This window comes from Sinorhizobium sp. BJ1, assembly GCF_002531555.1.
Lineage (GTDB): Bacteria > Pseudomonadota > Alphaproteobacteria > Rhizobiales > Rhizobiaceae > Sinorhizobium > Sinorhizobium fredii_B.
Window position 1 is genome coordinate 1 of record NZ_NWTH01000016.1, and the last position, 112,385, is coordinate 112,385.

General features: G+C 59.9%; 115 protein-coding genes, 1 tRNA gene and 3 pseudogenes (1 of these 119 running past the window's edge). 57 read left to right on the forward strand and 62 right to left on the reverse strand.

The features are described 5' to 3' along the window. Positions 1 to 235: 235 nt before the first annotated feature. From CO676_RS19485 to CO676_RS19510, 6 genes are all read right to left on the reverse strand, one after another. Positions 236 to 529: a MurR/RpiR family transcriptional regulator gene (locus CO676_RS19485; protein ID WP_332908268.1), complete on the reverse strand. Its 294-nt coding sequence runs from the start codon at positions 527 to 529 to the stop codon at positions 236 to 238. A gap of 11 nt (positions 530 to 540) precedes the next feature. Then, entirely contained in the window at positions 541 to 1,560 is a 1,020-nt protein-coding gene (locus CO676_RS19490) for a Gfo/Idh/MocA family oxidoreductase (protein WP_097522284.1), read from the reverse strand. Positions 1,561 to 1,587: 27 nt separating this feature from the next. Next, positions 1,588 to 2,382, reverse strand: coding sequence for a hydroxypyruvate isomerase family protein (locus tag CO676_RS19495; RefSeq protein WP_097522285.1), 795 nt, complete (start codon positions 2,380 to 2,382; stop codon positions 1,588 to 1,590). An 82-nt stretch (positions 2,383 to 2,464) separates the two neighbouring features. Next, complete coding sequence (locus CO676_RS19500; RefSeq protein WP_097522286.1) at positions 2,465 to 3,253, reverse strand: ATP-binding cassette domain-containing protein; 789 nt, start codon at positions 3,251 to 3,253, stop codon at positions 2,465 to 2,467. Next, on the reverse strand, positions 3,253 to 4,374 hold the full coding sequence (locus CO676_RS19505) for an ABC transporter permease (RefSeq protein WP_097522287.1): 1,122 nt from the start codon (positions 4,372 to 4,374) through the stop codon (positions 3,253 to 3,255). The genes CO676_RS19500 and CO676_RS19505 overlap by 1 nt, the downstream gene beginning before the upstream one ends. A 128-nt stretch (positions 4,375 to 4,502) precedes the next feature. Then, the gene (locus CO676_RS19510; protein ID WP_097522288.1) at positions 4,503 to 5,453 is read right to left on the reverse strand and encodes a sugar ABC transporter substrate-binding protein; all 951 of its coding nucleotides are present in this window, start codon (positions 5,451 to 5,453) and stop codon (positions 4,503 to 4,505) included. Positions 5,454 to 5,633: 180 nt separating this feature from the next. Here CO676_RS19510 and CO676_RS19515 point away from each other — a divergent pair, with 180 nt between their 5' ends. Together CO676_RS19515 and CO676_RS19520 are read left to right on the forward strand one after the other, a co-directional pair. Further along, positions 5,634 to 6,629, forward strand: coding sequence for a LacI family DNA-binding transcriptional regulator (locus CO676_RS19515; protein ID WP_097522289.1), 996 nt, complete (start codon positions 5,634 to 5,636; stop codon positions 6,627 to 6,629). Between the two features lie 268 nt (positions 6,630 to 6,897). Continuing rightward, positions 6,898 to 7,266, forward strand: coding sequence for a hypothetical protein (locus tag CO676_RS19520; RefSeq protein ID WP_014764319.1), 369 nt, complete (start codon positions 6,898 to 6,900; stop codon positions 7,264 to 7,266). 40 nt (positions 7,267 to 7,306) lie between these two features. Here CO676_RS19520 and CO676_RS19525 read toward each other — a convergent pair. The 7 genes and pseudogenes from CO676_RS19525 to CO676_RS19555 all read right to left on the reverse strand — a co-directional run. Further along, a pseudogene (locus CO676_RS19525) lies at positions 7,307 to 8,377 on the reverse strand (adenylate/guanylate cyclase domain-containing protein); the annotation flags it as partial. 86 nt (positions 8,378 to 8,463) lie between these two features. Further along, positions 8,464 to 8,748, reverse strand: a complete 285-nt coding sequence (locus CO676_RS19530; RefSeq protein ID WP_014764321.1) for a copper-binding protein — start codon at positions 8,746 to 8,748, stop codon at positions 8,464 to 8,466. 17 nt (positions 8,749 to 8,765) lie between these two features. Then, on the reverse strand, positions 8,766 to 9,245 hold the full coding sequence (locus tag CO676_RS19535) for a plastocyanin/azurin family copper-binding protein (RefSeq protein ID WP_014764322.1): 480 nt from the start codon (positions 9,243 to 9,245) through the stop codon (positions 8,766 to 8,768). Positions 9,246 to 9,284: 39 nt separating this feature from the next. Next, positions 9,285 to 10,634 (reverse strand): copper oxidase, encoded by a 1,350-nt coding sequence (locus CO676_RS19540; protein ID WP_097522290.1) that lies wholly within the window; start codon positions 10,632 to 10,634, stop codon positions 9,285 to 9,287. 14 nt (positions 10,635 to 10,648) lie between these two features. Further along, positions 10,649 to 12,112 (reverse strand): TolC family protein, encoded by a 1,464-nt coding sequence (locus CO676_RS19545; RefSeq protein ID WP_097522291.1) that lies wholly within the window; start codon positions 12,110 to 12,112, stop codon positions 10,649 to 10,651. Then, positions 12,109 to 12,336 (reverse strand): hypothetical protein, encoded by a 228-nt coding sequence (locus CO676_RS19550; RefSeq protein WP_041414355.1) that lies wholly within the window; start codon positions 12,334 to 12,336, stop codon positions 12,109 to 12,111. The genes CO676_RS19545 and CO676_RS19550 overlap by 4 nt, the downstream gene beginning before the upstream one ends. A gap of 91 nt (positions 12,337 to 12,427) precedes the next feature. Further along, a complete protein-coding gene (locus CO676_RS19555) occupies positions 12,428 to 12,808 on the reverse strand; it encodes a hypothetical protein (RefSeq protein ID WP_041414356.1) in 381 nt (126 codons plus the stop codon). A gap of 209 nt (positions 12,809 to 13,017) precedes the next feature. On the opposite strand from CO676_RS19555, the gene CO676_RS19560 reads away from it, so the two are divergent. Both CO676_RS19560 and CO676_RS19565 read left to right on the forward strand, forming a co-directional pair. After that, positions 13,018 to 13,470, forward strand: a complete 453-nt coding sequence (locus tag CO676_RS19560; protein WP_041415369.1) for a YqaA family protein — start codon at positions 13,018 to 13,020, stop codon at positions 13,468 to 13,470. A 197-nt stretch (positions 13,471 to 13,667) separates the two neighbouring features. After that, positions 13,668 to 14,234, forward strand: coding sequence for a cytochrome c (locus tag CO676_RS19565; protein ID WP_014764327.1), 567 nt, complete (start codon positions 13,668 to 13,670; stop codon positions 14,232 to 14,234). A gap of 15 nt (positions 14,235 to 14,249) precedes the next feature. On the opposite strand, the gene CO676_RS19570 is transcribed toward CO676_RS19565, so the two are convergent. The 3 genes from CO676_RS19570 to CO676_RS19585 form a co-directional block, all read right to left on the reverse strand. Next, positions 14,250 to 14,771: a hypothetical protein gene (locus CO676_RS19570; protein ID WP_014764328.1), complete on the reverse strand. Its 522-nt coding sequence runs from the start codon at positions 14,769 to 14,771 to the stop codon at positions 14,250 to 14,252. Then, a complete protein-coding gene (locus tag CO676_RS19575) occupies positions 14,768 to 14,947 on the reverse strand; it encodes a hypothetical protein (RefSeq protein WP_014764329.1) in 180 nt (59 codons plus the stop codon). Before CO676_RS19575 ends, CO676_RS19570 begins: the two co-directional genes overlap by 4 nt. A 366-nt stretch (positions 14,948 to 15,313) precedes the next feature. Then, positions 15,314 to 15,931 (reverse strand): Crp/Fnr family transcriptional regulator, encoded by a 618-nt coding sequence (locus CO676_RS19585; RefSeq protein ID WP_097522292.1) that lies wholly within the window; start codon positions 15,929 to 15,931, stop codon positions 15,314 to 15,316. Positions 15,932 to 15,973: 42 nt separating this feature from the next. On the opposite strand from CO676_RS19585, the gene CO676_RS19590 reads away from it, so the two are divergent. Next, on the forward strand, positions 15,974 to 16,492 hold the full coding sequence (locus CO676_RS19590; protein WP_014764332.1) for a hypothetical protein: 519 nt from the start codon (positions 15,974 to 15,976) through the stop codon (positions 16,490 to 16,492). A gap of 519 nt (positions 16,493 to 17,011) precedes the next feature. Here CO676_RS19590 and CO676_RS19600 read toward each other — a convergent pair. Then, positions 17,012 to 18,907 carry a DUF4396 domain-containing protein gene (locus tag CO676_RS19600; RefSeq protein WP_041415374.1) on the reverse strand — a complete coding sequence of 632 codons (1,896 nt, stop codon included), beginning with the start codon at positions 18,905 to 18,907 and terminating at the stop codon, positions 17,012 to 17,014. Between the two features lie 165 nt (positions 18,908 to 19,072). After that, positions 19,073 to 19,861, reverse strand: coding sequence for a glutaredoxin family protein (locus CO676_RS19605; RefSeq protein ID WP_014764335.1), 789 nt, complete (start codon positions 19,859 to 19,861; stop codon positions 19,073 to 19,075). A gap of 54 nt (positions 19,862 to 19,915) precedes the next feature. Here CO676_RS19605 and CO676_RS19610 point away from each other — a divergent pair, with 54 nt between their 5' ends. Next, positions 19,916 to 20,320: a MerR family DNA-binding protein gene (locus tag CO676_RS19610; RefSeq protein ID WP_014764336.1), complete on the forward strand. Its 405-nt coding sequence runs from the start codon at positions 19,916 to 19,918 to the stop codon at positions 20,318 to 20,320. Positions 20,321 to 20,587: 267 nt separating this feature from the next. Beyond that, positions 20,588 to 21,477, forward strand: a pseudogene (locus tag CO676_RS19615) (M20/M25/M40 family metallo-hydrolase). Between the two features lie 1,154 nt (positions 21,478 to 22,631). Here CO676_RS19615 and CO676_RS19625 read toward each other — a convergent pair. From CO676_RS19625 to CO676_RS19645, 5 genes and pseudogenes are all read right to left on the reverse strand, one after another. Next, positions 22,632 to 23,579: a phosphotransferase gene (locus CO676_RS19625; RefSeq protein WP_097522293.1), complete on the reverse strand. Its 948-nt coding sequence runs from the start codon at positions 23,577 to 23,579 to the stop codon at positions 22,632 to 22,634. 153 nt (positions 23,580 to 23,732) lie between these two features. After that, positions 23,733 to 23,822, reverse strand: a pseudogene (locus tag CO676_RS37015) (MBL fold metallo-hydrolase); the annotation flags it as partial. Positions 23,823 to 23,955: 133 nt separating this feature from the next. After that, positions 23,956 to 24,138 carry a hypothetical protein gene (locus CO676_RS19635; protein WP_080605623.1) on the reverse strand — a complete coding sequence of 61 codons (183 nt, stop codon included), beginning with the start codon at positions 24,136 to 24,138 and terminating at the stop codon, positions 23,956 to 23,958. A gap of 77 nt (positions 24,139 to 24,215) precedes the next feature. After that, on the reverse strand, positions 24,216 to 24,491 hold the full coding sequence (locus tag CO676_RS19640; RefSeq protein WP_041415376.1) for a hypothetical protein: 276 nt from the start codon (positions 24,489 to 24,491) through the stop codon (positions 24,216 to 24,218). A gap of 226 nt (positions 24,492 to 24,717) precedes the next feature. Beyond that, positions 24,718 to 25,368, reverse strand: coding sequence for an outer membrane protein (locus CO676_RS19645; protein ID WP_014764341.1), 651 nt, complete (start codon positions 25,366 to 25,368; stop codon positions 24,718 to 24,720). A gap of 248 nt (positions 25,369 to 25,616) precedes the next feature. Here CO676_RS19645 and CO676_RS19655 point away from each other — a divergent pair, with 248 nt between their 5' ends. Further along, positions 25,617 to 26,648: a GlxA family transcriptional regulator gene (locus tag CO676_RS19655; RefSeq protein WP_014764342.1), complete on the forward strand. Its 1,032-nt coding sequence runs from the start codon at positions 25,617 to 25,619 to the stop codon at positions 26,646 to 26,648. A 15-nt stretch (positions 26,649 to 26,663) separates the two neighbouring features. Here CO676_RS19655 and CO676_RS19660 read toward each other — a convergent pair whose 3' ends face one another. From CO676_RS19660 to CO676_RS19675, 3 genes are all read right to left on the reverse strand, one after another. Further along, positions 26,664 to 26,966, reverse strand: a complete 303-nt coding sequence (locus tag CO676_RS19660) for a hypothetical protein (RefSeq protein WP_041414363.1) — start codon at positions 26,964 to 26,966, stop codon at positions 26,664 to 26,666. Between the two features lie 229 nt (positions 26,967 to 27,195). Continuing rightward, entirely contained in the window at positions 27,196 to 27,603 is a 408-nt protein-coding gene (locus CO676_RS19665; protein WP_097522294.1) for a DUF1236 domain-containing protein, read from the reverse strand. 581 nt (positions 27,604 to 28,184) lie between these two features. Then, on the reverse strand, positions 28,185 to 28,586 hold the full coding sequence (locus tag CO676_RS19675) for a DUF1236 domain-containing protein (protein ID WP_097522296.1): 402 nt from the start codon (positions 28,584 to 28,586) through the stop codon (positions 28,185 to 28,187). 339 nt (positions 28,587 to 28,925) lie between these two features. Here CO676_RS19675 and CO676_RS19680 point away from each other — a divergent pair, with 339 nt between their 5' ends. The 5 genes from CO676_RS19680 to CO676_RS19700 all read left to right on the forward strand — a co-directional run bounded on the left by CO676_RS19680 (position 28,926) and on the right by CO676_RS19700 (position 34,194). Continuing rightward, positions 28,926 to 29,144, forward strand: coding sequence for a hypothetical protein (locus tag CO676_RS19680; protein WP_097522297.1), 219 nt, complete (start codon positions 28,926 to 28,928; stop codon positions 29,142 to 29,144). Between the two features lie 357 nt (positions 29,145 to 29,501). Next, the gene (locus tag CO676_RS19685) at positions 29,502 to 31,106 is read left to right on the forward strand and encodes a hypothetical protein (RefSeq protein WP_097522298.1); all 1,605 of its coding nucleotides are present in this window, start codon (positions 29,502 to 29,504) and stop codon (positions 31,104 to 31,106) included. A gap of 168 nt (positions 31,107 to 31,274) precedes the next feature. After that, positions 31,275 to 32,354, forward strand: a complete 1,080-nt coding sequence (locus CO676_RS19690; protein WP_245424365.1) for an abortive infection family protein — start codon at positions 31,275 to 31,277, stop codon at positions 32,352 to 32,354. 811 nt (positions 32,355 to 33,165) lie between these two features. Next, entirely contained in the window at positions 33,166 to 33,567 is a 402-nt protein-coding gene (locus CO676_RS19695; RefSeq protein WP_179875561.1) for a retroviral-like aspartic protease family protein, read from the forward strand. Positions 33,568 to 33,576: 9 nt separating this feature from the next. Next, positions 33,577 to 34,194 (forward strand): hypothetical protein, encoded by a 618-nt coding sequence (locus CO676_RS19700; protein WP_097522301.1) that lies wholly within the window; start codon positions 33,577 to 33,579, stop codon positions 34,192 to 34,194. 231 nt (positions 34,195 to 34,425) lie between these two features. Here the strand turns inward: CO676_RS19700 and CO676_RS19705 are convergent, their stop codons facing one another. Beyond that, positions 34,426 to 34,923 (reverse strand): hypothetical protein, encoded by a 498-nt coding sequence (locus CO676_RS19705; RefSeq protein WP_097522302.1) that lies wholly within the window; start codon positions 34,921 to 34,923, stop codon positions 34,426 to 34,428. Positions 34,924 to 35,127: 204 nt separating this feature from the next. On the opposite strand from CO676_RS19705, the gene CO676_RS19710 reads away from it, so the two are divergent. Both CO676_RS19710 and CO676_RS19715 read left to right on the forward strand, forming a co-directional pair. Next, positions 35,128 to 36,072, forward strand: a complete 945-nt coding sequence (locus tag CO676_RS19710) for a hypothetical protein (RefSeq protein ID WP_097522303.1) — start codon at positions 35,128 to 35,130, stop codon at positions 36,070 to 36,072. Between the two features lie 113 nt (positions 36,073 to 36,185). Next, positions 36,186 to 36,851: a hypothetical protein gene (locus CO676_RS19715; RefSeq protein WP_097522304.1), complete on the forward strand. Its 666-nt coding sequence runs from the start codon at positions 36,186 to 36,188 to the stop codon at positions 36,849 to 36,851. Here CO676_RS19715 and CO676_RS19720 read toward each other — a convergent pair. Further along, positions 36,845 to 37,576, reverse strand: coding sequence for a hypothetical protein (locus CO676_RS19720; protein WP_097522305.1), 732 nt, complete (start codon positions 37,574 to 37,576; stop codon positions 36,845 to 36,847). The two genes, CO676_RS19715 and CO676_RS19720, sit on opposite strands and share 7 nt — an antisense overlap. 133 nt (positions 37,577 to 37,709) lie before the next feature. On the opposite strand from CO676_RS19720, the gene CO676_RS19725 reads away from it, so the two are divergent. Genes CO676_RS19725 through CO676_RS19740 form a run of 4 tightly spaced genes read left to right on the forward strand, consistent with a single transcriptional unit; the run spans position 37,710 to position 39,496 of the window. Beyond that, positions 37,710 to 38,264: a hypothetical protein gene (locus CO676_RS19725; RefSeq protein WP_097522306.1), complete on the forward strand. Its 555-nt coding sequence runs from the start codon at positions 37,710 to 37,712 to the stop codon at positions 38,262 to 38,264. Next, entirely contained in the window at positions 38,264 to 38,521 is a 258-nt protein-coding gene (locus CO676_RS19730) for an ammonium transporter (RefSeq protein WP_097522307.1), read from the forward strand. Before CO676_RS19725 ends, CO676_RS19730 begins: the two co-directional genes overlap by 1 nt. Then, positions 38,521 to 39,030 carry a thermonuclease family protein gene (locus CO676_RS19735; protein ID WP_097522308.1) on the forward strand — a complete coding sequence of 170 codons (510 nt, stop codon included), beginning with the start codon at positions 38,521 to 38,523 and terminating at the stop codon, positions 39,028 to 39,030. Before CO676_RS19730 ends, CO676_RS19735 begins: the two co-directional genes overlap by 1 nt. Before the next feature lie 16 nt (positions 39,031 to 39,046). Beyond that, the gene (locus CO676_RS19740; protein ID WP_097522309.1) at positions 39,047 to 39,496 is read left to right on the forward strand and encodes a hypothetical protein; all 450 of its coding nucleotides are present in this window, start codon (positions 39,047 to 39,049) and stop codon (positions 39,494 to 39,496) included. A 6-nt stretch (positions 39,497 to 39,502) separates the two neighbouring features. Here the strand turns inward: CO676_RS19740 and CO676_RS19745 are convergent, their stop codons facing one another. Genes CO676_RS19745 through CO676_RS19755 form a run of 3 tightly spaced genes read right to left on the reverse strand, consistent with a single transcriptional unit; the run spans position 39,503 to position 40,693 of the window. Continuing rightward, positions 39,503 to 39,841: a hypothetical protein gene (locus tag CO676_RS19745; RefSeq protein WP_097522310.1), complete on the reverse strand. Its 339-nt coding sequence runs from the start codon at positions 39,839 to 39,841 to the stop codon at positions 39,503 to 39,505. Then, on the reverse strand, positions 39,841 to 40,353 hold the full coding sequence (locus CO676_RS19750) for a hypothetical protein (protein WP_144340159.1): 513 nt from the start codon (positions 40,351 to 40,353) through the stop codon (positions 39,841 to 39,843). Before CO676_RS19750 ends, CO676_RS19745 begins: the two co-directional genes overlap by 1 nt. A 58-nt stretch (positions 40,354 to 40,411) precedes the next feature. Beyond that, a complete protein-coding gene (locus CO676_RS19755) occupies positions 40,412 to 40,693 on the reverse strand; it encodes a hypothetical protein (RefSeq protein ID WP_097522312.1) in 282 nt (93 codons plus the stop codon). A 159-nt stretch (positions 40,694 to 40,852) separates the two neighbouring features. On the opposite strand from CO676_RS19755, the gene CO676_RS19760 reads away from it, so the two are divergent. Both CO676_RS19760 and CO676_RS19765 read left to right on the forward strand, forming a co-directional pair. Continuing rightward, positions 40,853 to 41,179: a hypothetical protein gene (locus tag CO676_RS19760; RefSeq protein WP_097522313.1), complete on the forward strand. Its 327-nt coding sequence runs from the start codon at positions 40,853 to 40,855 to the stop codon at positions 41,177 to 41,179. Further along, entirely contained in the window at positions 41,163 to 41,594 is a 432-nt protein-coding gene (locus tag CO676_RS19765) for a hypothetical protein (RefSeq protein WP_097522314.1), read from the forward strand. Before CO676_RS19760 ends, CO676_RS19765 begins: the two co-directional genes overlap by 17 nt. A gap of 412 nt (positions 41,595 to 42,006) precedes the next feature. Here the strand turns inward: CO676_RS19765 and CO676_RS34615 are convergent, their stop codons facing one another. Further along, positions 42,007 to 42,357, reverse strand: a complete 351-nt coding sequence (locus tag CO676_RS34615) for a hypothetical protein (protein ID WP_144340160.1) — start codon at positions 42,355 to 42,357, stop codon at positions 42,007 to 42,009. 123 nt (positions 42,358 to 42,480) lie between these two features. Between CO676_RS34615 and CO676_RS19775 the strand changes: the two genes are divergently transcribed. Next, on the forward strand, positions 42,481 to 42,723 hold the full coding sequence (locus CO676_RS19775; RefSeq protein ID WP_097522316.1) for a hypothetical protein: 243 nt from the start codon (positions 42,481 to 42,483) through the stop codon (positions 42,721 to 42,723). 56 nt (positions 42,724 to 42,779) lie between these two features. Here the strand turns inward: CO676_RS19775 and CO676_RS19780 are convergent, their stop codons facing one another. Further along, positions 42,780 to 43,199 carry a hypothetical protein gene (locus CO676_RS19780; RefSeq protein WP_144340161.1) on the reverse strand — a complete coding sequence of 140 codons (420 nt, stop codon included), beginning with the start codon at positions 43,197 to 43,199 and terminating at the stop codon, positions 42,780 to 42,782. Positions 43,200 to 43,884: 685 nt separating this feature from the next. Here CO676_RS19780 and CO676_RS19790 point away from each other — a divergent pair. Beyond that, the gene (locus tag CO676_RS19790; protein WP_097522319.1) at positions 43,885 to 44,199 is read left to right on the forward strand and encodes a hypothetical protein; all 315 of its coding nucleotides are present in this window, start codon (positions 43,885 to 43,887) and stop codon (positions 44,197 to 44,199) included. A gap of 239 nt (positions 44,200 to 44,438) precedes the next feature. Here the strand turns inward: CO676_RS19790 and CO676_RS19800 are convergent, their stop codons facing one another. Both CO676_RS19800 and CO676_RS19805 read right to left on the reverse strand, forming a co-directional pair. Beyond that, positions 44,439 to 44,981, reverse strand: a complete 543-nt coding sequence (locus CO676_RS19800) for a hypothetical protein (protein ID WP_179875562.1) — start codon at positions 44,979 to 44,981, stop codon at positions 44,439 to 44,441. Between the two features lie 138 nt (positions 44,982 to 45,119). Further along, positions 45,120 to 45,443 (reverse strand): hypothetical protein, encoded by a 324-nt coding sequence (locus CO676_RS19805; RefSeq protein WP_144340162.1) that lies wholly within the window; start codon positions 45,441 to 45,443, stop codon positions 45,120 to 45,122. Positions 45,444 to 45,469: 26 nt separating this feature from the next. Here CO676_RS19805 and CO676_RS19810 point away from each other — a divergent pair, with 26 nt between their 5' ends. Further along, entirely contained in the window at positions 45,470 to 46,360 is an 891-nt protein-coding gene (locus CO676_RS19810; protein ID WP_097522321.1) for an HNH endonuclease, read from the forward strand. A gap of 580 nt (positions 46,361 to 46,940) precedes the next feature. After that, complete coding sequence (locus CO676_RS19815; RefSeq protein ID WP_245424366.1) at positions 46,941 to 53,267, forward strand: NACHT domain-containing protein; 6,327 nt, start codon at positions 46,941 to 46,943, stop codon at positions 53,265 to 53,267. 974 nt (positions 53,268 to 54,241) lie between these two features. Here CO676_RS19815 and CO676_RS19820 read toward each other — a convergent pair. The 8 genes from CO676_RS19820 to CO676_RS19855 all read right to left on the reverse strand — a co-directional run bounded on the left by CO676_RS19820 (position 54,242) and on the right by CO676_RS19855 (position 62,320). Beyond that, on the reverse strand, positions 54,242 to 55,903 hold the full coding sequence (locus CO676_RS19820; RefSeq protein ID WP_097522323.1) for an electron transfer flavoprotein-ubiquinone oxidoreductase: 1,662 nt from the start codon (positions 55,901 to 55,903) through the stop codon (positions 54,242 to 54,244). Between the two features lie 27 nt (positions 55,904 to 55,930). Then, positions 55,931 to 56,839, reverse strand: coding sequence for a bifunctional methylenetetrahydrofolate dehydrogenase/methenyltetrahydrofolate cyclohydrolase FolD (gene folD / locus CO676_RS19825; RefSeq protein ID WP_097522324.1), 909 nt, complete (start codon positions 56,837 to 56,839; stop codon positions 55,931 to 55,933). A gap of 9 nt (positions 56,840 to 56,848) precedes the next feature. Continuing rightward, a complete protein-coding gene (purU, locus tag CO676_RS19830; RefSeq protein ID WP_046120168.1) occupies positions 56,849 to 57,703 on the reverse strand; it encodes a formyltetrahydrofolate deformylase in 855 nt (284 codons plus the stop codon). A gap of 11 nt (positions 57,704 to 57,714) precedes the next feature. Then, positions 57,715 to 58,650: an electron transfer flavoprotein subunit alpha/FixB family protein gene (locus CO676_RS19835; protein WP_046120169.1), complete on the reverse strand. Its 936-nt coding sequence runs from the start codon at positions 58,648 to 58,650 to the stop codon at positions 57,715 to 57,717. A gap of 25 nt (positions 58,651 to 58,675) precedes the next feature. After that, positions 58,676 to 59,425 (reverse strand): electron transfer flavoprotein subunit beta/FixA family protein, encoded by a 750-nt coding sequence (locus CO676_RS19840; protein WP_046120170.1) that lies wholly within the window; start codon positions 59,423 to 59,425, stop codon positions 58,676 to 58,678. A gap of 90 nt (positions 59,426 to 59,515) precedes the next feature. Further along, positions 59,516 to 60,868, reverse strand: a complete 1,353-nt coding sequence (locus CO676_RS19845) for an aspartate aminotransferase family protein (RefSeq protein ID WP_097522325.1) — start codon at positions 60,866 to 60,868, stop codon at positions 59,516 to 59,518. 2 nt (positions 60,869 to 60,870) lie between these two features. Next, the gene (locus CO676_RS19850) at positions 60,871 to 61,536 is read right to left on the reverse strand and encodes an HAD-IA family hydrolase (protein WP_097522379.1); all 666 of its coding nucleotides are present in this window, start codon (positions 61,534 to 61,536) and stop codon (positions 60,871 to 60,873) included. Further along, positions 61,520 to 62,320 (reverse strand): IclR family transcriptional regulator, encoded by an 801-nt coding sequence (locus CO676_RS19855; protein ID WP_097522326.1) that lies wholly within the window; start codon positions 62,318 to 62,320, stop codon positions 61,520 to 61,522. The genes CO676_RS19850 and CO676_RS19855 overlap by 17 nt, the downstream gene beginning before the upstream one ends. Positions 62,321 to 62,480: 160 nt before the next feature. Here CO676_RS19855 and CO676_RS19860 point away from each other — a divergent pair, with 160 nt between their 5' ends. The 7 genes from CO676_RS19860 (at position 62,481) to CO676_RS19890 (ending at position 70,971) form a co-directional block, all read left to right on the forward strand. Then, positions 62,481 to 63,419, forward strand: coding sequence for a tripartite tricarboxylate transporter substrate binding protein (locus tag CO676_RS19860; protein WP_097522327.1), 939 nt, complete (start codon positions 62,481 to 62,483; stop codon positions 63,417 to 63,419). Positions 63,420 to 63,482: 63 nt separating this feature from the next. Continuing rightward, positions 63,483 to 64,073, forward strand: coding sequence for a tripartite tricarboxylate transporter TctB family protein (locus CO676_RS19865; RefSeq protein WP_097522328.1), 591 nt, complete (start codon positions 63,483 to 63,485; stop codon positions 64,071 to 64,073). Then, positions 64,070 to 65,581 (forward strand): tripartite tricarboxylate transporter permease, encoded by a 1,512-nt coding sequence (locus CO676_RS19870; protein WP_210202631.1) that lies wholly within the window; start codon positions 64,070 to 64,072, stop codon positions 65,579 to 65,581. Before CO676_RS19865 ends, CO676_RS19870 begins: the two co-directional genes overlap by 4 nt. Positions 65,582 to 65,584: 3 nt before the next feature. After that, the gene (locus CO676_RS19875; RefSeq protein WP_097522329.1) at positions 65,585 to 67,069 is read left to right on the forward strand and encodes an aldehyde dehydrogenase; all 1,485 of its coding nucleotides are present in this window, start codon (positions 65,585 to 65,587) and stop codon (positions 67,067 to 67,069) included. A gap of 99 nt (positions 67,070 to 67,168) precedes the next feature. Continuing rightward, positions 67,169 to 68,407, forward strand: coding sequence for a Tm-1-like ATP-binding domain-containing protein (locus CO676_RS19880; protein ID WP_097522330.1), 1,239 nt, complete (start codon positions 67,169 to 67,171; stop codon positions 68,405 to 68,407). 10 nt (positions 68,408 to 68,417) lie between these two features. Next, entirely contained in the window at positions 68,418 to 70,463 is a 2,046-nt protein-coding gene (locus tag CO676_RS19885; RefSeq protein WP_097522331.1) for an FAD-dependent oxidoreductase, read from the forward strand. Between the two features lie 13 nt (positions 70,464 to 70,476). Beyond that, positions 70,477 to 70,971, forward strand: coding sequence for a hypothetical protein (locus tag CO676_RS19890; RefSeq protein WP_144340163.1), 495 nt, complete (start codon positions 70,477 to 70,479; stop codon positions 70,969 to 70,971). A 37-nt stretch (positions 70,972 to 71,008) separates the two neighbouring features. On the opposite strand, the gene CO676_RS19895 is transcribed toward CO676_RS19890, so the two are convergent. Then, positions 71,009 to 71,470, reverse strand: a complete 462-nt coding sequence (locus CO676_RS19895) for a MarR family winged helix-turn-helix transcriptional regulator (protein ID WP_097522333.1) — start codon at positions 71,468 to 71,470, stop codon at positions 71,009 to 71,011. Between the two features lie 82 nt (positions 71,471 to 71,552). Here CO676_RS19895 and hmgA point away from each other — a divergent pair, with 82 nt between their 5' ends. The 11 genes from hmgA (at position 71,553) to CO676_RS19950 (ending at position 84,549) form a co-directional block, all read left to right on the forward strand. Continuing rightward, a complete protein-coding gene (hmgA, locus tag CO676_RS19900; protein ID WP_046118908.1) occupies positions 71,553 to 72,887 on the forward strand; it encodes a homogentisate 1,2-dioxygenase in 1,335 nt (444 codons plus the stop codon). 19 nt (positions 72,888 to 72,906) lie between these two features. Beyond that, positions 72,907 to 73,923, forward strand: a complete 1,017-nt coding sequence (locus tag CO676_RS19905; RefSeq protein ID WP_097522334.1) for a fumarylacetoacetate hydrolase family protein — start codon at positions 72,907 to 72,909, stop codon at positions 73,921 to 73,923. Positions 73,924 to 73,966: 43 nt separating this feature from the next. After that, a complete protein-coding gene (locus CO676_RS19910) occupies positions 73,967 to 74,917 on the forward strand; it encodes an MBL fold metallo-hydrolase (RefSeq protein WP_046118910.1) in 951 nt (316 codons plus the stop codon). Between the two features lie 23 nt (positions 74,918 to 74,940). Beyond that, positions 74,941 to 76,548: an FAD-dependent oxidoreductase gene (locus tag CO676_RS19915; RefSeq protein WP_097522335.1), complete on the forward strand. Its 1,608-nt coding sequence runs from the start codon at positions 74,941 to 74,943 to the stop codon at positions 76,546 to 76,548. Between the two features lie 2 nt (positions 76,549 to 76,550). Next, positions 76,551 to 76,757: a DUF2783 domain-containing protein gene (locus CO676_RS19920; protein WP_046118912.1), complete on the forward strand. Its 207-nt coding sequence runs from the start codon at positions 76,551 to 76,553 to the stop codon at positions 76,755 to 76,757. Next, a complete protein-coding gene (gene maiA, locus CO676_RS19925; RefSeq protein ID WP_046118913.1) occupies positions 76,744 to 77,388 on the forward strand; it encodes a maleylacetoacetate isomerase in 645 nt (214 codons plus the stop codon). Before CO676_RS19920 ends, maiA begins: the two co-directional genes overlap by 14 nt. A gap of 22 nt (positions 77,389 to 77,410) precedes the next feature. Then, positions 77,411 to 79,363, forward strand: a complete 1,953-nt coding sequence (locus CO676_RS19930) for an acetoacetate--CoA ligase (protein ID WP_097522337.1) — start codon at positions 77,411 to 77,413, stop codon at positions 79,361 to 79,363. 233 nt (positions 79,364 to 79,596) lie between these two features. Further along, the gene (locus CO676_RS19935) at positions 79,597 to 81,036 is read left to right on the forward strand and encodes an APC family permease (protein WP_097522338.1); all 1,440 of its coding nucleotides are present in this window, start codon (positions 79,597 to 79,599) and stop codon (positions 81,034 to 81,036) included. A 385-nt stretch (positions 81,037 to 81,421) separates the two neighbouring features. Next, positions 81,422 to 82,705, forward strand: coding sequence for an aspartate aminotransferase family protein (locus CO676_RS19940; protein ID WP_097522339.1), 1,284 nt, complete (start codon positions 81,422 to 81,424; stop codon positions 82,703 to 82,705). A 1-nt stretch (position 82,706) separates the two neighbouring features. Further along, positions 82,707 to 83,726 carry a phosphotransferase gene (locus CO676_RS19945; RefSeq protein WP_097522340.1) on the forward strand — a complete coding sequence of 340 codons (1,020 nt, stop codon included), beginning with the start codon at positions 82,707 to 82,709 and terminating at the stop codon, positions 83,724 to 83,726. A gap of 28 nt (positions 83,727 to 83,754) precedes the next feature. Beyond that, on the forward strand, positions 83,755 to 84,549 hold the full coding sequence (locus CO676_RS19950; RefSeq protein ID WP_097522341.1) for an SDR family NAD(P)-dependent oxidoreductase: 795 nt from the start codon (positions 83,755 to 83,757) through the stop codon (positions 84,547 to 84,549). 93 nt (positions 84,550 to 84,642) lie between these two features. On the opposite strand, the gene CO676_RS19955 is transcribed toward CO676_RS19950, so the two are convergent. Next, the gene (locus CO676_RS19955) at positions 84,643 to 85,473 is read right to left on the reverse strand and encodes an IclR family transcriptional regulator (protein ID WP_245424367.1); all 831 of its coding nucleotides are present in this window, start codon (positions 85,471 to 85,473) and stop codon (positions 84,643 to 84,645) included. A 380-nt stretch (positions 85,474 to 85,853) separates the two neighbouring features. On the opposite strand from CO676_RS19955, the gene CO676_RS19960 reads away from it, so the two are divergent. Then, positions 85,854 to 86,309 (forward strand): hypothetical protein, encoded by a 456-nt coding sequence (locus CO676_RS19960; RefSeq protein WP_245424368.1) that lies wholly within the window; start codon positions 85,854 to 85,856, stop codon positions 86,307 to 86,309. Positions 86,310 to 86,474: 165 nt separating this feature from the next. Here the strand turns inward: CO676_RS19960 and CO676_RS19965 are convergent, their stop codons facing one another. The 9 genes from CO676_RS19965 to CO676_RS20005 form a co-directional block, all read right to left on the reverse strand. Beyond that, complete coding sequence (locus CO676_RS19965; protein WP_097522342.1) at positions 86,475 to 87,503, reverse strand: IS1595 family transposase; 1,029 nt, start codon at positions 87,501 to 87,503, stop codon at positions 86,475 to 86,477. Positions 87,504 to 87,839: 336 nt separating this feature from the next. After that, complete coding sequence (locus tag CO676_RS19970) at positions 87,840 to 88,058, reverse strand: hypothetical protein (protein WP_097522343.1); 219 nt, start codon at positions 88,056 to 88,058, stop codon at positions 87,840 to 87,842. 213 nt (positions 88,059 to 88,271) lie between these two features. Further along, the gene (locus tag CO676_RS19975) at positions 88,272 to 90,794 is read right to left on the reverse strand and encodes an FAD-dependent oxidoreductase (RefSeq protein WP_245424369.1); all 2,523 of its coding nucleotides are present in this window, start codon (positions 90,792 to 90,794) and stop codon (positions 88,272 to 88,274) included. A 450-nt stretch (positions 90,795 to 91,244) separates the two neighbouring features. Beyond that, entirely contained in the window at positions 91,245 to 91,781 is a 537-nt protein-coding gene (locus CO676_RS19980; protein ID WP_097522344.1) for a hypothetical protein, read from the reverse strand. Beyond that, positions 91,778 to 92,359, reverse strand: a complete 582-nt coding sequence (locus tag CO676_RS19985; RefSeq protein WP_097522345.1) for a hypothetical protein — start codon at positions 92,357 to 92,359, stop codon at positions 91,778 to 91,780. Before CO676_RS19985 ends, CO676_RS19980 begins: the two co-directional genes overlap by 4 nt. Further along, a complete protein-coding gene (locus CO676_RS19990; RefSeq protein WP_097522346.1) occupies positions 92,349 to 92,909 on the reverse strand; it encodes a hypothetical protein in 561 nt (186 codons plus the stop codon). The genes CO676_RS19985 and CO676_RS19990 overlap by 11 nt, the downstream gene beginning before the upstream one ends. Positions 92,910 to 92,920: 11 nt before the next feature. Then, on the reverse strand, positions 92,921 to 93,325 hold the full coding sequence (locus CO676_RS19995) for a hypothetical protein (protein ID WP_097522347.1): 405 nt from the start codon (positions 93,323 to 93,325) through the stop codon (positions 92,921 to 92,923). After that, positions 93,322 to 93,741 (reverse strand): hypothetical protein, encoded by a 420-nt coding sequence (locus CO676_RS20000; protein WP_179875563.1) that lies wholly within the window; start codon positions 93,739 to 93,741, stop codon positions 93,322 to 93,324. Before CO676_RS20000 ends, CO676_RS19995 begins: the two co-directional genes overlap by 4 nt. A 106-nt stretch (positions 93,742 to 93,847) precedes the next feature. Continuing rightward, entirely contained in the window at positions 93,848 to 94,927 is a 1,080-nt protein-coding gene (locus tag CO676_RS20005) for a hypothetical protein (RefSeq protein WP_097522348.1), read from the reverse strand. A gap of 243 nt (positions 94,928 to 95,170) precedes the next feature. On the opposite strand from CO676_RS20005, the gene CO676_RS20010 reads away from it, so the two are divergent. From CO676_RS20010 to CO676_RS20025, 5 genes are all read left to right on the forward strand, one after another. Continuing rightward, positions 95,171 to 96,166: a hypothetical protein gene (locus CO676_RS20010; protein ID WP_144340164.1), complete on the forward strand. Its 996-nt coding sequence runs from the start codon at positions 95,171 to 95,173 to the stop codon at positions 96,164 to 96,166. A 422-nt stretch (positions 96,167 to 96,588) separates the two neighbouring features. Continuing rightward, positions 96,589 to 96,975, forward strand: a complete 387-nt coding sequence (locus CO676_RS34620; protein ID WP_144340165.1) for a transposase — start codon at positions 96,589 to 96,591, stop codon at positions 96,973 to 96,975. Then, positions 96,972 to 97,325, forward strand: a complete 354-nt coding sequence (gene tnpB, locus CO676_RS34625; RefSeq protein WP_009987304.1) for an IS66 family insertion sequence element accessory protein TnpB — start codon at positions 96,972 to 96,974, stop codon at positions 97,323 to 97,325. Before CO676_RS34620 ends, tnpB begins: the two co-directional genes overlap by 4 nt. A gap of 68 nt (positions 97,326 to 97,393) precedes the next feature. Then, positions 97,394 to 98,923: an IS66 family transposase gene (locus tag CO676_RS20020; RefSeq protein WP_097522350.1), complete on the forward strand. Its 1,530-nt coding sequence runs from the start codon at positions 97,394 to 97,396 to the stop codon at positions 98,921 to 98,923. 79 nt (positions 98,924 to 99,002) lie between these two features. Continuing rightward, positions 99,003 to 99,467, forward strand: a complete 465-nt coding sequence (locus CO676_RS20025) for an Imm26 family immunity protein (RefSeq protein ID WP_097522351.1) — start codon at positions 99,003 to 99,005, stop codon at positions 99,465 to 99,467. 582 nt (positions 99,468 to 100,049) lie between these two features. On the opposite strand, the gene CO676_RS20030 is transcribed toward CO676_RS20025, so the two are convergent. The 6 genes from CO676_RS20030 to CO676_RS20055 form a co-directional block, all read right to left on the reverse strand. Next, positions 100,050 to 100,484, reverse strand: a complete 435-nt coding sequence (locus CO676_RS20030; protein ID WP_097522352.1) for a hypothetical protein — start codon at positions 100,482 to 100,484, stop codon at positions 100,050 to 100,052. Positions 100,485 to 100,768: 284 nt separating this feature from the next. Beyond that, on the reverse strand, positions 100,769 to 101,218 hold the full coding sequence (locus CO676_RS20035; protein ID WP_097522353.1) for a hypothetical protein: 450 nt from the start codon (positions 101,216 to 101,218) through the stop codon (positions 100,769 to 100,771). Positions 101,219 to 101,290: 72 nt separating this feature from the next. Next, on the reverse strand, positions 101,291 to 102,178 hold the full coding sequence (locus CO676_RS20040) for a PcfJ domain-containing protein (protein WP_097522354.1): 888 nt from the start codon (positions 102,176 to 102,178) through the stop codon (positions 101,291 to 101,293). 80 nt (positions 102,179 to 102,258) lie between these two features. Next, the gene (locus CO676_RS20045) at positions 102,259 to 103,134 is read right to left on the reverse strand and encodes a nucleotidyl transferase AbiEii/AbiGii toxin family protein (RefSeq protein WP_179875564.1); all 876 of its coding nucleotides are present in this window, start codon (positions 103,132 to 103,134) and stop codon (positions 102,259 to 102,261) included. Positions 103,135 to 103,334: 200 nt separating this feature from the next. Further along, a complete protein-coding gene (locus tag CO676_RS20050; RefSeq protein ID WP_097522356.1) occupies positions 103,335 to 103,658 on the reverse strand; it encodes a hypothetical protein in 324 nt (107 codons plus the stop codon). Between the two features lie 119 nt (positions 103,659 to 103,777). Next, the gene (locus tag CO676_RS20055; protein ID WP_097522357.1) at positions 103,778 to 104,224 is read right to left on the reverse strand and encodes a hypothetical protein; all 447 of its coding nucleotides are present in this window, start codon (positions 104,222 to 104,224) and stop codon (positions 103,778 to 103,780) included. 633 nt (positions 104,225 to 104,857) lie between these two features. On the opposite strand from CO676_RS20055, the gene CO676_RS20060 reads away from it, so the two are divergent. The 5 genes from CO676_RS20060 (at position 104,858) to CO676_RS20080 (ending at position 109,599) form a co-directional block, all read left to right on the forward strand. After that, complete coding sequence (locus tag CO676_RS20060; RefSeq protein WP_179875565.1) at positions 104,858 to 106,279, forward strand: replication initiation protein; 1,422 nt, start codon at positions 104,858 to 104,860, stop codon at positions 106,277 to 106,279. Between the two features lie 216 nt (positions 106,280 to 106,495). Further along, the gene (locus tag CO676_RS20065; RefSeq protein ID WP_097522358.1) at positions 106,496 to 108,481 is read left to right on the forward strand and encodes an AAA family ATPase; all 1,986 of its coding nucleotides are present in this window, start codon (positions 106,496 to 106,498) and stop codon (positions 108,479 to 108,481) included. 10 nt (positions 108,482 to 108,491) lie between these two features. Further along, positions 108,492 to 109,031 (forward strand): metallophosphoesterase, encoded by a 540-nt coding sequence (locus CO676_RS20070; protein ID WP_097522359.1) that lies wholly within the window; start codon positions 108,492 to 108,494, stop codon positions 109,029 to 109,031. Continuing rightward, a complete protein-coding gene (locus CO676_RS20075) occupies positions 109,028 to 109,315 on the forward strand; it encodes a hypothetical protein (RefSeq protein ID WP_097522360.1) in 288 nt (95 codons plus the stop codon). Before CO676_RS20070 ends, CO676_RS20075 begins: the two co-directional genes overlap by 4 nt. After that, the gene (locus CO676_RS20080; RefSeq protein WP_097522361.1) at positions 109,315 to 109,599 is read left to right on the forward strand and encodes a hypothetical protein; all 285 of its coding nucleotides are present in this window, start codon (positions 109,315 to 109,317) and stop codon (positions 109,597 to 109,599) included. The genes CO676_RS20075 and CO676_RS20080 overlap by 1 nt, the downstream gene beginning before the upstream one ends. On the opposite strand, the gene CO676_RS35330 is transcribed toward CO676_RS20080, so the two are convergent. Continuing rightward, positions 109,581 to 110,174, reverse strand: coding sequence for a hypothetical protein (locus CO676_RS35330; RefSeq protein ID WP_179875566.1), 594 nt, complete (start codon positions 110,172 to 110,174; stop codon positions 109,581 to 109,583). The genes CO676_RS20080 and CO676_RS35330 overlap by 19 nt on opposite strands. On the opposite strand from CO676_RS35330, the gene CO676_RS35335 reads away from it, so the two are divergent. Next, entirely contained in the window at positions 110,173 to 110,571 is a 399-nt protein-coding gene (locus CO676_RS35335; protein WP_179875567.1) for a hypothetical protein, read from the forward strand. The genes CO676_RS35330 and CO676_RS35335 overlap by 2 nt on opposite strands. 592 nt (positions 110,572 to 111,163) lie before the next feature. Here CO676_RS35335 and CO676_RS20090 read toward each other — a convergent pair. Further along, positions 111,164 to 111,239: transfer RNA gene (locus CO676_RS20090), tRNA-Lys, on the reverse strand. Positions 111,240 to 111,514: 275 nt separating this feature from the next. On the opposite strand from CO676_RS20090, the gene CO676_RS20100 reads away from it, so the two are divergent. Next, complete coding sequence (locus CO676_RS20100) at positions 111,515 to 112,261, forward strand: cytochrome c biogenesis CcdA family protein (RefSeq protein WP_041414372.1); 747 nt, start codon at positions 111,515 to 111,517, stop codon at positions 112,259 to 112,261. A 30-nt stretch (positions 112,262 to 112,291) separates the two neighbouring features. Continuing rightward, positions 112,292 to 112,385 carry the 5' portion of an AEC family transporter gene (locus CO676_RS20105; protein WP_097522362.1) on the forward strand. The gene runs 869 nt beyond the window's last position, so only the first 94 of its 963 coding nucleotides appear in the window; it begins with the start codon at positions 112,292 to 112,294; its stop codon lies beyond the right edge, outside the window.

A 112,385-nucleotide genomic window follows, 5' to 3' on the forward strand; every position in this document is an offset into this window, starting at 1 on the left:
CACGCCGCAACCTTGAAGATTCATGTCCCGCCAAAACGCGTTTCCACACAGTCTCCACCCCTCCGCGACGGATAGGAACCGGGGGAATCGACCCCACGCTGCCATTCGCCTATAGCGCCCGCAATTTCCGGTGCTGATCCCAGAGCGGTCGCTGACCGTTACTCGCGTCGACGAGACAAAGGTGGCCGCCGCAGAGGCCGCGGCCGACCGAAGCCTATCAAAGACACCCGCGGGTCTAGGAGTTCGCAGTTCTCCTTAGATGCTGTTGAAAGAACAACTTGAAATCCCGAAAACTATCGAAGCCAAGGGCGGTAGCAAGCCGTGTGACCGTGGTGGGAGAGACAGAGCAAGCAACAGCGATCAAACGCGCGCTGCCGAAGGCGACAACCTCTGGCCGTTCGAGGGCCAGACGAGCGACCTGCTCGAGCTGTTTCGGAAGTTTAAGGGCCCTGGAAGCGAACATGCCTTTAAGCTCCGTGACGTTGGTCGGAGGTTTCGACGCTAGGCTCATTTTTATGACCGCCTCCATTTCTCGCCCTTTTACTTCAGCGCGACGGCTGCCTTCTGTGAAACGGACTCGATGCAGGCAAGCGCGATGCTCAGCGCATTGCGCGCATCAATGCCGGTCGGTCCTTCGGTAATCTCGCCGCGACGAACGGCGGTTACGAAGGACGCGAGCTGCGCTGTGTAACCGTGGACGAAGTGGTCGGTGTCGCGACGCCAGGTCTCGTTTGACACACCGTTCTTATCGAACAGCGTCATGCTGGAGCGGCGCACATCGCCCATGGTCACCATGCCGCCGGAGCCGAAGACCTCGCCGCGGATGTCGTAGCCGTACATCGCGCAAAAATTCGCTTCGGCGACAGCGATCGATCGGTTGTCAAAACGGATCGTGACGACCGCCGTGTCGTGGAAGCCCTTATCCGCAAAATCCGGGCGAACGAGCGCGTCGGCAACGGCCGTAACCTCGACCGGCTTGGCGTTCGGGTTCAGCCAAAGCAGCGTGTCGAAATCGTGGATCAGCGTTTCGTAGAAGATCGTCCACTGCGGAATCCTAGCGGGGTCGGCACCAAACGGACCGGGGTCGCGGGTGAGCGAGCGGAGCAATTGGGGGGCGCCGATCTTTCCGCCATCGATCGCAGCACGTCCTTCCGAGAAGGCCTGATCCCAGCGGCGGTTGAAGCCGACCTGAAGCGGAACGCCGGCAGAGCGCGCCGCCGCGATCGCCCGGTCGGCATCCTCCAGGGTCAACGCCATGGGCTTCTCGCAAAAGATCGCCTTGCCGGCTTCGGCGGCCTGCACGAGGATGTTCGTGTGAAACCGCGCCGGCGTGGCGATGATCACGGCATCGAGACCCGGATGGGCGAGGAGATCCGCGACGTCGGTGTACGAGCTTTCGACGTCGAGCTTGCCAGCGAGGCTAGCCGCGGCCCCTGGCGCGGGATCGGCGATGGCGACGAGCTCGGCGTCGACGAGGCGGCGTGCGACGGTCTCACCGTGAAAGGAACCGATGCGGCCGGCACCGATGAGACCGACATTGACGGGTTTGTTCTTGGGCATTGAATTGATCCTGCTGGCTGAAAAAAGTCAGATGGTGAATACGTTACGGAACGCTTCGAGCGCCGCTTCGGGGTCTCCAGCGGCCCAGGCTTCCATGCCGATCGGGCCGGAATAGCCCATAGCATTCAGCGCCCTGGCGACGCCGTTCCAGTTGACCTCGCCGGTACCGGGTTCACAGCGGCCAGGGACGTCAGCCACCTGGATCTCGCCGATCCAAGGCAGGCACTTGCGGCAGAGTTCGATCAGGTTCCCCTCGCCGATCTGGGCATGATAGAGATCGAGATTGAGGCGAAGCCGCGGATGGTCGACGCTCGAGACCAGTGTCAGCGTGTCCTCGGCGCGGCCGAAGGGCACGCCGGGGTGATCAACCGGCAGGTTGAGGTTTTCGAGCGTGAAGGTGACTCCTTCTTCTTCAGCCATCTCCACAATACGGCAGAGAGTATCGCGCGCCTTCAGCCACATCGCGCCCGTGACGACTTCGATGGACTGCACAGGCAGACCTCTGTCTCCCAAGCCTGTGCCGTGCAGGTTGAGCCGCTGTATGCCCAGCCGTTTTCCAACCTGCGCGGTCTCGCGCGCCGTCTTGAGGAGCTCTGCGGCACCGTCGTCATCTGTCAGACGGCCGGTCAGATAGCCGTTCATGATCGTGAAGGTCGCGCCGGTCGCTTCCAGTTTCTTGAGATCGTGCTCCGGCCAGTTCCAGAGACCAACGCCGAAACCCATTTCCTTGAGGCGGGAGGCGCGCCACTCGATCGGCTTGTCGCGCCAGAGCATTTCCGCGCAGGCTGCGAGGGGGAAGGGAGAAGTCTTGGATACAGTCATTGGCGTTTCCGTATTTTGGGTATGACGATGGGTGGCGTGGCGCAGAAGCGCCGCACCGAAGAGGCATGCGAACAGGTTTCGATCAGATCGTTCCGCCGAGCTCTTCCGACAAAGACTGCAGCTCCTTGCCGCCGGCCATCAGGTTCTGCAGTTCGTCGATAGCGATCTCGTGCTTGGCATAGGTTCCAAGCGTCTTGCCGCGGTTGAGCACCGTGAAGCGGTTGCCAACGGCATAGGCGTGACGAACGTTGTGGGTGATGAAGATCACGCCTAGGCCCTTGGCCCGGACCTGGTTGATATACTTCAGCACCATCGACGTCTGGGCTACGCCCAGCGCGGATGTCGGTTCGTCGAGGATCAGCACCTTGGCGCCGAAATAGACCGCTCTGGCGATCGCCACGCATTGCCGTTCGCCGCCTGATAGCGTGCCAACCGCCTGCTGCGGGTCGCGCACATCGATGCCGATCTTGTGCATCTCGTCGCGCGTCACGTTGTCAGCCTCGTCCATGTCCATGCGCTTGAAGGGGCCGAAGCCGATCAAGGGTTCGCGACCCATGAAGAAGTTGCGGGTCACGGACATCAGCGGGATCATCGCAAGGTCCTGATAGACCGTGGCAATGCCGGCATCGAGGGCGTCGCGCGGGCCGGAGAACAACCGAGGCTGCCCCTCGACGAGGAACTCGCCCGAGGTCGGCTTATGCACCCCAGCAAGCGTGTTGATCAGCGTCGATTTGCCCGCACCATTGTCGCCGAGCAGACATAGAACCTCGTTCCGATACACGTTCATTGACACGCCGTTGAGAGCGATGACGGAGCCGAAATGCTTGACGAGATTCCTGACCTCGACGAGGGGCGTCTGAGATGTGCTCATCAGCGTTCTCCCGTGACGCGTTTGCGGATGACGTTGTTGAAGACGACGGCGGTCAGCAGCATGCCGCCGAGGAAAACAAGGTACCAATCCTGGTCGATCGACGTGTAGGTCAGGCCAATCAGCACCATACCGAACACGATCGATCCGAAGAAAGCGCCGATGGCGGAGCCGTAGCCGCCGGTCAGCAGGCAGCCGCCGATGACAGCCGCGATGATCGCCTCGAACTCTTTCTGAAAGCCGCGGCGGGCGTCCGTCGAACCGGCGTCGAGCACGGTCAGGATGGCGACCAGCGTGGCGCAAAGGGCGGTGATGACGAACAGCGTGGTCTTGACCCTCGCCACCGGCACGCCCGACTTGCGCGCCGCACGTGGATCACCACCGGACGCAAAGATCCAGTTGCCGAAACGTGTTCTCAACAGAACCCAGGTGGCAAGGAGTGCGATGGCGATGAACCACAGGATCTCGACCGGAATACCCGGCACCCTCGGGGTGCCGTTCGGAAAGGTGTCGATGATGCCGGCTTGCGCAAGCCAGGTGAACAGTCCGGGGAAGGCATCTCCGGAGAACAGGGGGGCCAACGGGCTGCCGGCCACTGCTTCCTTCATGCCGCGAAGCTGGGTCGCGCCACCACTTGCCCATTTCAGGCCGACCAGCGTCAGGCCGCGCAGGATGAAGAGGAAGGCCAGCGTCACGATGAAGGAAGGAAGGCCGGTGCGCATGGTGAGCTGCGCGTTGGTGACACCGATGAATACGGCAAACCCGAGCGCCACGAGAATGGCGACGCTGAGCGGCATCTGCCAGACGACGAGCGCCGTGCCGAAGACGAGACCGGCAAAGGCGACCATGGAGCCGATCGAAAGGTCGAATTCGCCGCCGATCATCAAGAGGGCCGCGCCGATGGCGAGAATGCCGAGTTGGGCAGCCGGTGCCATAAAGTTCATCACACCCGCCAACGTGAACATGGCGGGATTAGCGGTGAGGACGAAGAAGATGGTCACGAGCACCAGACCGGCTACAGCGCCGAGCTCGGGACGCCGTAGAATTGCCGTCAATGTCGAAACCTTTTTCAGCCGCTCATCGGGTCCGACTGCAGACCCGTTCTGTTCGTTGGCTAGCGTCATGGTCCGTTCCTTAGATGTCGGTCGTTGTCCGTGCGCGCGACGACCGCCTGCGAACCGAAGTTTCGCGTCGACGGAATGCACGGGCGACAGGGGCAGCCCCCGCCAAGACGGGGGCTGCCAGGCTCCGCCTAGCGGATGCCCTGGGAGGATTTCTCGATCACTTGCGCGGCCGTCTCGGTGGTGACGAAGCTGGGGCCAGAAGCCACATTGCCGGCCGGGACCGTGCCGTAACGCGCATTGAGCGCCAGGAAAGTCACCGGCAGATATCCCTGCAAGTATGGCTGCTGATCGACCGCGAACAGCGCCTTGCCGTCGGCTACAGACTGAAGGAAGCTCGCCGAAAGGTCATAGGAGGCGACCTTCACCTTGTCGCCGGCACCCATCTTCTCCACGACCGCCACTGCCCGTTCGCCGACAAGCGGAGCCGAAAGGCCGAGCACTACATCGATCGAAGGATCGGACGTGAGCGCCGCCTGGATCTTCGATTCGATCTCGGCGGGATCGGAGGTCGTCGGCAGCACCGTGACCTTGCCACCCTCGAAGCCCCGTTCCGTGCCGGCACAACGCTGGTCGAGCGCGGCGTTGCCAACTTCCTGGTTGACGCAGAGGACGTGCTTGAGGCCGAGCGACTTCAGCTTCTCGCCGACCTTGACACCAGCCGGCGTCTCATCCTGGCCGACATGCAGCTTGATGCCGAGCTTTTCGGCGGCGGAGATGCCGGAGTTCATCGATATGACCGGAATGCCGGCGGCGACGGCCTTCTCGATCGCCGGGCCGAGCGCGTCCGGATCCGGGTTGGAAATCACGATGCCCGCGGGATTCTGGTTGACGGCAGCTTCGATGAGCTGAGCCATGGCCACCATGTCGAAGGTCTCCGGCGCGCGGTAGTCGACCTGGACGTTGCTGTCCTTGCCGGCTTGCATGATGCCGTTCTTCACGATCGACCAGAACGGGTCGGATGCCTGCCCATGCGTCACGGCGATGATGGTGGGCTCCTGAGCTTTCGCGCTCACGGCCGCCGAGGTGGCGACGCCGAATGCGACAGCGCCGAATGCGAGCTTCTTCAAGAGAGATTTCATTTGCTCCTCCTCAATTCGGCCTCCACTCCACAGGAAGGCGAGAAAAACGAATGCTACCGGGTGCATGTCGGTTTGCTACCGGGTGCAAACAGGTGCATATTATCCTCGGATGCAGTAAAAGCAAGAATTCATTTCATCTGAATCAAAAATGGAATGTCCATTCCATTTGCAGGAGGCTCTATGCGCAAGCGAGCGACAGCGAGGGAAGTAGCGGATGCCGCAGGTGTCTCGAAGTGGACGGTCATACGGGCCTTCACTCCGGGCGCATCGATCGCGGAGGAAAGCAAACGCAAAGTCCTCGAGGCGGCCGCGGCGCTCAACTACACTCCGAACCTGCTTGCCCGCAGCCTCGCGACCAACTCCACCCATCAGGTGGCAGTGTTCGTCGATGATTTCGCCAATCCTCAGAAGTTGCCGTTCCTGGAGACATTGACCGAACGACTGCAGGCCGAAGGCCTCGTCGCCATGCTGATCAATATCAACACGCACTTCGACCATGTGCACGCACTGCTTCACGCAGACCAGCGCCAGGTCGATGCCGTCATCCTGTTTGGGACGGCATTTCGCAGCGAGACACTGAGCGATTTGCAATTGGGCCGGGGGACGCCACCCATGTTCGTGCTGGCGAGAGACAGCCAGATCGAAGGCGTGCCGGCAGTCACATGCGATGCCGAACTGGCGCTATGCGAGATCGTCGATCATCTCTTCGAAAGAGGATACCGGCGGCCCGGCTTCATGACGGGTGCGACAGTCCTATCGACGGCACTCAGACGTCGGCAACACTTCGTCGATTTCTGGAAGGAGAAGGGTGTGGATGACGTCGCGGTGTTCTCGGCTGAGAAATACAGCGCCGAGGCCGGGGCCGAAGCCGTCCTCAGCTATCTCAAGCAGACCGACCCCGTGGACCGAGTCGACGTCCTTATGTGCGAAAACGACATCCTGGCGCTCGGAGCGATGGATGAAATCCGCGGCCGTTTCGGTTTGCGGATCCCGGAAGACATAGCCGTCGTCGGCTTCGACAACTACGAGCTCTGCGGATCGTCCGCCTACAGCCTCACAACATACGAGCAGCCGCGGCAGGAAATGGTTCAGATAATCGTTGGAATGATCACGGGACGGCTGGAGCCGGAGACCGTGACACTGCCGGGCACCCTTGTCGTGCGCAATTCCACATGAGCCGCCGTCATTAGCGAGACCATCCTCTAACATAGGGAGGTGGCGCACCAGACTGTCGTCGCTGCGCCTTGTTCCACTGTTTTCAGGTCCCTTGCCGGGTCGATTACGGGGGACCCGTCCGGCGCGACTGCACCGAAGGCTTCGAGTTCGAACTGGGTCAGGTTACGAACCCCTGGTGTCACTATCATACCGGGGCGTACGGGTCGTATGCGACCGGACCACCTGGCGTGATATAGTTCTTCCATCGCATGAACCGCGGGAGGGGTGAATGCGCGCAGGAGCGTCATTTGTTGTTGTGCAGGTGTTGCTGCTCTCGCCCGTTGCGGCGACCGAGCCGGTCGTTTTTCATACCGCGCATTTTAGTGATGATACGGTCGTCAGTCTCTCCCTGGTAGGCAGCCAACTCGCCTCGAAGATGGGCTACGATTACGACGTTCTCATTTCGCTGTCGCAGATGCATTCCAAAAACGGTGCTGTGTACAGCGATCCGGGAAAACATCGAGCGTTGGTGAAGTGTGCCGATCCCGCCAAGGTCTCCGTCAGGGGAGTCGACTATCCGATACCTGCGTCGCAGGACGGAAGCTCGGATTGGAAGGACGATCTCTGGAAGGCGGTGTGCACACCTCCGGTCTCGTAGCGCTGATCCGCGATCCGGTGCTGTTCTCAGCCAATATTAAGACATCGATTGGAACGCGCCTGCCAGGTAACTGGGCCGAACTCTGCAGCTGCCAATTTGCGGGCGGGGCTGGGCCCTTCAGTTGCCCTATAAGGTCGGAGGAGACTGCCAGGGGAGTAGAGAGCGTTTTTGCGAGGGCCTCGAGCCGTTGTGCCACGTTCACGGCATCGCCGATCACCGTAAACTCGCTGTGGCAGCCGCTGTCGAGGACGCCGCAGACGACCGTGCCAGAGTACAAGCCAATGGCAGCATCGAGGGCAGGGTACCCGTTCAAGAAATTGTGGTTCATCCCGTCGTTAAGCGTATCGACCAGTCGAGAGCGCAAGCGAGTGCCCGATCAGCGTCTTTATCCGAAGGTTTCAGTTGTCCGAACACTGCCATGACTCCGTCGCCAATGAACTTGTCGACCGTTCCACCGTGTTCAAAGATTGTCTGGGAAACCAACCGGCGGTACTCCGCAAGCACTAACGCCAGTTCCTGGCGGGCGCTGTTTCGGCAGAACTGGTGAAATCGCGCAGATCGACGAACATGATCGCTGCGTTGCGTCGCTCCAGCCCAAGCGTCTCACCCCGTTCCTGTAGTTCCGAGACAATAAACGGCGAGAAGAATCGAGAGAGATTGAGACGCCGTTGATCCGCCTTCAGGGCCTCCCTGCGCGTGCGGTCGTGATCCCGCGAGGGACGATGCCTGAAAAGATGAGCACCAGAAGACGGTCGAGCTTGAGGCCGATATGGACGAGCAGGAGGAAGGCGACGACCAGGCTTGTGGTCTCAGATTGTGGTTCTCCGTCACCGGTCCGGCGAGTATGTGCGCATAGAGAAGTGACCAGGAGGGCATCCAGGATGACGAACAGCGTCTTGAGCCAAGAGCGTCCCGGCAGCAAGCGTACGGTCACGACGGAAGCGACGCTGATGAGGAAATAGCTGACCACCACGAAAAGGTGCGTCCCTTCGGCCCCCTCGCTGCCGCCTAGCAGGAGGTTGGCGAGCAGGATCGCGAAGGCGACGAAGCGCAGGAGGATTGCACGGAATTCCCTTGCGGCATCCCATTCAGGGTGAAGCGACGACGTCATGTCCGACAACGCGAGTTCGGGTTCTTTCCGGTTCACACCGGGTAAGTAAAGGACGCGGCCGAGTGATCGTCCGCGTCCTGGCCTTCTTACTTGACCTCGGTCACGGTCAACTTGCCGTTGACGCGCTCGGCGACAAATTCGATATTCGAGCCTTCCTTCAGCTTCTCCAGGATGGCGTCGTCCTGGACGCGGAACACCATGGTCATCGCGGGCATGTCGAGGGATTTCAGTTCCTCGTGGATCAGCGTGACCTTCTTGGCCTTGGCGTCGATCTTCTTGACCGTGCCCTTGGTGAACTCGGCGGCGAGAGCGCCGTAGGCGGTACCGAGGGCGAGAGCGGAGGCGAGGGCGAGTTTGATCAGCGTTTTCATGTCAGGCTCCTTTCGAATTACTTTCCGGCGACGGTGACGTCGCCGTGCATGCCGGCGTCGTAGTGCCCGGGCACGAGGCAGGCGATCTTGAACGTGCCGTCGTTGGTGAACTTCCAGATGATCTCGCCGGACTCCCCTGCGGCGAGACGGATGGCGTTCGGGTCGTCGTGCTCCATCTCCGGGAATTTCTCCATCACCGCCTTGTGCTCCATGATCTTGTCCTCCTGGTCGAGCACAAACTCGTGGTCGAGCTCGCCTGCGTTCCTGATCGCGAAGCGGACGGTCTGGCCCTTGCGGACCTTGAAGGTCGACGGCGTGAAGATCATCTTGCCGTCGTCCGTCTCCTTCATCGTGACCTGAATCGTCTGGGTGGCGGCGGCTTTCTTGCCGGGTTCGCCGACGGCCATGGCCTCGCCGTGCCCGCCCGCGTGATTGCCACCGGCGAGCGCCGGTGTGGCGAGCGCGGCGACGAGAACTCCGAAGAGCGCAGCTTTCATGGTGTGTTCCTTTGGTTGGTTAAACATCGGCATGCGGGATCAGCCGTGGTTCTTATGGTTCGGCATGATCTGGGTCTTGGCGTCCTTGGCTCTCGGCGCGTCGGGAACCTCGCCCGTCCACTCCCAGGCCTGGGTTCCGGGCGGGTTTTCGTACCAGCCGGGATCGGCGTAATCGCCCGCGGAGATGCCCTCGCGCACCTTGACGACCGAGAACATGCCGCCCATCTCGATTGGGCCGTGCGGACCCCAGCCGGTCATCATCGGGATGGTGTTCTCGGGGATTTCCATCTCCATCTCGCCCATGTCGGCCATGCCCTTGGTGCCCATCGGCATGTATTCCGGGCGAAGTTTCTTGATCTTTTCAGCGACCTTCGATTTGTCGACGCCGATAAACGTCGGGATGTCGTGCCCCATGGCGTTCATCGTGTGGTGCGACTTGTGGCAATGAATCGCCCAGTCGCCCTCGTACTTGGCGTCGAACTCGTAGGCCCGCATCGCCCCGACCGGGATGTCGATGCTGACCTCCGGCCAGCGCGCTTCTGGGCGCACCCAGCCGCCGTCGGTGCAGGTGACCTCGAAGTCGTAGCCGTGCATGTGGATCGGGTGGTTGGTCATCGTCAGGTTGCCGACCCGCACCCGCACACGGTCATTCTTGGAGACGACGAGCGGGCTGATGTCCGGAAACACACGGCTGTTCCAGCACCACATGTTGAAGTCGGTCATCTCCATGACGCGCGGCACATAGGAACCGGGATCGATGTCGTAGGCGTTGAGCAGGAAGACGAAGTCGCGGTCGACCGGCATGAACTTCGGGTCTTTGGGGTGGATCACGAAGAAGCCCATCATCCCCATCGCCATCTGCACCATTTCGTCGGAATGCGGGTGGTACATGAAGGTGCCCGACTTCACGAGGTCGAACTCGTAGACGAAGGTCTTGCCGACCGGGATATGCGGCTGCGTCAGGCCGCCGACGCCGTCCATGCCGGAGGGAAGAATCATGCCGTGCCAGTGGATGGTCGTGTGCTCGGGGAGCTTGTTGGTGACGAAGATGCGCACCCGATCACCTTCGACCGCCTCGATCGTCGGGCCCGGCGACTGGCCGTTATAGCCCCAGAGATAGGCGGTCATGCCCTCCGCCATTTCGCGCTCCACCGGCTCGGCGACCAGGTGGAACTCCTTGACGCCGTTATTCATCCGGTAAGGCAGGGTCCAGCCGTTGAGCGTGACGACCGGGTTGTAGTCGGGGCCGGAGGTGGGCTTTAGCGGCGGCTGCGTCTCCGCCGTCTCCATGACGGCGGCTTCGGGCAGTCCCATGTTGGACGTCTTCGCCCAGGCGGCGGTCGATACCAGGGCGGCGCTCGCGCCGAGCAACTGTCTTCTGTTGAACATTGCCTGTTCCTTTCTCAGTGGCCGCCACCACCGCTTTCGGCGGCAGCCGCAACTTCCATTCCGCCGGCGGCCGCCCCCGCGCCGCCGCCGTAGATGGCGGGGACGAGATTGGCCTCGGCCAGCCAGAAGTCGCGCTTGGCGTTGACGGCAAGCAGGTTCGCATTGACCTTCTCGCGGCTGTCGGCGAGCAGTTCGAAGGTGTTGGTGATCATGGCGTTGTAAGTGAGGAGGGATTCCTCCTCGATCTTGGTGCGCAGCGGCACGACGCTGTTTCGATAGTGCCGCGCGATGTCATGGTTGGCGCGGTACGCCTGGTAGGCCGAGCGCGCTTCGGAGCGGACGTTGACCGCCTTTTCCGCGAGAAGGTTCGCCGCCCGCATATAGGCAAGCTCCGCTTTGCGCATGCGCGCCTTGCCGCTGTCGAAGATCGGGATGACGAATTCGAGTTCTGCCTGGCCGGTTGTCTCGGTTTCGACCTCACCGTCCTCCTTTTCCCGCTCCGTCTCGAACCCGGTGAGGAGTTCGAGGTCGGTGACGTAACGGGTCGCTTCCGTCAGCCTGTAGGACTTGGCGGTCGCCTCGAGGTCGAGCTTCGCCATCTGCAGATCGACGCGGCGCTGGATCGATTCCGCCTCGATCAGGTCACGCTTCATAATTCCCTTAGGCAATTGCGGCAGACGGTTCGGAACCTGATAGTCGATCCCCGAACCCCAGAGCCCCATCAGCCGCGTCAGCTCTTCTTTGGCGAGCCTCGCCTCCAGCCGCGCCTTTGCCGTCTGTCCCGCCAGTTCGGCATAGAACACATGCTCGCGGGCCTGACCTTCTTTCGTCAGCGCGCCGCTCTTGCCGAGTTCCTGTGCAAGTTCCGAGGCCGCATCCGCCGCGGCCTGCGCCTGGTTGAGCTGGCCGACCGTTTCCCAGGCGGCTACCGCATTGATCCAGGCACGGCGTGTATCTGAGGCTAGCTGTAGCGTGCGAAGCGCGGCATTCAACTGCGCCCTTCGGAACTGGGTGTCGGCGATGGCAATATTCCGGTCTCGGGTGGCAAGCGCGAGAATATTGTTGGCGATCATGCCTTCTACGGACGTGAAGGCTTCCAGCCCCGGCGCGCCGATACCGGTGACTCCGAGGGAAACGGTCGGATTGACGAGCATCGTCGATTGCCAGGCGTCGGCGGCCGTGTCACCGAGGTCCGCGTAGGCCGCCTGCAGACCCTTGTTGTTGAGAAGCGCCACCTGGACGGCGGTCTCGACGTCGATGGTCTTCTTCGCCATCAGCGTCTTTACGCGGTCGGAGACGACGCGTGACTGCTGCTGGTTCTGTATCCAGACCGTCTGCTTGCCTGCGGCCTCGGCGGTCTTGGCCTCGACCGAGGAGAAGCCAGCGTTTTTCGCCGCATACCCCGTGGCTGACACGCAGCCGCCGAGCACGAGCGGCAGGGCGAGGGTCGCAGCGAGTTTGACAGTGGCTCTCATCATGACGCGCCTCCTTCCGGAGTCTGCGCGTCGTTCTGGTTGCGCCACGGCTGGGGATCGACCGGAACGCGGTGGGTGTAGCCCGAAATCGGGCTCGTATATCTGAGGGGGCGGACCTGAGCCTGGGAGGCGGCGAGGTCGCCCGTGGCAATGACATCGGGAGGCAATGTGGCGGCGCATCCGCTCGCGAAAAGCGGCAGGGCGGCCACGAAGAACAATGGTTTCATGGTTTTATCCGAATAGGAATTCTAGCGGCGCTCGAGAGCAACTTACTCGCGAACACTCCTGAGACCCGTGAGAAGAACGGGTGCGTCCTATTCAGATATTTGGGGGACGGTGCAGAGGCGGAAGCTCGCCCGTGGTCCGGGCATCGTCGATGAACTCACGGATGGAGGCTACCCGCGGTCCACCAACAGGGTCGGTTTCCGCAACAATCGCCATGCTGACACAGAATCCCTTGCAGCAGTCGGTCTTCGCAAGCTTCTGCGCACCTTCCGGGGAGGACTTCTGGTCGCCATGCGTATGTCCGCCGCTCGCCATCTCATGATGATGATTGTCGGACTGCGCGATTTCAGGATTGGACCAAGCGCCATGCATGGCGGCAGCCGCCGTCGGCAATGAGTAAACCGTCAGCGACATGACAATCGCCAAGCGGAGCAGAACCAACATCTTTTGCAATGTGATTCGAAACATACCCATGCCCCGAGGACTACCATCGGTCCGTTCAGTTGTCAGCTTCTATCGTCGTTCGTATTCGCGTCTATTATATGGCACTGCAGCAAATCGGCTGATCGTCTTGCGATGCTGATTGAAGGTGTACTGGTTCCAACGATGGTAAGGTCAAGCGAGAAAGTTTTCGAATGCAGAACGACGACGACTCAATCGTTCTTGTCATTTTACGAGACCCGATGACGAGCCTCGCTGCGTATCTGGGATTGTTCTTGGTCGCCTTCGGCGCGGCGACGGTGTTGCCATTCCAATCAGAGCCCTTGCTTGTTGGCCTCCTTGCGTCCGGCAAGTTTTCGACCGCATGGCTTCTTGTTGTTGCCACCATCGGCAACGTACTAGGCGCAGTCTTCAATTGGGTTCTCGGCCTTTTCATCGACCGTTTCCATGACCGGCCCTGGTTTCCGGTTAAGCCGTCCTCCCTGACAAAAGCTAGTGGATGGTATCGGCGCTATGGCCGCTGGTCGCTGCTTCTCTCCTGGATGCCGCTGATCGGGGACGCCCTCACGGTGCTTGCCGGGGTGTTGCGGGAGCCCCTCTGGTCTTTCTTGCTGCTGGTGACGGTCGCAAAGGCCGGACGGTATCTCGTCCTCACCGCAGCCACGCTGGGGACTCAGTCGGTGCTGGGTGGTTAGCCTACAACAGGGGTGAGCGTGATCGCAGCTTGGAGACGCTCATCCAGGAGGGACGTGGCTAAGGCCCGACGATCGCGATACCGCCCCAAAACGGCCACCGATCTCTCATCATCTCGCTTGAAGCGAGGCAGCGCAGTGCCGCTCGCGTTGACGTGATCAATCGCGGGTTCGATGAATTCATGGAAGGGGATAGCTGAATGGGGCCAAAGGCGGCGATGACGTTCAGGCTCGTCCTTGCAGGGGCGGCCGTGGCGGCGATCCCCGCGGCGGCGGCACCTGAGTCTCAGCCGCGCGACATCGTGCAGCAAAGACAGCAGGACATGAAAGCGATGGCGAATGCAGCCAAGAGCATCGACGCCATGTTCAAGGGGTCGTCCCCTTATGACGCGAAGGCGTTCAAGGCCGCGGCTGAATCCGTCGGGTCTCATTCGGGAGACAGGCTGTCATCGCTTTTCGACGGGTCTATCGCCGCACCCGGTTCGAAGGCCAGCGCCAATATCGAAGCCGAACGCCAGAAGTTCGACAAACTGGCCGCCGACCTTGGCGTCTATGCTTCGGCGCTCGCGGCGGCGGCAGAGCGCAATCCGGATGTTCTTAGTCCTCAGATGCGCATGCAAGGTGGAGACGCGATGATGGGCGGACCGCTTGCCAGGAAAGCGGAGGCGGATCGGGATGTGAGTTCAATGCCCGCCGAGCATGCGTTTCACCTGATGCTTCAGACCTGCACCTCCTGCCATGCCCAATTTCGAGTGCGAGCCGAGTAGCCGACGTGTGCGGAGCTACGGTCGATTGGCGAGTTGGCCGTGCTGTTTACGCCATCCGTAGCGCGTCAATCCGCGCGGCTTGTAGATCGAAAGCACCGTCGTCGTGATCAGCACGACTATGCCGCCAGCGGCGTGGACCACGAGTGAGCTTCTCGGACCGAGAAGATCGGCTTCCGCTAGTCCTTTCGCAGCAGCCGCCGCGACATAGCCTATCAGGTCCAACTGCAGCAGTAGGACGACGGCGGTCAGCACGGTCAGCAGGAATTTCGCGAGCACCCAGTAGTGGAGGAACACGCCCCAGACTGTTCCGAGTGCCTGGACGAGTCCTGTGATGAGCGATGCCAAAACCATAGGAAGTATGACGAGCCGCGCAATGGCGTCCATCGCCACATAGAGGCTTCCTGCTGTCTGGGCATCCGCGCTGCCGAGGCCGACGAGTCCCAGCGCAAGGAAACACGCCACCGCGCCGAGCGAACTGACGGATGAGATGACATGCACCACGAGAGTGAACTTCCGCAGGGCAGGAGGCATCGTCATGGAGGGTCACCTGCTGGCGGCATTTCGCTGTCGGGCGACATGTGGCGGCCTGGGCCGTGGGGACCGCCGATATCGAAGACGACGATCATCGCCGCAAGCAATATCAGCACAGCGGCAACGATCCCGGAGATTTTTACCCAGCGCGGCATGCCAGGATAGTCGTTTCCCTCGGCCATCTCTCTTTGTCTCCGCCATCTTAGCATCCGGTCCCGTGGCTCGACGTTCTATCGGGAGTTTTGCAACACCGCAGAGTTTACGAAATATTTAGCTTAATTTTGTCGAACCTACTTAGGCGTGTCCAGATCCCTTCTGGTTCAGCCGCGGATCGTCACAGTGGTGGAGAGAACATTCCTCCTCGTTCGGGATTGTGTTCTCTCTCCGAAATGACCCCTCGCGAAGAAAGGCGGATGCCGATTCCAATGCGTCACAAGGCGTTCAGGCCGAACGCGCATTGACGCCGGGGCTTCTTGGCATCGGCCGCGTTAGCGATCTCTACGATGATCGGGCATTCCGGCCGATCGGCGCCATGGCAGGGGTTGGCGTCAAGGGGTGATAGCGCGTTTGCTGCTGGGCTTCATCGATCGACCTTCCTGTAGGATGAGGTGTCGGCGGCTGGACAATTCCCGATAGAGCGCTTCGGGAGATACGCCGATCTCCTCGGCCAGTCTGCGCCATTCACCCTTGGCTGGAAGCTGCCCGTCATTCCACGTTAGCCAAGCGTCGAGCCTGGCTCCCACCGTGCGCAACGACACGATCTCGGCTCGTTTCCTGGCGCTCTGAAGCTCGTGCGATAGATGCCGTGCCCAAGCGCGGGCAAATGCGGGCTCATTGTCCAGCAGGTCACGAATGACGCCCACGGGGACAACCAGAATGTCCGTCTGCGTCGCCGCCACGGCATCGCAGTGATAATGATCCGAAAACACGGAGGCCTCCGCTAGAATCGAGCGGCTCGCTGAACGCTGCAAGACAGCGGGGCTGCCGTCCTCGTGGTAGCGCAGGAGGTTGACGCACCCCTCCATTACGAGAAACAGTGCACGAACGGGGTCGCCCCGATGAAAGAGGTGCTCATTCTTTTCGAGCGACTTTTTCGCGACCGCTTTCGGCTGGAGATGGACGAGAATTTGATCCGACATGATAGCTATCATGTCCAGGACGATCATCGTTTGGCAAGCTCGAGGCCTCGAACTTGTGAACGGTGACTCATGAAAAAGCTTATCCCTGCGCTCGCAGTTTTGCTGCTTCCAATTTCCGCTGCTGCGGAGGGCAAACACGTCCATTCTTCACCGTATGCCGGACAGGAGCATCGCGACATAAAAAGCCTATCGGCGAAAGACATTGCCGAGCTGGAGACTGGAGGAGGCTGGGGCTTGGCGAAGCCCGCCGAGCTCAACGGAATGCCCGGGCCGTCACACGTGCTGAAGATGAAGGCCGAGCTTCATTTGACTGGCGAACAGGAGGATAGAACGCGGAGCATTTTCCAGAGAATGCGCGGCGAAGCGGTTGCGGAAGGCAAGAGATTGGTGGCCGGGGAACAGGCGCTCGAGTTCGCTTTCCGCGAGCGCTCGATCAACCATGGTGGGCTGCGCGAACGTCTCCGCCGGATTGAGGCGAGCCGCGCCAACCTCCGTTACATCCATCTGGCCGCGCACCTGGAGATGCTAAAGGTTCTGAGCGCGAGCCAGATCGACCGCTACAGCGAGTTGCGCGGATATTCCCGGTAGGACAAGGCTGGTAGAGCCGCCCCGTCTTCCCTGGACAGCAGTCGTCTGTTACCGTGCACTTGCGTTCCATCTTTGTTCACCAACAACACGCGCCGTTGCGACGGCGCGTGTTGAATTCATGCGACGTGGCTGCAGCAGGACTTCGCGAACGAAGCCTTGTAGCCAGCGTCTTCAATCGCGGCGACGATCGCTTCGGAGGCGGCCGGCAGCTTGCCGAGAAGCAGCTTGTTTACGCGGTTGGAGACCGAGCTTCGAAAGGATGACGATGAGGCATCGTCGGGGATCGACCTTACGCCATCCAAGGACGTCGCTGAAATTGACTCGACCTTGGAGGAGCGCCCCGAATGGTATGTGCTCGTCGCCAGATGCGGAAAGTGCCGGCGTCGGGCCGGGATTTCCCGTTTTTTTAAGCGACCACATTTCAGCATCGGGGCGATAACATTCAACGATGTCTTGTGAGATTTCGGCCAGGGGAGGGTCGTGTCGAACCCCCGGCGTCAGGGACACGCGTACCGAGGATCAACTCTGCACGTCGATCACCAGCATCAAGCCGCCGCCTCCCTGAATCTCGACATTGTTGTTCGTGGTATGATGGGAGATATGGCAGTGAACGAGCCATTTTCCGGGACGCTGGGCCTTCCACAGAACGTCGAACCGCTGACCAGGGCCGACATTTACAGTGTCGGCGAGATAGCGGGCGCTTTGCCGCAGCGTCACGCCGTCGACTGCGGCAACCTCGAAAGGCCCGCCGTGGATGTGCATCGGGTGTATTGCCGTCGTGTGCGACCCGACGAAGCGAACCTTGAGCGTTTGCCCGACCTTCATTCTTATCGTGTCGGTTGCCGGATACGATTTCCCGTTGATGGTGAAGAAGTTCGGGAGCGCACCTTCCATCGGCATCGCGGGGAAGGTTAGCCACTCGCGCTTTAGCCACTCCTGAAGCTGCATAGTATATTCCAGATCGGCGGGAATATCGTCGGAGGGGTCCTCGGGATCGATGATCAAGGCTCCGTAGAGGCCGAGCGATTGCTGGCGGTCGACATGGTCATGCGTGTGGTAGAAGTAGGTGCCGCTCTGACCGACCGTGTACTCGTAGCTGTAGGTTTCGCCGGGTTCGATGGGCTTCTGCGTGATCTCTGCCGGACCGTCCATGTCGTTCGGCAGGATCAGGCCGTGCCAATGGACCGTGGTGCTTTCCGGCAGCCTATTGGTGACATTGATCCTTACCCGGTCGCCTTCCTTTACGCGCAGAGTCGGGCCTGGGACCTGATTGTTGTACGCGTAGGCCTCAACGGTCTCGCCAGGGAGAATCGGCCAGCGGACGACAGAGGCTTCGAGGTCGAAGATCTTGACACCGCCGTCCAGGCGCGGCTTCAAAGTCTGTGCGCCTTGCGCGGTTGGCTCAGCCTCGAAGCTGACGTTCCGTGGATCGACGGCTGCCATGTCCAGCATCGCCCGTCCTGGCGTGTCGAAGGTCATGACCATGCCGGGAGCCATGATAGCGCCGCCCACCTCATGGGCGCTTAGCCGCATGTTCACCTTGGCGAACGGGTACGCGAACCCGGCAGCGAGGAGGATCGTCGTGAACGCCGCCACGGCAGTGATCTGCGCTCTTGTCGGATCGAACGCTGGCGAGTGTTGCCTGTGCTGGGAGTGGTGTTCTCGCGCCATGCCATGCGCGAAGGAGTGAGCAGCTTGGGTGGCGTGACTGTTGCTCATTTCGGATGCCGGCGTCTCCGAGGAATGCTCGCTACGATCCGTCATGAGGCCATGCTTCATGCCTTTGGCGACGAGCCAGACGTTGAACGGATAGGCGGCGAGGAAGCCGACGCCAACGCCGAGAGCCATGACGCCCCAGAACAGCATCTCGCCCGGCCACATGGCACGCATATCGCGGCCCATCATCAGGATTGCCATAACCGGAGCCATGCCGGCCATCATTGCATTCATGCTGATGAATTCGGGCATGAACGACTTGCGGACGTTCTCCGAATAGCTTCCGCCCATCATGTTCTTCATGAACAGCGCCTGGAAGATGAAGAGGCCGAGGGCGAAGCCAGCCGCGTACTCGATGATGATGTCGAGCCACATCGGCAAACCCAGGACCGCCGTGATAACGGCCGCGATGATGATTCCGGTCGCGTCTCCCGCGACGCAATGAATAGTGCTGCCCACCCCTTGCTTCCAAAGCGGCCTGATAAACTCCTCATGGGTGCCGGGGACAGGTTCCTTGTCGGCCAGCACATATAGCAGCAGTCCGACCGGGCCGAGATAAAGCGTGACGAGGATGAAGCCCCATTTCATCACCGACGGCTCGGGATTGTTCCGGAACTGGTCCCAGGCCACATAGATGGTGCTGCCAACCGCCAGGACGAACCAGCCGAACAGCAGATAGTCGATTGGCTGGATGAACATGTTCATCATCTCCCTTGCGCGGTTGCGGAACTGCGATCCCCGGAAAGTTTGCGCGTTACAACTGTTGGAAGGTCAACCCGCAGTTTCTGGAAGCACGCGGGCGAACCGCCGGCGGGATTTCCGGAACCTTCTCCTGGACAGTGGCGTTCGCATCGTGCAGCAGCACTACATGGCGTGGGTTGCCGAGAGGCCAATGCTCCCAGCGGCCATCCAGACTGCCATGGCGATCATCATCAGGTTTTCGGTCAGCGAGATGAAACCAAGGGGGACGTCGCTCGATCCGCCGACGCAAGCGCACTTCAGTTCACGCTTGTCAATGTAGACGGCCTTGAAGACCGAAACAGCCCCTACCGTACCGATGAACATCGCGACCGGAACCGACAGCCAATTCAGAACGCCTGCCACCATGAGCACGCCAGCCAGTCCTTCGGCATAGGGATAGATGTAGCTGTATGGCACCCAGCGCTTTGCCAGGAGGTCATAGTTCAGGAACATCGTCGCAAAGCTCTCGACGTTCTGGAGTTTCATCATTGCCAGAACCACCATTGAAAAGGCGACGAACCATTCGGCTGCGCGCAAGGTGAATGGAGTTCCGTTGACGGCATGGCTCGCCGCCATCGCCGTGAGTGCGGTCAGCGTGAACAGCACGGTAACCGGGCGGTAGGTAGTCGCCTTCGGATCGGCGACCGGCTTCCCCATAAAACGACGCAAATCGTCGTAGCCGCCGACCCGCTTACCATCGATGAAGACCTGAGGCGTCGTCGCCACGCCGTGCTGCGCCTTGAAAGCGTCCGTTTCCTCGCGGGTGGTCAGGTGATGATCATCCACCTCGTAGCCTGACCGCTGCAGCAGGTCCTTCGTCTTCAGTCCGTAGGGGCAGGTGTGGCTTGGCATCACCATCCGGTACAGGACGGCCTTCGTGGAGAGATTCTGCGGATTGGTCTTGTCCAACATTTTCACATCTCCTTGTCCTTGTGAAATCGTTGGCAGGACTATAAGTTCCGTACCATGGTACGGAGTCAAGACCCTCAAGAACTGACGATCGGGAAACTTGCGGCTGCCGGAGGCGTGGGTGTTGAGACCATCCGCTTCTACCAGCGCAAGGGGCTGTTGGCGACGCCGAAGCGGCTGGAGGGCGTGCGGCGTTATGGCGGCGAAGACGTGCGTCGGCTGCGGTTCATCAAACAGGCGCAGACGGCGGGCTTCACGCTGGAGGAGATCGGGGAGCTTCTGGCGCTGGATGCCGGACACAACCGCCCGGCAGCACGGGAACTGGCGAAGAAAAGGCTTGAGCAGCTGGAAGCCAGGATCGGAGAGCTTAATCGTGCTCGGGAAGCACTCCGTAAGCTGGTCTCCGAATGCGCAGAGGGCAAGACCGGGCCTTGCCCGATCCTAGCGTCCTTTGGGGTCTGAATTCGGATCACATCGGTGCAAGTTTTCGGTCGAAAACGGCCACCGAGAGAGGGCGTGGCTACCCGTCCAAGCACGCGTGGCCTTTTATCGAACATGGCGCGACATCGTACATAGCCCGCATGGGTAATCCCAAGTCTAGACAACTAGAGTATGCTCTCGCCGCCGAGTACGATCAGCAATGACGCTTTCATTGATCGGCGCGCCTGGCCCGTGACGGCGGGGAACTATCTACTGAACAGAGCTTCAAAAAGTCTAGGCGCTTTTCAAATGACCCGCGACGCCGCCATAGCCAAGGCAGAAGACTATTTCGATTCCGGTGACTTCCGCGCCCATCTCGCGCGGCGGGTTGCTATCCCGACTGAGAGCCAAAACCCAGACCGCCGTTCGGTATTGACCGCGTATATCAAGAGCGAAATGGTTCACGCCTTGGAAGCGCTTGGATTTGCCTGCCGCGAGCTTTCCCAAGATGGCTGGCCCTTTCTCTATGCCCAGTGCATTGAGGAGGAAGGTCGTCCGACGGTGCTGGCTACGGGCATGGCGATGTCGTACGAGGTCTCGACGCTGACTGGGACGAGGGGCTGTCGCCCTGGAGCCTGATAGAGAGCGACGGGAAGTGGTTCGGACGCGGCACCGCCGACAACAAGGGCCAGCACTCCGTCAACATCGGCGCGCTTCGGGCCGTGCTGGAAACCCGCGGGAGGCTCGGATTCAACGCCAAGTATCTGATCGAGATGGGCGAGGAGAAGGTCTCTCCCGGGCTACGGGAGCTAGCCGAAAGCCACAAGGAACTCTTGCTCGGACGTCCTGATCGCGTCCGACGGCCCAAGGCTGTCCGAGGCGTTCTACGCCACGCGCCTCGACCCGGATCATCCCTGGGTCCGGTGGGCCGTCGGCTCGACCGCCCAAACCGCAGGGAAGAAGCCAGCCGTACTTCCCAATCTTGGCCGCTCGCTGCCGAACGACTCTTCTCGGAAATTCTCGGGCTTCCCACGATCTGGATACCGCATTCCTATCCAGGATGTCCCAGCATGCGCCCCAACGAACATCTCCCGACAGCCATCATTCGCGAGGGGCTGGCGGTGATGGCAGGCATCTATTGGGACCTTGGCGAGACAGGTGCTCCACAGAGGGTCTCTGGGGTGAAGTCGGCCTGCTAAGTCGCACAGATTTGTAGTCGAACGGGGGAGGCAGCATGCGTCTGAAGGATCAAGCGGCGTTCATCACAGGCGGCAGCAGTGGAATCGGCCTTTCCGCAGCGAAGGTGTTTCTCCGAGAGGGCGCGCGAGTAGCGATCACGGTCCGCGGGCGGAGCCAACTCGACGACGCGGTCGAAATTCTGGGCAAGGTTATCGCCTGCGAAGCTGACGTCGACGACGATGAGGCAATGTCCAGGACGTTGGGGGCCGCGGCCGCTGCGTTTGCGGCATCGATGTTGTCTTCGCTAATGCCGGATCATATCGTGATGCCACGCGGGGTAGTGCGACACGCGAGGTCTTCTCGGCGGTCCTGGCGACCAATGTCATCGGGGTGTTCATGACGGTACAGCAGGCGCTGCCTCGCGGATGATAGGGAAGACGATCCAATCTGACGATCCGACTTGGGGAATCGTTTCCTATTTAGGCTTGACCTAGACTTGTAGACTTGAACCGAAGGCGAGGTTCGGCGCTTCCGAAGGCATCGGTCGCGAACTGCTTTGGTCGACCGGTCACAAGATCGAGCGGCTGTGTCAGAAGCCGTTGGCGAGCGCCGCGGTCCGCCGGAAACGCTTGGAGCACTCGCAAACGTCCCCTATTGTCATACCGTGGGGTCTTTTCGAAATTGAGTACTGGCCCTCGGCACCGAGAAGGTCAAGCGGATATGAAGCTCGTCCTCATCGCCCTCGCTGTCGCCCATAATTGGTATTCCGGCCACCATGATCCGGTCACCGGCTACAATGCTGCGACAACAAGGACTGCCGGGTCATCAGCCCGCGCTATGTCGAGCCGCTGCCGGGCGGCAACTTCAACATCCGCACCGGGTCCAAGACAAGATACTTTATCCCCAGGGACCGGGTTTTGGAGAGCGAAGACAGCCAGTATCACATCTGCACGTCCGCCCCGCATATGACGATCCGCTGCTTCTTCGCGCCACACACTGAGGCAAAAGCGATGGGCAGCGTTGCGGGCTCACTTGAGAGGTAGGCTGAGCCTCCGGCCGGATACGGCGCGCGTTCGCGAGCTGAATGATTTTTTAGGTCAGCCATCGACCAATTGTAAGCGCTGTTGCGGGACCACCTGTCTGGAATGCGCTCAAGCAAAGACGCCGGCAGACTTCAGAATAGACGACCGACAAATCGCTCGGTCTCCCACGTCCTGAGAAAAGTCACCTCCCGTGCTATCCACCCGACACTGTTGCTCCCCCACTCTCGCGCGCGGCTCGCGTACTCACCCATCAGCCAAAAATGGCGGACGATCACAAACCGAATAGCTCCTTCGAAGTCGTCAGGAGTTATTGGTCGGATTGACTGATATCCATCAACGAAGGCAGCCCACATAGCAGTCAACGACCGGCCGAAGGAGACTTGTGCCCACAAAAAAACGGCCAAGTCAGACGCAAGGTATCCCGGACCTCCGTCATCGAAGTCGAAAAACACCGCTTCTCCAGCCCCATTTATCCGCGAATTGAAGCCATGGCAGTCCCCGTGGCAATACGTCCATGTTAGATTGCTGAACGCCTTGATAGCCGTCGCAGTCCGCTCGGCGATCTGTCCAAGGTCGCTAAGGACATGTGCGTCTTCCACAATTCCGCTATCGCGAATTCGGGCAAGAGGCCGATGCAGTAAATGTTCCAGATCAAGCCGATACAGCGCACCGCCAAGGGTCTTTCCGTTGGCCCAAGCATCACCGGTGTCAGTTGCAAGCGGTTCTCGGCCATTGATCGCCTGAAAAAGCACACCGTCGCGCGCACCCTCTGGTGCGTGCCCTTGAAGGAAAAACGTGCCATCGCGTGTTGGAATGGGCGCGGCGACCGGAACTCCCAATTTAGAGAGGTGCGTCAAGAATGCAGTTTCGCTCTTGACGTTGGCTGGCCCACGCGCGCGGTGGTGAGAAAGCCGAAACACATAACGCTCGCTGCTGGTCACGCTGGCCAGGTAAACGTCATTCAAGCCGCGTTGAAGCAATTGGCAAGAAACCGGCGATCCCAACACATAGTGCTTATCGATAAAGCGTTCGATCGCCTCAATCTGAGAGGTCGAATATAGCGGATCAAAGTCAAACATGGCCGGTGTTCCGTGGGTGCCGTATAAGCAATCTAGCCTTGCAAACTACGGAGTTCTACAACGACCGCAATGGCGCGAAGCTGTCATGCCGCATCTGTATTGGACTACCGCTCCCACCCTCCACCTCCGCAATGAAGAATTCAAATGTACGGGACCTGGCGTATGGCCGGCGGTGTCCAGGACCAGCATGCCAGGCACGATCTCCTCGCCCGGTTTGACGAGCTCCAGTCGATCGCGGATGGCTACGCGCTCCTCGATGGTCCGGATGGACATCTCGACATCGTGGGCGGCGTGAAGGTGTGGTCGGTCGAAACGACGCTCTCCTTCAACGGCGGCCTGCCACATGCATCGTGCGGTTTCGCCAAATACCGCCGGCTTACATTGCTCCACCAGTTACCGGATTGACCTTCGGTTTTTCGCTGGTGTCCTTCGCGCCGGGAGGCTGAACCACGGGAGGCGCGATTGAAGTCTCGTCTGCATCCGTCTGGCGTCCTGCAGGTGGATGCACGTCTTTCGGATTTCTCTGCTCGGGTTCGGCGTTCGTGTTCTTGATGGCCATCTGAGGTCTCCTTCGCAAGCGAAACGGAGGAGAAGTCGATGAGGTTCCGGCCAGTTTGTCGCGCGGGACAGTCGCGCCTAAGTGTTGCCTTGCTCCTTTTTCGCCGGCGCTCGCCGCTCGAGGAGCTGCTGAAAGATGTCCGCCTGCCGCTCGGCCGCGGCGCGGATCGCAACTAGGTGATCGAGCATCCCGCCAAAAGCGACTAGGACCAACCCACCGGCAATGGTCGCAAACGCCCAGGGAAGAACGGCAAGCAGCGTTTTGACGTCGGGCGAGGGCATCAACATGGTGGCGAGCACGACCAGCGTGCCGATGACGATCGCGCCGCCGAGAAACTCGAGAAACTTTCCCATCTTGGCTCCCCTAACTCGTTGCCAGTCCGACTCGCCGCACTCTTGCTGCTGCATCCGCTGCATGATTCCTCAATCGTGCAGCAATTCAAAGTACTACAGCACTACTTCCGCTTTGAGTGGGACGTGCTCGCTTTCGAGCGGCCTTGACTGCTCCCAGCATTGACCGCCGAATTTCCAGAAAAAACCCCGGCAGGGCCGGGGTTGAGGTCGGGAGGCACTGGAGAATTCAGAATTTGACGCCGACCCCCACCGTGAACTGGTGCTGGTCGAGATCGACATTGGCGCCGCCGATGTCCTTGTCGCCGAAGTCATTGTAGCGATACTCGGCGCGGCCGAACATGCTGTTGGTAAAGGCGTAGTCGATGCCACCGCCGATCGTCCAGCCGTTGAAGGTTTCCTTCTCCTTGGGCGCCCCGGCGACGTCGACGAATCCGCGCGTGACCGCCCAACCACCGGTGCCGTAAAGAAGCGCCTTCTCGTCGAGCGTATAGCCGACCCGGCCGCGCACCGATCCGGAGACGTCCGTCCCGACCTCCGTGCTCGCGCCGAAGACCGTGAAGCTCTTGTCGTTCCAATTGTAGCTGACGTCTCCTTCGACGCCGACGACCCAGTCGCCGATCTGATAATTATAGCCGGCGAAGGCGCCGAAAAGTCCGCCGTTGAAGTCTTCCGAGGCGCTGGCGCCCGGAACGCTGAGATCGCTGTTCAGCCATCCGCCGCCGCCTTGCAGCCCGACATAGCCGCCGGTCCAAACGAAGGTGGGCGTCGTTTCAATGGCCGCGGGGGCCGGTTCCGGAGCTTCGGTGATGTCTGCCGCATAGACTGTTCCGGCGGCCATGGAGGCGCCGAACATTGCAACAAGCACGTTTCTGATCATCACAGATGCCTCCTGTTGTCCAACGACGAGAGTAGCAACTTATCGGGAACAAGTCTGCGAAAAATGGCGCTTTTCGGTATCACTTGCGCGTGCGGCGAAAAAACAGGCCGGTGGATTGCCTCCAGCCGGCCCGCCCGGAAAATCGCGGAAAGGGGAACGTCTCTGCGCGGGGCTGCAAGGCCGCGCGGAAGAGACCGATTGCTTCTTGATAATGCCCGAACGCGATTTTACGCGTTGACATCCTGCGCATGAAATTTGACATTATGCGCATGCCAGCGGCTGCCGAAAAGAGTTCTCCGATTGACGTGGTCGTGGTGGTTCTGCCGGACTCCTCCATCATGTCGCTCGCTTCGGTTCTCGATCCGATGCGGGCCGCCAATCGCGTTGCCGGCCGGCCGGTCTTTCGCTGGCGCCTTCTCTCGGGCGACGGGCAGGCCGTGACGCTGACCTGCGACATCCCGATTTCGGTCGATGGCCGGTTCTCGCTGCCGCTTGCGGGCGACCTTCTCCTGGTCATCGGCGGCTTCAATCTCGAGCGGCACGTCGGCAAGCGGTTTCTCGCGGCCTTGCAGGAATGCGCCCGCCATTTCGACATCGTCGCCGGTATCGAATCGGGCTGCTGGCTGCTTGGCCGATCCGGATTGCTCAACGGCCGCAAGGCGACGGCCCATTGGGAAGAACTCGAAGACTTCAGCCAGACGTTTCCGGCCCTGACGGTGATCGGCGACCGTTTCGTGATGGACGGCAAATACTGGACCTCGGGTGGAGCCTCGCCGACCTTCGACATGATGCTGCATCTGATCACCGAGCGGCTGGGCCCGGCCTTGGCTCTCGATGTCGCGAGCATCTTCGTCTACGACCAGATGCACAGCCCGACCGATGTTCAGCCCTTCGTCTCGCTCGGACGCATCGAAGCGCGCGATCCGGAGCTCGCCGGTGCCATAAGGCTGATGGAACGCACGCTGGAGCGACCGATGACGGTTGCGGCCCTGGCGCGGCGGCTCGCCATTTCGCAGCGCAAGCTCGAATTGCTTTTTGCCAAGGGGCTGTCGATCAGTCCCGGCGCCTACTACCTGCGCCTGAGATTGCAGGTTGCTCATCGGCTCGTCCGCGATTCGGGCATCCCGATGCGCGACATCGCGCTGCGCTGCGGCTTCGACAGTCTTTCCGCCTTCTCGCGTGCCTATCGGCGGGAATATGGGGCGAGTCCATTGAAGATGCGTAGCGCCAATCGCGCGGCGAGCGCTCAGACAGCGGGCAGTTCTCTAGCGCAAACGTAAGTCTAGGTCCTGACCCTAGTTTCGGGCGTGAGGGCCGGATCCGGCCAGCGCGCAGGCTTCTTCGAATTCCTTGACGGTCTCCGGCGTGTTGTCCTCCGGCAGCACCGCGTCGGCGACTTCTTCCGCGGCCGCCGTCTCGCCCCCATAGACAAAGGATTGGATGTAGTAGGCGATTTCTCCCTTCCACACCTTGCGACCATCGATCTGCCGACAGGCGACGGCGGTCTCGAAATCAGCCTGCAGGTCATCCACGCTGGCTGCGGCGGAAGCGCCACCGGAAGGTGCCACAAGCGAAGCAATCAGCAGGGCGGTGAACATGGCGGCAGGCCTCCGGATGGGTCGACAAGGAAGGTGCCGGGTCGTTTCCTTGGTCTCGCTTGATAGAGGGCGAATCTGCTCCGAACGAAAGGGGAATTCTCGCGCTACTGAATTTTGTTGGGTGGTCGATGTGTATAAGTCACAGTCGTCCCTTCCGGCATAAATGCCGTCGCGGGCGCGAACATGAGGGAAGGGCCTTCCGCTCCGCTGAGCGAAAGGCCCCTGGCCCTTACTGGACGATCTGGACGACCGTATAGGTCTTGGGATCGACGATAACGCGCTGCTGATTGACGACAGCATACGCATAGGCAGGATTCTCCGGAACGGGTGTCAGAACAACCCTACGGGGCAGCGGTCGGCCGACGGCGATCTGCTCCTTGATCATGACCGTGTCAGCCGGGACCGGCTGCTGCTGAACATAGGTCGTAACCTGTCGTGGCGGCGGGGCGATCACCGCTCCGGCAACCAGCCCAACCGCGCCACCGACGGCGGCACCAACGGGGCCGCCAACAATCGCGCCAGTAACGGCGCCGCCTGCGGCGCCAGTTACCGCACCTTGATTGCTGTCATTCGCAATAGCGGGCGCTGCAAAGATGCCGGTCGCGATCGCAGTAGCAATGATGATCTTGGCATTCATCTGTCGTACTCCCTTGCTATACGTGGGGTACAACGCCACACAATTTTATTTGTTCCTTAATTTGACTTTCGCATTTCCGGGTATGTCTTATAGTAACGCAATGTTACATTTACGTAATCTTGTGAATACTAACCACGGCGCGTGATGGTTCCTGCGTCTCAATCGAGAGGGGCGGATTGCGATCCTTACCGAATCTAACGCCGAACCGCCGGTGTGCGGGCGAACTCCATCGCAGGGGGTTCGTTTTTCGCCCACTCGGCGACCGCAATCGCGGAGCCGAGCATAAGCACTGGCAGAGCCATCGCGCCGAAGAATTTGAGCACTAGCAGGAATCGCCTGCGTTTTCCTTGCCGATCGTAAACCATGCTCTTTCCGCCGAATCGCATCTGAAGAACAGGTGGGATGAAAACAGAAAAGCCTCGCCCCGTCAGTCTCTTTGGGAACACAGCTTGCAAGTTTCGTCCAACGACTGAGGAGCAACTTGCGTGGTATTGAGAGGTGAGGTCGACAAAACATCCGACAACCTCCCAACACACCACTGTGCCGGGAGGTTATATCGTGGGAAAATGCTGCCTCAGCGGTCAGTTGATGACCTGGACCACAGTGCGAGACTTTGGCTCAACGATCACACGCTGCTCGTTGACCATTGCAAATGCATAGGCCGGGTTATCCGGGATCGGCGTCAGCACCACCGTTTCGGGGATCGGCTTGCCGACAACAACCGGCTGCTGCACGACCACGGAAGCAGTCGCAGGCTGTTGCTGGACATAAGTCACAACCTCCGGAGGAGGCGGAGTGAGTGCGCCGCCGAGTATGGCGCCGACAACTGCGCCGACTCCTGCGCCAACCGGCCCGCCAAGAATGGCGCCGGTTGCGGCACCACCCACCATACCGGTCGCCGCGTTCTTCCCGTCGCTTTGCTGGGCCACCGCGGCCCCGGACAGTAGCGTTGCCGCAGCGGTGACAATTACTAGCTTCTTCATAGTCACATCCTCGCGTTGAAGTCGGGAACTAACGAAGAGGCACAGAAAGAGTTCCCTGCCTTGGACTTTGGTCCGAATGGAAGTTTTGACGGCTGAGCATCCGCCGCGCGGGTTGTGCGAGCTTTATTTCACATCAGCTCAGAGCCGCAAGAATGGGGGATTTAATACTGCGATCCTCGCCCGAATTCAGAGTGTCGACACCTGGCATCATGATGACCAGTGCCATGGAGTTTTGATGGCCGGCGTATCGTGCAGGACGGCATCCCGTGCGTCCTTAGCGGGAATATTTGGGGCGCCGATGATGTCATACCGCTGTCGCGCCTATGGAGGAGATGCGCTATGGAAATTGAAACTCCCATCGCTCTTCACGATGCCGACATGCTCAGCGTCGTGTTCGAGGAGTTGCTGCAGGATTATCAAACATCCCGCGACAGCGCAGTCGCAGAGGGCATCCTCACACGCTTGATCTTCACCTATGACCTCGGCGTCCGCGATCCGGTGCTGCTGAAAATGCTTACCGTGCCTTTTCTGCGGCAGCGTTTATCGGGGACGCAGTGAGTCAGGGGACGATCGACCTTGACCCGGATGCGCCTACTCGTGACCCGCCTGGGATCTATCTGGTTGGATCATCTTGTAAGTGCTTGAATTCATGTGGTGAGCGCGCAGGGATTCGAACCCTGGACCTACTGATTAAAAGGAAGAGTTTTTTGCCATGTCGCGTGTCAACTGGGATTTCTACTTCCTAAACAAAACTTTTAAAAAGATCCATAATGCTCTGTTTTCGTTTAATATATCCCATAACGATTATCAGGGTGTGCCAAGGTGGAACAGCCTGACCCCACGCTGACCCCGGAATTGATTTTTAAAGAACTGACCCTATGCTGACCCCGCTCTCGTTCAGGGTCAGGTAGGGAAATGGTACAGGTTTATATCGACAAGGACGTCATCAAACAGGCGAAGGCCGACGCAAAGAACGGCACTCCTATCGAGTATCGCGACAAGGCGACCAAGGGGCTCGCGATCCGTGTGAAGAACGGCGCAGCAAATTGGTACTTCATTTCCGAACATGGAAAGAAGCAGATCGGCGGCCTCCATCATTTCACTGAGAAGACGATCGACGATCTTCGTAAGATCATCGGGGAGATCAAGCAGGCTTACAAGGATGGCGACAAGAAACGCGCCGATGATATTGTGGCAGAGGTCGTTGGACGTGGCACTGAAGACCTCGAAGAGGCCAAGGCGAATGTCGCTGTCAAAAAGGGGGTGATCTGGACTTGGGAGGAGATGAGGGACGGGTATCTTGAATATCTCGAGCAAAACCTCGCATATAAAACATGGGAAGCGCAGCGGTCCGCGCTTGGCGCAACCGGTAAAATTATCCCGCAGGACTATAGCCATCTGGCAGGCAGGCCAGCGAAATCCATCACCGTCGCCGATCTTGAAAAAATCATCGACAACATGCGGATGCGGATGACGGCCGGTGAGGATGCCCCCCCGACGGCAGGTCTGACGCAGAGGCAACGCGTCGTACAATATCTCCGCAACTTGTACGACTGGGCTACGGAATCGACCCAAAGGCCCCGGAGTGGGATCGAGGTCAACATCGCGAGGCTGTTAAAGAAGCCAAAGGCACCGAGTCTTAATTCAGGCAAAAACCGAAACAAGCGCCGTCGTATCCGTCATGTTGCAACCGCCACCTTCGGGGACCGATATGCCTCGGTTGCGCAGCTTGCGGCTTTCGGTTTGGTGCAGCTGTTCTACGAAGAGGTGATCGGCGCGGACGAGGCGAAGATCGCGCTCCTGCTTCAGTTGCTGACCGGCCAACGCATATCGTCGGTACTGACGTCCTTCCACATCGAATTCGTCCGAGTTCCGACGTCAGTCGGAGCGCCGTGGAAATACGTTTGGGCGCTCGGCCCCGACAAAATGGGCGCATACCGCCTGTTGCCGTTGCCCGATATCGCCAGTTGGTGCATCCACCGGATGAAGAGCAAATACGCAAGGGAGGGGAACGACTTCACGTTCCCTCAGCTCAAGCGCAGTAAGACGGTAGACGGCGTCCAGGGCAGGGCGGACTGGCACATGAACTATTCGACGGTGAAAAGTGCGGTCCAGCGTGTCCGCACGCTAGAGGACACTGCGCTGCCGCGATCATACAAGGGAACGCATGATTCCCGGCGTTGCTTCATCTCCCATCTCTCCGAATGGAAAGACCTTGGTTTCGGCGATCATATGTCGGTCGAGCGCGTTACCCATGCGAACGAGGGCAAGGAAACCGTCCGCCAGAAAATTTACGATATGAACCCGGCTCTGAAGGACAAATTCCGGGTCCTCAAGACTTGGGAAGACATGCTGCTCGACGCCATCTCCGATGACCAGACCGACCCGGTACGGTGGCGATTCCAATACCAGGACAGCGAAGATCGCAAGCACGAAATCATCTCCATGGAGCGGTGGGCGAGAATGGACGCCATGAAGGCGCAGATGAACTTTGCGAGTGGATACGACGAGGATGATTGAAATGTGTTCAGGATTATGAACGGGTTCAGCGTGGACGGAGACCGAATCGGAGTGCAGCAGACTTCTTCAGAATCTTATCCTGCGATCCTTGTCCGGACGCTCCGAACGGAGCTTGCGTCAGCGATATCCAATTTCTCTGCGAATAAGGTTCCGGACCTCTGTTCACGATTGGGCCTGCGGGACGGAGATCGCGACGAATCCTTTAAGTCCAAGTTCGCCTACGCCGAACGGCGCCTGGTCGAAAGGTCCGCCGCCGACTTGATTCCGATCGCCGCACGACTTCTGGAAGAGGTCGATAGCTACAGCTTGTCCGAAGCAAAATCGAAACTCGAGGAGTACGGGAAGCCGTCCGTCTCAGAACTCACCCGGAAGCGCGTGCTCGCAATCTTCGATACGAAAATGCTGACAACCGAGCATGATCGCATGGACTTCCTTCGGCGCATCTGGCCGCTTAGCGAGATGCCATCAATCTTCTCGCAGACTTACGATGGCAGGACGCTCGAAGATGATCTGATTCAGGCGACGGTGCGCAACAATGACTGGGAGGACAGGGAGATCCTTGAGCGCGTCGGACTTTTGATGTGCTCGCAGAGGCAGTTCTTCCGCTTCCTCGAAGGCGTGACGAGCCCGCTAGCCCAGTCTGCGGAGGCGCAAGCAGAGCTAGTCTCTGCCATCAATGACCTCATCCGGCATGACGGCTTCCGGTTGACCATCGCACGCATGATGTCGGGCAGTCCTGTGTATGCGGTACAAGCTGCCGCTATCGGTAGCCCTGCGGATACGGGGATCTCGCAAGCACTGGCAGCCTATGATGCCGACACTATTCATGCTCGCTGGACGCAAGCCCTCGACCGCCGCGACACGAATCCGGAGGGGGCGATCACGCTCGCAAGGACGCTGCTTGAGGACGTCTGCAAGTGGATCATCGTCGAAGCCGGCGAGGAGTACGAGGAGAAAGACGATCTTCCTCAGCTATACAAGCGGCTGGCCAAGATTCTGAAGCTCGCACCCGATGACCACACCGAGGTAGTGTTCAAGCAGATTTTGGGTAGCTGCCAGTCAGTCGTCGAGGCGCTAGGCTCTCTCCGGAACAAGATATCCGACGCTCACAGTCGAGGCCCGCGCCGTGTGCGTCCGGCTGCGCGACACGCACAGCTTGCGGTCAATCTCTCAGGTGCCATGGCGACCTTCCTCGTCGACACCTGGAATGCGCGGAAGTCGGAGCAGCCAGCCTCGTCGATCGTATAGACGCTGCCAGGCGTGACGAGGAGGTCGAGATCGACGCAGTTGGCGACATCATGCTGAGACAACCATGATGGATCCGGCGACGGGTTGCCGCCCTGGAAATGTAGGCGTTCGCCCGCGCCGCCATGACTTGATCTCGGCGACTTCTGCTTTCATGCCGACGATTTCCGTCTTCATCGCAGTCTGCGCGCCAAGGAACTTTTACAGCAATGGCTTACTATATGTAGTTTCTCAGCACTCGCGGATATCTCCGTGATATTTTGGGGTTTGCAAACTCGTTTTTCCGTCACCCCGCCGGCATGATCGACCCCGGATCCGCTGCCCCGCTGCCATCCAGTTTCTCCAGCTCATCCTCGACCATCGTTCTCCGAAGGATGGCGTTGAAATCCAGGCCGTCGAGACCGGCATAGCATCGTACTTAAGGCCGAGACGCATAACCTCAGCTTGCGGCTGACATTCGCCGATTCACGTTCTTGTTGTGAGCGGTGAGACCGTCAAGGCGCTGCTGGATGTCGTCGTAATCGGACTTCGGAACCAGTGCGGCGCTGTCGAGCCGCTCCTGTAGAAAAAGTCTTCTAGGATCGAGAGGGTGTAGCGGCTCTTCACGTCGTGGTCGGGATGGTTTCCCACAGTGGGCAACGTGACACCATCCGAGATGCCCTTGCCATTCCCTGTTGTGATCGGCCTTCCACCTGATCTTCGTCATCACACCCATCGCCGCCTCCTTCGCATCCGATGGGACAATGGTGTGCGCCCGACAGGCACGACGCAAACGCCGGCGGAAATGCTATGCACGATGTCGAAGGAGATTCTGATGCCGAAGACACTTACGCTTACGCGCGAAAGCGACCGTGACACCATCTACATTCCGATCCACGTTTTCGACGTCGGCTACACCAAATCAGGCGAGCTGGCGGCCGAACTCGACACCGGAAACGATCACACCTGCATTCGCCAGAATGTATTCGATGCCATTGGATTGGTCGCAGACGGCAGGATGATCCAGGTCAACGGCGTGACAGGTGGAGCTGCTGGTCGTACTGCGAGGATCAGCATCGGGATCGAGACGGCCAACGGCCACAAGATCAAGATCTCGAACCACGAGGTCGTCGTGCTGCCCACGATGACCTGCAATGTGCTGTTCGGCCGCGACATGCTGGAGTTCTTCGACGTCGCCATCACCCGCGGCGGCACCACCGTCCTGACATTCGATTGAGAAGCAGATATGAGCGACCAAGATCAGCATAATCGGACTATGAACTTGAACGCGCACTATGCGTGGAGCTTCGCCTTATGGGCGTCTGCGGAGGCTGCGCGGACTTCTGGAAATCTCGTCCTTGCTCCCATCGGATACTATTACTCGGTTTTCCACTCGGCCTACGCGTATCTGAATGCTGTCCCGGGCATCGCGCCCACCACGTTCGACCGCATGGGGCATCAGCCGTTGTCGAACCTGATCGAGCAGCATCTGGGCAGCGATCTCCAGAAAGACTTCGACGAGATGCGGGACCTGCGCGAAGCCATCAATTATCTCGGTATGGGTTCAGCAGAGGGGAAGCTCCGAGTGCTGCGCGGACATCCTCTGAGATTTGGAACACCGTCACAGAGCGCCAGCCTCGACAACATGATTTCAAGAGCGCGCAACAAGTCTAGGGACTTCATCATCACGACACTGGACAGGGTAGCTGCTTTGCCGTCGCAGGCCGCCGACACCTTTCCCAAGCGGGGCGATGACGACGAGAACTGGCTGCTCGAATACATGCAGGAAGATATTTATCTTGGATTGATGTCCGACGACATGCGCGGCAAGGCGGTGAGAATCGTGCGCGAGCTGCTGGCGTAGCAAGGCCGGCAGCGTACAAAACATTTCCGCCGCCGGCCTTGATGCCGGGCGGCGGTCTTGTGAGACGGATACGGACAAATCCGCAAGTTAGGAGACGGATACGGACGTTCCGTATGCCTTCCGCAGTTTTTCGACGCTATTCCTGATCCGCTTCAGGACGTTGGGATCCGAATCCAAGACCTTTTCGGCAAGCCTGATTTCTTGATCCGAAACGTCGTTCGTGATGAGCGCTCAGATACCGTTGGTGACTAGCTTGTCCGCCACGGAAACCGGATGGACACGATCATAGGTGCAGAACAAAACCTTGGTGCCATCGGCCTGAGTGTCGGCAGAACTCACCGTTAGGCTCTCCTCCGGATCCGTCCATCCATATGGGAAGGCATCGGCCTCGTCGAAGCATCCTTCCGGCAGCGTCGTCCACGTTCTCGGCAGCCAACCGCGAGCGTGATGCCAGACCCTATGAACCTCGCTGGGCTCATCCTTGAGTTCAGTGGAGACCTTGTGGCCGCCACGCAAGAGGTAGTTCTCCCACTCGTCCTCGGTGCCTTCGAACCCAGCGTCGACCGCAAGCTGATACGCTGATTTCGCAACGGCCACGTCTTCGGCGTTCTCGATCTTCCTGCGAAGATCAGTGACGTTGTCGAGAGTGCCCGCAATCCTCGTCAGTGCGTCGTCACGGTAGAAGCCAGAGGATTCCTCGTCGTCGAATGCTTTCTTCCATTCCCCCACAAGACGCGCACGCTCGTGGTGCAGGGCAGCGACGAGAAGGATCCTCTCGTCTTCGTTGATTTCAATACCGGCATCACCTCCTCCGCGTAATCGGTGCCTGAGGAAATGGTGTGCGCTGCCGCAGCGTGGCGCAAACGCCGGCGGAAATCGGGCTTGCTGCTGATCGGGGGCGCAGATAGCATCCGGCCACTACTGGGGGATGCAATGTCGAGATTCTCGAAAGCCAACGACTTCACGCTCGTCAATAACTTTACGATCAACCATGCCGATAAGCTGTCGGACGGCCGACACTTCATGTCCACATGCGCGCCGCAGGGGGTCTGGCTCGATCTATACGATATCGAGTTCACGCACCGCGTCGAGTGGCAGGACGACAACTACGAGAAGCGCCCTCCAGGATCTCCGGACTTCAAGCTGCGCTCGGTATTCACGGCGCGCGGTACCACCAAGGACACGATCACAGTCTTCCGCGTTCCGGATGGCAAGGTCGCCCAATTCTCTGAGATCCAAGTCATGGTCAAGCCGCTGCCGAAAGGAAAAGTCGGCGGCGAGAAGCGATCGTCGACGCTAGATAGGGTCGGCTTTTCCGGCATGTCGTCGAAGTCGGTTCCCCCGGAGGGATTGATGTCGGGCGAGCCGGGAACGTTGCTCTACGTCGATCCGACAACAGACACCTGGCCGTCCGAGCACGACAAGCCGTACCTGCAGCTCGAAGGTTACATCGACGAGGCGGAGTTCTCTGCACTGATGCAGCGGCTCTCTATGACGGCGGCGCCAGTGCGCAAGGCGACCGTTCGGATGGTCGCCGAGCTGTTCGAGCACGAAGTGGATGCCAGTCTGTCAGAGCCGTGGCACCACAAGGACTACGGCCTGTTGCTCCGCGGTGAAGACAAGGCGTACGGCTTCACCCGGGCGCGCGTGGAAAGTGTCTCGGTCGCTTTCAAGCCGACTACGATCTCTGAGGATGACGCTGACGATGCCGACGAGCCGAAAACCGCTAAGCCGATCTCGATGGACAACCTGCCGCCCGACATGGTCTCGAAGATCTCGAAGGACATGCTCGTAAAGATCGAAAAGCGGCTCGGCGTGCTGACTGGGATCGTCGGGTTCTCGGCTGCCTTCGTTGTCGGCAAGATCCTGCTCGGCTGAGGTACAGAATGGCCTATCCCCCACCAATAAGTGCCCTTGAGAAACGCTTGCTCGCTGTCATTGCAGCCGGACACCCTGAACGGCGCATGGAAGTTAGAGTCCGCGGACATCAGATGCGCGTAGCCCCGCTGACGTGGAATGAACTGGCCGTCGCCGTGGGTGTTCCCGAGCGGGATCTCGGCGATCCCATTGCGCACCTCGTTGCCGGCGACGCCATAGACAGCGCGCGGCAGCCCGCAGGGTTCTTCAAGAGGCTTCGGGGCGAAGAAGACACTACATTCTTCTTCGCTACGCAGAAAGGCCTTCGGATCCTGCAAGAGGATCCTGAGACACCAGCGCCGGATAGAGATGAGGAATCCAAGCGCTTAGAGGACGTTAGGAAGATCACTCATCATTTGGGCTACGACCTGACACGATACGGCTATGCTTTTTCGCTTATCAGCCTGGGGAGCGGCTATGACGAATTCGCGACAGCAAGCCAGATCGCGCTCGTGACGCTCGCGACGGATGTGCGCGTGGCCGGGCGCGACATCACCAAGCTGATGGCTTTCGTGCCGCATACGATGGCCATGGTGGACATCCTGAAGGACTGGAATGATCGGGGCATGCTGAAGGAGGACATCTTCCAGAACGACGCCCGTGCCATGGTCATGGTGACCAGGGCGTCGCCGGAACAGGAAGGATGGTTGAACAAGGTGCTGTCGGATCCAGTCGCCACGGCCGAGAGGCTCGCGAATTGTCGGCTGGACTACATGAAGGCATTCAGAGAGTCTCAGTAGCGCCGCCGGATTGTCTCTAGCCCCGCGTCGAGGCCGAGGTCCTTGAAGCGGTCGGGATAGAGTATCTGTCCGATCCGCAAGACGCAGATGCCGACCTGTGCTGCGGTCTTGAGTGCGAGGTTCAGCGGCATGCCATCACCATGTAGGTAGAGGGTGTCCCAATGGACGTCGCCGTTCGGTTGCCGTCCGATCGCTGACGACATTGAAAAGCCTTGTTCGTTCGGGTGCGCTCCGAAATCGATCAGGCGCTCGTACAGGGTCTCGTATGCCGTCCCAACCTTCGCGCTTGCCGCCTGCAGGTGCCGTTTCACCTTGTTTGCGGAGAACTCCTTGCGGACGGCCTCTCGATTCTTGTCGCTCTCGTTTCGGCGCATCCAGCGTTCCCAGAGAACTGCGTCGCCACCGATGTAGTGGCCGTATGATGCATGCTCAAGGCAGAGGCGGAGCAACGCCTGGGCTTCATAGAGCTGCCCGGCCATGACTGCACCGGCCGCCGAACGATAGGCGGAATGGGCACGCAAGAGGAAGGTCATCGGTATCATCGGCTTGGGGTTCACGGCTCGATCCAACAGCCGCTTGAACATGTTATCGAGGGCAATGAGATCGGCGACTTCTGCAGGCTTGCCGACGAACGTCGCGAATTGGTTCGCGCGATACTCCTCAAGGTAGGCCGTCAGCGGGTCGGCACCCCATCCGGGCGGTGGCGGCTTGTCATGTGGCGACATAGAGAACTCCTTTTTGTCACGATTGTACCGATCACGATGAGTCGTGACAGTGGCAACAAACGCCGACAGGATTCGTCTTGTCGCGAATCTTGCTGACGGATAGGTTGCGCGGACAACCTATGGGGCGGACGACATGGACTTCAAACAAATCGCGGAAACTTCCCGGGATAAACTTGGACACTATTTCTCCAAGAGCGGGGAACGACAGATTTCGTTGCAGTCGACCGCTTTAGCGGCATTCGCCATGCTCGCGTCGTACGCATATGGACGGATCAACTACACGCCGAAAAGTTACGACTGCCCTGCGATCCAACCCTCGTTGATTATGAGTTTCGATCCTTCCAGGTGTACCGAGAATCCACCTGTCATCGTATACCCAGAACCCTGGCTGTCGATGCTCGTAGCAGGAGTGGCAGGGACGGCAATTCTTGGCATACTTTCGGCAACGCTGGATCGATCTGTCTTCGCACGATATCTGCTGGCGGGTTGGCTGGCGTTCGTCGCGCTCATCGCCGTCTCGGGATATTTCACCTACTCGAACTTGGGCCGCTTCCCGGGAGCGTATTTCGTAGCCTACCCGGCCACGACAGTCGTGGCCTTTGGCGTTGCCGCTGCCTGCTTCGCGGCAATTGCGAATATTGCACTAAGGATACGAGGAGCATCTCCGAAAGCTGCGGAGGCAGAATGATGAAAGACAAGATCTCATCTGCCAGCCAGAAGGTCGCCGCTGCTGCCAAAGCGAGGCCAGCGGAAACCAGATGGTCGCTCCTCGGCGCGGCCGGCGGCGCGATCCTTGGGCTGCTTGTCGGGGGAGTTGGTATCACCGCCATGGGCGGTGGTGCTGGCGTTCCGGCGGCCGTAATCCTCGCGCTCGTCGGCGGCGTCCTGGGCAACCGGTTCGGTATCTCGAAAGATCGGCCAGTTCGCGATCGGAAGATGGATTGATGAGCGATAACGTCCTCCAATTCCGAAAACGCAAGAAGGCCAAGCCGAATAAGCGTCCCCAACAAAATCCGTCCTCTCCGAAAGCTCTGATCGGCGTCTTGGGTGTCGCTATGGCGCTGGCAGCGGTCTACACGTATTTCTCGCTCGGGGGATCGCCCGCACAGGCCTCGGCATTCGCTCGATGCGGCATCATTAAACGCAACTGCGTCATCGACGGCGACACGCTGTATGTCGGCGGTGAGAAAGTTCGGGTTGCCGATATCGACACGCCGGAAATTAGCGAACCGAAGTGCGCATCTGAGAAAGCGCTCGGCGAGCGCGCAACGGCGCGCTTTATCGAGCTTGTCAACGCCGGGCCCTTCGAAATGCGCGCATGGGAAGGTCGCGACGAAGACCAATACGGTCGGAAGCTGCGCGTGCTCGTGCGCGATGGCCGCAGCCTCGGAGATATCCTCGTGAGCGAAGGGCTAGCGCGGACGTGGAGCGGCCGCCGTGAGCCGTGGTGCTGAAACATAGGGGGACTCCATGCTCAGACGTTTGCTTGCGAGCGGCTCGTTTACGGTTGCTATCGCATCGGCCATGCCATCTTTTGCGGCGACGAAGGCAATGGAGTGCGAGCGACACCAGGTCGGCTCCGACGGATACAAGGCGGAGCGCTTCATCTACACGATCACCGCGGACCTGGATGCTGGCACTCTGAAGATCGACCTCACGAAAGAGCCGCCGGAAAACAAGACCGGAAAGTTTCCGATTCCGACAGGGTCCAATTGGAAGATCGTATGGCGGTCGCAGGATTCGCTTCGTGTCGTCGGACTGATCACCGACTACTCCGACAATCCGTTCGAGTCGCCCGTCATGATGATCGACGTCGACTTCGCCGCCGTGCGGTCGGCATATGCCACTGCAGGCGGGCTGGGGGATTTCGATACCGTGGTAAGCGACCCGTGGAAGTATGAATGCAAGCGGCTCGACTAACTAGGGCTACGCTTGGCGGTCGATAATCCGTGCATCATACGATGCCCTGACGCGGCCGTTGTCGGCGCGGATCCCCACCATGAGCGGCAGCTCCAGCACGTAGAGCTGGTCGATCTCGGTCAAGCTGAATCCCTCCGCGGTCTGGCCGTCTAGGAAATCGCCGACCATCGCCTCGGTCTCGGCGAGAGCCTTCCGGACCGCGTCACGGATGGCGATGTCGTCGCGCGTTCGCGGTGTCGCATGGGCAACGGCGACAGGATTCGCGATGTAGCTCACAGGAGGCTGCTCAGGAGCAACCTCGACAACGGCGGCAGGTTCAGCAGGCTTCTGCTTGCGAGGTGCCATTACGCGTCTTCCCAGATGTAGACGACATTGTCGGGAGCAAGCTTGTTGATGCGATCAATGTGAGCATACAGCGACCTGGCTTCCCTGCGATCCACGACTGGCGGAGGCGCATCGACCCGGCGGACGTAGTCCCAAGCCTCCTCGTCCCAGACGTGGAGATGCGGAGGATGGTCGTCCTCTAGGAATTCCGCGAGCAGAGCGAATCCTTCGCTCAGATCCGCCAGATGCCTTTTGTCGATGGACACGTTGCCATCCCTTACCCGCACGAGATCCTGCCGAAGCTCGTTGGCAAGGAGACGGCGATAGAGCTGCCACATCACTCCGTTGTCGTCCGGCAGCGCGAGAAGATCGCACTGCGTCGTTACCTGCTTGAACAGATACCGCTGCCAGAGGTCGATCATCTTTCGGATGTCGTGCTCGAGTCCGATCTGGATCCAGTCGATCCGCGGTGCTGACTGAGCGGTGGCGCGGATGGCCCAAGCGGGGAAGCGTTCGATAATGGCTGCGTGCATGACAATCTCCTCCTCGGTGTCTGAGAAAATTGTTTGTGCCGGCGGCGCGTGGCGCAAGTCAGTCTTCGGGTTCGAGTTCCTCGGGATCGGGGATCCAGTAGTCGTTGGGGCGCCACTCTTCTTCGTCGCTGCTGAGGAGGCGCGGCTCAGGTAAGACATCGAGATGGAAGAACTCGGCGTCGAACATGGTCACGAGCGCGTCCGGCTTATCCTCTTTCTTGCTGGTATTGAGGTCGATAGGGCCTTCGAGGATTCGGCGCGGATGCCAGCGACGCGCCAGTGGATCCTCCGCCCCAGCGTAGATCGCCGACAGTGAAAACCTGATCCCTGGCGTGCTCAACTGATCGGTCGGACGGCAGCGCTGTGGTGATCCGACAGGGCAGGGACAGGGCCGGTGTTTGCGTTAACGGATCGATCGCTATACCCGACATCGTCGACTTGCGTCCACAATCATACCGCGTCATATCTGCTTAAGACAACTTTGTTGACGGAGCATGACATGGCGAACTTCGGGAACCCGGCATACAGCGCGGTGGTGGGCAATGCCGGCGGGATGATGGTCCTCGCCGCCGGAGCGGTAGGCCTGGCATCTGCTATCGGCGATGGGCTTGCGGCCGCGGCTGAAGCCCGCTACCAAGGGCGCTACAATGATGCCCTGACGACCGCTATCAATCATGCCGGTGAAATGGAAGCCATGGCCCGCAAGGCTATGGAACTGATCGCCGAACTTGAGGCTGAGAACAAGTCGCTTCGTGCTGCATGCCAACAGCGCCAGGAAGTCATCGACCTCCTGGCCAAGCGCGCGCATAATGTCGGACCTCAGTGAAAAGGATTGGCAGCGCATCCGGCAGCATTTCGGCGATCTCGCGTATGAGCATGCCGAGATGCACAAGATGATGCTCGAACTCCTCTCTACGGACGACCTCGACAAGGCGCTCGAGACAGCGACGGATGAGCTGCGCACGAGCTTAAAGCGCAGCGTGTTAGGAGCTTACGCTGATGGCCGTCTCTCTCAGCGGCAAGCGATCGACGCGCTCGATCTGAGGGATTCGGCAGAGTTGCTCGTTGCACTCGGAGATGCTGGACTGCCGATGCCGCAGCCATCGGCAGCCGAAGTCCGCGAGCAGGCGGAGACCGTTGCGAGGTTCTTTCTCGAAATCCGGGAAGCCAAGGTTCCCGAGGCTCTGGAAATCCTCTCGGGAGCGCAGGCCGTTCCGACCAATGATGACGAACTGAAATGAAAATGGCCCTCGACGACATTGAGAAAGCCATTCGCACACTGAATCGACAAGTCGATGAGCTTGCCGTGCGAATGGCTAATCAGCTCGCGGCCTTCCGCGAACTGCGAGCTGAGAGAGCGGGAATGCTGAGTGATAACATCGCAGCCGACGCGCCGAGAGAAGAGCGGACGGTTCACGGAGATCCTGACGCAGTCCCCGAAATGACGTGCTTCTTCGATGAGAGCCTTCGGGATTTCTCATGGGCGGACACGCGCAACGAGCTCCGCCGGCAGCGCCAAGCCAAGCGCAAGGAAGAGGCCGAGCGCAAGCATAGGCTGCATAGTTACATCCTGCGAGAAGGGGCTGGGGCTGGGTTCGGGAGTCGCACCCTCGATCGCTATGAACCAGCCTCGCAGCGGACTTACTGGGTTATTCAGGCGGCAAAGACTGAACGTCTTGACGGATTGTACTGGAACATCACTCTTTCGGCGACGCCGTCCTCGCCTGTGCGCGGCCAAGATTTAACCTTGTTGCTGGCAAAAGCGGCTTCGTAAACTTGGCTTTCCGTCATGTAGAGATGAGCCATTAGGTGAAACAATGAGCGCATCCCCTCGCCGGACTGGCGTGGATCGCGTTGAGCTTCGTCCATTACCTGTTTCAAATAATCTTCCAGCCGAGCACGTCGTCCTCTGGCTTGGCACTTGAACGATACCCATGCCCAAACTGCCACAACGCCGGTCGCGATCGACCCAAGATTGGCAATCGTACCAATGAAATCACCCATTCTGGCTGCCCTTCCGCTCCCAATCGAATGAAGGTGGCGCAGCTAGCGGAACAACGCAAGATGGGGATGAGTCTTTGGAGCTAAAGCAGGGCAGCAAGCTCACCAACTCGAGAAGGGGACCGCATGCGCTCTTATGGTTACGCATTCCACCGGATGTCATTCCTCGCCAATCTGATGCTCGCCGTCGCAACGCTGCTCGCGTCCTTCGCGCTGGCAGTGGTCCGCTATGGCGTCGTCACCAGGTGGCATTCACTACGCGGCCTGAGCATTGCGGCCTATCGGACCGTCGGTTCGCTCAAGCCGGTCTATCGCGAGAGCTACGAGACGCACGGTCTCAGCCTTGCATCTGGGCGAATACGAACCTGATCCCGCTTGCCTGAAATGGAGAGCCGGGCCTAGCCGCCCGGTTTGCCCATGTCTCATCAATTCTTGCGGAACAATTTGTACGTGCTTATGGCGCCATTATCACTGAAGCGGACATCCGTGTGCTCGACGATGCCTCTCATGTCGTCAGTCCACCGATCGAACCGACCGGCACCTAATGCCGAGATCGTTGAAACCCTCAGATTTTCGAATTCTTGGTCAACCGCGAAGTGTACGCCACCTCTGTTATCTGTTCGGTAGCGGACCTGCTCTTCGGTAAAAATTCGCCGATATGCCGCAATAAATGACTGCCTGGCAGCCTTCTGCTCGTGGTCGGCGTTCCGAATTATTCCATCGTGGACAACCGTGATCATGTCCAAAACGTCGCGTAGCTCCATGCCGCCAACTATCTTGACCCACTGGTAGTCGTACAGGCTTTGACCGATCCTCGATGCGCCGACCAAAGTGGCCACCATCACCTAGTGCTGCTACTACCACCGCCAAGCGATTTCTCATCCTTGGGCTATCGGGCAAGAGATCGATGCTGCGCAGATAGACGTGGGAGAATCTTTTCCCCTCTGATTGTTCATTCATGATGGTCCTCGGCGAAGCCCCGCTGCAAAGAATCTACCCAAAGTAGATTTGAAACTAATCAGAGGAAAATCAAAGTTGGCAGGAGGTGGCAAGAGGATTGGCGCTGGTCGGCCCAAGGCCGCAGCTACGCGGAAGACAAAGGAAATCGCGGACCGTGCATCAGCCGAGGGCCTGACGCTGTCATGTTGTAGGCGATGCATCACTTCGATTTGCACTCGGTCGCCAGGACCAAATCTCGCTTTTCGCCGCCCACGTCAGGTGCAAGGGCTTTATCCAACATCCGAACGCAAGTTTGGAAGTCGTTCTCTTTCGTGTGAATAGCGGAACTGAGCATCGCGAAGCCCAGCAAAATTGACACTGGGACCGCAATATCTCGCATCCTATCCTCCCAAGGTTGACCATGCCAGGCCTGAAAAACGCCAGGCACGAGAAGTTCGCCCAGGCGCTCGCCAAGGGCTTGACCGCTACGGATGCATACACGGCAGCCGGGTACAAGGGGACAGGACCGCCGCGTCGCGGTTGTCAACAAATGTCAACGTATGTCAATGCGTCGCTGAGATCAGCGCGAGAGTGGCCGAGAAAGCCGAATGGACGGCCGCTGACAGGCTTCTCGCCCTCAAGGGCATCTTCCACAATGCCGCCGACGGTGATCCTCGCGTCGCAATCTCTGCCATAGCCGAGGCGAACAAGATGCAGGGAAGTTATGCCCCTACCAAGCGGGAACTCACCGGACCGAACGGCGGCCCAATCCAAACCGTCGACCTGACCAACGCAACGGGAGAGCAGCTCAATGCACTCGAAGCCATCTTTGGCCCGCTTGCCAGCGCCGGCGAAGATGATGAGGGCTATCCGGGCGGAGAGGGCGAGGAGAGCGGCAACCCTTGAAAGGGAGAGGATCGCCAAGAATGCGGAGCGCATACGGGCGCGCTGCCAAAGCTTGGCAGGGTTCGTCCGTGAAGCATGGCACGTCATTGAGCCGTCTATCCCGTATGTGCATGGCTGGCACATCGATGCGATCTGCGCACATCTCCGGACGCTACACCGCGAAAACCTCGCGGCGGCCGGGCGCATGAGAGTGCGGCTCGAAGATATTGCAGAGCGCGTCGACGCGATCCGCGACGATTTCACATCGACAACTTGAAACCGCCTGATTGCTCGGCTTTCAGTATCCGCGCCCGGACTTTCGAGAGGACCCTATCTTCGGCCGAAATCCCACGCGGCGACTTCTCGGTCGCCGAAGCCAGCGGCTTGACGATCGGAACACCGTGGATTCCGTGTTGTTTGCCGTCGACAAACTTCCGGACTGCTCCGATTCCAGCCTGCGCCAGCGCCTGGAGTTCGCGATCATCCATTGTTAGTAAGGTTGCCCGAATGTCCTTCCGCAGCCCGCCCAGATCGATCGTCGATCGCGCCGGCGGCAGCGCCTTGGCATACTTGATAACGGTATTGACGCCGGCCCGATCGAGCGTGTGAACGGCAGCCTGGCGCTTCCGGGACTCTTCGAACTCGTCGAGGAGCTGAATCCCAGACGTCTGCGGCTCGAAATATGGGTTCGGACGGCCGCCTCCACCGCTACCGAACACCAACCTGAATGGCCAGCGGATCAACTGCTCGCCCCAATGCAGCACGCCCAGCATCCCTTTCCAAAGTCCGGCCACTGCTGCCAACAGAATTCTTCCGATTGCTCTCAACATGCTTGTCCCCCTCGCCAGTGTTGGATGCCGATCATCAGGACACCGAATGCAAGTCGCAACGGGCTTAACTTCCTGCGGGGACAGACCAAGACCTTCCATTGCCGACAATTGCTAAACTGCCCGGTGCTGCATCCATAACCAGGGGGAGCGGATGGCGGGCACGACATTGAAGAAGAACTGAAGACCGAAGATGAGTGGGAGGAGATGCCATTTGTCGAGCTTGACATTCGATTTTTCGGCAGACGACTCGATCGACGACATGACGCGGGTCGTCGATTTGGTCCCGCCGAAAACAAAGTTGGCGGATGTCGTCCAGCAATTGGAGGCGTACCGCGCAAGCGAAGAGGTCGTGATGGAGAAGGGCCGAGCGATGCCTTCGGCTGCGGCACGGCCGCGTTCGACCCGGTACTGGCGGTGTGTTGGCGCCCGTGCCATCATACCGTCATCAGGGAGGGGGCTTCATGACACAGTCCGAGGATATCCTCGTATTCGAACCACACGGGCATGGTCTCAGGTCGGAAGGCAAGATCGACGGCATCACCGTTGTCGTGATCACCAAGAACAAGCACCACACGCACACCAATGACGACATCTACACGGTCCACGTGCTCGCCGAGGAGCTTGATCAGCGCTTCAGGAGGATCGAAGAGGCCAGGGATGCCGCCCGAACCGCTTTCGCCGCACGCGCGTCGTCAGCGCTGACGGACGACACGATCACTTTGGTAATGGGTGCGATCGGTCCTCGCCCCTTCCATACCGGCCACTTCATCGACAGCCTCGGCACCACTCGCCCCGATCTGTGGAGGGCGCTGATCGCCCGCTATGGTGAAGGGGGGCAAGGTGCCGGCACGCACTACTCCGCCTTTTCGGCGGTGGCTCACGCGCTGGACCGGGCGGCGAGTAGGGGCGTGCTCGACAAGCTGGAAGACTATTTCCCTGCGCCGCCCGACCTAAACTGGGGCAGCCCAGTAATTCGGTACTGGACCGGACCTGGCGGCTTCTTGGATCAGCCGTACCCAGACGAGCCCTCCTTGGAGGCCACCTATCCCGAGGGCGCCGTCATTGAGGTCAAAGTTAACCGCTATGAGAGAAGCAGGGGCGCCCGCGCGGCCTGCATCAGCCACTACGGCGCCCTCTGTCAGGGATGCGGCATGGACTTCGTGGCACGCTACGGTGAGCGTGGGCGGGACTTCATGCACGTGCATCACCTGCTTCCGCTCAAGCAGATCAAGAAGGCTTACAAGGTCGATCCGATCGCCCACCTCAGGCCCATCTGCCCGAACTGCCACGCAATGATCCACCGGCGCGAGCCGATGCTGTCCATCGAGGAGTTGCGGGCCATCGTAAGATGAGAGGCCGAGTGGAGGACCAGAGCAGGCGGCGGACCTCGTCGGTGGTCTCGGGCTGGTCGCCGCCGCGATCATCCTCTTCGCACTAATGGCGAGGTGAGGGGCAGTGACATCTGAGTGGTTTGCAAGCAGCAATTACCCGTTTGGGCCGCTGGCGGAGGCGTTCAGCCACCGTTTCGTGAGTTCCTGAAAGCAGACTGTCAGCTTAGACAGCCAATTACGGCCGCAACCAACCCTCGATAAGCCAGACCGGCTACCGAAGCTTGAGCCGCGCCAGCACTCGCCGTCAATAATTTCGCGCGAAATGCCGTAGAGGCTTTCGTCAGACGAGAACGCCAGGGCGAGCTTGTCGAATTGACGTAGCCCTGACCAACAACGCCCGACTGTCGAGATACCCCTGGCTTGTGGGCGAAACGGTATGACAAGTTGTGGTAGGGAAGCGCGAGCTTATCATTGTGATCGCCTATTCCATTTCGATCGACGAAAGGTCGAGCAAGTGCCGAATATAAACATCGATAATGACACGGTCCGAGCGTCTCGTGCTGGTCATACTTTTCACGAGAGGTGGGCGGCCCGCCGCGCGTTGCAGCTTCTCTTTCCGAGCGACGGTCTCAACGCAATGGCGGTGGAGGGAATCTCGCATACGGAGACCGGTAACCCCGGGCAACGCGCAGAAGAAGTCGCGGACCTGATATTTTATTATGGTACCGGCGATAACTTCAAAACCTGCACGAAGCTTGAGACCGTGCAGTTCAAGTACAAGGTCGATGAAGGAGCCGTTACGGCTGCTTACTTGAAGAAAACCATCGAGAAGTTCGCTGATACAATCATCGGCTATGAAGAAAAATTCTCTGCGGCACAAGTGGATGCCAAGGTGTCCTTTATCTTCGTCACCAATGCCGCCTTCAATGACTCTCTGTGGGAGGCGATCGCTGCAGTAATAGATGGCTGCACCCCCTCAGACCGGGGCGCGGCTACGCAGGCCAAAAATCTCCGGCGCTGGTGTAAAGATCGCAAGCTTTCTGATCCTGCAAGACTTTTCAGTCGGACTGTGTTCAAGGCGGGCGAGGAAGGTCTCGCTGGTCAGGATAGCGCCCTGAAGCGAACGCTAACGGACTGGTCAGCGGGCGAAGACATAGAAGCTAGGGCCCGGCTTTTCGAGTTGCAAAACCTCGTCGTGAAGAAGGCTGGGCCTTCCGGCCAAGGCAACAATCTCATCCGCCGCGAAGATGTTTTGCATGCGCTCGATTGCGAGGTCGAAGATCTGTTTCCGGCCGAGGAACACTTTGCCCCTGTCGGCGAGGTAATCCAGCGAGAAGAGCTCGCTATGGCGGCCGATCTTGTGAAAGGCCGCCTTCCCGTCTTCGTGCATGCAGACGGCGGCGTAGGAAAGACGGTCTTCGTTCAGAGCCTGGCCGCAATGATGATGAATGAATTCGAAGTGGTCGTCTTCGACTGCTTTGGCGGCGGCTCATATCGATCTGACAATCACTCACGCCACCTGCCGCGGATCGGTCTCCTCCAGATCGTCAACGAGCTTGCCGCGAAGACCCTGTGTGATCCGATTCTGCCGAGCGGAGACGACAGCCGGAAAATTGTACGCGCTGCACGACGGCGACTAGCACAGGCGGCGAAGGCGGTACGGACGCAATCCAAGAAGCATGGTCTCCTTCTCCTCGTCGACGCCGCGGACAATGCGCAGCTGGAAGCCGATACCCGGGGGGAAAAGTCTTTTGCAAAATTGCTACTTGAAGCCGTCGACGAAGAACCCATCGAAGGCGTCAGCCTTCTTCTCACGGCGCGTCCTTACCGAAAGGCGGGTGTCATAGGCCGCACGAGAGTGACGGAGATCGAGCTCGGTCCATTTACCGAGCCAGAGGCTCGAGCGTTCTTAGCGGCTCGAAAGCCTGACGCCCCCGCCATAGAGATAACGACGGCTTTGGCCCGTTCAGGGCGAAATCCCCGCGTACTCGACTATCTTGTCCAGACCTGGGACACCAACGTTGTACCAGGCAATGCGGCAGCGACCATCACCGTTCCGGAAATCATCGCACAGCGCTGCGCCAAGATCACTGGCGAGCTCCACACTGCCGGATGGCCCGATGCAGAGGTCGTTGAATTCTTTGTAGCGATTTCCCTTCTGCCTCCCCCAATCCCGCTCGACGAACTTGCCTTGGCGCTTGGTTGGTCGATCTCGCACGTGAGGACTGCCGCATCCGATCTTGCGCCTATGCTGGAGATGACCTCGCATGGGGCCATCTTCCGTGATGAACCCACAGAGGCTTACGTCAGAGAGACATACTCGCAGCAATCAGCGGCGCAGCGAGCCATTGCTGACCGACTTCTCGCCGTTCAGTCGACCTCGGCATATGCGGCCGAGGCTCTCCCACACTTTCTTGTTGTCATCAAAGACAGCGACCGTGCCTTTGCCCTTGCCAATTCCACGAGTTTTCCGACGTCGGTTCAATCGGACTTCGGAAAGCGTCGCCTCACTCTAGCCCGGCTCCGCTCAGCGTTTCGCTTGGCAACAGACGAGAGTGACTTTGATCGCCTTATGGGTCTCAGCATGCGGCTGGCCCAGGTCACGACAGCCAATCTACGCGGCGATGAGTTCATCAGGCGGTCGCCGGAATTGGCCATTCTCTTGGGCGATGCCGAGTCCTATCGCCGCCTTGTCGCTGATCGTGCAGGCTGGAGAGGTGCGAAGAGCGCGCGCCTAACGATTGCCCATCACTTCGCCGGCGACGAAGACGAAGCAGAAATCCAGTATGAGAACACAGTCCGGTGGATCAACTGGCACGTCAAACAGCCGCGCGACCGAACGGAGCCGAACCCGTCTGGTCCTGACACGACCGACTATGCAGCGATCCTGCTGCACAACGTTATTGGCGGCGCCTTCGAAAACATCGATCGCAACCTCTGCCGATGGAACGATCGTTTCTCCTTCTCCGTGTGCACGGAATTGCTACGACTGCTCGAGCGTTTCGACTTAAAGATCCTGGCGGGCCTTGTGACGTTTGCGGCTGGCGACAAGTGTCAGTCGAAGATGCTCAAGCTTCGACTGCTTTCCCTTCCGCAGTTGCTCAACCGAAAGCAGACCAACCTGCTTGCCGCTGGGATTGGAACGCCATCTCCTATAGAGGACGATGACAGTGAGAGCTTCTCACTCCAGCCGCCCAAGAGTGGCACCGGCGAGATCGTGAGGGCCGCACTGACCGCGCTCGTTTCCAGCTCTCGGGCAACTGCCGCCACTATCATAGGCAGTGTCGTCGTCGATCGCCCCTCCGCCTACGACTACAGTGCGCGGCATGGCTACTCTCGCGCATGGGGACCAATTCGCCACGCGGCTATTCGCACATGGTCGTCAGGTAAACAGCTGCAGTTCCACCATCTGCTGCCGCGTGACGTGAAGATCGACAAGCAGTCAAAGGCGGTCTCATCCAAAGCCGAAGCGAGAAAATTTCTCAAGAGCCTCACTGAACCTAAGCCTCCCTCCAAGCTGAAAAAAGGAGAGAAAAAGGGTCTTCAGGCGAAGTTCAGCGACAGGGAAGCGGACGAGATCAGTGAAGGTATCGAGCTCGCGCTGTCGCTGCTTCGGCCGATAGAGGAAGCAGTACTTTCCCGAAAGGGGATTACTGAAGCTACAGTCGCTGCCTTCATGTCGGTTTGGAGCAAGTCGTTGCGTAACAATGTGCACTGGCAGGCCGAGCGATCTGCGGATTTGCTCGCACGCACAGCCGGTCTTGGTTGCCTCAACATCTTGCTCACACACGCTCAAAAGATTGCTACCGCGCAGGCCGAGGAAATCGCAACGACGCTTTCCAGCGGCCGCTTTTCTGTCTCCCAGAAAATCGATGTGCTGACAGAGCTTGCCCGAAACAGCGAGCTCCATGAGGCCGCGGGCCGGTTCGCGCAAACGATCGCTGAGCAAATCCGCCAGGACGACAACATCGGCCAGCGCGGAGAATACTATGCCGATCTAGCTGCCGCGCTCATACCGATGAGCGTCGATGAGGCCAGGGAGTACTACCGACAAGGCTTGGCGCAATTGGATCAGATGGGCGGAGAGAGCTACGACCAGATCTATTCACTGCTCCATTTTGCGGCGGTCCAAAGCGGCGGTTTCCTCGCGCCTCAACTCGGCCAACGATTGATGAACCTTTGCCAGACGATTGTGTCAAGCGATTCGAGCAAGTTCGGGTGGACCTTGTTTGCGCGAGCTGCCGCCAAGTCCATCGGCTTTCCGGCTGTCATGAAGCTCGTTCGATGGCACGATCAGGATGTCGCCCAGCTCTCCTACGGTTTGCCACAGCTTGCCTGCTTCCTTGCTGAGAACCGGCATCTCGACCCACGCCGTGCGGCATTTATACTGACAATCTGTGAAGACCATGGCTGGTGGGACTGGCGGTCCGGCGAGGCAGTCTCACAGCTGCTCCAAATGTCGACCGCTGCGGATCAGGAGCGCATCTTCTCCACGATCCTGGAGAAGCTCAAAATTGAGCATCCGTTCGGCGGGTGGCCGAGACTCTGGGAGGGCTACCTTGCGACAGCATCGAAGTTCCCAAATCTCATCACACTCGGCGAGAAGGCAGAGCTCGAAGAGCTAAGGGCCGAATCACAGAGGAAGCAGGATGAGTTCAACGACCGGAACAACTCATCGCCTGACTTCCTGGTAAAAGCCGCTCCCAAACCAACCGAAGCCGAAGTCGAGAATCGCATTACTGAATGGGTTGCTGACTGTGACGTTTCTAGCGCCCCGTCGATCGATCGCGCACTCAAAGAAATTGAACTCGCACAGGGGCTCCCATACAACATTCGTCGGCGCTTCATCCTGGCCCTTCGCATGGCCTGTCCCTATGTGGAGCGACTATCCTTTCTGCTCGCGATTATCGATTCCACAGAGATTGGATACGCCCAGTCGCTCGATATTGTTTCGGAGTGTATCGCAGCGTGGAAGGGCTCGTCCGCACACCTGGTCTCCCAAACCGGATTGCTAGCCAAACGCCTTTTCGAGACGAAGGGCATCGAGCTGTTCGAGGGACAGTTCTCCAGTGTCTCGCGTGGAATTCGCGAGCTTTCTGACTTCTGCGGTGATAGCCGGTTAGTGTTGGAGCTTCTCATTCGCAAGGTAGCGGCGGATGAAGTTGAACTCGACGGTGATCAGTGGCTTCAGCTTGCGACTGTCCTTTGTGATGTAGCATCGGGGGCAGCGAGCCTTGACGCCCTAGAGTTGATCTTGGCAGGGCCGGCGTCTCGTATCGCTGATGAGATCGGCGAAGGGCCCTTGCGCCCGGAGCAAATGCAAAGCTCAAGTGAAACAGACTTGCTCGCCGACGTGCTTTGGCACCTTCTTGGCGATAGCGATGCGTACGTGCGTTGGACGGCCGCGAGAGGCATCAGCGCTTTGGTGCGCCTCGGGCTGATGACCGACATAGATCAGCTGCTTGCTCGGTTTAATCTCAGAAGCATCCCAGCACTTGCATCGACCGACCACCCTCTTTCGTTTCAAAACTCCCAGCAGTGGCTGTTGATGGGATTGGCGCGGGCGACATGGCGTGACCCTGGGTCGCTAGTAAGTCTCCGGCCCAAACTTCTCGAGCTAGCGAAAAGAGAGGACATTCACGTCCTTAACAAGACGCATCTCGTGCGGGCACTCCGAAATAGCGACGGTGGCTTGCAAGATGTCGAATTGGCAGCATTGCAGGCCGCAATCGACCAGCCCCCGAAGGGTTTTGTCGTGAGCGGATCCTACGCCTCTGACACCGACCCTGAGACGACGTTTGCTTTCGACTACGACTTCACCAAGACCGAAATCTCGGATCTGGCACGCCGGTTCAACATTCCCCAGTCGAGCGTCGTAGAGGTGATGGGTCATGAGATCGCTCGCCTTTGGCCAGAAGCGACTTCTATGGATTCCTTCCCGGGTCGGTCACGTTATCAGTGGGATTTAAGTGATCGCCATGAGTTTTATCGGGAGCATATTCAGAAGCACGCATTGCTGAGCGCCGGTACCACTCTTTCTAAGAGGCTCCCATTGGTCATCAGAACCTACGAGGTTGATGAGGAATCATCCTGGATAGAGTGGCGCAATCGCCACGACGTAACCTTCGACGACGGCTCTTGGTTGTCGGACAGGAAAGATCGACTCCCATACCAAGCTAGGGATAATTTGCTCGGCAAAAGGAAAGACCGACAAGACACACTGCAGGACCAAGACACGGTCCTTCGCAAATTGGGTGTTCTTGCTCCTGCAGAGGGCGCACTTTTACCGATCTATGGTAGGTGGACCTCGCCCGACGGCGTGACGGTAAGAATCACATCGGCGCTCACACACCAAAAGGGTGCGATTGGCCGCTGCAGGGATTTTGCCAAGCGGCCGGCTGGCGACTTTTGGCTTCCTGAGTTTTGGGATGGAGGCTACTATGATCGCCACTATCGGCGGGAGAGTCCATTCGCTCCGTTCATCTGGGTGCCTGAGCGAAGTGGTCTTGGTGTTGACGAAGGCGATGAATTGGCCGCGGAAGGTCCGGCGATCCGCCCGCGCCTCGGGATTGACCTCACCACAGACCTTGGTCTCTACCAGAAAACGGACTCGACCGATTGGTTTGCAGCCGACGACACGCTGGCGTTGCGGAGTCAGGTTTGGGGCAGATGGAAGCCGGACCCAGATCAGCGGCGTTCCCGTCATCATGATGACGGCGAAATTCTGTGGGCATCTCCCGTTTGGCTAAACCCGACCCTTAGCAGGTCGAAGCTGCGGCTCGTATCCTCCATCACGCTTTGGAAGTATCGATCTGCCAGAGACTACAATGATGCGACCGGCGTGAAATCGGTGCTCGTGGTGCTAAGGGACCTGGACGGCTCATGCAGGATTTGGGAGGCAAAGAAAGCTTCCAACCAAGAGTATTAAAGGCCTTGTCGCGAGGGACATTTGACGAACGCGCCTGTATCCGAGCAGCCGCAGGACATTAGCATTGATCACTTGTGAAAGGCATTTCTCAAGGTTGCAGGGCGGAGTTGCAGTACCGGTTTGAGCGCGGGCCCAACCTCTGCTATGTTCGCTTCGGCCAGTTGCGGACATCGCGGACCAAAGATGTCTGCTTTTGCGGTGGCCGCGGTAGGACCTGCCAGCCCGCTACCGGCCGCAAATCAGTCACTCATCCGGGCCCGAGTCGATGACCAAGTCCTTGACGCCAAGGGTAGGCGCTGAAAGCGCGCCACCATCTCCGAAAACGCGCCTGCCGCGCCACGCGGACATGGTACGCAAGTTCGACAATAATGACCGATTATTGGCAGACCGGACATCGATCTCGGCTGGCTTCCGATAAGGAATGTTATCGGTAGCCAGCGACGGATCAGGGCATGTTAGCGATTTGAACGTAAGAACTCGTAGCTACAAACAATCCATCTTGAAAGCTCCCTTTTCATGGTCTTGTCAGCAAACTAGCAGCACTTGTTTGCGCCGACAGGATGCCTCAGAGTTGACTGCGCTTAATTGCTGTCTTCCGCAAAAGCTGTCGTCGAAAGCGCCGTCACCAGACATGCCGAGTGCCTTCCGAATGGCAGCCCAGGGTGGTGAGCAGAAGTTCAAACCGCAAAAACCTGCTGCCGCTGTCTCGGTAAAGCAGACTTCCACATTTGGAAGGACCAGTCCTCCTTGCACGACTAGCTTTGCAGCGGCGGCGACATTAAACGAATCGCGCCTGCAGCGCTGCACAACGTCCTCGCAGCTTCACGAAGGGAATTCATGACAAGTTCGCCGCCACCGGCTCCAACGCTCCGCAAGATGAAGGCGACGCGTTTCCGCCGGTTGCTCCCGCGGCGTGAACGGCCACAGCGGCACGTACACCCGTGGTTGAGTCCGTGTTATTGATCGTTGTGAAATCACATGTTCGGATAGACCGGGCCTTCGCCCCCTTGCGGCGGCCCCCAGTTGATGTTCTGGTTCGGGTCCTTGATGTCACAGGTCTTGCAATGGACGCAGTTCTGGGCGTTGATGACGAAGGTCGGCTGGCCGTCCTTCTCGACCCATTCGTAGACGCCGGCCGGACAGTAGCGGCTCGACGGGCCGGCATAGACATCATACTCGGAGCGCTTCTGCAGCTCCCAGTCCTTGACCTGCAGGTGGATCGGCTGGTCTTCCTCGTGGTTGGTGTTCGACAGGAACACCGACGAGAGCCGGTCGAAGGTCAAGACGCCATCCGGCTTCGGATAGTCGATTTTCTGGTGCTTGGCCGCCGGTTCGAGGCTCGCCGCATCGGTCTTGCCGTGCTTCAGCGTGCCGAAGAAGGACAAGCCGAACAGCGTATTCGTCCACATGTCGAGGCCGCCGAGCGCGACGCCGATTGCCGTGCCGAAGCGCGACCAGAGCGGCTTGACGTTCCGGACCTTCTTCAGGTCCTGGCCGATGGCGCTGTCGCGCCAGCCGCGCTCGATCTCGATCGGCTCATCATTGGCGCGGCCGGCAGCAATCGCCGCCGCCAGTTTCTCGGCGGCGAGAATGCCCGACAGCACCGCATTGTGGCTGCCCTTGATGCGCGGCACGTTGACGAAGCCGGCCGAGCAGCCGATCAGCGCGCCGCCGGGGAAGGACAGTTTCGGCACCGATTGGTAGCCGCCCTCGGTGATCGCTCGCGCGCCGTAGGAGAGCCGCTTTCCGCCTTCGAAGGTGCCGCGGATCGCCGGGTGCGTCTTGAAGCGCTGGAACTCCTCGAAGGGGTGGAGATAGGGGTTCTTGTAGTTCAGGTGGATGACGAAGCCGACGGCGACGAGATTATCCTCGAGGTGATAAAGGAACGATCCGCCGCCGGTCTTCATGTCGAACGGCCAGCCGAAGGAGTGCTGCACCAGGCCGGGTTTATGGTTCTCCGGCTTCACCTCCCAGAGCTCCTTCAGGCCGATGCCGAATTTCGGCACGTCGCGGCCTTCACCGAGCTTGAATTTGGCGATCAATTGCTTGGCGAGCGAGCCGCGCACACCCTCGCCGATCAGCGTGTACTTGCCGAGGAGCGCCATGCCGCGGGCGTAGTTCGGCCCCGGCTCGCCGCTGCGCTCGATGCCCATGTCGCCGGTGGCAACGCCGATCACGGCGCCCTCGTCGTTGTAGAGCACCTCGGTGGCGGCAAAGCCCGGATAGATCTCGACGCCGAGCGCCTCCGCGTGGGTGGCGAGCCAGCGACAGACATTGCCGAGCGAGACGACATAGTTGCCGTGATTGTTCATCAATGGCGGCATCAGGAAGTTCGGCAGACGGATCGAGCCGGCCGGACCGAGAAAGAGGAAATGGTCGTCGGTGACTTCCGTCTTGAAGGGATGATCCGGCTCGTCACGCCAGCCGGGCAAGAGCCGGTCGATGCCGATCGGGTCGACGACGGCACCGGAGAGGATATGCGCGCCGACTTCGGCGCCCTTCTCGAGCACCACCACCGAGAGCTCCGGATCGACCTGCTTCAGCCGGATCGCCGCCGCAAGCCCGGCAGGCCCCGCGCCGACGATCAGCACGTCGAATTCCATGGTCTCGCGTTCGGGCAATGTATGTTCTGTCATAGCTTTCGGCCGGGTTGGGTTCGTGTCTCAGTAACTGGGGACCGATCGGCCATGCGCACGGCAGGCAGCGCTCAGCGTGTTCGCCATCAGCATCGCGATCGTCATGGGGCCAACGCCACCGGGGACCGGAGTGATCGCACCGGCCCTTTCCACGGCCCCGTCGAAATCCACATCGCCCACGAGCCGAGTCGTGCCGGAAATCGCCTCTCGCACTCCGATCCGATTTATCCCGACGTCGATCACCGTCGCCCCCGGCTTGATCCAATCCGCTCTGACCATTTCAGGATGCCCGACGGCGGCGACAAGGATGTCCGCTTGGCGACAAAGCGCCTCGACGTTTGGCGTCTTGCTGTGCGCAACCGTGACCGTGGAATTGGCGGTCAGCAACAGGTTCGCCATAGGCTTGCCAACTATGTTCGAGCGACCGAGAACGACTGCCTGCAGTCCGGAAAGGTCTTGTCCATGAATCCTTTGAATCAGGATCATGGCGCCGGCGGGAGTGCATGGAACGAACCCGGAGTCGAGCACACCAGTGCCGAGCCTGCCAACATTCATGAAGTGAAAGCCGTCCACGTCCTTCTCCGGCGAGATGGATTGGATAACCTTCCCAGTGTTGATGTGGCCAGGAAGGGGAAGTTGGACGAGAATCCCGTGTACTGAGAGGTCGAAGTTCAAGGATTCGATCACCTCCAGCAACTTCGCCTCGGAAACGTCTTCGGAGAGTTCGTGCTTGATCGAAAGAAAGCCACACTCGTCGGCCTTCTTCGCTTTCGACGCCACATAGACCTGGCTCGCGGGGTCGCTGCCGACGATCACGACCGCAAGCCCAGGCCTTATACCATCGACCGCCAACGAGCACGTATGGGCTTTGACCCTGTCGAGCACGCTTTCCGCGATCTCCTTTCCCGAGATGACCCTACAACCGATTCTGCGCATGTACCGACCTCAAGCGAAGACGACTGTGCGGTGGCCATTGAGCATGACGCGGCACTCAGTGTGCATCTTGACGGCACGCGCAAGGACGCGGCTTTCGATGTCACGGCCGGCGGCGACGAAGTCCTCTGCCGTCATGGCATGGGTGACGCGCTCGGTCTCCTGCTCGATGATCGGTCCTTCGTCCAAGTCGGGCGTGACGTAATGCGAGGTGGCGCCGATTAGCTTCACGCCGCGCTCGAACGCCTGGTGGTAGGGCTTCGCGCCCTTGAAGGAGGGCAGGAAAGAATGATGAATGTTGATGACCTTTCCATAGAGGCGAGTCGACAAGTTGTCGGAAAGCACTTGCATGTAGCGCGCCAGGATGACGAGATCGGCACCGCTGTCGCGGACGAGCTGAAGCAACTGCGCTTCACGCTCTTGCTTGTTCTCTCTGGTTACGGGCCAATGATAGAAGGGAATGCCTTCCTGCTCGGCCGTCCTGGCGCTGTCGTCGTGGTTCGAGACGATCGCCGCTACCTCGGCGTTCAGCCAGCCGACCCTGATCTGGTAGAGCAGGTGAAGCATCGCATGGTCGAACTTCGACACCATGATGATGATCTTCGGCTTGCGGCTGCCATCGACCAAGCTTGCCTTCATCTCAAAGCGGTCGATGACCGGCGTCAGCACTTTTTCAAGCTCGTCCTTCTCGCGTTCCGGCGGGGCCGTGAAGGCGATACGCATGAAGAACCGGTTCGAGCTGCGGTCCCAATACTGGTTGCTTTCCGCGATATTAGCGCCAACCGACGCGAGTTCGGTGGTCACGGCAGCCACGATGCCCGGGCGATCGTCGCAGGAGAGGGTGAGTATGTATGTGTTCGATGACATGGGCGTTCCGTTCAGGAGAGAGCTTTCTGGAGATCGGGCAGAACCTCAAAAAGATCGGCGACAAGGCCATAGTCGGCGACCTGGAAGATTGGTGCCTCCTCGTCCTTGTTAATGGCGACGATCACCTTGGAATCCTTCATGCCGGCGAGGTGCTGGATGGCACCGGAGATGCCGCAGGCGATGTAGAGATCGGGTGCCACCACCTTGCCGGTCTGGCCGACCTGCCAGTCGTTCGGTGCATAGCCGGCATCGACGGCGGCTCGGCTTGCACCGACGGCGGCGCCGAGCTTGTCGGCGACGGGAAGGATCACTTCCTTGAACTTCTCTGCCGAACCGAGCGCCCGGCCGCCGGAGATGATGATTTTCGCCGAGGTCAGCTCCGGGCGGTCTGAAGAGGACAGCGCGTCGGAAACGAACCGCGACAAATTGGAAAAAGCGGCTGCCGTCGGGACCTGTTCGACGGCAGCCGAGTCACCCGCTGAGGCGGGGGGGAAGGACGAGGTGCGGACGGTGATGACTTTCTTCACGTCGGTCGTCTGCACCGTCTGGACGGCGTTGCCGGCATAGATCGGCCGCTTGAAGGTGTCGGCAGAAACGACCTCGATGATCTCCGAGACCTGCGCGACGTCGATGAGCGCCGCAACCCGCGGCATGACGTTCTTGCCGACCGAGGTGGCGGCGGCAATCAGCGTGTCGTAGCTGCCGGCCAGCCCGACGATCAGGGCGGCGAGCGGCTCGGCGAGGTTGTTGGCGAGCGAGGCGTCGTCGGCAACCAGCACCTTGGCGACGCCGGCAAGCCTGGCGGCTTGCTCGGCGACGCCGTTGACGCCTGAGCCGGCAACCAGGATGTGGACGTCGCCGCCGATCTTCGTTGCGGCGGTCAGCGCCTTGGCGGTCTGGTCGGAAAGGTGGTTGTTGTCGTGGTCAGCCAGAAGCAGAATGGCCATGATGAAAATCTCCCTTTCCTGAAACTTAGAGAACGCCGGCTTCGGACTTGAGCTTCTCGACGAGCTCGGCGACCGACTTGACCTTGATGCCGGCCTTGCGGCCGGACGGCTCCTCGGTCTTCAGGACTTTCAGCCGCGGGCTTGTGTCGACGCCGAAGTCGGCGGGGCTCATCTTGTCGAGCGGCTTCTTCTTCGCCTTCATGATGTTCGGCAGCGACGCATAGCGCGGCTCGTTCAGGCGCAGGTCGGTGGTGACCACCGCCGGCAGCTTCAGTTCCACCGTCTGCAGGCCGCCGTCGACCTCGCGGGTGACGGTCGCCTTGCCGTCGCCGATCTCGACCTTCGAGGCGAAGGTGCCCTGGGCCCAGCCGAGCAGCGCCGACAGCATCTGGCCGGTCTGGTTCGAATCGTCGTCGATCGCCTGCTTGCCGACGATGATCAGCCCCGGGGCTTCCGCTTCTGCCACGGCCTTGACGATCTTGGCGACGGCGAGCGGCTCGACCTGGTCGTCGGTCTCGACGAGGATCGCCCGGTCGGCGCCCATGGCCAGCGCGGTTCTCAGCGTCTCCTCGGCCTTGGCCGGGCCGATCGAGACGACGACCACTTCCGAGGCCTTGCCGGCCTCCTTGAGCCGCAGCGCCTCCTCGACGGAGATCTCGTCGAACGGGTTCATCGACATCTTGACGTTGGCAAGCTCGACGCCTGTGCCGTTCGCCTTCACCCGGATCTTGACGTTGAAATCGACTACCCGCTTCACCGTGACTAGGATTTTCATCTGGCAGTTCCCCAATTTTTCGCAAAGTATGGGTGTTCGCGGCACGAGGTGTGCCGCCTTCCCGCGTTTCAATTCACTGTTGGCCTGGGCTCAGCTTGCCTTTTGCAGCCCCACGCCTAGCGCCCCGAGGATTCTCTCCACATCGGCTGCGGTGACGACGAGCGGCGGAGACAGGATGAGATTCGATCCCGAGGTTCTGATCATCACGCCGGCCTCATAGGCTCCTTCATAGACGGCCGCCACCGTGTCCTTGGCGGCTGCAGTCTTCTTCTCTCTGTCTGAGACAAGCTCGATTGCGCACATGAGCCCCTTGCCACGCACATCACCCACGAGTTCGTATCTTTCCTTCAGCGCCCGAAGTCCTGCCAGGAGTTCCTCTCCGCGCGCCGCAGCATTCGCCGCGGTGTTCACTCGCTTCGTCTCTCTGAGCGTCGCGAGCGCTGCCGCAGCTCCGACGGGATGTCCGGAGTAGGTGTAGCCATGGCCGATTGCACCGAACCCGTCTTTGTTGGACTCAAAGGCATCCGCTACTGCTTGCGAAATCATGACAGCGCCGAACGGGAAATAGCCATTCGTGATGGCCTTCGCGGTACACATCAGGTCGGGTCTAACGTTCCAGAGGCGCGAGCCCGTCCACGCCCCAGTGCGGCCGAAGGCGGTGATGACCTCATCCGCGATAAGCAGAATGCCGTGGCGATCACAGATCTCGCGCATCAGCGGCATGAATGACTCGTGAGGCACGATCACGCCGCCAGCACCCAGCACCGGCTCCATGATCAGCGCGGCGATCGTGTCTGCACCCTGGAAGGCGATCTCGTCTTCGAACTGTCGTGCGATGGCCGCAGCGATCTCCGCCGGGTCGTCCGTGTTGAAGGGGTTGCGGTAGGTGTATGGCGCAGCCAGGTGAAACACTCCTGGCAGCAGCGGTTCATAATTGCGGCGGAAACTCGAGTTCCCGTTGACTGACGCGCCGCCGAAATGGGTGCCATGATAACCCTTCTTCAGGGCGACGAATTTAGTGCGTTCGGGCTGTCCGTTCACTTTGTGGTATTGCCGCGCGAGCCGCAGGCAGGTTTCGACCGAGTCGGAGCCTCCGGACGTGAAGAAGGCGCGGGTGAGGCCGTCCTCCTTGAACCACTCGCTCAGTTCATAGGACAGTTCGATCAACGGAGAGTTCGTGGTGCCGCGGAACGCGGAAGAGTAGGGTAGGTCGTTCAATTGATCCGCGATAGCCTTTTTCACCGGGTCGCAGGAGTACCCGAGATTCACATTCCAGAGCCCGCCGACCGCGTCGAGGACCGTGTGGCCATACACGTCGGTTATCTCCACGCCAGAGGCCGACTGGACGATCTTCGGAGGACGCGCGCGCATCTCGGCTGGATGGGCCATCGGATGCCATACGTGGCGAGCATTGTTCTCAACAATGAAATTGGTTTCACGCATTGTCATTCTCCGGTTAAGATGCCCAGCATTCCGCAGACGAGGGCGTAGCTTTCGGAAGGGCGGGTCACGTCGAAGTGGACAGCGTGCATGCCGACACTTCGTGCTCCAGTGATGTTTCGGAGTTGGTCGTCGACGAAGACGCACCGTTCGGCGTCAAGGCCAAGCGCGCTCGTCACGAAGCCATAGGATTGGGGGTCGGGCTTAAGGACCTTGGTGTAGGTAGCGTCTACGATGACGTCGAAGTCTGATAGGAACGGCAGCTTGTCACGAAATCCAGTGCCGTAGAAAAGATCGAGCTCATTCGAAAGGATTGCCAGCTTGCGCCCCGCTTTCTTGGCGGCCCGGATCGCCGCCAAGGCTTCCGGACGGATCATCGCCGACGGGTCGTCGCCCCTGATGCGCTGCAAGAATGTCGGAAGGTCCTTCCATTCTTCGCCTACCAGGCGTCCGGTCTCGGCCGCTCGAATGAACCAGTAGTCGCGCTCGGAAATCTGGTCGTCCTGCATCTCAAGCCATAGGGGATCCGTGGCCGGATCGAACGGCCCCATCCAACCGAGCGTGCCCGCCGGAAGACCAAGAGCCGCCTCGCTCTGCCGATGGGTTTCGAATACAGTTTTTGAGATGACGCCCCCGAAATCGAGGACGAGCGCACTACACCGTGCCGACACCTTCAAGTTCCTTTCTTGCTCTCAAGACCGTGGGGTGTGGTTCCGACCCCAGCGAGCGCGTCGCTTTGATCGCCGCGCGGACTACTTCTCCCGCTATCGCTCGCTCCGTCTCCTCCGACATTCGCGACGCGACCGAGGCCACAGCTACAGTGCCGAGCGAATGCCCCCCGCCACTGAAGATTGGAGCAGCGATGCCGACGACGTCCATCTCGAAGCTCCGCTCTGCTATCGCGTAGCCGCGGACCTTGATTTGCGCGATGCGCTCGCGCAGTTCGGCCGCATTGCGCAACGTAAGCTCCGTGTGCGCTGGAAACTCGCTCGCGGAGAGGGACGCTTCTAGGACCTCGGGGCGGGCGAACGCCAGATAAGCGAGGCCCGAGGCCGTCGCGTGGAACGGGAGCAATTCGGAGGGATCCACGAACACCCGGGTAGGCCTCTGTGGTTCAGCGGTCGCGATTGTAATCAATGCTTCTTCGGCCGCCAGGCTGGCATGCGCCGTTTCCGAAGTTTGCGATGCAAGTCGGTCAACGAATGGCTGCAGGACTGACACGATCGGGAACGTCGCCTCCCTGATCCTCGCGAACCTGAGGACGCTCGCTCCCAGCCTGTATTTCTTGCTGACGTCGTCTTGCTCGATGAACCCATGCTTCATGAGAGAGACCAGAATCCTGAGGGTGGTCGCCTTGTCGAGATCCGCCTCGCGAGCGAGTTGGCTCAGCCCGAACTCTGGCGTAGCCGTCGTGAAAAAGCCCAGCAAGTTGAACGTCTTGTCGACAGTTCTCATAGAGGCCGTGGTTTTCTCAAATGGCGTTGAAGACAAGGGTTTCGCTCCTTCTGTACGGATTACTTGACAGAACTCGGAACATATTGCAAGCTGTTTTGAACTGCTGGTGATAATAACGAACCGATGGCACGAGCAGTCAAGCCAAACTGGGAGTTTGCAAATGCGAAAATCGTTTATGTTGACGCTGATGACTGCGTTCCTCGCAGGGGCAGCCATCGCGCCGGCTGCTCACGCGGAGTACCCTGAGAGACCTGTCACGTTCATCGTTCCCTGGCCGCCCGGCGACATCGAGGACCAGCTTACGCGTGTCATTGCAGAGGAAATGACCAAGGAGACGGGCGTGCCGGCGAAGGTCGTAAACCGTCCCGGCGGCGGGGCCGTCGAAGGAGCTACCGCAGTCGCTCAATCGGATCCGGACGGGTACACGATCGGTTCCTTCGTGATTGACGTACCGACGATGCACATCATCCGCGGGAACGCCACCTACAAGGGCGATACCTTCGAGCCAATAGGCATCTTCCTGACCTATCCTTTTGCGCTCGTCTCCTTGAAGTCAGCGCCATACAAGACCCTCACTGAACTGGCGGACTACGCGAAGAACAACCCGGTCAAGCTCGCGCATTTCGGTTATGATCTTGTGCCTTCGATGGCGACCTTCGCTGCCGCGAAGAGGCTAGGCTTCAAGTTCAGCGCCGACGCGGCCTATGAGATGGTCGACTGCTCGACATTGAAGAACGGCGATGCCGACGTGATGAACACGACCATGGCGCTTGTGCTGGCCTGCAGGGACGAGATCAACGTACTTGCCGCTTACACCGACCAGCCGTTGTCCGTCGCGCCTGATGCCCCTCTTCTTTCATGGGAGGTACCCGGTCTCGATATCACCCTTTGGAACGGCCTGTTCGTCCCCAAGGGCACACCGCAGGAAGTCAAGGACAGGATTGCGGCGATCGCGAAGAAGGCGGTGCTTTCCGACAAGGCGAAGGAAATCGCCGCGCCGTCTGGCGCTGGCGTCTATTGGATGGACGCAGCGCAGTCCGCGGAACGAATCGCCAAGGACTACAAGGAAGCCGAGAAGATCCTCAAGGAAGTCCAGTGACACCGGAAAGGCGTGCTCAGTGGGGTACGCCATCCGGACGGCAACCTTTTCTGGAGTTGAGCGATGACGCGCAGCGGACCGCCCGGAACTGAGAGTGAATTCATCGAGAGCGACTTCGACGAGGTCGTGCCATCTTCCGCAGAAGGACTGGCCGCCATCATATTCTGTGCCATGGCGGTGATTTTGATCGCGGTGGCACCCTTTGCGACCCGACCGCAGCCGAACGACAAAGGATGGTACCTCGCCCCCATCAACTGGCCTCTGCTCAGTCTGGCACTTGCCTTGGTGTCGGGAGCGATCCTGAGTTGGCGATTCTGGAGGGCATACCGCTCCGCGCCTGACCCCGATGCATTTCGACGGGAGTCTCTTTGGGCCTTCGGCGGGATGGCGGCGGCCCTCGAATACAGCGCCTACTTCTGCCTCTATCTCGCAGGTGTGAGCTACCTTGGCTTTGCGATCGCCACGGTTTTGTTCCTGGAGTTCGTCGCGTGGCGCTCTGGTCTCCGTGGGCGCAAGTGGGTCCTGAGGACCCTGACCGTCGCGGTAGGGATTATCGTCATCTTCCGGCTCGGGATCGATCTATGGTTCCCGCTTGCGCCGATCTTCAAAATCCTTCCCGCCTGGGTCGGTAACTCACTCGGGGGCGTCCTGTGATTGACAGCTTTCTCCTTGGACTTGAACATGTCGCGACGTGGCAGGTTCTGCTGGCGCTGATCGCGGGCGCTCTATGCGGCATTGTCGTAGGTGCCATTCCAGGCCTGGAGCCCGCAGGCGCCATGGCCATCCTTCTACCGTTTACGCTGCAGATGGATCCGCTGCCGGGCGTGACGATTCTCCTCGGGGCGTACGGAGGAGCTTGGTACGGCGGCGCTATTCCGGCGATCCTCATCCGCGTGCCGGGCACGCCTGTGAACGTGCTGACGACCTACGATGGCTACCCGATGGCACGAAAGGGGATGGCGCATCGCGCTCTGTCGATCGCGTATTCGTCATCCTTCGTGGGCGGGACGATCAGCGTGCTCGCGCTGGTGCTTCTCGCTCCCTATCTCGCCGCAGTGGCGGAGAGATTCGGTGCTCCTGAATATGCGATGATCTCCGTTCTCGCCCTGGTATCCGTTCTGCTTGCTCACCAGAGCCACGTCGTGGCCGCGCTCATGTCACTCGGCTTCGGAATGTTCCTCGGATCCGTCGGCTTCGAGTCCCCGTTCAACACGCAGAGGTACACGTTCGATCAGCAGTGGCTGCTCGGCGGTGTTCCCATGGTTCCTGTCGTCATAGGACTGTTCGCAATGTCGCAGGCGTTCGTTCTCCTTCAGACGTCGAGCTATCCGGACCTGGGAGGGGAATACGAGAGCCGGAATCGATTCCGCGGGCTGCTGGAGGTGTTCAAGTATCCAAGAACGGTAATCCGGTCGTCCGGTCTGGGGGTCTTCCTCGGACTCCTTCCAGGGATCGGCGAGTTCGGCGCACAGTTCCTCTCCTATTCTTTGGCGCGTCGCTTCTCTAAGAAGCCGGAGGAGTTCGGAAAGGGCTCGCCGGAAGGACTCGTCGCGTCGGAAACCTCCATCAGCGCGTGCACCTCGACAGTGCTTGTTCCGCTGCTTTCACTGGGAATACCGGCTGATCCCCTTATGGCGATGCTGCTCGCCGTGTTCATGATCCACAACATCGTCCCAGGACCGCAGCTCTTTTCCGAGCACCCGGACTTTATTTCCGGTCTCTACATCTCGCTGTTCGTGCTCAACGTGGCCATTCTTGGCATACTGCTCTTCGCGACGAAGTACATCGTAAAGCTTTCCGCCATCAGCCCGCGCATGATCGGAGCAACCATTCTGGTGCTCGCGATGATCGGCTCCTACACACAGAATTACCGCCTCACCGATGCTTTGATCACCGTCGTGTTCGCGGTCATCGGTCGCTTCATGCTGCGCAACGGGATCCCGGCATTTCCGCTGGTTATCGGTCTAGTGTTGGGGCCGATGCTGGAGGTTCGCCTCAAACAGTCACTCAGCCTCTCGAACGGCGATCCAATGATCTTCATCGAGCGTCCGATCGCTGCTGTGCTGCTGGCACTCGCCGTTGGGGCCGTGGCCTTCTTCGCCATTGCCCGCACGAGGAGCGCCAGCTTGCCCGTCGCTGAAGACCACAACCAGAAGGCCTAGATCATGAAGCAGGAACAAATCGACGACCTCCGGGGCAACCCCGTCCCGGAGCAGGGTCTCTTCATAGGCGGCAGCCGACGCTCCGCTGCCAGAGGCGGCTACCGAGCAGTGGTATCCCCGCTCGACGGAACGACTCTGACGACGCTTGCAGAAGGTGACACCTCCGACGTCGACGACGCGGTGTCGAGCGCCCGCACAGCGTTCAAAAAGGGGGGCTGGTCCAAGGCTGCTCCGGCAGAACGCAAGAAGATCATGCACAGGATCGCCGACCTCATCGACAGGAACGCGCTGGAGCTTGCAGTGCTCGGCGTGCGTGACAACGGCACAGAAATTTCCATGGCGCTCAAGGCCGAGCCCGGAAGCGCCGCAAACACGTTCCGCTACTACGCGGAGCTCGTCGACAAGCTCTATGGGGAGATCGCGCCGACGCCGAATTCGGTGCTTGGCCTCGTCCATCATGAACCGGTTGGCGTCGTAGGCGTCATCGTGCCGTGGAACTTTCCGTTGATGATCGGTGCGTGGAAGATTGCGCCGGCGCTGGCCGCCGGGAACTCCGTGGTGGTCAAACCAGCCGAGGTCGCTTCGCTCTCTCTGCTCCGCTTGGCGGAGCTTTGTTCCGAAGCCGGGCTTCCCGACGGAGTCCTTAACGTCGTCACCGGACGAGGCTCAGTGGTTGGCGAGGCGATGGGCCTCCACCCTGATATCGATGTGCTGGCGTTCACCGGATCGGGCGGTGTTGGCCGGAGACTACTCGAATACTCGGCGCGCTCAAACCTGAAACGGGTCTACCTCGAACTGGGCGGCAAGTCGCCCAACGTCGTGTTCGCCGACGCGCCCAATCTCGACCAGGCAGCAAAGACCGCGGCTTACGGGATTTTCCGGAACTCGGGCCAAGTGTGCGTCGCGGGATCACGATTGCTCGTTGAACGGTCTATTCACAAGGAATTTGCCGAGAGAGTTGCCGCCATTGCCGCACAGATAAAGGTCGGGGATCCTCTGGACCTGACGACCGAAGCCGGGGCTGTCGCAAGCGAGGTCCAGCTCCACAAGAATCTGGAGCATGTCGCCCGTGCGCAAGCGCAGGGAGCGGAGCTAAGAACAGGCGGAAATCGAATCCTGGAGGACACCGGGGGCTACTTCATGGCTCCGACGGTGTTCGATGGTGTCACGCCTGATATGACCCTGTTTCAAGAGGAGGTCTTCGGACCGGTTCTTGCCATAACGCCTTTCGAAGATGAAGCGGACGCGGTCCGGATCGCAAACTCCACCGCATACGGGCTCGCCTCCGGGGTCTGGACGGCAAACCTATCCCGCGCGCACCGAATGGTGAGAGCGATCCGGGCAGGCATTGTCCACGTCAACACCTACGGCGGGTCTGACATCACCGTCCCACTGGGAGGGGTCGGGCAGTCTGGCAATGGTCACGACAAGTCGCGGCACGCGATGGACAAGTTTCAGGATCTCAAGACGGCATGGGTTCAGCTCTAATGAATCAGGCGGCCCGTTCGTGTCATCGAAAGACTCGGTGAGACCCGCTCATTGCGCGGCTGATCGAAACTAACAAAACATACATGTGGGAACTAAAGCATGACCAGCAAGACCATCCTCGTTGTCGGAACGTACGACACGAAGTCTGACGAATTGCGTTATCTGCAGGAGCGGATTGAAGGCCAAGGCGGCCGTGTGATGACAATGGATGTCAGCGTCCTCGGCGATGTTGTCGGCACCGTCGACGTCACAAAGCACGATGTTGCGGCAGAAGCGGCATCGACGATCGAGCAAGTGATCAATTCCGGAGACGAGAACAGTGCAATGCAGATCATGGCAGCAGGAGCTGCCAGAGTGGCAGCCAAGCTTTACGCCGACGGCAAGATCGACGCCTTGATCGCCATGGGAGGCACGATGGGCACGGACCTTGCTCTCGATTGTGCTCAGGCGTTGCCCCTTGGTGTTCCAAAATATGTAATCTCCACCGTTTCCTTTTCTCCGCTCATCGCGGCGGACCGACTTTCGCCGGACATCCAGATGATTCTTTGGGCGGGCGGGCTCTACGGCCTGAACTCGATCTGCAAGTCGTCGTTGAGCCAGGCGGCGGGCGCGGTTCTCGGGGCGGCACGCGCCGTGGAAGCTCCGATACGCAGCCGCCCGGTAATCGGTATGACGAGCCTCGGAAGCTCCTGCCTGTCTTACATGAAGACGCTGAAGGGACCGCTGGAGGAACGCGGTTTCGAGGTCGCGGTATTCCATGCGACCGGCATGGGCGGCATGGCTTTCGAGAAACTCGCGGCTGAGGGCTACTTCGCTGCAGCCATGGATTTCGCACTCCCCGAACTTGGAAATCTCCTCGTCGGTTCGATGATCAATGGCGGAAAGAATAGGATGCTGTCAGCGGGACAGATCGGTATCCCCCAGCTTGTCGCGCCTGGCTGCGTAGATCTCATCGACTTCCCCACATGGCAGGAAATTCCGGCACGGTATGCCGAACGCCCATATCACGTCCATAACAGGCTGATTGCCTCGGCGGCGCTCACCGCCGAAGAGCGAAGGGAAACTGCCCAGGAAATTGGCAAGCGCCTCGCCCAGGCGAAGGCTCCGGTCCACGTCATCCTGCCGAACCAGGGCATCGAGGAGTGGGACAGAGAAGGGCAGCCGGCACATGATCCCGAGGGGCTTTCCGCCTTCCTCGCCGAGATGCGGAGCGCAATCCGCGCCCCGGTGGAGCTGACCGAAATCGATGCGCACATTAACGACCCGGCGTTCACCGAAACCGTTCTCAAGATCTTCGATGACTGGGTGCGCCGCGGAATCATCCGGAAAGCCGCGTGAGGTCAGCCCCATGACAGTGGATCCACGCTACGGCGTTCTCTTCGAACCCGTGAAGATCGGACCGGTCACCGCGCCCAACCGCTTCTTCGCGGTGCCCCACGCGACGGGGCATTCGCCCCTGATGCCGAACGGGTCGATAGCCATGCGCGCCATGAAGGCCGAGGGCGGCTGGGGCACCGTCGCGATGCAGCTTGCCGAGATCGATCCCTCCTCGGACATATCGAACCTGCCTATCGAAAAGTTCTGGGACGAGACCGATATCGCCAGCCACGCGAGGCTGACCGCGAGGATCCGCGAGCACGGAGCACTGTCGGCGATCGAGATCGGGCACAGCGGACTGCGCTCGCGAGGCCTCGCTAACGGTTACCCCGTACTCGGCCCTTCAAGTCTTCCCGTCCTGAAGCCCGAGGTTCCTGTCCAGGCGAAGGCAATGGACAGGGAGGACATCCGGTCGCTTCGCAGAAGCTACCGCGCCGCCGTGCAGCGGGCCAAGGAGGCGGGGTACGACATTGTGTATGTTTACGCGGCACACGACGCATCGGTTCTGTGGCATTTCCTGACTCCCGCCTACAATTTCAGGACGGATGAGTACGGAGGAAATTTCGAGAACCGTGTCCGCCTGCTGCGCGAGGTGCTGGAGGAGACCAAGGAGGAGGCGCGGGACGAGATCGCCGTGGCGATCCGGTTCGCGGTCCATGAGCTGTCCGGCCCCAGGGCGATCCTGAGCACGGGTGAGGGCAGGGACGTGGTCGAGCGCCTCGCCGAGCTTCCAGACCTCTGGGACGTCAACGTGTCCGGCTGGAGCCGCGACTCTGGGACATCGCGCTTCGACCCGGAAGGCGCGCAGGAAGAGTTTACCAGCTTCGTTAAGACCGTGACCAGCAAGCCGGTCGTCGGTGTCGGCCGCTTCACGTCGCCGGATGCGATGGTGAGCCAGATCCGGCGGGGCGTGCTCGACCTGATCGGCGGTGCCCGTCCATCGATCGCGGATCCGTTCCTGCCGAACAAGATTAAGGAAGGTCGCCTCGATGAGATACGCGAATGCATCGGCTGCAACATCTGCGTTGCCTCGGATGCCTATTCGATCCCCCTGCGCTGCACCCAGAACCCGACGATGAGCGAAGAATGGCGGCGTGGGTGGCATCCGGAACGAATTTCCGCCGCGCCAGAGCCGAAGAACCTCCTCGTCGTGGGATCGGGTCCGGCTGGACTGGAGTGCGCCTTCACGCTGGCGCGCGCCGGACACCACGTCTCCGTGGCGGACAAGTCAACCGAGTTGGGCGGCCGCGTGTCAAAGGAAAGCTGCCTCAAAGGCCTCTCCGCATGGAGCCGGGTGCGCGACTATCGCCTCTACCAATTGCAGCAGATGGCGAACGTCAATCTCTATCCCGAGAGCGAGGTAACGGCCGATGACGTAGCTGATTTCGGAGCCGACCACGTCTTCGTCGCCACGGGCTCCCGCTGGAGGGACGATGGACTCGGCCGGAGCCGCTACACCCCGATCCCGGGATTCCGCGGCAACGCCCTGACGCCGGACCACATCCTCGACGGAGGGATCATTGCCGGATCGGTGGTCGTCTATGACGACGACCACTACTACATGGGCAATGTCCTTGCTGAGCACCTTGCCGCGCTAGGCTTCGAAGTGCATCTCGTCTGTCCGCTGCCTTCTATCGCGGGGTGGATGGGCTACACGCTGGAGCAGCCGCGCGTCGTTGCAGCGCTGATGGAAGCGGGCGTGAAGATGTACCCGAACACCACGGCCATCGGCTGGGAGGACGGCGTCCTCCGCATCAAACGCAGCGACACGTATGAGGAGCTTCAGCCCATTAGAGCGGACAACCTTCTCGCGGTCACCGCGAGGCTGCCGAACGAGTTGCTTGGGGAAGCAATCAAGAAGTCCGGCTCCGTCGGCTGCACTGTCATCGGGGATGCGGTCGCCCCGGGCATCATCCAGTCGGCGGTGTTCTCAGGACACAAGGCCGCGAGGGAATTTCTTGGCACCGAACCGGGGAACAGGATCTTCAGGCGCGAGACGCCGACGCTATTCGTCTAGGAAGGAGATCGCATTGGACCCGGTTAGCGCGACATACATCGAGGAGCTGAGGACGTCTCACTTTGGAGAAATGGTCGGCGACCTTCTCTTCCGGAGACTCTGTGACCGCTACCCTGAACACTCGCGCAAGCTGCGGGAGCTTGCGCGCCTGGAGGCGAGCGTCGGCGGCCTCATGGAAGCCGTCCTGGAGCGACATCGCGCGGAAGCCGAACCGACTGAGCGCGTCGAAGCCCTGACGCATCAGCTCTTCGACGACCTCGGCGATGCCGACTGGGACGCCTTTCTGGTTCGGCTTCGCGACGTGGTCGTTCCCTTCGTGGAGCGCTTTGAGCGGCTGCATGATGAAAGTCCGGCCGAGGATCGGAGTGCGTTGCGCATCCTCCGCGACCATGAGCGGGCGCTGTTGCGCTTTCTCAATGCCGAGATCCAGCGGGAGGATGGGTTGCGGCAGATCGAGGTGGTGCTGGCGGAACTCACCGAAGTTCGCCCCACAGGAAGGCAGGGTTAGATGCGACAGCGAATGTATCCGGCACTGTTGGATGTCACTACGATCCTCTTGCAAGAGCCGGTGCGTCGACAAAGCGACTTTCAATCGCCGACAGGCCGAGTTCGATTGCTGACATCAACTCGGGGCCCATCGCCCGCTGGAGGTCTGCTTGATATTCGAGGGCGGCGGATGAAAGCTCGTGGTATGTCCGCATTCCCAATGCCGTCAGTTCGAGATGTTCGATCCTGCGGTCCGAGGCGTCCTCCCGCCTCCTCAACCAACGGCGCTTTTCGAGAGCTAATACGGCGCGGCTCACCTTCGTCTTGTGCATGCCGGAGTGCCCGCCGATCTGCGTTGCCGTCAGACTCTTGTAGGCACCCAAGGCAGCCAGCGTCCGCCACTCGGGACGTGTCATTCCGTGCATCCGCTTGTAGTGCTCGGCGAAACGAAGGCTCACGGCCTCCGCGGCCCGATTGAGCCTGAAAGGCAGGAAGCGATCCAGATCAAACAAAATGTCCATTGACCAGCCTTGATAGTTACAAATGTGACGGTTACGAGCGCAACGAAATTCTTCTAACGGCGCGCAAAGGGAGTTGCAACAAATGTCGAGCGCAGCAAGCCAGAACAGCCTCCAATACATGCCGGGCTTCGGAAATGACTTCGAGACGGAGTCGCTGCCCGGCGCTCTGCCTCAGGGGCAGAACAGCCCGCAGAAGTGCAACTACGGTCTCTATGCCGAGCAGCTTTCAGGCTCGCCGTTCACCGCGCCGCGTGGAACGAACGAACGTTCCTGGCTCTACAGAATTCGGCCGAGCGTGCGCCACACGCGCCGCTTCTCGAACGTCAGCTATCCGTTCTGGAAGTCCGCGCCTTGCCTCGACGAACACTCTCTGCCGCTGGGCCAGCTTCGCTGGGATCCGATCCCCGCTCCCGAAGAGGCGTTGAACTTCCTGGAAGGTGTGCGGACCATGACCGCCGCCGGCGATGTGATGACCCAGGTCGGCATGGCCGCGCACGCCTACGTGTTCAACGAGGATATGGTCGATGACTACTTTTTCAACTCCGACGGTGAACTGCTCATCGTGCCCCAGGTGGGAACGCTCAGGGTATTCACCGAGATGGGGATCATGGACGTGGAGCCCTCGGAGATCTGCCTCGTCCCGCGGGGCATGATGTTCAAGGTCCTGCGCGTTGGCAACGCGGACGTCTGGCGCGGCTACATCTGCGAAAACTACGGGGCGAAGTTCACGCTGCCGGACCGCGGACCGATCGGCGCGAACTGCCTGGCCAATCCTCGGGACTTCAAGACGCCCGTTGCCGCGTTCGAGGACAAGGAGACCCCCTGCAGACTGCACGTGAAGTGGTGCGGGAAATTCTTCGTGACCGAAATCGGCCACTCGCCCCTCGACGTGGTCGCGTGGCACGGCAACTACGCGCCGTTCAAATATGATCTGCGGACCTTTTCCCCGGTCGGCGCGATCCTCTTCGATCACCCGGATCCGTCTATCTTCACCGTGCTGACCGCGCCGACGGAAGAGGCGGGCACCGCCAACGTCGACTTCGTGATCTTCCCGCCGCGCTGGATGGTGGCCGAACACACATTCAGGCCGCCCTGGTACCACCGCAACATCATGAGCGAGTTCATGGGCCTCATTCATGGCCAGTACGATGCGAAGGAGGAGGGGTTCGTTCCGGGTGGGATGAGCCTTCACAACATGATGCTGCCGCACGGGCCCGATGCGTCAGGTTTCGAAAAGGCGTCCAGCGGCGACCTGAAGCCCGTCAAGCTGGACCACACGATGGCCTTCATGTTCGAGACGCGTTTTCCTCAGCAACTGACCAGATACGCGGCAGAGCTCGAGACGCTGCAGGACAACTACCTCGAATGCTGGGATGGTCTGGAGCGGAAGTTCGACGGAACCGCCGGGGTGAAATGAAGCTGGGATTGGAAAGACAATGAAACTCGCAACACTCAAGGACTCGACCCGAGACGGCAAACTCGTTGTCGTCTCTAAGGACCTGACGCGCTGCTCGGAGGTCGGGCATATCGCGCGCACGCTCCAATCCGCGCTCGATGATTGGGCGCATGCGAGCCCAAGGTTGGCGCGTGTCGCGGAAGGACTCGAGAACGGGTCTCAGCCCTTCACGCGGTTCCATGAGCATGAGGCGGCTTCGCCGCTGCCCCGCGCATACCAGTGGGCCGACGGATCGGCATACGTGAACCATGTCGAGCTGGTGCGCAAAGCTCGCAATGCCGAGCTGCCCGCGTCGTTCTGGACCGATCCGCTGATGTATCAGGGAGGATCGGACAGCTTTCTCGCGCCGCGTGATCCGATCCGGATGGCGGACGAGGCCTACGGCATCGACATGGAAGCAGAAGTCGCAGTCATCGTCGACGACGTGCCCATGGGAGCGACCCCCGACCAGGCGCGCAAGGCGGTCCGCCTGGTGATGCTCGTCAACGATGTCTCGCTACGGGGCCTGATCCCAGGCGAACTTGCCAAGGGTTTCGGCTTCTTCCAGTCAAAGCCGTCCTCGGCGTTCTCACCCGTAGCGGTGTCGCCCGACGAGCTGGGCGACGCATGGGACGGCGGCAAGCTGCACCTGCCGCTGCTCGTCAGCCTCAACGGCCAGCCGTTCGGCAGGGCGAATGCGGGCCGGGACATGACATTCGACTTCGGAGAGTTGATCGCGCACGCCGCCAAGACGCGGCCGCTGGTCGCCGGATCCATCATCGGTTCGGGGACGGTCTCGAACAAGCTCGACGGGGGGCCGGGAAAATCGATCGCGGACGGCGGAGACGGTTTCTCGTGCATCGCCGAGATTCGAATGATCGAGACGATCGAGACCGGCTCTCCGAGAACGCCGTTCATGAAGTTCGGCGACAGCGTCCGCATCGAGATGAAGGACCAGTCCGGACGATCGATCTTCGGCGCGATCGAGCAGGCGGTCGAGAGATACAAGGCGGCTTGATCATTTCCGGCCGCCCGACCAAACAGAATAAGGAGACTAACAAGTGGCAAAGGCATTCGCATCGCAGGGCGACCTGGCTGAAAAGAAGATCTCGTTCACCGAGGTCGGCCGTGACCTCTGGGCATTCACTGCGGAGGGAGACCCCAACACCGGGGTTATCATCGGCGACGACGGAGTGATGATCGTGGACGCGCAAGCCACCCCCCGACTTGCGAACAAGGTGGTCGAGAAGGTTCGCACCGTCACCGACAAGCCGATCAAGTACGTGGTTCTGACGCACTATCACGCCGTCCGCGTTCTGGGGGCGTCGGCCTACGGAGCTCAGCAGGTCTTCATGTCCGACAAGGCGAGGGCCATGGTCGTGGAACGCGGCCAGCAGGACTGGGAGTCTGAATTTCAGCGCTTCCCTAGACTGTTCCAGGGTCACGAGAGCATTCCTGGGCTGACCTGGCCAACCATGACCTTCAAGGATCGCATGACGGTGTTCATGGGCGGGCGCCGCGTCGACCTCATGCATCTTGGTCGCGCGCACACGGCCGGCGACATCGTCGCACATGTGCCGGATCAAAACGTTATGTTTACAGGCGATATCGTCGAGTATCACTCGGCCTGCTACTGCGGGGACGCCCACTTCAATGACTGGCCCGCCACAATCGAGGCGATTCGGGCATTCGACGTCGACGCCATCGCACCCGGTCGCGGGGACGCTTTGCAGGGCAGGGACTTGGTCCGGAAGGCGCTCGACAACACGGCCGACTTCGTCCGCTCAACTTACCGTCCCGTTGCGCGTGTGGCATTGGGCGGGGGCACGCTGAAGCAGGCCTGGGATGCCTGCCGCGCCGAATGCGACCCCAAGTACTCGACCTATGCCATCTACGAGCATTGCCTGCCGTTCAATGTCGCCAGAGCCTACGACGAGGCTCTCGGGGTCGACACGCCGAGAATCTGGACCGCCGAACGCGACCGCGAGATGTGGGATGCCCTGCAGGGTTAAAGACAGGAGGATTGGGAGGCAGAATGAGCAGAATTTTTGAAACGCCCCTCTATCCGTATCGACGGTCGAAGGACCAGGACACGGTCAGGGCGGTGCGTCACCCGGTGGTGGTTGTAGGCGCGGGTCCGGTCGGGCTCGCGCTGGCGATCGACCTGACCAGCCAGGGGGTGCCGGTCGTCGTGCTCGACGACAACGACAAGGTCAGTTTCGGGTCCCGGGCGATATGCTTCGCCAAACGCACCCTGGAGATAATGGACCGGCTGGGTTGCGCGGATCCGATGGTCGAAAGGGGCGTACAATGGAGCCTTGGCAAGGTCTACTTCGACGAACGCCAGGTCTTCGAATTCAACCTGTTGCCTGAGGGCGGGCACAAGCGTCCCGCGTTCATCAATCTCCAGCAGTACTATCTCGAGCATGAGCTGGTGGCACGCCTCCGTGCTCTCGAGGAGGAAGGCATGGCCATCGACCTCCGCGGCAACAACAAGTTGACGGCGGTCCGGCGGACCGCTGACGGCGCGCAGCTCACAGTCGACACACCCGAAGGGCCGTATGAAATCGAGGCCGACTGGCTCGTGGCTTGTGACGGAGCGAGCTCGCCCGTGCGGCGTGCGCTTGGACTGGATTTCGTCGGGCGCGTCTTCGAAGACAACTTTCTGATCGCCGACATTGTGATGGAGGGAGGCGCCGAATTTCCGGTGGAGCGGCGATTCTGGTTCGATCCCCCCTTCAACCGTGGCCAGTCCGCGCTGCTGCACAAGCAGCCGGACAATGTCTGGCGGGTGGACCTGCAGCTCGGCTGGAACATCGACAAGACCGAGGAATCGAAGCCGGAACGAGTGATCCCGCGTCTGAAGGCGTTTCTGGGCGAGGACGCAAGGTTCGAACTGGAATGGGTTTCTATCTATACGTTCCAGTGCCGCCGCATGGAGAAGTTCAGGCACGATCGGGTGATCTTCGCCGGCGACAGTGCTCATCAGGTATCGCCGTTCGGCGCGCGTGGTGCCAATTCCGGAATCCAGGATGCGGACAATCTCGCCTGGAAGCTCGCACTCGTCTTGCAGGGCAAAGCTCCGGAATCATTGCTCGACAGCTACGACCTCGAGCGCAAGCAGGCGGCGGACGAAAACATTCTACATTCGAGCAGATCGACCGATTTCATCACGCCGAAGTCGGAGACGAGCCGTCTGTTCCGGGATGCCGTGCTGGACCTCTCCGAGCATTTCCCCGCGACACGCCCCATGGTGAATTCCGGCAGGCTGTCTTTGCCCAGCGTGTATGACGGATCACCGCTAAACGGTCCCGACTGCGAGGGCATGCCTTCGCGGACGCGGCCCGGCGCGCCCGCCAGCGACGCCCCCGTTTCCGGCGGCTGGCTGCTCGACCGCCTCGGTGGACGGTTCCAACTGCTGACCATCGACTGCGACGTGCCGGAGCACCTCGAAATCGAAGGCATCGGCGTCGAGCGCCTGGCGCTGTCCGCCACTGGCCAGGAGGAGCTGCGGACACGCTGGCTCGGCTCGGCCGAAAGCGCCGTGTATCTGCTGCGCCCCGACCAGCACGTCGTCGGTCGCTGGCGCTCGTTTGACCGGGAAGCGGTACGATCCGCTGTCCTCAGAGCTGTCGGGAGGTGAAGGTGGCAGAGCTGATCGTCAATCCAAACATACTGGACCCGGATGATTTTTACGCCGAGCTCCTCGCTGCGCACGAAGGGCGGGCCAAGGCGGAGAGCGACGCGTTCAACGCTCGCCTCATCCTGCTTCTTGCCAACCACGTCGGAGACCGGACGGTTCTCACGCAGGCGCTGGAAGCGGCCGCCCGGGGCAGGAATGTTGATGAGTGAAATCGTCCTCTACGACTACTGGCGCTCGTCGGCGAGCTACAGGGTTCGGATCGCCCTCAACCTTCTCGGTCGCCCGCACAGCTCTGTCTCCGTGAACCTCCTCGACCACTCCCACAGGAGCGAGGCGCACCTCCAGCGCAATCCCCAAGGCCTAGTGCCGGTGCTGGATGTCGACGGAGTCATGTTGACGCAGTCGCTCGCCATTATCGAGTACCTTGCCGAGACGCAACGCTCGAAACTGCTCCCGGCCGATCCCTTGGGAAGGCATCGTGTCCGCGCGCTCTCCCATGCAATCGCCATGGACATCCATCCCATCTGCAACATGGGGGTGGCGGCCCACGTGATGAAGATCACAGGGGCCGGCGAGGAGGCGCGTGGCGCGTGGATGCGGAAGTTCATAGGCGAGGGACTGCATGCATTCGAGCGGATGCTGGACCACCCGTTAACCGCTGCCTACTGTCATGGAGACGGTCCGACGATGGCCGACGTATGCCTCGTGCCACAAGTTTACAACGCCGAGCGGTGGGGCGTGGAGCTTGCCAGTATGCCTCGGGTGTCGGCGATTGCCGAACGATGCCGTGCACTGCCGGCGTTCGCTGCCGCTCACCCGGACGCCGTGAAACCAGCTTGACCCAACGAGAAGTCGAAACGCCATGAATCCACTCAAGCCATTGTGGACGCCCACGTCCTATGCCCTCGAGAACAGCCCGATGGCGGTGTTCAGGAAACGCTGCAGTGAGAGATCCGGGCGCGTATTTGACGGCTATGACGACTTCCACGCCTGGTCCGTCAGCAACATGCCCGAGTTCTGGTCCGAGGTCTGGGATGAATGCGAGGTCATCGGCGAAAGAGGAGCCGAGGTTCTGGTGGACGGCCATGACATCCGGCGGGCCCGCTTCTTTCCCGGAGCAAAACTCAACTTCGCGGAGAACCTCCTCCGCAAGCGGGGAGCCGGACCCGCCTTGATCTTCCGTGGCGAGGACAGGGTCAGCTACAGCGTCACTTGGGACGAGCTGCATGGGTTGGTGTCGAGAATGCAGCAGGCGCTGAGCGCCCTGGGCGTCGGCCGCGGCGACAGGGTCGTGGCAATGCTCCCGAACCTGCCCGAGACCATCGCTCTGATGCTCGCCACGGTCTCGCTGGGTGGGGTCTGGGCTTCATGCTCGCCGGACTTCGGCGTGAGCGGGGTCCTCGACCGGTTCGCACAGGTGGCGCCGAAGCTGTTCCTTGCGTGCGACGGCTACTGGTACAACGGAAAGAAACAGGCCGTCGGCGACAAGGTCAGGGAAGTGGCGGCCAGTCTGGCAGTTCCCGTCGTCATCGTGCCTTATGCCGGCGACCCCGAGACCTTGGCGGCGTCCATCGACGGAGCGGTCACGCTCCCGCGCCTCATCGGCGAAATCGAACCAAGGGCCGTGGATTTCGACAGGGTGCCGTTCTCCCACCCCCTCTGCATACTCTTCTCATCGGGCACGACAGGCGCGCCGAAATGCATCGTGCATTCCGTCGGCGGCACGCTGCTGCAACACCTCAAGGAGCACAGGTTCCACTGCGGACTGGGCGACGGGGAGCGGCTGTTCTATTTCACCACATGCGGGTGGATGATGTGGAACTGGCTGGCCAGCGGGCTCGCGCTTGGCGCTACGCTTTGCCTATACGACGGATCGCCGTTCTATCCGGGCCCGGGCGTGCTCTTCGACTATGCCGCGCAGGAACGGTTTTCCGTCTTCGGCACCTCGGCCAAGTACATCGACGCGGTGCGGAAGAGCGGCTGCAGGCCGGGCGAAACGCATGACCTCTCGGCCATGCGTCTCATGGCGTCCACCGGGTCGCCGCTGTCGCCGGAAGGCTTCGCATTCGTCTACCAAGCGATCAAAGGGGACGTTCAACTCGCCTCGATATCCGGTGGCACGGACATCGTGTCCTGCTTCGTCCTCGGCAATCCGCTGAAGCCGGTCTGGTCGGGGGAGATCCAGGGGCCAGGCCTCGGTATGGCCGTCGATGTGTGGGACGACACTGGATACCCCGTCCGCCAGAGGAAGGGAGAACTCGTCTGCACGAAGGCGTTCCCATCGATGCCGATCATGTTCTGGAACGATCCGGGCGGCGAGAAGTACGGCGCGGCCTACTTCGGCCGCTTCAACAACGTCTGGTGCCACGGGGATTTCGCGGAGTGGACCGAGCACGACGGTATCGTGATACACGGTCGCTCGGACGCCACGCTCAATCCGGGAGGTGTCCGCATTGGAACAGCGGAGATCTACAACCAGGTCGAGCGGATGGACGAGGTCGTCGAGGCCCTTTGCATTGGCCAGGAGTGGGACGGCGACGTTCGCATCGTCCTTTTCGTCCGCCTGGCGGAAGGCATTCACCTCGATGCAGATCTTGAACAGGCGATCAGGACACGCATCAGGACAGGGGCTTCGCCACGGCATGTCCCGGCGAAGATATTAGCAGTGGTGGACATTCCCCGCACTAAATCCGGAAAGATCGTCGAATTGGCCGTCCGGGAAACGGTGCACGGGAGACCAGTCAAGAACAAGGATGCGTTGGCAAACCCCGAAGCGCTGTCGCTGTACGAGAATCTGGCAGCGCTGCGCACCTGATCGGTCCGTCTCCATCCTGATGCAAGCTGCATGAAACGGTCGGTGCTCGTCTTCGGCAGGTCCGTTCGTCGTTGCGCTATTCCTCCTCAGGCCAAGGCAAGCGACTGCCGGACGGTGCCAAAAAGCGAGCACCGGTAGATTGACATTCACTAAACTTAGGTCAAAATAAATAACCATCGGTGATAATATTGAACCATAATGCCGATTGTCGATCCATCCTACAGGGGAATTAGATGTCAAAAGTGCAAGCTAATCAGGACAGAGGACTACGAGGAGGCACGCTGGGAGCGGCTGCCGTCACGCTAATGGTGATCTCCGCAGTAGCTCCTCTGACGAATATGGCGGGAATCCTTCCCGTCGCCATTCTCTTCGGCAACGGCACCGCGATCGTGCCCGCATTCATGCTCATGATGCTGCTCGTGCTCGTGTTCTCTGTCGGATACGTCGCCATGGCGCGCCATGTGCCTAACTCCGGCGCCTTCTACACGCTGATCACCCGCGGCCTCGGCCGTCCGCTCGGAGGAGCTGCCGCGCTGGTTGCCCTGCTCGGCTACAATTGCATGCAGATCGGCATGTCGGGAATGTTCGGTCCGGTAACAGCGGATCTCGTGAAGACATCCACCGGAATAGATCTCCCATGGTGGTTCTACAGCATTGGAGCGTCGCTGCTGATCGGCGTTTTGGCGTACCGGAGAGTGGACTTCTCAGCGAAGGTGCTCGGGCTGCTGGTACTCGCAGAATTTGCAGTCGTGCTGATCCTGGATTTGTTGATCGTGTATCAAGGCGTCCCGAGCGGATTCAGCCTTGCACCGCTGTCTTTGGCCGGAATGCCCAGCGGCGCCGCTCTCGGCGTGACCTTCGTCTTCGCATTCGGCTGCTACATCGGGATGGAGGCGACGACGATCTACAGCGCTGAGGCAAGAGAGCCGCGCAAGACCATTCCTCGGGCGACTTATGCGTCCGTGCTGCTCATCGGTGCGTTCTATTCCGTATCCGCGATCTGGATCGTCGAGGCGGCAGGTACGGAAACAATCGTCGCCACCCTTCAGCAGCTCTCCGATCCCGTTCAGTTTGTCTTCAATATAGCTGACCAGTTCGCCGGCAGGTGGCTCGCCGACTCCATGCGCCTCCTGTTCGTGACGAGCGTCTTCGCCTGCCTGCTGGCCTTCCACAATCACGTCGCGCGCTACTTCTACTTTCTTGGGAAGGAAGGGATGCTGTCGGAATGGCTGGGCAAAACTCATCCCCTCTACCAGAGCCCCTACCGCGGGACCATTGTGCAAACCGTGATAGCCTTGGCCGTCATCGGCACCTTCGCCGCGCTGGGCATGGATCCCCTGATGACTCTGTTTGCATGGATTGCCAACATCGCCGTGATCTGCGTTATCGCCTTGATGACGCTGGTCTGCGTCGCGGTGATCGTCTTCTTCGCCAAAAACCCCGAACTGGAGCCCGGGCAGCCGATGAAGACCAAGATCCTGCCCGCCCTTTCCACCGTCGGCTTTGGCCTGGTCGGGTATTTCGGTGTTTCCGGGTTTGACATTCTGACGGGTGCTTCCGGCGCGATGGCGGTCATCCTTCCCTCGCTCATCCTCGTTGCTGCGGCGGTAGGAGCGATGAGGACAGCAATGCGGCCGGAGGCAATAGATGCATTGAGCGCCGACGCAGCTTGACCTTACGACCCTCATCGAGCGCAAAGGCCCGCACAATGCGGGCCTTCTCTTGCAAGGTGCGTCCCGCGCCCAACGGAGCTTCGGATCGGAGGCGGGATCGGGACTCGGTCCGCAACGGCCGGCTGCCCTGAGGATAACAAATCCTCACGAACGGAGACCGGGGAAGCTCACAGTTCCGCTAGTAGCACATGCCGGCTGCCTCAGCACCCGCAACGGCTGTCACGGCCGACGCGAGCCGAGCCCGCTCTGTACCCATTGCAAACATCGCTGGCCCAGAGCTTGAGTTTTTAAGCGAAGTCTTGACAATCCCCTAAAATCGGCAAAAATAGAACTGCTGGTGACAATAATAAACCATCTTCCATCAAACCCCGACAAGGGAACGGACATGAACGATACACAAAGGCTCCTAGCGCGCCGGGAGAAGCTCCTGGGGAAAAACACGTCGATCTTCTATGAGAATCCGGTCCATCTCGTCCGGGGCGAGGGCGTCTGGCTCTGGGATGCCGATGGTAAAAAATATCTCGATTGCTACAACAACGTACCGCATGTCGGGCATTGTCACCCGCACGTAGTCGAGGCCATCTGCAGGCAAGCGGCAACCCTCAACACGCATACTCGTTACCTGCACGAGGGCATCCTGGATTACTTGGATCGGCTGCTTACACACTTCGACAGCTCGCTTAACGCCGCCATCCTCACCTGCACCGGTAGCGAGGCCAACGACATCGCGCTTCGGATGGCGCAAGCCGTCACTGGAAAGACCGGGGTCATAGCGACGAACTTCACCTATCACGGCAACACTGCCGCGGTGTCGCAGTTGTCGACACGCATGCCTCCGGTAGGTGGCTATGGGGGCCACGTCAGACATGTTCCCGCGCCCGACAGTTACAGGCCGCTGGCCGGCGAGTCCGGTGAACCCTTTGCGAAAGCGTTTAGGTCAGAAGTGGAAAAGGCGATCCAGTCTCTGGAAGAAAGCGGCCACGGGTTCTCCGCGCTGATAATCGATCCGTTTTTCGCCAACGAAGGGTTTCCTGATCTGCCCGAGAACTTTCTCGCCGGGACGGTCGAGGCTGTCAGAAGAGCTGGCGGGCTGATCATCGCCGATGAAGTCCAGCCTGGCTTCGGCCGCACCGGGAAATACATGTGGGGACATCAACATGCGGGAATAGTTCCGGACATCGTCACCATGGGCAAGCCGATGGGGAACGGACATCCAATTGCGGGCGTGGTGGCCGGCTCCGAAACCCTCAACGCGTTCCGCAGGGCCTTTAGATACTTCAATACGTTCGGCGGCAATCCCGTTTCGTGCGCCGCGGGGATGGCGGTTTTGGATGTTCTCGAAAACGAGAAGCTGATGGAGAACGCCAGGACGGTCGGCAGATACGCGAAGGACGGACTCTGCAGGCTCGCCGAGAAACACTCCATCATTGGCAACGTACGGGGCAGCGGACTGTTTTTCGGCGCGGAGCTCGTCCTGGATCGGGACGAGAAGACGCCAGCACCGGAAATCGCGACCCGCGTAATCAACGAGATGCGCGCGCGCGGTGTACTCATGGGTAAACTCGGCATCCATCAGTGCTCGACGAAGATCCGGCCACCGATGCCGTTCTCGAAAGAAAACGCAGATCTCTTGCTCAGCACACTCGACGACGTGCTATCGGCGGTCTGACATGGGAGATATCGCTGAACCATACTTGGAAGCGCTCACACGGAGAGCGAAGTCGGCGCTCGAGCACTGGGATCTCGCAGACCAGGATCCAGAGCTCTTGAAGTACAGGGAGAACGCCGTTTTCAAGATTAGGCTGAATGACGGCCAACCCGCCGTTCTGCGGCTCCACCGGCCCGGGTACACCAGCGGCGCGGCGCTCTCGTCCGAGCTTCAGTGGGTGAAGGCCCTCAAGCGCGGAGGTATCGAAGTCCCTGAACCAATCCCGACCTCAGGCGGCAGGGAGTACGTTACCATCACGGCAGGTGAGGGGTTCCCTGAGCAGAATGCTGATATTGTTTCCTGGCTTGCGGGAAGACCCCTCGGCGTCTCGGGCGTTCCGCTGGACTATGGTGACGAAGAGCTTACGCGTATCTTCACGTTGGTCGGCCGTACCATGGCCCGGCTCCATAATGTAACGGACGGCTGGAACCGCGCCCAGACCTTCGAACGGCCATCGTGGGACGTCGACGGTCTCCTTGGCGAGCGACCGTTGTGGGGCAGGTTCTGGGACCTTGACCCGCTTTCGGCGGATGACAGGCGAAAGCTGGAGTCATTGCGGCAGACGTTGAGGGCGGAACTACAATGTATAGGTCCGCACCAATTGGACTTCGGCCTCGTTCACGGTGACCTCGTTCGGGAAAACATACTGGTAACCCCCCGGTCGGTTCAGTTTATTGACTTCGACGATTCCGGCTTCGGCTGGCGTCTGTTCGATATTGCGACCACCTTGTTGCGAAACCGCAGGGAGCCGAGATATCCGGCGATCAAGAACGCCCTCCTGACTGGATACCGCCAAGCCCGTGAATTGTCCGACGTGTCGGAATCGTTCCTGCCACTCTTCCTCCTGCTTCGAAGCCTCACATACGTCGGCTGGATCGGCGAACGGCCGGAAATCTCCGACAGCGCCGAGCGCTTAGCGAGATACTTGAAGGACGTGTACGAGCTGGCGGACGCATTTCACAGCCGCGGCTCCTGCCGTTGACATTCTTTGCGCGAACCACGGAGGCCGAATGTCTGCAAAATTGGATGAAGGAGCGCCGGTTGCTCTCGTCACCGGCGGAGGCTCCGGGATTGGCGCAGCCATCGCGACCAAGCTCTCGGCGACATACAGGATCGCGATATGCGGCAGGCGGGCCGGAGCGCTGGAGGCGGTCGCTGATCGAACGAATGCCTTGGCGCTGGTCGCCGACATCGGCAAGCCCGATGAGGCGGCCGACGCGGTTGAAAGAACGGTAGCGCATTTCGGACGTTTGGATTCGCTGATCTTGAATGCGGGGATCGTGTTCGCCGCTTCGGTTGCCGAGATGTCGCTCCACGACTGGCAGCGGCAGGTCGACGTCAATCTGACCGCACCGTTCGTCATGTCGCGGGCAGCAATCCCTCACCTGCTTCCGTCCAGAGGTTCGATTGTGGCGATCTCCTCAGTGGCGGGCGCGACCGCGGGGGCAGGGCTTTGCGCATACAGCGCTTCGAAGGCTGGTCTGACATTGTTGACGCAAACGATCGCGCTGGAATACGCGCGCTATGGCCTACGAGCCAACGTGATCGCCCCCGGCTGGGTTCGTACCGAAATGGCCGACATGGAGATGTCCGCACTCATGGGCGGAGGTGAGCCAGAGGAAGGTTACCGGCGGGTCACGCGCCTGATACCGCAGCGCCGGGCAGCGGAGTGCGTCGAGATCGCAAATGTGGCCGCGTTCCTTCTGTCGCCGGAAGCCTCATATATCAACGGAGCGGTTATAAACGTCGATGGCGGCGGAAGCGTCGTAAACACGGGCCTTGTGGAGTTCGACCAGCCTGTTTAGCTGCCCCGGCCCCCGGAGCAGCATCCCGGTGTGCAGGGGCGCGAGGTCGCGTGACGCAGGATAGATGCACTCGGACGTCGGAGTTCAGATCACTTATACTGCCTCCATTTCTTGTTTGGCGGCCACGATGTTCGGATGTGGCTCGGCACCTATGGCGCGCGAGATTTCAATCGAGGCGCCAACAACCAGCTTGGCCGCTTTGAACTGCTGCTCTTTGGTCATCCGCGAGGCGACTCCCGCGATGGCGATTGCTCCAAAGGCTTCGCCACTGTTGGAGAAAATGGGTGCAGCTACGCCACTTGTTTCAACTTCGAACGAACCCGGAGAGAATGCGAAACCTCGATGTCTGATCTCCTCGACCTGCTTGCGTAACTCGGCCTTCTCCACGATCGTGTGTTCGGTGTAGCGCTCGAAATCCAAGCTCTCCAGGATTTCCTCCCGCACGGAGGGCGGTGCGAAGGCAATGAACGCCAGGCCAGATGCAGAAGCATGAAATGGCAGGAGCTGAGACGGATTCACCCATACACGGGTCGCCCTCTTCGGCTCGGTAACGGCGATAGTTATCATGGCATTGTCAGCCGCGAGGGTTGCATGCGCGGTTTCTTCCATCTCCTCTGAGATTCGATCCAATACCGGATTAATGAATGAGAGAAGTGGGAAGCTAGCTTCGCGTACCCGGGCCAGCCGCAGGACCGCAATGCCCAGTCTATATTTTTTCGTCTGTGAGTGCTGCTCGACAAAGCCGTTGCGGATCAGCGCGACGAGAATTCGCAAGGTCGTAGCCTTGTCGATTTTGGCTCTTCTCGCAAGCTCGCTGAGGCCCCATTCGGGTTCCTGTACCGTGAAAAACGACAGCAAATAAAGCGCCCTGTCGACGCTCTTCATCATCGGAATTGTCTCTGCAGCTTCTTTTTTCGACGACACGAGTTACTCCGCCTCCACGCCAATTTGCCAGCACTCGCCAAGCGCTTGATTTTGATCTTCGATTTACAATAGTGAACCGGGTCCCGTGCCGTCAAGCCGACCGGACCTGAGTGCGAGGCTAGTGACCACCAGTGACGAGCTTTGTTGAATGGAGCGAGCAAGACCGGTTGGTCTGCCAAAGAAATCGGCGGCATTGGTATGATGGGCGTCAGGTAGCACGCCTGGGCTGGGTTTCCGACCTGCCCGCGCTGCTCTCGGATCCAGCGCGGGCATAGAAGCTCACTAGAATGTTTCGTATTTTTCCGGAATTAGGTAGCAAATGCCACAAGATTCCGGGCGCAAAAATTGTTACCTCTAGCTCTGTCGAGGGGTTGGATTGTATGGTGTCGGTCGTCGAGGAGTTGAAGGGCAAACTGGCTGAGCTGGAAGCCAGGCTTGAGGAGATCAAGGCAGAGGCGCTCGTCTTGGAAGCGCAGAAGGCCGCATTCGCGACCGTGATCAAGGTCTTCGATCCCAACGCGACGTCCGAGCTTCCTCAGGTGCCCAAGAAGAAGGATCGATCAACCCCTGGCCGCCGCGTGACCGACCTCCTCAGAGGCCGTGATGTCCGCCGCGGCGTTCTCGAACTCCTCCGAGATGCGGAAGAGCCGATCCTGGCGGGCGACCTCTCGAAACAATTTGCCGAACGTGAGGGTTTCGGAGCCGAGATCGACGGGATTGGCCCCAACCTAGCTGGAAGGTTCTCCGGCCTGCTCGAAAGGATGGAGCAGGCTGGACTTGTGCGATCATCGGGAGCTCCCGACGGACGGCGGCGTCTCTGGGAGATCGCCAGGTAACGCAGGGGTCAAAGGAGAGTTTCGTTGATCATGCTTGCCCCCTTTCGATCAGGCCGCCCTGGAGGAGGTGCTTCGTCGGAAAACTCGGCTTAGCCATTTCATCCTCCTTCTTCTAAGCCAATGCTGCCTATCGGCCAGGCCAGCGTCAACGCGGCAGCGCTTCGGTCACCGCAGGTACCGTTGCTTCTCAACCGTCGTGTCCTCGGTCCACACCTGGTCCTCGATGCGGTCTGCCGCTCCTTGCCAGTAGCCGCAGAGGTTATCCGACGTCGTGCGGTGGGTGACTGTGCTCAGCACGTCGGCGAGCTGCCAGCGCAGCCCCATGTATCGGGTGTCCTCCTTCCAGGCGACCATCGCCATGTACCAGTCGAGGTATTTCACCGAGAAGCGGTGGTGGATGCCGACATAGGCGCGCTGGGCGCGGGCGAAGAAGCCCTCGATCGCGTTGGTGTTTGTCCCGTCTTGCGTCTGGTAGGCCAGGCTGTGGTTCACGCGCTGCAGCACCGCCAACCCGACAAGGTCGTCGTAGGAGCCATGTTCATCGGCGGCCAGAATCGAGCGCGGTTCCACATGGTCGCGAACGGCCGCCCAGGCGTCCTTCGCGTTCTCGTCGCGGACAACGCGGGTGAGAGTTCGGTTCGGTGCGTCCTTGTTGTGTTCTCGCAGCGACAGCACGCATAGGCGCTTGCCGTTCTGGTTCTCCTTCAGGCGGCGGTCAATCCGATCCTCCTTGCGGTTCTCGGGCTTGATGTGGCCGCCGACGTACTTGCCGTCGATCTGCACCGAACCCCAGAGTTTCATCTTCGCCCGGCGCTTTCCGATCGCCTCCCTGATCTTCGCCAGCAGAACCCAAGCGGTTTTGTATTCGACGCCGAGCTTGCGCGTCAGATGCAGGGCCGCGAGGCCTTTGACGGCCGTCACCTCTTCCCAGATCGCCATCAGGAGCTTCTTGAAGGAGAGCTTGCGGGAGTGGAAGACGGTGCCGGACGTCACCGAGAACTCTCGCATGCACTCGCTCTCCGAACAGCGGTATCGGCGTCGGCGAATGCCGTACGGTTCGGTGTTCCCGCACTTTGGGCAGAACGGCTGGCCGCCGTTCGCGGACCAGCGGAACGAGCAGAACAGGCCATAGGCCTCGTCCTCGCCAAGCCCCCAAACGGCCGACGGATCGACGTTCCGTGCGTTCTTCGTCAACAGGAAGTGCTGACCAAACTCTTTGTTGGGGTCAGGCCAGAGACAACGATCGTATTTCCAACCTCCGAGCCTCTTCTTCGAAGGGGTCGTAGGCGTTGGGAGCCAGGATCGGAATGTTGGTGCGGAGCATGATCACCTCGGGACAACGAACAATGCTGATACGCCGCCTCGGAAGGCGTCGGGATCAGCGGGCTATTCGTGTCGCTCTCGTAATCATGCTGGTCCCATATCAGGGGCCGCATGCGAAGTCGATCGACCGGCTTCGATATGGTTAACGGTGGTTCGCGGAACTCAACGGCATCATTTCGAGACCGTCACAAAGAATGCGGCAGGCAATCATTCATAGAAAGCTCCAGCTTGTAACAAAAAAGCGGCGAGCTTCCATGGGTTGGCTTCGCTCTGTGGCGCACTGTCTTTTAGCCACGCACTCATGGCCTCAAGGTAGCTCGCAAGGTCGGTGTTTTCCCATCGGACAGCGCCATTCTCGAAATCGGTTCGTATCGACGCCAGGTACTCTAGGAAACTTTGCTGATCGATTACGTTTTCAATATTCATCAATTCGTCACCTCGTTTCATCCCAAATAGCACGAGATCGCTGGGGAGGTCAGCGAGGACCTGCCGTCTTGCAATAAATCAATCTCAGGTAGTGCAAGGCGATGGGATGCGTTCTTTGTGGCATTTGCTACCTAATTCCGTATTTTTCGATGAGGAGGATTGGTCTTCAGGTTTTCGCTTCCTCCCACTTTTATTGCTTTACGTGTCGATGTGTCAGCCGCGCATGAGTGCGCCCGATGGGTCATAGAACGGCTGGAGTTGCACTTTGATCGGATACATCGTTCCTGCGATCTGAACCTGGAATTCGGTCCGCTCGAGCCAGTCTTTCGATACGCCGTCTCCTCGATGCAGACTGGCAAGCCCGACCATTTTGCCCAACCTGAAACCCCATCCTCCTGAGGTCACATGTCCCACAAGTTCGCCCTCGCTCCAGATTGGCTCATTGTGAATGAGGTAAGGGCCGTCAGCACGGGAAGCCCCGACAACTTCAATCGCCACCGTCCGGAATTTCGTGACTGCGCCCCGGGCCTTTTGCGCTTCGAGCACTTGTCGACCAAGGAAGTCGTCTTTGCGCAGGTCTACCGCAAAACCAAGACCGGTCTCGTACGGAGTGTCGTCCTCGCCGATATCGTGACCAAAATGACGGAAGCCTTTCTCGAGGCGGCAACTGTTCATGGCGAACATCCCCATATGCCTGAGACCACGCGGGCGTCCCGCTGAGATCAGAGCGTCATAAACACCAGCGGTGAATTCGGTGGGCATGAGCAGTTCATAGCCAAGCTCTCCAACGAACGAGCGCCTAATTGCCCGTACGCGGGCGTACGCCAAGTCGATCTCGCGAGCAGCACCGAACGGAAAGGCTTCATTGCCGAAGTCGTCCGTGGACAGGGCGGACAGGATTTCGCGCGACTTCGGACCGTGAATTGTAAGCAGCGAGAATGAGGATGTTGCGTCAAAGATCTCGAATCTCCACGCCGGATCCGCATGCATCTCGATCCACGCCCTGTCGCGTATTTGGCTTGGATGTCCCGTAACGACCAGAAACTTCTGCGGAGCGGTCCTCGTTACGGTGACGTCGGCTTCTATGCCACCGCGCGGGTTCAGAAATTGGGTATAGACTGACGTCCCGACCGCGACATCCATCTGGGCTCCACATACTTTGTTCAGAGCCCTGACCGCATCGGGCCCCTGTACCAGAAGCTTAGCGTACATCGACTGGTCAATGAAGACGGCCGCGTCACGTGCGGCAAGGCATTCCTCGGCTATCAACGGTGACCAGTACTGCTCACCCATCGATGGCCTGTCCTGCCATCCATTCCCCGAGCGGTCATAGTACATCGGAATTTCCCAGCCGATGCGCTCAGCGAAGACAGCGTTCTCTGCTTTGAGTCGATCGTGAAGCGGGACCCGTCTAACACCCCGGGCGGTTTCGATTTGACGACCTGGCCAATGGATTCCGTAATGAAACCCGACGGCTTCGCCGACGCGGTCGGCATTGTATGCGGCATTCGACTGGAATGGGTGGGCGCGGGACGCGAGCATGGAACTCATGCTGCGGCTTGGATAGCCGTCAATGAGCCACTCCGACATTGTGAGCCCAATTCCGCCCGAATTCAGAATTCCATTGGAATTCATTCCGGCTGCGATAAACAGCCCCGGCATTTCTGGTGCAGGTCCGATGTAGGGGCGACCATCCGGGGTGAAGCTCTCCGGCCCATTGAAAAACGTTTTGATCCCGAATTCAGCCAATGCGGGCATCCGCGCGAAAATTGTTTCGAGCATGGGTTCCGTGTGGTCCATGTCGAACGGGAGCTCATCGAATTCGAAGCTATCCGGAATACCATCCTTAGCCCATGGCTTCCCATTGGCCTCGAAGCCGCCGATCAATAGCTTGCCCGCGTCCTCTTTCCAATAGGTGCGTTCCTCGGCAATAACCAGGCAAGGGAGGGTGCGCGGGAGGTCCGCAATCGGCTCGGTAACGAGATAAAAATGCTCGGCCGCGTGGAGCGGAACGGTGACGCCATGCGCCTTGGCGAAGCGGCTGGTCCACATGCCGCCGGCAAGCAGCACTTTTTCGGTGGCGATAACTCCCTTGTCCGTTTCGACCCCGGTGACGCGGCCGTTCTTAGTAAGTATCTTTGTGGCTGACGTGTTCTCGAAGATGAGCGCGCCGTTCTGCTTTGCTCCTTTCGCCATGGCCTGCGTCACATCGAGCGGGTTCACTTGCCCGTTCGAAGGTACAAAGAACCCGCCTAGCACGCCCTCATAGTCCACGAGTGGCCAGGTTTTTTCGAGTTCAGGGACTGAAAGTATGTGGCTTTCAATCGCCATCCTCCCGGCGTGATCATGATTTCTGAGTAATTGTTCCAAGCGGATTGGCGAAAGCGCGAGATGCAATGTACCGTTTTGCTTATATCCCGTTGCCTGGCCGGTCTCGCCTTCAAGCTCTGTGAACAGACGCGCGGTGTACTTCGATAAGGCGGTTTGCGCTCCGGATTCCCGAAGTTGCCCGACGATGCCGGCCGCGTGCCACGTCGTACCACTCGCCAGTTGCTTTCGCTCGACAAGAACTGCCCCCGAAACACCCCGCTTTGCCAGATGATAGAGCGTTGAGACACCGATGATGCCGCCACCGATGACTACAACCGGTGCTGACGAGGGGAGAGTTTTGTTTGAAGTCGCGCTGGCTGACATCAGTGTTGAATCCATTTTGTTTGAGATCGAGATCTTGCCCATCGGATGGTGTCATGCGCCCTGTTGACCGTGCTGCCGAGTTGGGTGTGCGTGTCCCCGAATGCTCGCCGCGTGTGGTTCAATATAATCACCATCAGTTCAAAAAAAGCTTGCATCAAATTCGGGGCGCTGTCAAGTAATCGCCAGCGGGTCCCCGCGCCGTCGGCCTTCGATCGTCCACCGGCATGAGAACCTGTGTTTCTTCGGCCCAGATATCCGCGATGATGCCGCGCACTTGCCGTGCGACGTCTGTGCCCAAAGCTCTTTGCGGCGTTGCTCCAGCCACTCGTTAAGTACCTCCAGCGATGGAAAGCGCGGCATCATGGGGCTACCACAGCCGATGACGAGCCTCCTGGACGCTCCTCGCCAATAAGAACCTTCATAGCCCAAGCTCAGCAGGTCGGCGGAGCTTGAGCGTCCGATTCTGTTTGCGTTAGATCGGGCGGCAGCAGTCTAGGTGCTTGACGTAAGTGAAGCCACAAATGCATTGAGATGCCGCTGGGCGGTTCGACGTGCGGAGATTGGCTCGCGCATGACTTTCGTCATCTCGACAAAAGCATCAACGAGTTTACACCGTCCAATCCCATCGTCGTCGATCGCATCGAGCACCTTTCCGGTCTCGACTCCGTGGGGGAATTTTGCGGAAATGGCAGTAATCCCAGGCGCCCTGAATGCATTCGGCGTCAGCATAATGCCGTCGTCATCGACGGCAATGCTCAGTCCATCAAGGCTTTGCTTCCGACCGAAATTGTGCAACTGCAATGTAAACAGCAGGACAGCGCCTTGCACGATTGACGTCAACTCGCCGAGTTCGGGCGGAGCGATGAACTCTACAGTATGCCTCGTTTGTAAAATGCGCATGGATCGAAGGGACAGCGGTTCAGGCCAGATGGTGCGAAACACCAGCAAGAACGGGGGCGATTGGCTGCTCAGCAACGCGCCCCGTTCCGCTGGGTCCGTCGGATTGTGCGGCGAGCGGCCGCGCGTCATTCTTCTGCGGCAAAACGAGAAGTCCACCAGGTGGCGAGCGTGTATTCCATGATCTTGACCGCTTCGTTGAAGATCTGCTCGTTCTCTCCGGGGACCTTTTCGACTTCATAGGCGCCGTCCCATCGGAAACCGGATTTGGACAGCAGTTGACCGATATCGTGTTTCGGATCGGGAAGGTCATCCTCCGGCGAGAGATATCGGAGGACACGCCGTCCCTCGAGGAGAGCCTCGAAACAGTGCTTGCCGAGTTCTTCGCGTTCCTCCAGATGGCGTAGCATGCCCTTGGGTCCGCCTCTCACGTCATCGAGGTCAGTCATTGTCGCCAAGGCCTCCTCGATCTGCTCGAGCATTTCATCGTAGTAGCCAAGCAGTTCGGACCGTCGCTCCAACGCGACGGATGTCCCGCATCCTTCGACGACATAGCGCCATTCGCTCGCCTGGATGGCTTGCTGGATTTCCTCGATCGGAAGTCCACGCTCCGCATGCAGGTCGACGGCCTGTCGAAAACCATCGTCGTCACCGCTTTTTGATAGCGCGCGAAGCGCGGAGATACGATCCGGGTCATAGCTATTCGGCATCTGTCACCTCCGGCTGCGAGATCCTGTTCCGTTCAGTGGATCGAAGCTTGACCAGAGCTTCCCTCCGTCGCTGTTCATGGTCGGCGGACCAGATTTCCGTGACCATGTCGCCGCCATTCCATTCGAACCCTGCCGTTTCCAGGCAGCGCTCAATTGGGCCGTCCGGTGGCGCTTCGCCCGGCAGGAGGTATCGCGCTACGCGCACCCCAACGAGCTCGGCCGCGCGTGCAAGGCGCGCGACCTTTGTGCGAACCCGTACCTGGGCGAATTGGTCTGAAAGGTCGGGCGCTTCCATGTCCTGCACCCGCAGCTCTTTCGCAGCGACCTCAAGGTCGCGAACGGCGTCCTGGAATTCCGTCTCCAGCGCCTCAATGCGTGCCAAGGAAAGGTCCCGGCCCGAATTCGTCACCAGAAAGCGCCATCCCGTTCCACGGATGGCCTCCCTCAGTTCGCTCAGCGGATGACCCGCAGCAACATGCGCCTTGATTTCATCGAATCCCTCGTTCCTCAAAAGAACAGCGATGAGGCGGTTGGTCCGTTCTTGATCCATACGTCGTCCCCTTAGAATGCATAGCGTGGAGCGATGCGGGCGTGGACACGCTCCATCGCTTCTTCGAAACGGTTGCCATTCGAAAAGTCGCGCCACCCCCGGCCGCTGAGAACCTCGAGGAATGCATCGCGGTGAAGGCGGATGATGATCGCAAGGTGGCGTGCCTCGAAATCAGTCCAGCCGGGCAGGGTGTCACACCAGATGGTCCCTGCGATCAAAAGGTCGTCGGGTTCTCCTTCGTCGAAGATCGTCAGTTCACGGGGACGGATTCGCATCACACCGGTCAGCGACCGGCGCGGCGCAGCGCGAAGCCACGCGAGAAGATCGGAGGCGATCTCCTCAGCTGTACCCGTGAAGGCCCATTCCCCTACCGGCGGCTTATTGTCGTTCGCGAAATCACGATCCACCGGCATCATGATGCCCTCGCGTGTTCGGCAACAAACTTCTTGATTGCCGGCCCGAGGCGCTGCATGGCCAAGCTGCCAAGCTTCAGCGAATTTGCCGAAGCTCGCCGAACGAGCTTGTTGTCGCGATCGCTTGTGAGGGGCAGCTCGATCTTGAGGAATTTCGCCACGGGTCCGCGACGGACGTCGTTCGGCACCAGGATACTGGTCTGGACGAGCGCGAGCAGATTGGCCATGCCATTTTCATTCACGCACAGGAGCACGTCGACCCCGCTGTCGAGGACGCCGAGCGACTTTGCGGGCGGTTCGTCACGCCAGGCGCCTCCACAGACGCGATAGGCACGACGGGCGCCACGAGCGCGGTTGTCGTATGCGAGAAGGGGGCGGCTTTCGACGCGAAGGCCGCGGGTTGAAGACTTGTTGGGCATGTTATTCTCCATCGGATGAGGCGAATCTGAGAGGATCACCGCCCGACCGAAGTCGGGCGAAGAGATGGCGAGGGCTCGGTGCACGTGCGAGTCAGGTTTTTGAACTTTAGGCGACAGTCAGCTCACGGGCGGTGCTAAGGATGCGAGCTACCTCGGCCTCATGCTGGCGCCACTTCTGAACCAACGGCGCGAGACCGCCGGCGAGCTTCGTGACGTCGTCGCAGCGAACGACGCCGTCATTTCCAATGTATGTGCCCGGTACCAACTCCGCGCCGAACACAATTTCGGAAACCATCTGGATCATCTCGTGGCCTGATGCAGGCACGATTGCGCGGTCGACTGTCGACGGATGTTCGATCTCCGTGGTCGGAGACGCGGCAGCGCTCTTCTTGGGCAGATACTTTTTGATCGTCTGGATAGCGAAGCCGTACTCGCGGTGAATGCGGTTGTAGCTTGGCGGAACCCCTTCTTTCACCTCGATCTCGTGTGCGATGGCTCGAATCTTAGCGCCGAGTGCTTCACCGCTAAGACGGGGTTCGCCGTTCTTGGCGGACGCACAGGGTCGTTCGGTTGCTTCAGACGGGTCGATCGCGAGAGCGGCTTGGATAGCGGCCATATCAGGTTCCTTTGGTGAGGGAGGGGGAGCAAGCGGGGCGGAGTCGGTGCGCGAAGGAGCCACGTCTCCGGTAAGTTTTACCTTGGCGCGATCGCATGCGGCGCGCAGATGAGTCCGCGAAATCGGCAACATCGTCAGAGCGCGATCAACGCTGATGCCCGCGTCCCTCAAGGCATGGAGGAGGGGAAGCGGAAGGCGAGGCCTTTTGGAAGTTTTCGCCTTCTTTGAGTCCTCGTCGTAGAGTTGAGCGAGCTGGGAAGCCCGAATGAACTTCTTGTTGCTCAACTCAGTCCACGCGGGTTGGTCCTGCGAGATTAGTGCAGCGGCAGGTGTTTCCGCCTCCGGAGCGTTGACGGTGCAATGAGGATTGGCGTCGCCAGCGGTTGCTGCATCGCCGTGCGTGTGGAGGGCGTCCATAGCCGCGACGTCCTCGCGGTAGATGCTTGTCGCCGTGTACGCATCGATGAGCCCGGGTCCGTGTCCGTCGTTCTTGTGGGAAGACTCCGCAGGTTTCAGTGCGGGTTCCGTGGTCACGCTCGTTTTGGCATCAATCATGTCGTAGGCATCCATCGTTCGTTTCGATGGGGCCAATTATCCGGGGAAAGCCGCAGTCTAAAATCGCAGATAACCGACGGCGGATTAAGTAATAGGAATAAAGTGATTTTCTTCGGATCAGGATCGCTGTCGAAGGAAATAAGACTGAATAAGACAAAGGCTTATGATCGAAGCTGCTAGGAATTTATTAACGATATCGATTTTTTCAGGATTAGTCTTTTCGACCGATAAACGGGCTCCAGAATGCGGAGTGTCCAAGTGCCCGAAGATATACAACGAAGCGGTTCGCCGGTCATCGACCCTGAAGACCTTTTTAAGGGAATGGAAGAACTCCGACGCGAAATGCCTTGCAGTGAGACTGAACAACCCCTCGACGTCGCCAGGATCGAGAAAGAAGTCGCTGATGGGCTTCTCGATCCGGGTGAGGCCGATGAACTTCTGGTGGACAGATTCTTACCGCCGTTCTCGCGGAACCCCAGATCGCCTGACATCTGGAGCAGCAATGCCCCACTGTGGTCATTGGAAATGGTTGCAGCATGGATCATTTGGGGAGACCGCGCATTAACGCTACGGCATTTTCACGGCTCCTTCGAAGGAGCAAAGATGTGGGTGAGCAACGCTGAATTATTGCCGTTTCTCCGACCCAGGCCGCCGGGGCATAAGCTTTACGAATTTCAGCGGACAACGGTGATGAGGAGCTTCATTGGGTACGATGGGAAGCACCATTCGTTTACTCCGTTCGCGTCCTGGATGCCGGGGCTAATAGCCCACCTCGTTACCTCCAGAATCAAGGCGGTCGCCTGTGAAACTGAGCCCGACAGAGAGCGCGTTGATGTGCCGAGAAAGGACTGGGAAACCGCCGAATTTGATGTGGATGAAACGGGAAGTACCGTTCTAAGGGTAGCCGGCAGAGTCAAATTTACGCATTTGCTCTTCTTGGCGTCTGAAGTCTTGCAAATATATCCCGCCCAAAGAAAGCCAGATGGCTTGCGAAAATGGAAGCTCAAACCGCCCCTCGAGGAACTCAGCGAGAAAGAGCTACGGATGTACGAAATCATCCGAAGGATGTTTAAAGATGGTGTCCCGATCGGTGAAGCGTCTACCCGAAACAAGAAGCTGGAGGCACGAGCCGACGCCTTGGGGATTGGGAAGTGGGAAAGACACACCTCTTTTGCTCGATTTATCGACCGAGTATTAGAGAAGGTCTGCGAGGAACCTAGTGGTGGCCCGGGAAGGCCGCGAAAGAACGGATAAGCGTGAGAACTATGACGAGCTTCAGAGGAAATCTTTCGCGCAGAGGAAATCTTTCGCGCAACAAGCTTGTACTTTGCGCCCCGCGGTCGGAACCAGAAAGCACTCCAGATCACCGTCATTTTGTATGGAAATCGTGAATTATCGGCTTCAGAGCGCCCTGCCGTCGTTCGCCACCACGCCTTGGGCGCGCCGATGTCAAGCCTCTGCCGCAGTCGCTGTCATGAAAGCCGATATGGCCGCTCCAGTTCGGCGGATCGAGCACGGCAATTCGCGCGAAAACGTGTCGTGACGCGTGCAGCACGCTCCAGCGCCGTGATCTCTCGCAGGTCATCCTGATAGGTAACCGATGTTCTGCTCCCACGTTGCTCTGGCAGCCCTGATCTGTGATCGCCTATCCATGGACGAGCAACAGGAGTTTCTCCATGGAGACTACAATTGAGTTTCTCACGACCAGGAAGTCTGGACGTGATGTGCATCGGCATTGGCCGGACGAAGTCAAGGCGCAGATCGTTTCGGAAAGTCTTCGGCCAGGCGCGATGGTCAATGAGGTCGCAGAGCGCCACGGCTTGAAGCCGAACCACCTGTCCACATGGAGAACGATGGCGCGGCAGGGCAAGCTGGTTCTGCCTGCACCCGAGGATGCGGTGGAGTTCGCTGCGGTGATCGTTGATCCACCCGTTTCGGAGCCGCCGATCAAGAAAGCCAGCCGTCCCGAGATCATCGTCGGTGCTGTCACGATACGTTTGGAAGAAGGCGCGTCCGCCACCCGGATCGCCGCTGTCGCACGTGCCCTTGCGGTTCCGGCATGATCTTTCCATCGAACCGCGTCCGGATCATGGTGGCGACCAAGCCGGTCGACTTCCGCAAGGGGCATGACGGATTGGCGGCGCTTGTCAAAAACGAGCTGCACAAGGACCCATTTACAGGGACCGTCTTCGTATTTCGGTCACGCAAGGTGGACCGGTTGAAGCTAATCTACTGGGATGGCAGCGGTCTGGTGATGGCTTACAAGCGGCTGGAGGAGCACACGTTCACTTGGCCAGATATCCGGGACGGCTTGATGACCCTGGGACCTGCCCAGTTCGAGGCGTTGTTTGCGGGGCTCGACTGGCGTCGGGTCCGTTCCATTGAGGCGAGAGCGCCTAACGCCATCGAATAGGTGCGTCACGATGACTCGGGCGGCAAATTTTGACGGAGAGCGGAGCCGCAATTTGATAGCCTTCCACCATGTTGGACGCCGCCGATTTGCCGGACGATATTGCTGCCCTGAAGGCGATGCTGATCGCGGCGCAAGCGCGTGAAGTCCGCAAGGATGATCGGATCGAACGGCTGGAGAAGTTGGTCGCCGCTTTCAAGCAGGCAGCCTTTGGCCGCAAATCCGAGAAGGCCGATCCCGAGCAGTTCGATCTCGCACTGGAGGACTTGGAAACGGCCATTGCGGCCGTCCATGCCGAAGACGAGGCCGATAGCCCTTCGGGTAAACCGCACCCCAAACCACGCGCTGCCAATCGCGGCTCTCTTCCCGCCCACCTTCCTCGTGTCGAGGAGATTATCGAGCCGGGAAGCCTGATCTGCCCCTGTGGCGGCGGCCTGCATTGCATCGGCGAGGACGTGTCCGAGCGGCTGGATGTCGTTCCGGCGCAGTACCGTGTCATCGTCACCCGCCGTCCCAAATATGCCTGCCGTTCCTGCTCCGACGGCGTCTCCCAGGTTCCGGCACCTGCTCGACTGATCCACGCCGGATTGCCGACTGAGGCGACTATCGCGCATGTCCTGGTGTCGAAGTACGCCGATCATCTGCCGCTCTACCGCCAGGCCCAGATTATGAGCCGACAGGGCATCGATCTCGACCGCTCCACGCTCGCCGATTGGGTCGGCCGGGCAGCGTTCGAACTGCGTCCGGTCTTCGACGCTCTGATCGCAGACCTGAAGCGGTCGACGAAGCTGTTCATGGACGAGACCCGAGCACCGGTTCTCGATCCCGGCTCCCGCAAAACCAAAACCGGATACTTTTGGGCGTTGGCCCGCGATGACCGACCTTGGGGCGGAGGTGCGCCGCCAGGTGTCGCCTTCACCTATGCACCCAGTCGCGGCGGGCTACATGCCGAACGAATATTGCAAGGGTTCACTGGCATCCTTCAGGTGGATGGCTACGCTGGATATAACCGGCTGATTGCCCCGGATCGCGTCGGCCCGGACATCCGGCTTGCCTATTGTTGGGCCCATGCCCGTCGCAAGCTGGTCGAGATCACGCGCACCGGGTCAGCGCCAATTGCCGAGGAAGGCGTGAGGCGGATCGGCGAACTCTATCGGATCGAGGCGGAGCTGCGCGGCCTTCCCGCCGAAGCTCGGCTTGCAGGAAGGCAGGAGCGATCCGCGCCTTTGATAGCCGACATGCGGTCCTGGCTCACTCAGCATCGTGTCGCTGGTAAGTCGCCGCTTGGCGAAGCGCTTGCCTACATCGCAAAATACTGGGATGGCCTTTGCCGCTTCCTGGCCGATGGTTGCATCGAGATCGACAACAACAGCGTCGAGAGAACAATTCGGCCGATTGCCCTTAACCGCAAGAACGCGCTTTTTGCCGGGCATGATGCCGGAGCGGAGAACTGGGCAACCATCGCCTCACTCATCGAGACGTGCAAGCTCAACGCCGTTGATCCGTTTGCATATTTGACCAACACGCTCACCGCCATTGTCAACGGCCATAAGCAGCGTCAGATCGAGAGTATCCTACCGTGGAATCATCCGGCTGGGTAATATGTGCCAAAGGCTTCCGTCGGCCCTTTGCGGACTTCTCGGGACCCGCTAAACGTGCCGCTAGAACAGCGAGGGCGCGATGGTCAGAGGCAGAAAGCAGAAACGAGGCGATATCGTTAGGATCGACATTGGAAACGGAAAGCAATTTCACGCCGTCGCCCTAACACATCCGCTGTTCGCTTTTCTCGACGGTGTTTCCGAACGTGAAGAACCGGTTCAAGACGTGCGAGATCGAGCGGTTCTCTTCAAGCTATGGGTGATGGACAGCGCTGCGAAGTCCGGGCGATGGCCCATCGTTGGAAAGGTTGATCCACCCACGGTGTCCGCGTTGGACGGCGCGGTGTTTTTCAAGCAGGACCGGATTTCGGGCAGAATTTCAGCGTATGATGCCATCGGGAATGCCGAGTCTCCGCTCAGCTTTGAAGAGGCGGACCGCCTAGAATGCGCTGCTGTTTGGAGCCCAGAGCATGTCGAAGACAGGCTTCGTGATCATCTGAATGGCATCTCGAACAAGTGGTGGGCATCAATGCGGCCCCGAAAATAGCGCTGATCGAACTTGTCGGAACGCCCTATGTTGCGGCGAAGCGCCGTCGCACCTTCACGACGGCAGTCTTCGAAACGGCAGAAGCTTCAAGGTGGGAGCGAGACAGCGCTTACCCTGATAGCCGCCAACGAGTCCTCGATATCGTGCAACACGCCGGCCATGATCGCTCCATTTGGGGACCATGGCGGGATGGCGTGTGTGAAGCCCGGCGGATCAGTGGCCGCCAAAGCACGAAGAAACGCGTGCGTGGACTTGGGCCATCGTCTCGATAAATCGGCTGTCCCGCTCGAAATCAACCCGCGGCCGTGCAGCACCTCGAGAAACGCATAGCGATGCGCACGGATGAAGTGCGTGAGATGCCGAGCAGAGACGAACGTCCAGAACGACAGTGTGTCGCATCATACCGAGTCGTCGACGAATCCCATGGGGGCGTCGCCGGCTAAGTCCTCGAGGATCGCAGCGATCCCCGACGGATGTCGATCACCTCCTCCAGCAACCTCCCTGACGTAGCACGAAACCAGCGCAGCAGGTTGCCGTTGACGTTCGCGATGTTGTCGTACTTCGGCATCGTACTCACCGACCTCAGTGCATGCAGCAGTGCAGCGGCTGCGAATCCATCGCCTTGCAGACGAGGAAAGCGTGGGTCAGCATGCGCTCGATCTCTTTCGTGACCTCGGCGACAGCGGGCCAGGCCAAAACGTTTGCTGCCGTCACCAAGCGGCGATGGATGGAAGCGATCGTCTCCACGAGACCATACTCGTAAAGATATTTACGCAGTTCGGATGTCGAGATACAGGACGGCAGAGAGACCGTGATGCCGTCCTCCATAGTCATCGCCGGCGGGCCGCCAGCTACGCGAATTGCAGCCTTCGCGATCACCATGTGCACACCGGCGTAGCGGAACACGTCCTGGGAATCCACATCATCAATGGACTGCTCCAGACCATCGAAGATACCGCGATGTGCGGCCATGTGTTCCAGGTTTGCCTGTTTTTCGGGGTAGGTTTGGTTGGGCATTTTGAACTCCAGTTCAGGTTGATCTGGAGTGTCGTTCGCGCTGTCTCTAAAAGAATATGGCTGTCTCTAATAAATCTTTAGCGCGCCTTGGCCGGGTCCTCGACGTTCTCGCCGCTGTCTCAACTTTCTGGTTACTCCGCGCCGTAGGTCCGGCAGCGCGAAGTGCGAGTTAACACTCTGGAACACTTATGTCCGGAGTCCGAGCTGGAGTCAAGCAAGATGCTGTAATCACTCATTTTAATTAAAATTGATCCTACTGCTGCAGGCTTCCGCCAGCGGCGCCGTTAACAGTGCATTCGGCGGAGAATGCGCTCCCGCTCCTCAATCTCATCGAGCGTGTCCCTTCGAGTTCGGCCGTCTTCATACCGCGCTCGCTCGAGCAGATCGCGGACCTCGGCTTCAAGCTGATCCGCGAGCCGCTTGTCGGCGAAACGAAAAGCATTAGATGTCCCGGGCATACACGAAATCTCCGAATTCTTTGATCCCATAAGCTTGAACGCAATTCCTGGCGGCGGAAAGCTGACGCTGGCGTGTGTCGTGGATCGCCTTGTAATGCGACGTTTCATGGGACTATCATCGAACTGGACAAGGTTGGTGTCTTCCAGATCGGCCACCGTCGCCAGAACGGTTTTCAGCCCGCGCAAATACACGAGGGCTTCCTGGCGATCCGCTCCGTCGGCGACCTTGGGAAGATGCTCCTCGAGAGCATCGTGTACTACGTTGAACAGCTTCATGCCTCTCTCCTCCTGTCGCCGCGGGAAACGGCCCCTACCGGAATGATGTGCTGCCGGCGGAATAGAGCCAGGTCAGCCCGGCCAACGTCGCGCGGGTGGCAGGTACCGAAGGACAGCGAGCGCTTCTTCGCCGTAGTCCTCGTCTCGTGCCGACCGTGGACGATCTCGCCAGTCCCGCCAGCCAAAGGAATTCGTAGCTCCCGCCACAAGATCCATCACGGTAGGTGCCGGATCGGTGTTCGAGGGGCCACGAAACTGGCGGAGGAAGCCGTCACGGACTTCGATCGTCCCTATAGGCTTGCCGTCCTGGTCCCGGACGGAGAAAAACTGGACGCGAGGATCATCGAGCAGCTCGTCGTATCCACCGGAGCCGATGCAGTGGCGCATGCGGATGCCCTCCTTGCGGAGTGCGGCACGCGACAGCAGTTGAACGAGGGTATGCCCGGCGCCGAGGTCGTAGACGAACGTTTCGTCTTCCGGACCAAGGACGATGTCCCGAACGTTACGCTTGCGTAGGCCCTTTGTGGCTTCATGCACGAGGCGTTCCAGGTTGCCGCACTTGATGAGCTTTTTCGGAAAGCCGTTGTCGTCGACATTCGCGAGCCACGGATGCGCGTCCGAGACCGCAGTGATCAGCCAGTCGCATACATGCCAGGCGTCTACGGAATGCCACTGCATCCACAAGCCCGCCCGTCGGCTCCACTTACGATAGATGTGTCCGTCACCCTTCTCGGGCCAGCCGTCGATCCGGTGCCATTCCGGGTCGGCGTGGTCACCTGGGGTGGGCATCCACTGTGGATCAATGGAATCCTGTTTGCGCCAGTCAAGCCAGAAGATTCGGCCAAGCGAGCAGCCAATCAGGTTGCGGATCGGCAGGAAAACGCGGTCGGGAATGTCCAACTCGCACGATAGATGGAAGACGGCCTCGCGGTATTCCGGGTGATCGTATTTGTTGCCCATGTCTCGGTGCCTCCCTTGTCGGGAGAGCGTTCGCCGTCGGCGTGCAAGCAACAAAGATGACGCCCCAGTGGCCGCCAATATCAGACGGGTCGGCACGGGGGAGGAGAGGGAGGCTGGCGAGCGGCAATACGGTCAAGGAGGGGCGCCCTATGTCCGGGGCTGCGAACGTCGGCGATGGCGGCCCCGGTCAGCGCCCGGTGTATCTCGGCCCAAGCGCTGTTGATGTCGATCCACGCCTGGGTAATCGTCATCGCGAAGCCGCGTTCCGCGCTGAGCTTGTTCCAGCTTTGCTCCCGAGACCGCATCGATGCCCAGGATAACGCCGCTGGCGAGGGAGCACACACAGACAGGGGGATATCCCTGTGCTTGCAGACGCGGATGATCTCGCGAGCGACCCGATCCTTGTCGACCCCCATAGCTGCGAAGCTGAGTAGATCCGCCTGGTGTTTGACGCGGCCGTCGGTCGCGGCCTGCTGGAGAACTGCGAGCCATTTCTCCGCGGCCGACGCCTCGAGCGGCTGCACATAGGCGAAGATGCCGGGCTGGTTGGGGATCACAGTCGGCAGCTCCTGGCGAGCGACGTCTTGCGGGAGGGCGAACGGCCCATGTGCGACCGAGAGATCGAGATGGGTATTCCCCTCGATCGTGCCGCACACGGCTTCAAGTCTTATCCTGATGACGGGGTCGCCGTGGCCCCGGTCAATCTCCTCGATGCCGTTCTTGCTTAGCTCAATGCCCTCCTTGGGCAGGATGGCGGCAATGCGCTGGATGCCGCGCTGTATTTCCTGCTCGGAGTAGTGGCGAACAACCGCGATGTCTCCGCCTTCCGTCGGGCGCATGTGCTGCGGATAGAGCAGTCCACCCTTGACCATGAATGGTGCCGGGCCGAAGCCGACTTGCCAGTGCGCCAGAACACGCTCGGCGACATAGCGTGATGCTGACTTATTGACGTCCATGTGCCTGCTTCGGCACGTCTGCTTGAGGCGGTCCCCGAGCGCGACTTCTACAGCTGTCAGGGGCTTGAAATCTTGCGGCATGTTGATGTCTCCCTTTGAGGAGACGGTGGTCTTCGGCAACGCAAGGGACAAAACGGCGTGTTTTTGCGGATTCCCGATTCTGAAACAGGAAGTAATGGGGGGAAACGGGGGAACGAGGGCTAGCGCTGCCAGCCTGGAGTCTGGCAATAGCGACGTCGCTTGATGAGCCGAGCCGAGAGAGCCGACCAGCACTGCTGCCTGTCGAGACCCCGGACGTCGACCAGGTGATCCAGTGCGGAATCGAAGATCGAATTCAATACAGCGCTCGTCTTAGTTGTCCGATCACCGTCTGCCTTGACCCGGCGCAGTTCGGACTTCAGGGCAGCCGAAATGGCCTCGTCGACCGCCACCGGCTGCGGCTTTCCGGCAGCCGAGCGCCGTTGCCGCGTCCGCTGCGCAGACGTCCGCTGCCGCTCCGTCGTTTTGAAGGAATCGCTTGCCATGCCTCACATCTCCCGAAACGGCGTTTGAAACCTGATGAAACGGCGTTTCGGCGCAAGGGACAAAAAGGATGCGATTTAATTTGAGAACGGGACATCGGTGTCCCATTCATGATTTGAGATCACTTGCGGGCGATGTGCAGCAACTTTGGCTTGAGCCGACCTGACCGCGCTCTGGCCTGGATGGTCATCGGCGCGCCGACCTGGTCGTGATACACCCTGCCCAGGTAGTTCATGACGGCGTCTGCACCAGGACCGCCCGTCGCGAGGATCAGCAGCGCCGCATCCGCGAGGGCCTCCCGAGCCGAGGACGAGTCGAATTTCATGCTCCCCAACGACTCGCGTACCTTGAGCCTCGCACGGCGCTCGGCTTGCTTCTGCGCTTTGTACGCCCGGAACTCGTCGTCGGACATGTCCGCTATGCCGACCGTCGGCCGCTTCGAGATGGATTTCGTCACCACCAGCGTCTCGATCACAGGCTCTTCGCCGAGTAGCTCCTTGAGCAGTCCCAACTCATCCTCGACTCTATCGATCGGCTCTTCGATCTCGATCACATCGGTCGTTCTCATCTCATCCCCCGTTCTATATATAGAAGCATGTTTTGGTTTCCTCACGTAGAAGTCTCCCTGCCGGCGAAATTCAGCGCAATACATTTCTACAGATAGAATGCATTGTTCTTTTCTACATGTAGAATACGATTTAAAAACATCGCGGCGCACTAGGAGGCTCCGCCGCTTCGCCCCTTGGATATCCGAGGCTCCCCGAAACGGAATCCGATGTCCCTGGGCCTCCAAACGAAACCAATCCCATGGAGTTCAGAACCCGAAGGTACGATGTCAGCTATCCCAGTTCGCTCCGCGTATCTGATGACACAGACATTTCTGCTTGCTCCAGGCTCCGCCGAAGGGCAGGATAAACAAGGAAGAGCGAAGCGACCCGCGTTTAAATATAGCGGAGCCCAAGAAACCTCAGGCTAAAATCCTGAACCCCGGTTTCACATTTGCTATCTCAAGGCTCCAATTCTTCAAAATGCAGCGCCCAGGGAATACCGTATAGTTGACTTAGATTATACCACCTCTCCCAGTTGGCAAAGAATCTCGATACGCCAAAGAAATTCGCCGCTTTTGGAAAAAATGAACGTTGGTCTCTTGTGCGATGTTGCACCGAAAAGCACACTTCTATGTGTCAGGGAGACAGAAGGCGTGCATCAGCCAGCCACAACGATCGAAGAAATGGAAACGGCCCCGAAGCGCCGTCGGCACAAGATGCACGGCAAGCGGGGGGCGGTGTTCGTTCATGAACGCGAAGATGGTTCGGAAAAGGGCTACGTATGGCAAGCCACCGGCGACGACATTATTCGCGGTCATCAGCGCGGCGGTCTCAAGTGCGGCGATCTGTCGGCAGAGGCGGTCTTCGATAACGAAAAAACGTCCCCGCGCATCGAAATCCCTCGGGTCGTCATCGAGACGATGCAGATTGAATCGAGCCATCTTCGTGCAGGCGACATCGCGGCTTTCTGGAGACTATTCGCCGAGGCGCGGAAGCAGGGCATCTCGCGCGAAACGCATTCGATCAAGCTGGGCGACATCGTGAAATACCTCGGCCTCAACAGCCTCCATCGCGCCAAGCAGGCGCTGGCTCGGCTTTCGACGGCTGCAATGACGCTCCGCCTTAATCAAATCGGCGCTCGCGGTACGATCCGCATGCAGATGATCGAACTGCTGCACGACACCGACGATTTGGCGGCGCTGCGCGGCCATGACGAGATGTTCTTTCGCCTTCCCGAAGCTTTGAAGCTGGCCGTCATGGAAAGCCGCGACTACGCCTGGGTCGACCTTAACGCGATGTCGCGGTTCAAATCGAAGTTCACAGTCCGACTTTACCTCAAGCTCTGCCTGGAGGCGGGCAAACACCGCTTGTATCGGTCAGTTCCCGAGATGACCAAGTCCGAGTTCCGGGCATTCGTCGGGATGCCGACGAAGACGCAGGCGTCCGTTCTCGACAGCACCCTTCAACTCGTCTGCAGCGATCTGTCGGCGATCAGCGGCGTCCGTCGGCGGTTTCCGATCTCGATCACGTTCGAGGACGGGAAGCTGGTGATCGTTGTCGGCCGCGCTACGAAGAAGCTCCGTGAAGTGAAGCCTGCTTGGATCAGAGCGGAGATGGCAGCGAAGCAGACCGCGACAGTCGGCGCGATGCCTGCGGAGAAGCGGAAGTACTACCCGGCGCTGACGCGGTTCCGTCAGGCAGAGACCAGCATCGGCGCGCCGGCGATCAGGATTTTCGGCCTGTGGTCTGCCGACCTTCACGGTGCGAAGTCGTATCCCGAGGAGCATATCGTCGGTATGACCGGCCGCGAGTTCCTCGACCTGATCGGGAAGGTCGGCGCAGACGCGGTTCTGGAGTTCTGGGCGGCCAAGCGCGACTTCGAAGTGCTCGGAGTCGCAGGCAAGTGGCGAGATGCCGAGGTCGTCGAACACACGACGACCGTGAGAATTCCGGTCAAGGCGCCCAAGATTGACATCCACGATCTGATCTACGGGCGTACCGTTCTCGCCGACGATCCTCTGCCGCCCAAGCCGTCGACGTTCGCCGAGGTCGATGACGACGAGATCGATTTCTAACCGATCGCGCGCCGTTAACCACCCGATCGCATCGGCGATTTAGTAGAAACGAACTCCCGGATGCCGCGTTGACAGCCGCAACCGTACGCGGCATGGTTGCAAATATGTTGACCGAGAGAGCTGAGTCGAGACCATGAACACCCTGCGGATAGCCCGGATAGCTGCCTGACACCCCACCCCGGGGACAGCGCTTTCCATTTTTTCGCAGGAGTTATCATGACCCGCCAAACTCGCGTCGACTTCGAGCGCACGCTCGCCCGCCTTCACGTACACCGCATTCTGGATAGCCTCGGTCATCAGCCACGCGGCATCCACGTAGTCATCGTGCCGGAGACGACAAACGCGATCGCCTGGCAGGACGCCGCTGTTCTTGCCGTCCGCGATATCCGTGTCTGTCGAGGACTTACTCCGGGCAGCGGCGACAGAATCGACATGGATTTCTCCGTCGAGGACGTTGTGGACGGAGAGGACGCTATCACTCCCAATTACGACGTCTATCCAGCACTGCTGCGCTGGGACAAGGGTATCGATAGCGGCCTCGACAGTGCTGCTTGCAGCGTCTTCTTCGCCGACGTCAAGGAAGAGACGGAGCATGCTTCGCTCACGCTCGCAGACAGCGTGATCCGTGCTGGGCTGGACATCGATCTCGTGATCCTGGCAGCTGCGCAATGCGGCCGCCAGATCACGGCAGACGATGCGATCCTGCTCGCCGAAATGCCCTGGCGTCGCCGTCGCATCGCTATCGCCTCGACCCGTGTAATCCCGGAGACCTACCAGCTGCACTTGCAAGCGGTGGCGGCCGAAGAGGAACAGAAAGCACAGGAAGCCAAGGAGAAGGCGGCAGACAAGAAGGACAAGAAGCCGTCGGAACGCACGGTTCCCGACGTGCGCCCCTTGTGCGAAATGCATGGGTACGGCGCTGCCCAGGAGTGGGGCCTCGAGCTTGCGCGGGATATCGAAGACTGGCGCAATGGCTCGATCTCCTGGGCCGACGTTGACAACGGTATCCTCCTGAGCGGTCCGCCGGGGTGCGGGAAGACGACGTTTGCGGCCTCGCTTGCGAAGAGCCTCGACGCCCATCTCGTCATCGGCAGCTATTCTGCGTGGATCGCCAACGGAGAAGGCCATCAGGGCGACCTCATCCGTTCGATGCGAAATGCGTTCGCCGAGGCCCGGGAGCATGCACCGTCCGTGATTTTGATCGATGAAATCGACAACTTCATCGCCCGCGGTTCCATCGGTCACGGCCGGTCGGACGAGTGGATGCGCGGCGTCGTCAATTCTCTCCTCGAGTGCCTCGACGGAGCCATCGAGCGCGCGGGCGTGATCGTGGTCGGCGCGACGAATGACGCCTCGGGCATCGACGTGGCCCTCCGTCGCCCGGGACGTCTGGATCGTCACATTGAAATCCCGCTCCCCGACGCCGGCGCCCGTCAGGCAATCCTGCGCCAGCACCTCGCCGTCGGAGAGGAATTCCCCCTGGGGCTCTTCGGCCAGAAGACTCAGGGTATGTCAGGCGCTGACCTGGAGCGCCTGGCTCGCGACGCCCGTCGACTTGCTCGCCGCGAGCGCCGGGAACTGCGGCATCATCACATCGCCGCTTCACTGCCGCGCCGAGAACGTCGTTCCGATGATGATATCCGGCACATCGCAGTGCACGAAATCGGTCATGCCGTTGTCGCGGCCGCCCTCGGCGCGACGGTGCATGAAGTCTTCGTAACCCGGGATCGTGATCCCAAAGCGGGGATGGAGATCGCCGGGGCGGCCGTTGTACAGCCGCGTGCCGGGCATCGTGACTATCAGTGGTATGCCGACCGTGTGGCACACCTCCTTGGAGGCTTGGCAGCGGAGAGGCTGGTCCACGGCAACCATTCCGACGGCGTCATCGCCGATCTCGCCGAAGCGACAAATCTCCTCACTTACGCGCTGTCGAGCGTCGGCATGGGGCAAACGCTCGGGTCGGACGGACACCGCGATCCGCAGTCGATGGTCCAGGCTCGCCAATTCGATCCCCTTCTCCGTCGGCGTGTCGAGGAAGTGCTTCAAGAGCAGGCGGAGCGCGCCCGCGGTATTCTCGAGCGCAATCGCGCTGCGTTTGACGAACTCGTTGAGGTTCTCATCCCTCGCAGCCGGCTCGACGGGGAAGAGGTCCACGAGGCGCTCGAGGCCTACGCGCAACCGCAGCTGACGCTTGCAATCTAAGGGGGGTCGGATGTTCGTGAACAAGTACTACATCGCCGACACGCACTTCTCCCACGAGCGCATCATCAGGATGTGCGCTCGGCCGTTCGCATCGATCGACGAACACGACGCGGCCATCGTCGCCAATTGGAACTCCGTCGTCCGCGACCAGGACATTGTCTACCACCTCGGCGATTTTGCCTTCCAGCTCGGCATCAACAGCGAGCGCATCCGGTCGCTGTTCTTCCGCCTCAAGGGCCGCAAGCACCTGATCATCGGCAATCATGAACTAGACAAGCGCGGCGACCTGCATCCGACCTTGGCGGCTCTCGACTGGGCCGCACGCCCGGAGCATGCGCTACGCACCCGAGACGGCGGTCGCGATGTCTACCTGGCTCACTATGCCGCACGGGTATGGCCGAGTCAGCAGTACGGCGCTGTGCATTTCTACGGACATTCGCACGGAAAGCTCCCCGGACAGGGGCTGTCTCGGGATGTCGGGATCGACTTGCCCGACGTCGACTACACGCCGCGCTCGTTCGCCGAGCTGACGAAAGGGATGATCGCATGACTGCTGCAGAACTCAACGACATGTACGGACCGGTCACTTCGCCGAGTGCGCGGGTTGCCGTGCCAAAGGCATGGATGCCAGCAATCCACGACGCGCTGCGTGCCTTCGGGGAGTTACCGACAGAGGTCCGATCTTTTGCCATCATCACCGGGATTGCCGAGTCGGATGGACAGCTCCAGGTCAAAATCGCCGCTGCGCCGGAGTATATGCCGGAGAACGGTATGCAGCGCATCGCAGAGATCATCGAAAAGGCGCAGGCCGCAGTCCGGGCGAGTATGCACTGATGCGTCTTGAGAACGACATCGCAATCCGCCGCGCGGTTGCCGACATTTTTCCCGACGACGTCGCGCTCGGCATCGGCGACGGCTGGCACCGGATCGTTGGGCGGGCGCTGTCGGAAATCCGGGAAACCGCTGGCGATGCTGGTGTCCACATCGAAGTCACTCATGTCGAGAACAGGCGTGGCAACCTGGTCATCGCACCGATGCCCTCGCGCGACGCATTCCCACGGCAGTCGCCGACGCCATCTCAGAAGTTTGGCTACACGCATCAGACCGAGCCGGGATGACCTGCGAGCAGTGCGGCGCACTCGGATTCTTGATCAACGGCGACGAGCCTCGCGTCCAGTGCGCTCGATGCGAGTCGGAGCAGGCGGCACGGGATGCGGTTTGCCAGGGATTCCGCGGGCACATCGCCGAGGCATGCAGATACTACATCGGAGTCTGCTTGGAGCACGGCAGCTTGCTTCCTGTCGAGAATGTCGTCATTCAAGTCGCTCCGATGGATGAGACCGGGCATCGGTTTTTCTTGGACGAGGTCCATGAACGGCTCTGTTGGTGGCGGGCAGGTTCTTGGATCGAAGGCGTGGACGAAGCGCTGCGGACCCGATTCCGAAAGATGGATTTCCACCGCGTCCAGGCGACGGCCGAAGCATGGTCCATCGCGCGGGCACTGTTCCCCGAGGACTTCCGGGAGGCGGACGCACGCAACGCGCTTATCGAAGATCAACGCACGCGGCGGGCTGGCGAAATCCGCTCGGCGGCCTTGGCGTATGTTCGGGCGTGCGCGCGGGAGCGCCAGGTCGTCGATACCGAGGCGTTTGGACAGCGGCGTTGGCCGCGGGATAGTGAAGCGCAGGATCATGATCGACGCGCTGCGCGATGACGTCGCCAGCGGCGTGCCGGTCGTGGACGTCTGGCAGCGTTTCGAGGTGAGCGGCTTCATCGCCCGGGCGCTCGCCCGGGCAGCGAGCTACGGCGATCTGTATCGCATTCTCCGCGACAACGGCATGCCGATCGGATTCCGACCGACCGACGTCGCGAGATGGGCCGCAGAGGGCAAAATCTCGAAAGCGGAGGTCGGCGAGATTTTCGGACTCCAGGACTCCGAGATCGACCCCTTTATCCGCTGCATGGACTTTTGCCGGCGAAAACTAGCGCCGGCGGGGTCGAGGAACAACATGTCAGTACCGGAGGGAGACATCATGGGAAGACAAAGACGAAGTCAAAGGAACGTTGGAACGCTGGAACAGATCGCGTGATCCTCGAACTCCGTGGGGAGGGCAAGACAAACGGGGAAATCGCCGAGGTCCTCGGCCGCATGGCGTCATCGATCCAGACGCGGGCGAGCAAGCTAAACTGCGGCACCCGGGATCAGCGGAGCATGGCAGCCAGCTCACCGCCGACTTCAGCGTCTATGGACGAAGGAAGAAGATCAGAAGCTGATGAAACTGCGCAAGGAGGGCCACAATCTCGCGGAGGTCGGCTGAAGGCTCGGGCGATCCACTGGATCGGTGAACGGCCGCTTCGACTCGCTTTCGAAGAACGGTAACCGCGCTCCCTATTCCGACAAGAGGAGGGCTAAGGCCTCCATACGCTGTCATGCTTTTTTCATGTCCGACGTTTCCGGCAGCAGGCATTGCAATCCGTGCCGGGAGTGGTTGGCCGAGGCGGCCTGACCCTCATCTGACCCCGGTCAAAGTCAGACCTCGTGATTCCGCTCGTGCGGTCTTCGATTTTTGTGGAGATGTCAGCATTTTTTGCTTGCTGACCCTATGCTGACCCTGACCCCGCCTTACCTCGCAGGGTCAGGTGGTTCTGTCTTGTTAAGTCTTTGAAGAATTTGGTTGTAGGTGGTGAGCGCGCAGGGATTCGAACCCTGGACCTACTGATTAAAAGTCAGTTGCTCTACCGGCTGAGCTACGCGCTCCCGTGCCCGGCTTGTGAAGCCTGGCGGAGTGGGCGGACATATGCACGCGAGCTTCGCGCCGGTCAACCGAAAAATTGCGCCAGACCAGGATTCTAGACCCTCTCTGGGATAAGGGAAGTCGCAGGCCGCTGCTCCCAGGAGCGAAGCCCGCACCAGCATCCTCCGGCACCCCCGGCCGACCATGCCGGTGCGGCAAAATGATCGCCGAAAGGTGATTGGTGTCGCTGTATACATGCGAGTAAGAAAGCCATCAGCCGAGTGCCGGAGTTCTGAATTTGTCGATTGCCGATGTCTCCATCTGGACCGCCGTTCTTGCAGGCGCTCTTTCCTTTCTCTCCCCCTGCGTCCTGCCGCTCGTCCCACCCTATCTCTGCTACATGGCCGGCGTTTCGGTCGATCAGTTCCGCGGCGGAGATGCTGCGGCGGTCGGCAATACGCGACGGGCGGTCCTGCCAGCGGCATTGTTCTTCACGCTCGGCTTTGCGACGGTCTTCGTGGCGCTCGGGGCAGGGGCGTCGTCGATCGGCCTCCTGCTGAGGCAGTATATCGATCTGCTGTCGCGTATCGGCGGCATCATCATCATCATCATGGGGCTGCATTTCCTCGGCGTCCTTCGCATCGGGCTACTTGCCCGCGAGGCGCGCTTTCATGGGGGCGGCAAGCCGGCGACGCTGTCGGGCGCCTATATCATGGGGCTTGCCTTCGCCTTCGGCTGGACACCCTGCATCGGCCCGGTGCTCGGCACCATCCTTGGCGTCGCCGCGGCGCGCGAGACCGTCGGCGACGGGGCGATGCTGCTGGCGATCTATTCGCTCGGCCTTGCCGTGCCGTTCTGGATCGCCGCCGGCTTTTCCGAGGCCTTCATGCGCTTCCTCATGCGTTTCCGCCGCCATCTCGGTCTGGTCGAGAAGCTGATGGGCGCGCTTCTCGTGCTCGCCGGCCTTGCCTTCGTCTTAGGCTTCATCAGCTCGGTTGCAATCTGGTTCCAGCAGACCTTCCCGATCCTGTCGCAAATCGGCTAAGCAAGGCCGGAAGCCGGACCGGGGGAGAAGATGACGGACATTGCAGGCCTGGTGCTGCCCTTTTTCGGGCTCATCTTTCTCGGTTACCTGACGGCGCGCTTCGTCGAGCACCCCGGCGAGGCGA

Coding starts and splice junctions, on each gene's coding strand:
- CO676_RS19930 (WP_097522337.1), top strand. CDS start 77,411: ATGAATCCACTCAAGCCATTGTGGACGCCCACGTCCTATGCCCTCGAG.
- CO676_RS19635 (WP_080605623.1), bottom strand. CDS start 24,138: ATGGCCATCAAGAACACGAACGCCGAACCCGAGCAGAGAAATCCGAAA.
- CO676_RS19995 (WP_097522347.1), bottom strand. CDS start 93,325: ATGATGCCGGTGGATCGTGATTTCGCGAACGACAATAAGCCGCCGGTA.
- CO676_RS19975 (WP_245424369.1), bottom strand. CDS start 90,794: ATGGGCAAGATCTCGATCTCAAACAAAATGGATTCAACACTGATGTCA.
- CO676_RS19550 (WP_041414355.1), bottom strand. CDS start 12,336: ATGAAACCATTGTTCTTCGTGGCCGCCCTGCCGCTTTTCGCGAGCGGA.
- CO676_RS19875 (WP_097522329.1), top strand. CDS start 65,585: ATGAAGCAGGAACAAATCGACGACCTCCGGGGCAACCCCGTCCCGGAG.
- CO676_RS19720 (WP_097522305.1), bottom strand. CDS start 37,576: ATGTCGCCACATGACAAGCCGCCACCGCCCGGATGGGGTGCCGACCCG.
- CO676_RS19505 (WP_097522287.1), bottom strand. CDS start 4,374: ATGACGCTAGCCAACGAACAGAACGGGTCTGCAGTCGGACCCGATGAG.
- CO676_RS19575 (WP_014764329.1), bottom strand. CDS start 14,947: ATGGCCGAGGGAAACGACTATCCTGGCATGCCGCGCTGGGTAAAAATC.
- CO676_RS19730 (WP_097522307.1), top strand. CDS start 38,264: ATGAAAGACAAGATCTCATCTGCCAGCCAGAAGGTCGCCGCTGCTGCC.
- CO676_RS20050 (WP_097522356.1), bottom strand. CDS start 103,658: ATGGCAAGCGATTCCTTCAAAACGACGGAGCGGCAGCGGACGTCTGCG.
- CO676_RS19610 (WP_014764336.1), top strand. CDS start 19,916: ATGGTACGGAGTCAAGACCCTCAAGAACTGACGATCGGGAAACTTGCG.
- CO676_RS20075 (WP_097522360.1), top strand. CDS start 109,028: ATGACTGCTGCAGAACTCAACGACATGTACGGACCGGTCACTTCGCCG.
- CO676_RS19935 (WP_097522338.1), top strand. CDS start 79,597: ATGTCAAAAGTGCAAGCTAATCAGGACAGAGGACTACGAGGAGGCACG.
- CO676_RS20070 (WP_097522359.1), top strand. CDS start 108,492: ATGTTCGTGAACAAGTACTACATCGCCGACACGCACTTCTCCCACGAG.
- CO676_RS19880 (WP_097522330.1), top strand. CDS start 67,169: ATGACCAGCAAGACCATCCTCGTTGTCGGAACGTACGACACGAAGTCT.
- CO676_RS19675 (WP_097522296.1), bottom strand. CDS start 28,586: ATGAAGAAGCTAGTAATTGTCACCGCTGCGGCAACGCTACTGTCCGGG.
- folD (WP_097522324.1), bottom strand. CDS start 56,839: ATGCGCAGAATCGGTTGTAGGGTCATCTCGGGAAAGGAGATCGCGGAA.
- CO676_RS19555 (WP_041414356.1), bottom strand. CDS start 12,808: ATGGGTATGTTTCGAATCACATTGCAAAAGATGTTGGTTCTGCTCCGC.
- CO676_RS19585 (WP_097522292.1), bottom strand. CDS start 15,931: ATGATCGTCCTGGACATGATAGCTATCATGTCGGATCAAATTCTCGTC.
- CO676_RS20055 (WP_097522357.1), bottom strand. CDS start 104,224: ATGAGAACGACCGATGTGATCGAGATCGAAGAGCCGATCGATAGAGTC.
- CO676_RS20000 (WP_179875563.1), bottom strand. CDS start 93,741: ATGCCCAACAAGTCTTCAACCCGCGGCCTTCGCGTCGAAAGCCGCCCC.
- CO676_RS19810 (WP_097522321.1), top strand. CDS start 45,470: ATGACACAGTCCGAGGATATCCTCGTATTCGAACCACACGGGCATGGT.
- CO676_RS19820 (WP_097522323.1), bottom strand. CDS start 55,903: ATGACAGAACATACATTGCCCGAACGCGAGACCATGGAATTCGACGTG.
- CO676_RS19495 (WP_097522285.1), bottom strand. CDS start 2,382: ATGACTGTATCCAAGACTTCTCCCTTCCCCCTCGCAGCCTGCGCGGAA.
- CO676_RS19760 (WP_097522313.1), top strand. CDS start 40,853: ATGGCGAACTTCGGGAACCCGGCATACAGCGCGGTGGTGGGCAATGCC.
- CO676_RS19855 (WP_097522326.1), bottom strand. CDS start 62,320: ATGAGAACTGTCGACAAGACGTTCAACTTGCTGGGCTTTTTCACGACG.
- CO676_RS19710 (WP_097522303.1), top strand. CDS start 35,128: ATGTCGAGATTCTCGAAAGCCAACGACTTCACGCTCGTCAATAACTTT.
- CO676_RS20005 (WP_097522348.1), bottom strand. CDS start 94,927: ATGGATGCCTACGACATGATTGATGCCAAAACGAGCGTGACCACGGAA.
- CO676_RS19945 (WP_097522340.1), top strand. CDS start 82,707: ATGGGAGATATCGCTGAACCATACTTGGAAGCGCTCACACGGAGAGCG.
- CO676_RS19985 (WP_097522345.1), bottom strand. CDS start 92,359: ATGCCGAATAGCTATGACCCGGATCGTATCTCCGCGCTTCGCGCGCTA.
- CO676_RS19940 (WP_097522339.1), top strand. CDS start 81,422: ATGAACGATACACAAAGGCTCCTAGCGCGCCGGGAGAAGCTCCTGGGG.
- CO676_RS20030 (WP_097522352.1), bottom strand. CDS start 100,484: ATGCCCAACCAAACCTACCCCGAAAAACAGGCAAACCTGGAACACATG.
- CO676_RS19840 (WP_046120170.1), bottom strand. CDS start 59,425: ATGAAAATCCTAGTCACGGTGAAGCGGGTAGTCGATTTCAACGTCAAG.
- CO676_RS19510 (WP_097522288.1), bottom strand. CDS start 5,453: ATGAAATCTCTCTTGAAGAAGCTCGCATTCGGCGCTGTCGCATTCGGC.
- CO676_RS19490 (WP_097522284.1), bottom strand. CDS start 1,560: ATGCCCAAGAACAAACCCGTCAATGTCGGTCTCATCGGTGCCGGCCGC.
- CO676_RS19860 (WP_097522327.1), top strand. CDS start 62,481: ATGCGAAAATCGTTTATGTTGACGCTGATGACTGCGTTCCTCGCAGGG.
- CO676_RS19665 (WP_097522294.1), bottom strand. CDS start 27,603: ATGAATGCCAAGATCATCATTGCTACTGCGATCGCGACCGGCATCTTT.
- CO676_RS19560 (WP_041415369.1), top strand. CDS start 13,018: ATGACGAGCCTCGCTGCGTATCTGGGATTGTTCTTGGTCGCCTTCGGC.
- CO676_RS19905 (WP_097522334.1), top strand. CDS start 72,907: ATGAAACTCGCAACACTCAAGGACTCGACCCGAGACGGCAAACTCGTT.
- CO676_RS19540 (WP_097522290.1), bottom strand. CDS start 10,634: ATGTTCAACAGAAGACAGTTGCTCGGCGCGAGCGCCGCCCTGGTATCG.
- hmgA (WP_046118908.1), top strand. CDS start 71,553: ATGTCGAGCGCAGCAAGCCAGAACAGCCTCCAATACATGCCGGGCTTC.
- maiA (WP_046118913.1), top strand. CDS start 76,744: ATGTTGATGAGTGAAATCGTCCTCTACGACTACTGGCGCTCGTCGGCG.
- CO676_RS19530 (WP_014764321.1), bottom strand. CDS start 8,748: ATGAAAACGCTGATCAAACTCGCCCTCGCCTCCGCTCTCGCCCTCGGT.
- CO676_RS19565 (WP_014764327.1), top strand. CDS start 13,668: ATGGGGCCAAAGGCGGCGATGACGTTCAGGCTCGTCCTTGCAGGGGCG.
- CO676_RS19515 (WP_097522289.1), top strand. CDS start 5,634: ATGCGCAAGCGAGCGACAGCGAGGGAAGTAGCGGATGCCGCAGGTGTC.
- CO676_RS19735 (WP_097522308.1), top strand. CDS start 38,521: ATGAGCGATAACGTCCTCCAATTCCGAAAACGCAAGAAGGCCAAGCCG.
- CO676_RS19600 (WP_041415374.1), bottom strand. CDS start 18,907: ATGTTCATCCAGCCAATCGACTATCTGCTGTTCGGCTGGTTCGTCCTG.
- CO676_RS19970 (WP_097522343.1), bottom strand. CDS start 88,058: ATGAATATTGAAAACGTAATCGATCAGCAAAGTTTCCTAGAGTACCTG.
- CO676_RS19570 (WP_014764328.1), bottom strand. CDS start 14,771: ATGACGATGCCTCCTGCCCTGCGGAAGTTCACTCTCGTGGTGCATGTC.
- CO676_RS19645 (WP_014764341.1), bottom strand. CDS start 25,368: ATGATCAGAAACGTGCTTGTTGCAATGTTCGGCGCCTCCATGGCCGCC.
- tnpB (WP_009987304.1), top strand. CDS start 96,972: ATGATCTTTCCATCGAACCGCGTCCGGATCATGGTGGCGACCAAGCCG.
- CO676_RS19695 (WP_179875561.1), top strand. CDS start 33,166: ATGCCGAAGACACTTACGCTTACGCGCGAAAGCGACCGTGACACCATC.
- CO676_RS19805 (WP_144340162.1), bottom strand. CDS start 45,443: ATGGCACGGGCGCCAACACACCGCCAGTACCGGGTCGAACGCGGCCGT.
- CO676_RS34620 (WP_144340165.1), top strand. CDS start 96,589: ATGGAGACTACAATTGAGTTTCTCACGACCAGGAAGTCTGGACGTGAT.
- CO676_RS19500 (WP_097522286.1), bottom strand. CDS start 3,253: ATGAGCACATCTCAGACGCCCCTCGTCGAGGTCAGGAATCTCGTCAAG.
- CO676_RS20040 (WP_097522354.1), bottom strand. CDS start 102,178: ATGGGCAACAAATACGATCACCCGGAATACCGCGAGGCCGTCTTCCAT.
- CO676_RS19740 (WP_097522309.1), top strand. CDS start 39,047: ATGCTCAGACGTTTGCTTGCGAGCGGCTCGTTTACGGTTGCTATCGCA.
- CO676_RS20025 (WP_097522351.1), top strand. CDS start 99,003: ATGGTCAGAGGCAGAAAGCAGAAACGAGGCGATATCGTTAGGATCGAC.
- CO676_RS19745 (WP_097522310.1), bottom strand. CDS start 39,841: ATGGCACCTCGCAAGCAGAAGCCTGCTGAACCTGCCGCCGTTGTCGAG.
- CO676_RS35335 (WP_179875567.1), top strand. CDS start 110,173: ATGATCGACGCGCTGCGCGATGACGTCGCCAGCGGCGTGCCGGTCGTG.
- CO676_RS19685 (WP_097522298.1), top strand. CDS start 29,502: ATGGTACAGGTTTATATCGACAAGGACGTCATCAAACAGGCGAAGGCC.
- CO676_RS19700 (WP_097522301.1), top strand. CDS start 33,577: ATGAGCGACCAAGATCAGCATAATCGGACTATGAACTTGAACGCGCAC.
- CO676_RS19485 (WP_332908268.1), bottom strand. CDS start 529: ATGGAGGCGGTCATAAAAATGAGCCTAGCGTCGAAACCTCCGACCAAC.
- CO676_RS19990 (WP_097522346.1), bottom strand. CDS start 92,909: ATGGATCAAGAACGGACCAACCGCCTCATCGCTGTTCTTTTGAGGAAC.
- CO676_RS34615 (WP_144340160.1), bottom strand. CDS start 42,357: ATGGGTGATTTCATTGGTACGATTGCCAATCTTGGGTCGATCGCGACC.
- CO676_RS19725 (WP_097522306.1), top strand. CDS start 37,710: ATGGACTTCAAACAAATCGCGGAAACTTCCCGGGATAAACTTGGACAC.
- CO676_RS19950 (WP_097522341.1), top strand. CDS start 83,755: ATGTCTGCAAAATTGGATGAAGGAGCGCCGGTTGCTCTCGTCACCGGC.
- CO676_RS19835 (WP_046120169.1), bottom strand. CDS start 58,650: ATGGCCATTCTGCTTCTGGCTGACCACGACAACAACCACCTTTCCGAC.
- CO676_RS19895 (WP_097522333.1), bottom strand. CDS start 71,470: ATGGACATTTTGTTTGATCTGGATCGCTTCCTGCCTTTCAGGCTCAAT.
- CO676_RS19960 (WP_245424368.1), top strand. CDS start 85,854: ATGGTGTCGGTCGTCGAGGAGTTGAAGGGCAAACTGGCTGAGCTGGAA.
- CO676_RS19640 (WP_041415376.1), bottom strand. CDS start 24,491: ATGGGAAAGTTTCTCGAGTTTCTCGGCGGCGCGATCGTCATCGGCACG.
- CO676_RS19655 (WP_014764342.1), top strand. CDS start 25,617: ATGAAATTTGACATTATGCGCATGCCAGCGGCTGCCGAAAAGAGTTCT.
- CO676_RS19535 (WP_014764322.1), bottom strand. CDS start 9,245: ATGAAAGCTGCGCTCTTCGGAGTTCTCGTCGCCGCGCTCGCCACACCG.
- CO676_RS19845 (WP_097522325.1), bottom strand. CDS start 60,868: ATGCGTGAAACCAATTTCATTGTTGAGAACAATGCTCGCCACGTATGG.
- CO676_RS20020 (WP_097522350.1), top strand. CDS start 97,394: ATGTTGGACGCCGCCGATTTGCCGGACGATATTGCTGCCCTGAAGGCG.
- CO676_RS19680 (WP_097522297.1), top strand. CDS start 28,926: ATGGAAATTGAAACTCCCATCGCTCTTCACGATGCCGACATGCTCAGC.
- CO676_RS19625 (WP_097522293.1), bottom strand. CDS start 23,579: ATGTTTGACTTTGATCCGCTATATTCGACCTCTCAGATTGAGGCGATC.
- CO676_RS19865 (WP_097522328.1), top strand. CDS start 63,483: ATGACGCGCAGCGGACCGCCCGGAACTGAGAGTGAATTCATCGAGAGC.
- CO676_RS19915 (WP_097522335.1), top strand. CDS start 74,941: ATGAGCAGAATTTTTGAAACGCCCCTCTATCCGTATCGACGGTCGAAG.
- CO676_RS20065 (WP_097522358.1), top strand. CDS start 106,496: ATGACCCGCCAAACTCGCGTCGACTTCGAGCGCACGCTCGCCCGCCTT.
- CO676_RS19715 (WP_097522304.1), top strand. CDS start 36,186: ATGCGCGTAGCCCCGCTGACGTGGAATGAACTGGCCGTCGCCGTGGGT.
- CO676_RS19885 (WP_097522331.1), top strand. CDS start 68,418: ATGACAGTGGATCCACGCTACGGCGTTCTCTTCGAACCCGTGAAGATC.
- CO676_RS19980 (WP_097522344.1), bottom strand. CDS start 91,781: ATGACGCGCGGCCGCTCGCCGCACAATCCGACGGACCCAGCGGAACGG.
- CO676_RS19765 (WP_097522314.1), top strand. CDS start 41,163: ATGTCGGACCTCAGTGAAAAGGATTGGCAGCGCATCCGGCAGCATTTC.
- CO676_RS20035 (WP_097522353.1), bottom strand. CDS start 101,218: ATGAAGCTGTTCAACGTAGTACACGATGCTCTCGAGGAGCATCTTCCC.
- CO676_RS19520 (WP_014764319.1), top strand. CDS start 6,898: ATGCGCGCAGGAGCGTCATTTGTTGTTGTGCAGGTGTTGCTGCTCTCG.
- CO676_RS20045 (WP_179875564.1), bottom strand. CDS start 103,134: ATGGACGTCAATAAGTCAGCATCACGCTATGTCGCCGAGCGTGTTCTG.
- CO676_RS20080 (WP_097522361.1), top strand. CDS start 109,315: ATGCGTCTTGAGAACGACATCGCAATCCGCCGCGCGGTTGCCGACATT.
- purU (WP_046120168.1), bottom strand. CDS start 57,703: ATGTCATCGAACACATACATACTCACCCTCTCCTGCGACGATCGCCCG.
- CO676_RS19660 (WP_041414363.1), bottom strand. CDS start 26,966: ATGTTCACCGCCCTGCTGATTGCTTCGCTTGTGGCACCTTCCGGTGGC.
- CO676_RS35330 (WP_179875566.1), bottom strand. CDS start 110,174: ATGATCCTGCGCTTCACTATCCCGCGGCCAACGCCGCTGTCCAAACGC.
- CO676_RS19605 (WP_014764335.1), bottom strand. CDS start 19,861: ATGTTGGACAAGACCAATCCGCAGAATCTCTCCACGAAGGCCGTCCTG.
- CO676_RS19775 (WP_097522316.1), top strand. CDS start 42,481: ATGCGCTCTTATGGTTACGCATTCCACCGGATGTCATTCCTCGCCAAT.
- CO676_RS19750 (WP_144340159.1), bottom strand. CDS start 40,353: ATGCACGCAGCCATTATCGAACGCTTCCCCGCTTGGGCCATCCGCGCC.
- CO676_RS19545 (WP_097522291.1), bottom strand. CDS start 12,112: ATGATGAGAGCCACTGTCAAACTCGCTGCGACCCTCGCCCTGCCGCTC.
- CO676_RS19590 (WP_014764332.1), top strand. CDS start 15,974: ATGAAAAAGCTTATCCCTGCGCTCGCAGTTTTGCTGCTTCCAATTTCC.